Below are 115,343 nucleotides of genomic sequence, written 5' to 3'. Positions count from 1 at the left end.
AACAGCTTTTATCAAAGACAAGAAAAAGGGAGATAGCTTTACCAAGACAACTTGCAATGTACTTCTCTAAAGAATTTACCAATTCCACATTTACTAAAATTGGTGAAGAAATGGGAGGGAAGGATCACTCAACAGTAATGTATGCTTGTGATACCATCAAAGATGTATCAAAAATTGATAAAGAAATCAAGAAATACGTTAAAGATCTTACAGAAAGAATCAAACAATAGATTCTGGATCAAAAAATAAATTAAAATGGAGAATACTGGTATTCTTCATTTTTTATTTAGTTTTGTCTATAGAATATAAATTTTGCAATCATACAATCATGAGAATTTTGATGGTCTGTTTAGGAAATATTTGCCGAAGTCCTTTGGCAGAAGGCATTATGAAAACCAAATTGCCTGAAGGTTTTGAGGTAGACTCTGCCGGAACTATTTCCATGCATGAGGGAGAACATCCTGACAAGAGGGCCATTAAAACTGCCGCCAATCATGATATTGATATTTCCAGACAAAGATCAAGACCCATTATCCGGAAAGATTTTGAAACTTTTGATAAAATCTACTGTATGGATATTGACGTCCTTGAAGATGTGATTTCTAAAACTAAAAATGAGGAAGAAAGACAAAAGGTTTCCTTATTTTTGGAAGCACTCGGTGACCATAAAAACGCTGAAGTTCCTGATCCGTATTGGGGTGATATGAGAAATTTTGAAGAGGTTTTCCAACTTTTGGATAAGGGGTGTCATGCCATCAGAAACCAAATTATAACCTCATAATCATGAAAACACTTCTGTTTTTCTTAGTATGCTTTAGTTTCTCCTTTGCGCAAACAAAAGATGAAAAAGAGATCCGTAAAGTAATGGATGACTTTATGGAATGTATTAAAACCAAAGATGAAACAAGGTATCTGTCTTTATTTCAGGATCCTGTACTCTGGACCGGAATTTATAAAGACAGAACGCAGGCTAAACGTCTGGAAAAAAATCCTAAGGCAGAACATTACTTTGCCGATGATTATAAAGCCTTTATCAAAGGTTTTAAAGATAACAAGTCTGAAGAAAAATTTGACAATATTAAAATTATTGAAGATGGGGCTATAGCTTCTGCCAATTTCGATTACAGTTTTTGGTATAACGGTACAATGGAAAACTGGGGAAAAGAAATCTGGACGTTGATGAAAATCAACGGAGTCTGGAAGATTACCTCTGTCACTTTTTCCATGGATCTGGAGAAGTACTTTCCGCAACCCTCTTTAAACGAAAGAACAAAAAAATAAAACAATGCTTTTTTTACTCCCTGCTTATTTATCAGAAAACACTTCTATCACTCATTTTGCTCCTGTAATACAAGAGTATATCATGCAAACCGATTACTTCTTTGTGGAAAATGAAAAAACAGCCAGAAAGGTCGTTAAGTTCTTTGCTCCGGAAAAAAAACAGGCGGATTTGAAGCTGTTCTTACTGGATAAATATACTGAAAACAACGATATCAAAGAGGCTCAGGAGCTGATGCTGAAAGGGCAGGACTTCGGACTATTATCAGAAGCAGGGTTGCCTTGTATCGCAGATCCGGGCAATCTGATGGTAAAATGGTGTCACGAGAAAAACATCCGGGTAATTCCTATTTCAGGGCCTTCCTCTATAATCCTGGCTTTGATTTCCAGTGGCTTCAACGGTCAGGAATTTACCTTCCATGGATATCTTCCGATTGATAAAGGAGAAAAAAAGAAGCAGATTCTTCATTTGGAAAGCTTAGTTCAGAAAACAGGATACTCACAGATTTTTATGGAAACTCCTTACCGGAATAATGCGCTTTTTGATGATCTTTGTAAGTTTTTACCACCCAATACAAAGCTCTGTATCGCTGCGAATATTAATGATCCGGAACATGAATTTATCAAAACAAAAACGATCAAAGAATGGCAGAAACAAAAGCCTGAACTACATAAAATCCCTGCTGTTTTTGTGCTTGGAAAATAAACTAAACTCCCGTAGATCTGATACCTTCAGAGTACGGGAGTTTTTTTATTCCTAAACAGGAGTTTTTAACTCAATCTTATAATATTTCCATATTTGGTGATAAATGTTCAGCAATTTTACGTATTTTTATCTGACAGAATATTAAAATAGTTAAGCATAAAATATTATGAATTATAGATTTTATTATTTATTTAAGATATTAACTTATTTATTTTAATCTATTTAATTTTAATTGAATAATTTATAATTTTAATTGTTTTAGTGAATCTGGATGAGAATATTTTGCATCAATGAGTAAGGATTGCATGGTTGCAACATTCATTTTGTATACAGTTGATCCCATATGAGAAACACCAAATATTTAAATATGATTACACGTAAAATTTTTTTTCCGGTATTGCTGTTTTTGGCAATGCTGCTCCCTTCTTTAAGTCATGTCTCTGCACATGGATATGTAATGAGTCCTGCCTCCAGAGGATATCAGGGAAGTCTCGATAGGGCCACATTAGGCTATTCTACTGCCTTTGGAATATACGGCTCGGTCATTAATGAGCCTGGTTCTCTTGAAGCTCCGAAAGGCTTTCCCGCAATGGGGCCGGCAGACGGAAAGATAGCGTCTGCTAACGGAAGTATAGGAGGAGATACTACGCTTGATATTCAGACTGCTGACCGTTGGAAGAAAACCAATATTACCACCGGGGTGAATTCCTTTATCTGGAAGTATCTGGCTTATCATGCGACCACAAAATGGCATTATTATATGACAAAACAAGGTTGGGATCCCAATAAACCCCTTAGCCGGCAGGATCTTGAGCTTATTGGTACGGTAGGGCATAATGGTACGCCACCACAGGATAATGTTTCTCACCAGATTACAATTCCTTCCAACCGTACAGGGTACCATGTTATCTTGGCAGTTTGGGATGTAGCAGATACGACCAATGCATTTTATAATGTCATTGATGTTAATGTAACATCAGGAACGGGAGTTTCTACTCCGCCGGCTACCCCTGCAGGATTAACGCAGGTGGGAGTAACCAGTTCTTCAGCTAAAATAAGCTGGACTCCACAGTCAGATGCAGTAGCTTATACTGTTTTCCGAAACGGACAAAACATTCAGCAGGTCAATACAGCTTTATTTGAGGATGCCGGTCTAACGGCTAATACGGTGTATACCTATGAAATACAGGCGAAAGGTCCTTCCGGCCTGACTTCAGGAAAAAGTGCATCACTCAGCGTAAAAACAAATAGTGAAAGCAGTCTTGAAAAGCCTACACAGCCTTCCAATCTTCATTCAATGGGGGTTACTGAAAATTCTGCTTCACTGATGTGGACTGCATCAATCCACTCGCAGGGCATTAAAAACTATGATGTCTTTGAAAATGGTGTCAAAGTTGGTGAAACAGGACAGACCAGCTTTTTACGGACGGGTCTGGTGCAGGATACAGAATATCGTTATACAGTAAGATCTGTTGCCATGAATGGTCAGGTCTCCGAGATGAGCAATGAATTAAAAATCAGAACTAAAAAGACAATACCGGGTAATGGTCAAACCTATTGTAGTGCAGAACAGTATAATATAGCCAATGCATATCCTACAGCCGGGGTAAAAGTCTTCTATGCCTGTAAAATCTGGAAAAACAAATGGTATGCAAATCCGGGAGAACAGCCGGGAACCAATATGGTATGGGAGGAAGTGAGTGCATGTACCGAAGGTCCCGGTTGTGCATCAAGCGGTCCGGCTACTTATTGTGGTGCTCAGGATTATAATCCTCTGAAAACTTATCCGACAGCGGGAGCTAAGGTTTTCCATGCCTGTAAAATCTGGGAAAACAAATGGTACGTTAATCCGGGAGAAGTTCCGGGAAGCAATCCGGTATGGAAAGTTGTAAGTGACTGCTCTGAAGGTAAACCTTGTAAAATATCAGATCTTATCTCTAAAGAAAATAATCTTTCAGTGATTGTATCCGATTATGTGATCAGTTTTGCACCTGAAAGTTACTATTCTAAAATAAACCGGGTAGATATCATTACTCCTCAGGGACTGCAGGTCATGACTTTTATGAATCCTGAAAAGAATAATATGAATGTCGGCCGCCTTCCATCCGGAATCTATTTTGTGAAAATCCTTTACAAGGATGGGAAAAGTATCACGAAAACCATCAGGAAGGAATAAAGGGTATAAAAAATAAATAAAACCGTCGCTGTAGACGGTTTTTTTGTTACCGGGTTGAATGTGACATGAATTTAAAATTTTCCCTTTATCAAGTTATCTTCAGTTATTTACTTTTAAAAATTTAACAGCACTTAACAAGACTATTGCATTATTCTTATTTACAACATTTTACTGAAACATGATAAATTGTTGATAATGCAGTAAAAGTCCGGGCATCGAAGATGCCCGGACTTTTTATATGATAATATCTGAAGCTTACAGAATTTTACTTTCTCTTTGTCTTTCTGTTTTTCCATTTTTTCCACAGAAAAACCAGAACCGGGATCAGGAAAAAGAATGGCCACAAGGAAATAATTCCCAGCATAAAACCCACAAAACTATTCCAGCCTTCGGTTACAGAATCTACAAAACGGCTTCCAAAGCCTATTGTAGAGGTGGCTGAACTTCTTACTTTTTCTTTGTAAAGGTTTACTTTCAGGGTGCTGTAATATACCCGGTCATCGATAAATCGTAATCTGCCTTCAGCTCCATCAATTTCATCTTCCAGCCCACGGATCTTTTCCTGAATTTCCAGCATATCCTTTGTCGTGGCAGCACTTTTCAACAGATCACGATACTTTTCAAGATAGAGTTTTTTATTAGCTAATTTGATAGAAATATCGGTGTATTCTTCAGTAACATCGTCAGAAGAAATACTTTTTGAGAGAACAGAACCTATTCCATCAGCAAATGAATTGATGATTGCATCAAAGTTTTTATGCGGTACACGTATGGTGAGGTTGAGATTTTCATCAAGGTCTGAGTTCTGAAATTCTTCCTTTTGAATATAAGCATTGTTCTTTTTTACAATTTCATTTACCTGAGCCTGAGCTTTCTTAATCTCACCAACCTGAATCCTCATATTTCCGTTTTTAATGATTTTTCTGGATAGGGTATCTGTTGTTTTAACCTCAGGAGAAGAGCCTGTAGTCTTAGCATTCGGAAGAAGTTTTTCGGAAATAGATGAAGGAAGCGGCGGAGCTTCTTCAGTTACCATTTCTGCAAGGTCAGCATTAGCGGATCGTGTTTCAATACCGGATTTACTACAATTGATAAAGGCTAAAAAAAGTAAAGGCAAAAATAATGTTCTCATGAAATGTTAGTTTTTTCATGATGAGGTATCAAAAATCATGCTTAGAAGCATAAAAAGTCTGAAAACTTAAAAAACTAATATTTTACCCCGGTTTTTTTAAGGATGTAAGTTAAAAGCCAGATAGGGCCTACCAGAACGAACTGTACATCTTTCACTAAGGTTGGCTTTTTGCCTTCTATTTTGTGGCCGATAAGCTGGAAGATCCAGGTCACCACAAAAACAGCAAGATAAAGAATCCACGATTGCTTTCCCATAGTAATATTGACCTGATAAATAAAATGTTCCATAAGGACCATTATGGCGATCATAACAACTCCGATTAACAAAGAAAGTCTAACATAAAATAGGGTAATAAGAACCATACTGATCAGACTCACCATGCTGATGCATCCAAAATAGGAATTGCAGAAATGCGGTGCGGGAATAAGCGATACAAAGCCTAAAATAGTCCAGAAGATCAGAGGAACACAGATCCAGTGAATACATTTGTTAATTGCATTTCTATGGCTCTTACTATATTCTGCAAATAATAAATCAACCTTTCTCATACTCGTAGGAATTTGATAAATGCTAAAATAATAAAATTTTGCAATCAGTGATAAGAATGCTTATTTTTGTGACATGTCTGCCTTAGAAAAGTTCGGAGTTGAAATCTTTACACAGCGTAATATTTTTGAAAGAATTGCGGTGGATAAGCCATTCAGGCCGGATAATCCATCTTTTATTTTCATTAAATCAGGGACAATAAAACTCAGACAACATTTCAGCGACCTTGAAGTTTCTGCCAATATGTTTATGGTAACCGATCCCCAGACGATCTACGAAGTAGTGTCTGTAAGTGATGATTTTCAATCCCGGATGGTTTCTTATAAAAGAGAATTTATATCGGCATTATCTTTAAAATTTAACAGACTAATCACCTACCGCTATTTCAGGCAACAAATGAATAAAGGGGTTCCTTTTCCCAAAGATGAAATGGAAGTGGTCTGGAAAAGTGTCAACTTCCTCAAATATATCCTGGATTCGGAAACTGAAATGCTCTATAAAAAAGAAATGGTAGAACACCTTTTTTCCGTCTTCTGCTACCAGATGGCCGGCATTATTTCAAAAGAAGATAACAATTCTATGAATCAGATGTCGCGTCAGGAAGAAATTGTTTTTGTTTTTCTTACCAATGTTGCAGAACATCATCTTAAGGAGAGAACAGTGGAGTTTTATGCCGAACGGCAGTCTATTACAACCAGACATCTTTCAAGTGTGGTGAAATCCATTACAGGAAAGTCGGCGAGTCAGATTATTGCTTTAATCGTGATCAATGAAGCGAAGGTGCTTTTAAACTCGTCAACTAAACCGGTATCGGAGATTTCATCTACCCTCGGATTTAGTGATCAATACTCGTTTTCTCACTTCTTTAAAAAACATCTTAACGTGAGTCCCTCACAATACAGAAATCAGTTCGAAAACTAAAATCTTACATTTGAACATCTTTTTCCAAAAATCAAACATTTGATTGATTTTGTTATTGACCTAACTTTGCATCTGTAAAACAAGGTAAAATGACACAGAAAATAAAAACAGCACTATCTGTATTGATAGCAGCTTTTCCTGCGCTGTTTTTTTCACAACAGATTAAACAGATGACCGCAGCTGAGATTGCCGAACTGGCAGTTCAGAATCATCAGCAGCTGAAAGTTTCAGCTCAGAACATAGATATTGCGCACCAGAATATTAACGTTGCAAAACTTCAAAAACTTCCTACCATTACGGCCTCTACAAGTCAGTTTTATTTAGGGGACGCAGTAGCCATCGATAAAGATTTTTCAAATTCTACAAAGATTCCGATGCCTCACTATGGAAGCTCTTATGCTGTGCAGGCAACACAGCTGATTTTTAAAGGAGGATTAGTTAACAAATCTATCGAAATGGCAGGACTTCGCGAGCAACTTTCCGAACTGGATCTGGAGAAAAATAAACAGGATGTAAAATTCCTTGTGATTTCAAATTATCTGGATGTCTATAAAGTAATAAACCAACAGGAAGTTTTTCAGAATAATAAAAAACTTGCTCAGGAACGTCTTAAGAATATTCAGAAATTTTATCAGCAAGGAATGGTAACCAGAAATGAAGTGATCCGTGGTGAACTGGCTATTAAAAATCTGGACCAGGGAATTCTGACGCTGACAAATAATAAAAAAATCCTTAATTATAATTTAAGCCTTGCTCTGGGACTTCCCTCTGATACAGAAATCGTTCCTACTGAAAATTTAGAAAACAAAGAATCCGGAATCGGAATGGATTATTACATGAATATGGCTCATGATAGCAATCCCGCATTAAAATCTGCAAGAAAAAACATCGATATTGCTGATAAGAATATTGAAATTATCAAAACAGATAATATGCCTACAGTAGCAGGTTTTGGAGGATATACCTTACAAAGACCTATTACGACAAGAAATCCTGTTCTGGATATGTATTCAGGAGGATGGCAGACCGGTGTGTCTTTGAGTTACAATATCGATACGCTCTTTAAGACCAAAGAAAAGGTTAAGCTCGGTGAGTTACAAAAGAATCAGGCAAGTGATGCCGTAACACTGGTACAGCAAAATGTAGATATGGCAGTGAATGCAGCCTATACAAAATATCAGGAATCTATTCAGCAGGCAGATATTCTCAATGATTCCAAAAGACTGGCAGAAGAAAACTACAAAATTACGGAAGCCAAATACCTGAACCAGCTGGCTGTGCAGGCAGAAATGATTGATGCGCAAAACCAGAAATTGCAGGCAGAGCTGGATTATGCCAATGCGGAAATCAATGTTTTGTACCAATATTATAATCTTTTGAAATCTACCGGAACTCTTTAATTTTTTAAAACTGAAAATCAACACAATGGAAAACAAGGAACAAACTACTCAAAATACAACTCCAACTCCGGCAAGACCAAGTGGAGACGGCAAAAAAAAGCAAAACAAAAAAAATAAGATCAGAGCGATCATTTCAAATGTTATCGTTTTTCTGGTGATCGGTTTCGGTCTGTTCTGGTTAATTAGGGAATATTTCCACATCGGGAATAAGACCTATACAGAAGCAGCACAGGTGGAAGAATTTATCAACCCGATCAATACCAGAGTTTCCGCTTATATTAAAGATATCAGGTTTATTGAGCACCAGAAGGTTAAAAAAGGTGATACTCTGGTAATCCTTGATAACCGTGAAATTCTTACCCAGTTAGGGCAGGCGGAAGCGGCGTACCAAAATGCAATGGCCCAGAAAACAGCGACTAGCTCTTCCGTCAATACGGTTTCCAACAATATCAATGTCATGGAATCTAATATTGCCGGAGCAAAAGCCAGACTATGGAATGCAGAACAAAACTTAAACCGGTATAAAAATTTATTGGCTGCGGAAGCTGTGACCAGACAACAATATGATCAGGTGAAAACCGAATATGATGCTCAGAAAGCCGCTTATGAAACGTTGGTAAATCAAAAGCAATCTGCCAGCCTTTCTACGACTGAGGTAAAAAGTAAACTGGGAATCAATGATGCAGAGATTAAAAGGACAAAATCTGCTTTAGACATGGCAAGAATCAATTTGTCGTACACCGTGATTACTGCGCCTTATGACGGAGTAATGGGCAGAAGAACCATTTCGGAAGGGCAGTTGATTCAACCGGGCCAACAGGTAGCTACCATCGTTCTTAACGGACAAAAGTGGGTGACAGCTAACTTTTTAGAAAGCCAGATGCCTAATATCAAAGTGGGAGAGAAAATTACCATGACCGCCGATGCCTTAGGCGGACAAAAGTTTGAAGGAGTTGTCACAGCAATTTCTGCAGCTACAGGATCAAGATATTCCAGTGTACCGACAGATAACTCTACCGGAAACTTTATTAAAGTTCAGCAGAGGATTCCGGTAAGAATTGAATTTACAGGTTCCAATAAAAAGGAGAACCTTGATAAATTAAGTGCCGGGATGAATATGAACGTGAATATTAATTAAGACCAAAAGATATCAGAGGTCAGATTTCAGACTTGATATGATGAATAAAGATTAAAGGCTGAATTGGTAAAGTCTGTTATCTGATATCTGTAATCTAGTATCTAGAATATGTACAACAAAGGATTATATAACGACTGGGTACCAAAACCCGTACAGCTTTTGCTGATTGTGTTGCTGCTTGCAGTAGTAATGCCAATCGGTGGAGTCTACACAGGGAATATCAGTCATCTGGTGAGTGGTACAGGAGCGTTAACAGAATATTTTATGTGGGCCAATTATGCAACCACCATTGGGATGGGAGCGTGTATGCCTGTGGTTCTCAGAATCAAGATGAGATTTAAAGTCCGCGACAAAATGGTACTGTTGCTGGTGTCATTAGGCTTGTTAAGTTACATCAATGCCACCACTTTACAACCTATGATTTTCGTATCTACTTCTTTATTGATTGGGTTTATGAAAATGATGGTAACCATCGAATTGTTTTTACCGCTGATGGTTATGATCGGAAACCGTGGAATGTTTTATGGATTGTTCTATACATTCGTTTTAGTGATGAACCAGGTGGCAGCGTATTATGCGGCAGACTTTGCCCTTCTCTACAACTGGCAGCAGTTCTATATTTTTACGGCCGTTTTATGTTTTATGTTAGCATTGATCCATTGGATTTTTATGCATAATAAGTATTTTGCCCTGAAAGTTCCGTTACATTATATCGATTGGTTAAGCATTCTACTTTTCATTTCCACCTTTATGTTTTCGGCGTATGTATATGCATTCGGACGACAACAGGATTGGTTGAATTCGCAGAAGATCATCAATGCAAGTATTGCGGCTTTTGTGAGTTTTGCATTGCTTTCGATTCGTCAGCTGACCTTGAAAAGACCCTATCTTTCGTTCAAAATTTTCTCTAAAAATAATGTACAGCACGGCTTATTTATGCTGTTTTGGCTGGGAATGTTCTTAGGAACGGCTTCCATTCAGAATACTTTTGCAGTAGGGGTGCTGGGGTATGATCAGGTGACCAATGCAAGATTAAGTTTACTGATGATCCCCGGAATTATTTTAGCGGGAGGTATTGCGGTGTTTTGGTTTAAAAAAGAGAAACCGCTGAAAATGTATATTTTATCAGGTTTTTCAGCAATGGTAGGTTATGCCATCATCATGTACTTTTCAATGGTGCTGGAATTCAATTACGAAAACTGGTACCTGCCTATGTTTCTGAAAGGATATGGTATGTGTTCCTTATTTATTTCAGTCTGGTTTTATACGCTGGATAAATTGGAAATGGATGAAATGCTTGCTGCGATAGGACTGGTATTAGTCTGGAGAACCTTCCTGGCCGTAGGGATTTTCTCAACACTGTATTCATGGTTTCAGTACAGATTCCAGGTGAATGCAATAGGTGATCTGGCGGTTTATATGGACGGAATGACTGTGACCCCACAGAATGTTGCTGCCAATATGAAGGCTATTCAGCTTAATGCCATTATTATAGCAACTAAGAAGATATTCGGATACATTATTTTAGCCGGATTCGGGGTGCTGTTTTATGTGATCACTCACCATTTTGGGGCAAAACGTTTTCAGTATTTCAGATTTGTACGGGTTCTGGGTGGTAAATCCGTGATTGCCAGAAGAAGACTTCGGGAACGGAAAAAATTATTAGAAGAAATAAAAGACGCAGCAGGGCCTGCGATGTAAAGATACCTTGTTTTTTACTAGTAAAATCCTGGTCCTGTTTGGGGCTGGGATTTTACGCTTTTATATAGACAGTCTTAAAAATGGAAGGTATAAATGTTTCTTCACTCTTCACTCTTTAGATATAAAATCGATTCTGCTTTTTATGATGTCATGAAAAATTTCACACCAACTTATTTTTATTTAGAAACAATAAAAATTATCTTTGCAAGATTATAAAAACTATTACGTAGAAGAATGAAAAAGCAGTATGCATTCATAGGGCTGTTGGCATCGGGAATCCTATTTTCCCAAACAGCGAAGGATTCTATAACCTCTAAAGGCATTGACGATGTGGTGATCGTAGCCTCCAGAAAGCCCACCAAAATTTCAGAAATTCCTGGTACTGTCTGGGTCGTACAAAAAGAAAAAATACAGGAACAGGCAAAAAGTGGAGTTCCGATCAAAGAAATGCTCTCTATTTTAATTCCGGGCATGGATATTGGGCCTCAGGGAAGAACCAATTACGGACAGAATATGAGAGGACGTTCTGCACTGGTAATGATTGACGGAGTCTCCTTAAACAGTATCCGTACAATCAGCCGTCAGCTGGATGCCATTGATCCTTTTAATATTGAAAGAATTGAAGTGCTCTCGGGAGCCAGCTCTATTTATGGAGGCAATGCGACAGGTGGAATTATCAACATCATTACCAAAACACCATCTAAAAAAGGAATCAGTGGGGAAACTGAATTGGGCATACGTACAGGTTTTATGGGAAAAGATGACCATGATTTCCGTGCGGCGCAGTCTATTGCAGGGAAAGGGGAAAAATTATTCGGTAGACTGGGAATTGCCTACCAGCAAAACGGAGGTGCTTATGGTGCAGATGAAAAACAGCTTTTTACAGACATTACCCAAACTGACCTTCAATACAACCAATCTATTGATATCTTAGCTACAGGAGGATATAAGTTCAATAATAAACATAAAATAACCGCTTCCCTTCAATATTATAATTCAAAATTCAATGGTGACAGGAGCTTGTTTTTGGGAGAGAATTTAAGTGCATTTACACAGAAGAAAGCATCGTTGCTAGAAATGAGAGACGGATTTTCATCTGATAAAAATGTAGGAACAGAACGATATATGGGGACAATAGCCTATACCGGAAACGGGATTTTAGGAGGTCAGGATTTGTATGTGCAGTTCGCAACACGTGGCGAAAAACTGGGATTTTATCCTTTTCCGGGAAATATAACAAAGAAGGACAGTAAAAAATTGGCTTATATGTCTTCTTCTCAGCAGGATACTTATTATTCCGGAATCAAAGCTTTATTATCCAAATCATGGCGTGGGTTGAACGTTACATATGGAGCTGATATTGACTTTGAGAAATTTGAAGGAAATCAATCGGTATATAACATTGCTAAAACCATGTCAAGTGGCGGATTGATCAATGAGACCCAATATAGATTAGGAAGGTATCCTACCAACCATTCACAAAGTTATGCAGGATATGTTCAGGCTAAATATAATATTCTTCCCAAACTACAGCTTAATGCCGGGGTTCGATATCAGAATATTACTGTCAAAATGGATGATTTCGTAGGTTCTGAGCAGCAGACACAGGTAGCAATGGGCTATGGGCAATCTGCATCTGCAATTCCAGGCGGACAAAGTTCTTACAACGTAACGCTGGCTAATGCCGGATTATTATATAAGTTTAATGAACAGCACCAGGTTTGGGTTACCTTTTCTCAGGGGGCAAGCCTCGCAGATCCGGCAAAATACTATGGTATCGGTAAGTATGAATTGCAGGGTGCCAATTGGAATGTGATATCCAGTATTAATGTCAAAGATCAGCCTTTACAAGCCATTAAAACCAATCAGTTTGAGCTGGGTTACCGTATTAATAAAGGAGGGCTGAGAGCTCAGATTGCAGGATTCATGAGTAATTCGGACAAAAGTGTAACGGTTGACAAAAAGACCTTCCAGATCCTTGTTAATGATTTGAAATTAAGAAATATGGGGATAGAAGCTGAAATTTCCTATTCCATGAATAACGGAGTTTATTTTGGAGCAAGCGGTCTTTTGATCAGATCTGAAGTAGATAATAACGGAGAATGGAAAAAACAGGAGATCTATAATGCTTCCCCCTCAAAATTGGTGACGTATATCGGGTACAATATCAATAGCTGGTCATTCAGATTCCAGTCTTTGCAGAATTTCAAACTGACTGATGAATTGAATAACGTCATTGACGGATATAATACTTCCGACCTGATGGTGGGGTATCGTTTCCGTTGGGGAAAATTCAATCTTGGAATCCAGAATATATTCAATACCGATTATCAGACCATATGGAGCAAGCGTTCCCAGGTTTTATATTCTTCTTACGGACTTCCGGAATTGTTTAATTATAAAGGAAGAGGAAGAACATTTAATCTGTCTTATACATTTGATTTTTAAAAATAAGGTTAAAGTGTTACTGCTTTAATCTGAATACTTTCCAACAAATCCGGTTTCCGACTAAAGAGATGAAACCGGATATTAACTTTAAAAATTCAGTTATGGCTAAAGTTTCAACAGGGCAGATCATTGCCGAAGTAACCAGAAAAGAATACATCACTGATCATTTTATCAGAGTGTATCTGTATTCGCCTGAAGTTCCTCAATTCAAAGGAGCTACTGTAGGTGATAACAATAAAATTGCAATTCCGCCGGTAGGATTGAATGAAATTCATTTTCCCACACTGGATGAAAATCATCAATGGGTGTATCCGCCGAAAGAAGTGGCACCGGTGATCAGGACCTATACCCACAGAGGAATTGATCTTGAAAAGAATGAGCTGATCATCGATTTTGTAGACCATGGAGACGCCGGGCCGGCTTCAAAATGGGTACGGGAAGCGGTAGCAGGTTCAAAGCTGGGGATCATGATGCGTATGAGCGAAAAAGAGCTGTATCCCGAAGCTGAATGGTATTTGCTGGTGGGAGATGCCACAGCAATTCCTGTATTAAGTGCTATTTTAGAAACACTGCCTGAATCAGCAAAAGGAGTCTGCATCATTGAAGTTCACGGGAAAGAAGACGAACAGCACCTTGAAACCAAAGCTGATATAGACTTTATATGGGTGCACAATCCTGAACCGCAAAATACAAGCGATATTGCTGAAGTAGTACGGAATATTACCATTCCTGAAACCACGAAATTTGGTTATGTAGCCTGTGAATTTTCGAGCGTTAAAGAAATCAGAAACTATCTCAGAAAAGAGAGAAACTGGACCTCGAAAGAATTGTATGCCTATTCTTACTGGAAAGCAGGGGTAGCAGAAAATGAATCGCAGGCAGACAGACATAAAGAAAAGGATTCAATAGAATAGATTAGGCAACTGTAGCTCATCACTGCAAATCCTGAGACTTAAACTTTGAATTATGGCTTTCGAAGCTGTATCTTTGTACCTTTGACAACTACTATGAAAGATTTAATGGGTAGAGCAATCTGGGATTATTATCATAACGATACTCCTGAAGATTTGCAGACTGAAACTTCAATTTCTGAGCTGGATGAACTTCCGGTAAAGTATTTATTCAGAGATTTTGATAATATGAATGCAATAGAGCAGAAAGCGCTTCAGCTATCCGAGGGAAAAGTCTTGGATATTGGAGCCGGAGCCGGATCTCATTCTTTGTATCTTCAAAATGAAAAAAATCTTGATGTTTCAGCATTGGATATTTCACCAAAGTCTATTGAAGTCTGTACACTGAGAGGAGTAAAAAAGGCTGTCGCTGAAAATATTCTCAACTTTTCGGGAGAAACTTTTGATACCATTCTCTTGCTGATGAATGGAACGGGAATTTTTGAAAGCCTGCCTAAAATTGATACTTATCTTCAAAAACTGCATACCCTGCTCAATGATAAGGGACAAATCTTAATCGACAGCACGGATATTCTCTATATGTTTGACCGTGATGAAGACGGAGGAGTTTATATTCCGGCCGGAGGATATTACGGGGAACTGGATTATATTGTGCATTATAAAGGTGAATCCGAAGAGCCGATCAAATGGTTGTACCTCGATTTTAATACATTGAAAAACGCAGCAGTGAACAACGGCTTCAATATTGAAAAAGTACTGCAGGATGAGGATTCTTATCTGGCAAAACTGACTAAAAAATAAAATTATACAATAGAAACGGGTTGTAGCCCGTTTTTTTCATATCACGACAATTGCTCTACTACCAAAAGAAAAGGCTGCTTCAAAATGAAACAGCCTTCAATTTTTATATCAATGGACAATTATCCGATCTCAATACCGTTTTCAACACTACTGTCATCCGGTGTTACGAAAGATAATTTACCGTCCGGTTTTGTAGTCAATAACAACATTCCCTGAGATTCAATTCCTCTGATTTTTCTTGGTGCAAGATTTAATAAAATCATTACCTGTTTTCCGATTACTTCTTCAGGCGTAAAGCTTTCTGCAATACCTGAAACTACAGTTCTTACGTCTACTCCTGTATCCACAGTCAGTTTTAGTAATTTATCTGCTTTTTCAACTTTTTCAGCTTCTGTAATCGTAGCTGTTCTTAAGTCTATTTTAGTAAAATCATCAAAAGTGATCTCCTCTTTCATAGGGTTGGCGTTAGGATTTGTTTTTTTATTGTTTTGTTTCGTGTCTTCCAGCTTTTGAATTTGAGCCTCGATCACATCATCTTCAATTTTTGAGAATAAAAGGGAAGATTCATTGATCTTGTGTCCGGTCTCAATTAATACAGATTGTGTTTCAATATCATTCCATGTTTTCTTTTCAACATTGAACATATTCAAGAGCTTTTCAGAACTGAAAGGCATAAACGGTTCTGACAACTGAGCCAAAGCTACGGCAATCTGAGCTCCGACGAATAAAGACTGTGCTGCTTTTTCCGGATTATCTTTAATGGTTTTCCAAGGTTCTTCCGTTTGAAGGTACTGGTTTCCAAAACGAGCAAGGTTCATCAGGGCAGATAGAGAATTTCTGAATTCATAGTTTTCTAAAAATCCTGAAATTTCTTTCGCAGCCTTATTTATTTCCTGTAATTCAGGACTGTTTACATCTCCTTGTGGAACAACTCCATCATAATATTTATGAATAAGAACTGCAACTCTGTTGATGAAGTTTCCGAAAATACCTACCAACTCAGAATTATTCTTCGTCTGGAAATCTTTCCATGTAAAGTTATTATCCTTTGTTTCCGGAGCGGAAGAAAGAAGTGCATATCTTAAAACATCCTGCTGACCGGGGAAATCTTCTACATATTCATGCGCCCATACTGCCCAGTTTCTTGACGTTGAAATTTTATCATTCTCAAGGTTCAGGAACTCAAATGCCGGAACGTTTTTAGGCATGATGTAATCTCCGTGCGCTTTCATCATCGACGGGAAGATGATACAGTGGAATACAATATTATCTTTTCCGATAAAATGTACAAGGTCACTGTCTTCACTTTGCCAGTAATCTCTCCAGTCTTTTCCGTTTTTCTCGGCCCATTCTTTCGTGAAAGAAATATATCCGATCGGAGCATCAAACCATACATAAAGAACCTTTCCTTCAGCGTTCGGAAGAGGAACAGGAACTCCCCAGTTCAGGTCTCTGGTCATGGCACGTGGTTTTAAACCGTCGTTTAGCCAAGATTTCACCTGTCCGTATACGTTAGGCTTCCAGTCGTCTTTATGACCTTCAATGATCCATTCATTTAAAAAGTCCTCATACTCATTTAAAGGAAGGTACCAGTTCTTTGTTTCTTTTAAAATAGGAACATTACCGCTCAACATTGATTTCGGATTGATCAGTTCTGAAGGAGATAGGGTAGAACCACACTTCTCGCACTGGTCTCCGTAAGCGTTTTCGTTGCCACAATTAGGACAAGTTCCTACAATATAACGGTCAGCAAGGAATTCTCCCGCCTGCTCATCAAAATATTGTTCTGAAATTTCTTCCGTAAATTTCCCTTTTTCGTACAGAACCTTAAAAAAGTCCTGGCTCGTTTCATAATGATTTTTAGAAGTCGTTCTTGAATACTCATCAAAAGAAATTCCCAGATCTGAAAAGGATTTTTTGATGATCCCATGGTATTTGTCAACAATATCCTGTGGGGTTACACCTTCCTTTTTAGCTCTTATGGTAATAGGAATTCCATGTTCATCCGAACCACAGATAAACGCTACATCTTTTCCTAATCTTCTCTGAAATCTTGCGTAAACATCCGCAGGAATATAAACACCTGCCAAATGTCCTATATGAACCGGCCCGTTTGCATAAGGCAATGCTGCCGTAATCATCTTTCTGTTTGACATTTATAGTAAAGTTTTAACTGCAAAGATAAGGATTATCTCTTGAATACCGCTATTTGTGGAGTTATTATGATCTATAATGAATTTTCAGGACTTCTATATGAAATAAAGTTAAACATTTGTTTAACTTTTATGTTGCGAGAAGAATTATATTATGCAATGCATACTATCCAATAAATTATTGGACTTGAAACAACTAACTTATTTCGGTTTCGTAATATACACAATTTTAACTTAAATTATATTAAAATTATGCTAATTCTATTTTTTTTTTAAATTGCGACAAGGCTTTAAGCCAAAAAAATCAATAAAACGAAACTATATTAAAAATAAGATTGTGAAGAATTTTACAACGGTATTAAAAGTTGCGCCCGCTTTTTTATTGGCCAGTACAATAATGCACGCGCAGACCACAGACTCTATCACGAAGGAGAAGAAGATCGAAGAGGTTGTATTGATCGGGTATGGGAAACAAAAAAAATCTGACCTTACAGGTTCCATTACTTCGGTTACAGCCAAAGACTTCAATGGTGGAGCTACTTCTGCAGGCCAGCTGATCCAGGGGAAAACACCGGGAGTACAGATTACCAATAACAGCGGTGCTCCGGGTTCCGGTACCAAAATCAGAATCAGGGGAACATCTTCGCTCGGGGGAGAAAACTCACCTTTGATTGTTATTGATGGCGTACCTCAGGATTTTGTCGGAGTAAACGGGGTGTCAGACCCTCTATCCCTGATTAACCCTAACGATATTGAAACATTTGATATCTTAAAAGATGCTTCTGCAACAGCAATCTATGGAAACAGAGCTTCCAACGGGGTAATTTTGATCACTACTAAAAAGGGAAGTGCCGGAAGATTCAAGGTCAACTTCTCAACAGTGACTTCACTTTCTACCAAAATGGGTAATGTAGATGTTTTAAATGCTGATGAGTTCAGACAATTTGTAAATACGTACGCTCCGGCCAACTATAAAACAAAGCTGGGGAACGCCAATACCAACTGGCAGGATGTAATTTATCAAACAGCATGGGGAACAGATAATAACGTGTCTTTCTCAGGAGGTATCAAAGCCTTACCTTACCGTTTATCGATAGGCTACAACGAACAGAATGGTATTGTAAGATCCAATTCATTCAAAAGAACTTCCGTAGGTCTGAACTTAAACCCGAAATTCTTTGATAACCATTTATCAGTAAATGTAAATGCAAAAGGTACCTTTACCGACAACAGATTTGTTGACGGAGGAGTGATAAAAGCAGCTACGTACTTTGATCCCACACAACCTGTATACTCAGGAAACTCCAAATATGGGGGATATTACGAATGGCTGGATAATAACTCTCCCAACGGATATAATGTGAACGCAAGCTCAAATCCACTGGGAATGATCGATGGACTTCGCGATGTTTCTTCCGTAACCAGAGGGTTAGGGAATATTCAGCTGGATTATAAGTTCCATTTTCTGCCGGATTTGCATTTTAATGTGAATGCAGGTTACGATTATACCAAAAGTGAGGGGCATAAAGTAAAAGACGCCATATACAGAATAGGATACGAAGATAAAGGAAGTGAAAACTTCTATTCCATGGAAAAGAAGAACAAGTTGTTGGAAACTTATTTTAACTATACTAAGAACATTTCTGCCATTAATTCAGGAGTAGATCTTACTGCCGGATATTCTTATCAGGATTTTAATATCATCATTCCGGGAGCAATGACTTACAGAGGGATCGGAAATAATACAAAAGATGTAGATTTCGAAAGCAGGAATACCTTGATCTCTTTCTATGGTAGAGCTATCTTCACCATTGCAAACAAATATGTTATTTCCGGATCAATCCGTAGAGACGGTTCTTCCAGGTTCTATAACCTGACCCGGGATAATGTTTGGGGAGTATTTCCCGGAGTATCTTTAGCATGGAAGCTAAACGAAGAAAACTTCATTAAAAATATTTCAGCGATCAGTACTTTAAAACTGAGAGCAGGATGGGGGAAAACAGGACAACAGGAACTGCCGGCACTTGGGGTGAATGGTAATAAACCAAATAACTACCCGGCACTTGGAGCCTACAACCCAAGTAATCCTGGAGCTTATTATCAGTTTGGTAACGAATATTATTATATGTTCCGCCCTGCCAACTTCAATCCGAATCTTACCTGGGAAACAACCGTTACCAAAAACATAGGATTGGATTTTGGTTTTGCTAAAAACAGGGTAACAGGATCCATTGACCTTTTCAGAAAAGATACCAAAGATTTATTGGTATTTGCTGATGAACCGGCAGGAGGCCTGAGCAACGCCAGCTGGCAGAATATCGGAGATATGAAGAATGAAGGGATTGAAGGAAGTGTTACCGTAATCCCTGTTAAAAATGAAAATACAACCTGGGAACTGAGCTTTAACGCAACCCACTACAAACCCATCATTACAAAATTGAAAGACAGAGGAGGAGAGTCCTTTAATATGGAAGTAGGAGGTATTGAAGGAGGTTCAGGAAACAGAATTCAGGCTCATGCCGTAGGATATGCTCCTAACTCATTCTGGGTATATCAGCAGGCATACGATGCAAGTGGAAACCCGATCAGTGGAGGTTACGTAGACAGAAATGGAGATGGGGTCATCAACACAAAAGATATGTATTACTACAAATCGACAACTCCGGACGCTATCTTAGGCTTTTCGACCAAGTTATCACATAAGAAATGGGATTTTGCACTAAGTGCAAGAGCAGTGCTAGGCAACTATGTATATAATAATGCGGCTTCCAACAGTTCTTTAAAGTCTGCTTCTACCAACGAATATCTGCAGAACGTATTCTCATCAGCCGCTGATTATAAGTTCTCGGATTTCCAGTACAGATCTGACATTTATGTGGAAAATGCATCATTTTTCAGACTGGATAATATCAATATCGGATACAACTTTGGAGAAATATTCTCAAAAGGAAGTAATCTGAAAGTGTATGGTATGGCACAAAATGTTTTTGTGATCTCTAAATATTCAGGCTTAGATCCTGAAGTATACGGCGGGATAGACAACGGATATTATCAGATGCCTAAAATTTATTCTATAGGCTTTAACTTTCAATTTTAAATAAGAAGCAAGATGAGACTTAATAAGATCAGACTTAAAAATATAGTATTGCCAATTTCCGCAGCATTTCTTTTGACAACAGCGGCTTCATGCCTGAAAGACCTGGAAAGAGAGCCGATAACGGATCAGATTGGAAACAATATATATAAAGATTTCTCCAACTACAAAAATGTATTGGCCAAGCTATATGGTGGTCTTGCCATGGGCGGACAGATCAGTGGTGACGGAGATCAGCCGGATAGTGATATTAACGGGATTAATGGGGGCTTTTCCCAATACACAAGATTGCTGTATACCCTTAATGTTGTGACCACCGATGAAGCCGTTATCGGTTGGAATGACGGAAACCTGCATACCATGCACAAAATGACATGGGATGCTTCCAACGAATTTATTGCAGCAACATATTACAGAATATATACGGAAATTGCATACTGTAATGAATTTTTAAGAAATGTTACAGATGAAAGGCTGGGTACGAACAATATTACAGGGGATAATCTTACCCAGGCAAAACTAATGAGAGCGGAGGCTCGTTTCTTGAGGGCACAATCTTATTTCCATGCGCTGGATATGTTTGGAAACGTTCCTTTTGTTACCGAAGCTTATTCTCCGGCAGTGACAACCCCGCCTTCAAGAATAGAGAGAAAAGATTTGTTCAAATATATCGAAACCGAACTTTTGGCTATCGCTGATGAATTGAAAGATCCGCGAACAAACGAATACGGAAGAGCAGATAAAGCTGCCGCATGGGCTTTACTGGCAAGACTGTACCTGAATGCTGAAGTGTATACCGGAACTCAAAGAAATACAGATTGTATTACTTACTGTAATAAAGTAATCGGAGCAGGATACTCTTTAAAACCAAAATATGAAGACCTGTTTTTAGCGGATAACAACATCAGCAATTCTGAGCAGATTTTAAGTGTAAACTTTGACGGAATCAATACACAGACCAACGGAGGAACTACTTACATGGTGCATGCAGCGGTAGGAGGCGAAATGAAAGCGGCAGACTACGGAATCAACGGCGGTTGGTATGGGCTGAGAGCGACCAAGTCATTTGTAGGCTTATTCCCGGCTAACGGAAGTGATAAAAGAGGAAGATTCTTTACCCAGGGACAGAATCTTGAGATCAATGACCTGGCATCTTTCACCGATGGTTATGCATTTATAAAATATAAAAATGTTAAAAGCAACGGATCTCCGGGAGCTCATAACAACTGGGTAGAAGCTGACATTCCTTTGTACCGTTTGGGTGATATCTATCTGATGTATGCGGAAGCAGTACTCAGAGGCGGAAGCGGAGGCAGTCAGGCTACAGCTGTTGAATATGTCAATAAACTTAGAGAGCGTGCCTATGGTGATGCCAGCGGAAATGTAACCTCCATCAATCTTGATTTTATCCTGGACGAAAGAGCAAGAGAATTATCCTGGGAAATGACCAGGAGATCAGATCTTATCAGATTCGGAAAATATACAACAGGTGCTTATCTGTGGCCATGGAAAGGAAATGTTAAAGAAGGAAAAGCCGTAGACAGTTACAGAAACCTGTTCCCGATTCCGACAAGAGACCTTATTGCTAATCCGAACCTGGTACAAAACCCGGGATATTAATACAAAATAAAATTTATAAAGAGTAAAAAACGCTGCTCTGTGCAGCGTTTTCTTTTCCTAAAGTTTAATAAATAGTCATTATGAAGAAAATTACAGTTGGAGCCCTTTTGCTCTCGATGATGTTTGTAGGTGTGAAGGCACAATCTTTAAAATCACCGGACGGGAAGTTTGAAATGAATTTTCAGTTGAAAGACGGGATTCCGTTTTACAATCTGAAATATAACGGCTCAGTAGTAGTGGAAGATTCTAAATTGGGGTTAAGATTATTTAAAGACAAAGCGATAAAGTTCGCTTCTGAAATAGCAAAACCGGAAGATGCAAAATTTGACTTAAATAACGGTTTTGCCAAAGTAGATGAAAAAAGAGATTCTAAAAATGAAACCTGGCAACCGGTGCTGGGAGAAAAGAAAAATTATATCAATAACTATAATGAATTGGCGGTAACGCTGAATCAGGCTTCAACAGACAGAAGTATCGTAGTGAAATTCAGATTGTTCAACGATGGATTAGGATTCAGATATGAATTCCCACAGCAGAAAAATCTGAACTACTTTGTGATCAGGGAAGAAGATTCTGAAATCGATTTTCCAACCGACATGAAAGCGTGGTGGATGGTTGCAGACTATGACTCCCAGGAATACCAGTATCAGGAGACAAAAGTTTCCGAAATTCCCGCAAAATGGGATAAAGCATTCGATGCCAATGCCTCTCAGACCTTGGTGAAAAATGCTGTTCAGTCTCCGCTGATGCTTAAAAAAGAAGGTAAAAATCCGCTGTATATCAATGTTGCTGAAGCAGCAGTGTTAGACTATCCGGCTTCACACCTGGAAGTAGATGCGCAGAATTTTAAATTCAAAACACACCTGACCGCTGACAGGCAGGGGGCAAAAGGATATATCCAGACTCCTTCCGTAACACCCTGGAGAACGATCATCGTGGCACCAAAGGCAGAAGAAGTGATGGATTCCAAAATGATCTTCAACCTTAACGAGCCTACAAAATATAAGGATACCTCGTACATTCACCCTACAAAATATATGGGTGTATGGTGGGAAATGATCATTGGCAAATCTCAATGGGCGTATTCTACTGCTGAAAACGTACATTTAGATAAAACAGACTTTACCAAGCTTACTCCGAACGGAAAACATGCTGCCAACAATACAAAAGTGAAGGAGTATATCGACTTTGCAGCAGAAAACGGATTCCAGGGATTATTGATTGAAGGCTGGAATATCGGTTGGGAAGACTGGTTTGGAAACTCCAAGGAATATGTTTTCGATTTTGTCACTCCTTACCCGGATTTTGATATCAAAATGCTAAATGAATATGCCCATTCTAAAGGAATCAAACTGATTATGCACCATGAAACTTCAGGTTCTGCAACGAACTATGAAAGATGGGCGGACAAAGCATTCCAAACAATGAATAAATATGGTTATGATGCTGTGAAAACAGGATATGTAGGAGATATCATCCCAAGAGGTGAGCATCACTACTCTCAGTGGACCGTCAACCATTATTACAGAATTGCTGAAAAAGCCAATGACTATAAAATTATGGTCAATTCCCACGAGTCTGTACGCCCTACAGGGGAAAGCCGTACCTACCCGAACTATATCTCTGCGGAAGCAGCCCGTGGTACGGAATATGAAGCTTTTGGAGGAAACAAACCCGATCACCAGACCGTTCTTCCGTTTACAAGATGGATGGGAGGTTCTATGGATTATACGCCGGGGATTTTCCAAACCAAGTTAGATTATTATTTCCCTGGTGACAAACGATTTGTGAAAACTACATTGGCTAAGCAGCTTGCATTATATGTAACCATGTATATGCCTCTTCAGATGGCTGCAGATTTACCAGAGAACTACAAAAAACATATGGATGCTTTCCAGTTTATTAAAGATGTAGCAGCAGATTGGGATGATACGAAGATTTTATCGGCTGAGCCCGGAGATTACGTCATCACAGCCAGAAAAGCAAAAGGTACTGAAAACTGGTTTGTAGGAGGTATTACAGATGAAAACAAGCGTGAGTACACGGTAGATTTCTCATTCCTGGATAAAGGGAAAAAATATGAAGCAACGATCTACGAAGATGGAAAGGATGCCGATTATATCGATAATCCTCAAAGCTACAATATCTATAAAAAGGAAATTACCAGCAAATCAAAGATTAATTTCAAAATGGTAAGAAGCGGTGGTTTTGCCGTCTCTATTAAACCGGTAAAATAATCTGAAGAAATAAAAGACCGGGACTAACACCTTTTTTTAACCTGTTTTTTCCGGTCTTTAAATTTGTTGCTTTCTCATTGAATTCGGTGCTCTTTTGTTTATTTAATGAAAAAAAAATAATTAAATTGAAAAAAAGTTTTGTTTTCTAAAATGTTTCTTTATATTTGGTAATGTAAGTAAAATTATTAATCAAAAACTAATTAAACATGAAAAAGAAAGTTCAAATTTCTAAAAACCTTGAACAAAAGGAAATTCTTAAAAAATCAATCCAAAACTCAGAAAAGAATGTAGACCTGTATAAGTCTATCTTTGGAGGAAGAGAGATTGATGCCGTAATCGGAACTTGTGGTGTAGTAGCTATTTCGGGAGCTTCTGCAGCTTACGACAGAGCTCACGACACTTTTTTAAGAGCTTAATAATTACTTTTTTATAAAAAATTTAAGTTCTTCGTTAGTCAAATAGCGAAGAACTTTATTATTGATAGAGATATGGTTACTTCTTTTGTTCTGAAGGTTGCAAGCAGATGCAACCTCAACTGTTCTTATTGTTATATGTACAATTTAGGCGATAAAACCTACTTGAAACAGCCTAAATTTATGTCCATAGACACGATAACAATATTCGCTGAAAAATTATTACGCTATAGCACTGAAAACAGCTTGAAAGCCTTTCAGATTGTATTTCATGGAGGTGAACCTCTGCTTTTCCCTAAAGAATTTTACAGGGAAGGTATCAGGATATTTACAGAAACCCTTCCCGATGCCTATTTTGATTTTGTCATTCAAACCAATGGAGTAGGCCTGGATGAAGACTGGTACAGCCTTTTTGATGAGTTGAACATCCGGGTCGGAATCAGTATGGATGGACCTAAAGAATATCATGATAAATACCGGGTTTTTCATAATGGAAAAGGATCGTATGATGAGGTCCGTCACGCCATTCAGATCGGATTGGATAAAGGGATGCATGGCGTTTTGTCGGTAGTGAACCTCAATATTAGCCCTCAGGAGCTTTACCAGGAATTTAAAAATCTCAATATCCCGAGTTTTAACCTCCTTCTTCCGGATGGTCATTTTGATAAGTTGCCGGATGATATCCTTCCGGAAAAGATCAATACTTATGGGTATACTCCGTTTGCAGATTGGCTGATAGAGCTGTTCCGGATATGGAAAAATGATCCGGAAAGACCTAATATGAGATTTTTCAAAACGCTTATCCAGCTGGTTGCAGGTGAAGAAGTCGGAGATCAGATGGTAGGATTGAAAAAAAATGGAGTAGCAGTGGTGGAAACCAACGGGAACCTTGAAGTTGCAGACTCTATCAGAGCCTGCTATGAAGGCATTACCCGGAATGACATCAATATTCATACCCATGAAATTGCTGCCATCCTCGAAGATCCGCTTTTTGATATCTACATCAACTCGCATCAGATGGTGAACGAAAAGTGCCTTCAATGCCCGATTTATGAAATCTGTGGCGGAGGATTTCTGCTCAACAGGTATTCTAACGAAAAAGGTTTCGATAATCCTACTATTTATTGTCATGACATGATAAAGCTGGTCACTTACATCCAGAATGACCTGATCGACAGTCTGCCTGAAGAGGCCTGTGAAAAAATGCAGCTCACCAGAGTTTCATATGATGATATCGTAGAAGAATTGGAAAGCATAGATTATGGTTTTCCCCAGAAAGAATTTAAAGAAAAATTATTAGCCTATAGTTTAGCATGAATTTAAAAGAAGGTATTAGAATTTACAATCAGCAGATTGAAAATATAGAAGGCCAGATCAGTATCAATTCGGGGGTTTTACCTGTTGATAACACCAATCCTGAAATCGAATACTATCACAATGCCTATTTGCCCAACCTGGAGTGGCGCTCACTCACAGATCCGGAGTATAAAAAAATTCTGACACCTGATGAGGATAGCAGAATGTTTAACACGTTGGGAATGGGGACCGTTCCGCTATCGTTGGAAAAGTTGTTTAAGAGCCTTAAGCTTAATGAATGTGAATCCCTTTTTGACGTGCCGAAGCAGTTTGAAAAAAATGAAGATCTTATTAAAAAACTGAATGACGAACTCAACGTCTTTTTAGAGCAGAAATCTTCAGGAGGAAAATATAAATTTCACAGAATCGCCAGGTCACTGCCTGATATGCAGAGTACGACTTTTCACCACACAGGTCAGAATACTTTTAAATATACAGGATTACACATTGATAAAAGTATTTCATTTACCCCTCACACCGCTTACAAATCAGATAACAGAATTTCCATTAATATAAGCGCTGAATCAAGATTCCTTTACTTTATTAATCTTACTTTAAGGCAGATCTACACTAAAGTTCAGAAAAAATACACCGGAAAAATTACTTCAGAGAATATTGTGGAAGAATTTTTTAAACTTTATCCGGATTATCCTGTAGTAAGGCTGGAGATTAAACCTTATCAGTATTATATCGCCCCAACGGATAACTTTATTCATGACGGAACGACATTAGGAAACAAATTTTTTGATATTACGATGGTTTATACAGGAGTATTCGACAGATACTAGACACACTTGCCAATAGTAAAATATGACATATGGAAAAACTAAAACCGGGAATTAAAATTTACCTGAACGGAAAAGAAGACACCGTTCTTATCAATTCAGGCACGATACACCATTCAAAGCAGGCTCCCAACGAACTGATTTTTAAAAATGAAAAATTTATTCAGCAGTACGAGGCAGAAGCGCATCTTCCTAAAAGAGACTGGCGTATACCGACTGAAGAGGAATATAAAATATTTACCGGAAATCATAAAAATAAAAAGGATTACAACTCTGTTTTTACCGGAGAAATGCCCCAAAATTTAAAAGAGCTTTTCGTTAAACTTGACTTACATTCCGCGACCTCAGAAGCTGAAGTATTTGAAAAATTCAGGGAAAATAAAGCATTGGTCCATGAGATGAATATCAGACTCAATGCATTTCTTGAAAGCATTTCCCTTGCCCCGTTTAAATTTATGAGCCTCGCAGCCAATTTTGCCAACAGTGAAATTGTCTCTTTAGACAAAAGAAAGCTGCCGGACGGGTATACCATTCATGATATCAGGTTTATAGGAGTGCATAAAGACAGTTCTAAAGATATGACTTTACACACAGCTCATAAATATGGCAACCGTATTGCCTTTAACCTTGGAAAAGAATCAAGATATTTACTCATTATCAACCTCTCTATGCTTCAGGTGTATGATATGATCAAAAAGAAAATCGATATCAGGGAAAACGAAGTCAACAACAAAAATATTACAGCGTATTTTCTAAAACTTTTTCCTGATTATCCCGTTTTAAGAATAGAGCATAAGCCTTATCATTATTATATTGCGCCTACGGATAATTGTTTCCATGACGGATCTACCATGGGAAGTACGTCCCTCGATATTCTTATGACGTATCTAGGTAAGTTTTTAATATAATACCGAACTTTATGATGAAATATACATTCACTTTTTTATTATCATTTTTATCGGTTATTCAGATCATGGCACAGAAAAAACTCCCGGTATTGAAAGCGAATTCCTCAAAAGCAATTTTTATTGAAGAAGATAACGGACTGAAAACGGACTGGAATATTGATCCGTCTGTGAAACCCGATGTATACACCGTTTCCCGGATCATCGATGGCTCGAAGACGATCAAGGTAAAAACAGATATTGATTCTATCAGGATAAAAATAAAAAAAGGGGAGAAAAAAGACTTTATCATACTTCTGAAAGGAAAAGACTCATGTTTTACCAGGATCGAAAGTGTACCCTCTAAAGATTTCAGTAGGACTACGCCCGCTTTTCATGATACGATCCGTCTGGGGATTAATGAGCAGAATACCATGTTTGTAAAAGCAGCTTTGAACAAAACCGACTCTCTTACCCTTAATTTTGATACTGGAAGCAGCAATCTTTCCCTTACCCAGGAAACATTACAGAACAAAATTAAACAATCTTTAAAATCAGGTGTGAATATACTTTCCATCGGAAACAAAAATTATCAGGATTTCAGGATTTTTAAAGTGGAATTAACCGGGCATGGAACAGATGGGAGGTTCGGCTGGGATCTTTTTGACGGAATGGTAGTAGAGCTTGATTACGACCTGGGAAATATGATCGTTCATTCCCAACTTCCTGAAAAAGTAAAAAAAGACAAAGCCTATGAAAAACTAAACATTACTTTTTATGATAAATTATTTTTTGTCGAAACCACCATTCAGCAGGGTGCCGTAAAGAATAAAGACTGGTTCCTCTTTGATACCGGTTATCAGAGAACGGTAATGCTGGATGGCCCTCTGCTCAAAGAACAAAAATTTCCTACTGATCAGATGAAGATTATAAAAAAAGTCATTATGAAAGGCGCCAAAGGAAACGAAATCCCTGTTGTGACAGCCAACCTTGAAAGTCTGAGTCTGGGAAAATACAGCCTTAAAAATATTCCTGCACAGCTACTTTCCGAAAGCAGGCCGGTGAATGATAAAAAAATGAATATTCTGGGGAATGAAATTCTTAAAAGATTTAATGTTTTCCTGGATTTTCAAAATAATATGGTGTATATAAAGCCCAATAAACTGTATAATGAAAGCTATATTGAAAAGCAATAAACGGTCATAATAAATATTATTCCTTAACTTTATAATCCTTAATGGTTTTACCTTTAAGGATTTTTTATGTGGAAATTTTCTATTTTTAATGTTGATGGCTAAAATTTTTAATAAACAAAATGTTTTTCTCCTGCTCCTCATCGGAATGGTTTTCATGGGATATCTGATCCCTTTTCGTGAATCTTATAATTCTTATTTTAATCTTTCAGCCTTTATAGATTGGGGAATTGCAGCTATTTTTTTACTGTATGGTCTTAAACTCAACCTTAAAGAAGTAATTAAAGACATTACCAACTGGAAGCTGCATTTGCTTATCCAGTCAGGTACATTTATTCTCTTTCCTCTGTTGGTGCTGATCTTTTATCCCTTGGTGAAAGGATCCGCATATCAGGAGATCTGGCTTGCCATATTTTTTCTGGCTTGCCTGCCTTCTACCGTTTCATCTTCGGTAGTAATGGTATCTATTGCTAAAGGAAATGTAACTTCTGCGATCTTTAATGCCTCCATTTCCGGTTTGATTGGTATTGTGATGACTCCGCTTCTCATGAGCTTTTTCTTAACTTCTGCAGCAGGATCGGGAAACCACGGAGACGTGTTGCAGCAACTTCTGATTAAAGTTTTATTACCCATTATTCTCGGAATCTTATTGAATCCGGTTTTTAAAAAGTGGGTAACAAAATATTCGAATAGTATCGCGGAATTTGACCGATTGATTATTTTACTCATTGTTTACGAAAGCTTTTCAACGGCATTCATAGAAAATATTTTCAGCTCAGTTCCTCCGGTGACCTTTCTGATTCTCGCATTCAGTGTCGTTTTCCTGTTCTTTACAGTATACAATATTCTTAAGTTGATTGCCGGTAAGATGGACTTCAAAAGGGAAGATATCATTACAGTAGCTTTCTGCGGGTCAAAAAAGTCCCTTGTCCACGGAAGTCTTTTTCTGTTGGTTTTAGGTATTCCTGAGGATAAAAAAGTCTTATTTCTGCTTCCTGTCATGGTATATCACAGCTTTCAGTTGTTTTACGTAAGCTGGCTGGCAGGCAAAATTGCAGAAAAATCTTCAAAAATTAACCCAAGCTAGCACCAAAGCCTGGGTTGATTATATCTTTTACCATTAAGTATATTCCGGAACTTCCGGCTGTTGAGGTTGGCCGCCATCTTTCTTGCTGATCATCTTTTCTCTATACTCTTTTTGATATTGCTTTACCGTTTTTCCCGTACCGTCATGTCTCCATCCCGGTGAGAAAAAAAGATATTTGATTCTTGTGATAAAAGAAATTCCGGGTTGTCTGATATCCTTTCCAATCCTTCTCCATTCATAAAATAACATGGTAGCCGGGTCTTTCGATTTTATTTTTGGATATACTCCGTATTTTACTGGAACTTCAGGATCTTCCTTTTCGAATGTTCCGAAAATTTTGTCCCAGATAATCAGCCCCATTCCCATATTTCGGTCCAGATATTTGATGTTACAGGCATGATGTACACGATGATGTGATGGCGTTACTAAGATATATTCCAGAAAACCCATGCTTTTAATAGATTGGGTATGTACAAAAGTTCCATAGATCTGTATCGCAGAATAAGCGACCAGGATATGCCACGGATGAAAGCCTATGAATGCCAGCGGAGAGAAGAACAAATACCTGTACAAAGGTTGAAATACCGGGCTCCTGAAACCTGTACTGATATTGAAATAATCGGAATTATGATGAGTAATATGTACCGCCCAGAAAACGCGGGAGTGATGATCCACATAATGATGAACATAATAGGCAAAATCCTGGGCAAGGAATACCGCAATCCAATACCAGATTCCTTCCTGCCAGTCGAAAATACGGTGGTGATAAAAAAACATCATGACAAACAGAGAAAATCCCTTCATGATAATATCTAATCCATAATTGAGCAATGCAAAAAGAACATTGGTCGCCACATCTTTTGTTTCATAGATTTTCTCCTTATTAAAATGACTGTAAGCCATCTCCATAAAAATAATAGCAGCAAACACCGGAATCGTCCATGTATAGACAACATCCGGCCCTTCGACCTCGAACATAGTACTTAGGTTAAACATTTTTTCTGTAAATCTAAAAATAAAACTGATTTGAAATTATTATTTTTAGATTAAATATTGCTTTCCGTTACTATTTTTAGTTAAAAAAATAAAATTTAAGTAATTTTATTTTTCATAAGGGTCATATTTTTAAAGATGTAAGCAATCGGTAAGGTGTAGAAGAGACCTATAATTCCCCTGGTACCAATTTTAGTGCTGATCTTTGATTTTTTTTTGTAATTTGCTGGTAAGTTGTTCATAATTAAATTGTTGTATGTTTGATGGTAACTTGTTGGTTTTCAAAATAATGAACGGTTTTTCAAATGCAGTAAATGAACTCATGACGACCTGTTAAATGGAAAACTAAGAATATTTATGAAAAAAATACCCCTGATTTTCGCACTCTCAGCAGCCTCAATCGCTTTTTCTCAGTCAAAAATCATAGAAAAAGTTGAGCCGGCCTTCTGGTGGAAAGACATGAAAAATCCTGAACTTCAGATTTTGGTCTACGGCAAAGATGTTGCCCATAATGATATTGTGCTTTCCGACAATATTCCCGTTAAAGATATTCAGAAAGTAGAAAACCCCAATTATGTCTTCGTTACCGTTAATACCAATGAAATCAACGTTCCCCAATTTACAATCAACATTAAAAAAGGCAAAAAAAATCTGGGAAGCTATCATTATGAATTGAAATCGAGAAACCCGGGTTCCGCAGACCGTGGCTCATTCAGCTCAAAAGATGTGATGTATCTTATTATGCCGGACCGTTTTGCCAATGGTGATGAGAAAAATGACTCGAGCCGTGATCTAACCGAAAAAGCAGATCGGACGCTGCCAAACGGCAGGCATGGTGGAGATTTAAAGGGAATCATCAACAATCTGGATTATATTCAAAACCTTGGGGCTACAGCCGTATGGCTGACTCCGGTCAACGAAGACAACGAAAAAGTCTATTCTTATCACGGGTATGCACAGACCGATTTATATAAAATAGATGCCCGCTACGGAACCAATGACGACTACAAAAACCTTTCCCGTGAGCTTAACAAAAGGAATATGAAGCTGGTAATGGATTATGTGACCAATCACTGGGGTATTTCACACTGGATGATTAGGGATCTTCCTTCAAAGGACTGGATTCACTGGTTCGCCGATGGTGAAAAAGGTTTTAAACGCTCAAATTACAAAACAACCACTCAATTTGATCCTAACGCTTCTGAAATTGATAAGAAATATGCGTTAAACGGCTGGTTTGATACTACAATGCCGGATATTAACCAGAAAAATCCATTGGTGTTAAAATATTTAACCCAAAATGCCATATGGTGGATTGAATACGCAGAATTGGGAGGTTTTCGTGTAGATACTTATCCGTACAACGACAAAGAAGCAATGGCCAAATGGGCTAAGGCGATCACTGACGAGTATCCGAAATTTAATATTGTGGGTGAAACCTGGCTATACACTTCCGGCCAGATCTCTGCATGGCAGAAGGATTCCAAAACAGGAGAGGCAGCGGGATATAATTCGAACCTGCCATCGGTAATGGATTTTATGCTGTTTGCAGATATGCCCAAAGCACTACAGGAAAAAGAAAGCTGGAATACAGGCATGATAAAGCTTTACGATTCTTTCACCAGCGATTTCCTGTATCCTGATATCAATAACCTTCTGATTTTTTTTGAAAACCATGACACCGAAAGATGGAATGAAATCTTTAATGCAGATCCCAAAGCTTATAAAATGGGCCTTACCCTCATTTCAACCGTTCGCGGAATTCCCCAGATTTATTACGGGTCAGAAATAGGAATGCGCGGAGATAAAAATAAAGGGGGCGATGCAGACATCCGACGTGATTTTCCTGGAGGATGGAAATCTGATCAGCAAAATGCTTTTAATCCTGCCACACAGACTCCCGAACAAAAAGAATTCTTTGATTTTACCCAAAAAATACTCAACTGGAGAAAAAATAAAGAAGTGATTCATACCGGAAAAACAAAAAATTACGTTCCTCAGGATGGAGTCTTTACTTACTTCAGATATAATGAAAAAGAAAGTGTCATGGTGATGCTCAACAACAATGATAAAGACCAACAAGTGGATCTGAAACGTTTTGAAGAATCATTACAAGGATTCTCTAAAGGAAAAGAGGTGATGTCGGGAAAAGAATGGCTACTTCAGAATAGTATCGTTATTCCGGCCAGATCATCATTAATTATTGAACTGAAAAAATAAATTATAAACTATATGAAAAAATCAATAAGTATTTATGCTGTTCTGTTATTTTTAATAGGATCTGCATTGCTTTCCGCACAAGCCAAAAATACATTTGAAAAAGAAAAATCTGAGATCAGTACCATGCTTGATGCCTTTAATGTGGCTGCAGCCAAAGCAGATTATACAACTTACTTCAACTATTTTGCAGATGAGTCCACATTTATTGGAACAGATGCGACCGAAGTTTGGGATAAAAAAGCTTTCATGCTATGGGCAAAACCTCACTTTGATAAAAAAAGAACATGGAATTTTACAGCATTGAAGAGAAATATATACTTCAGCAAAGACGGAAAACTGGCCTGGTTTGATGAATTATTGGACACGCAGATGAAAATTTGCAGAGGCTCAGGTGTCGTTGAAAAAATCAATGGAAACTGGAAGGTAAAACAATATGTACTTTCCATGACCATTCCTAATGATGTGGTGGATAAGGTTGTTGCTGAAAAATCGGCCCTTGAAGATCCTTTAATTCAGGAATTAAAGAAATAAGAATGAATTCTTCCCAAAATACTATTTCAAAGAAAATAAAACCCAATCTTTCCATGCTTCAGATTATCAATATGAGTATGGGGTTTTTGGGTATTCAGATGGCTTTCGGGCTACAGAACGGAAATGCAAGCCGTATTTTGGCCAACCTCGGAGCTGATGTTCATCAATTGTCCTGGTTTTGGTTGGTGGCCCCTGTTACAGGATTGATTGTTCAGCCAATTATCGGGCACATGGGAGATAATACCTGGAGTCCCTTAGGAAGGAGAAAGCCCTATTTTCTGATAGGAGCTGTTTTGTGTTCAATAGGACTTGTATTACTGCCGAATGCAGCGTCGGTCACTCATATGTTTGCTGCCAATGCTCTTTTACTGGCTGTTATCTTCCTTGCGATGATGGATGCATCGGTCAATATAGCAATGGAGCCTTTCAGGGCGTTGGTAGGAGATATGCTGCCAAAACATCAGGGAACAATAGGATTTTCCGTGCAGACCATCCTGATCGGAATTGGAGCGGTACTGGGCTCGTACCTGCCGGATTGGCTGACAAAGCTCGGGATTTCGAATGAGGCACCAAAGGGTTTCGTGGCAGATAATGTTATCTATTCCTTTTATATTGGCGCAGCATTGCTTCTCATAGCCATTTTATATACAATTATTACGACCAGAGAATATTCTCCGCAAGAGTTTGCTGAATTTGAAAACGGAAAAGAAACAGAAGAAACTCCATCGAAATTTTCAGATATTTTTAAAGATTTTGCCACTATCCCTGCACAGATGAAAAAGTTGGGGATCGTTCAGTTTTTCTCATGGTTTGCTTTATTTACCATGTGGGTATTCACCACAAGTGCTTTAGCTACCCATCATATGGGGCTTTCTCCCGAAGATACCCATTCCAGAGCATTCAATGATGCCGGGGATCTCACAGGTAAACTTTTCGGGATGTACAATCTCTGGGCAATTCCTTTTGCTTTTCTGTTAACCCCGATTGCAAAATGGATCGGAAAAAAACAAACACATGCCCTGGCTTTATTTTGCGGTGGTTTAGGGCTGATCTCTATGTATTTTATCAAAGAGGTAAGTAATCTCTGGATTTCAATGGTGGGACTTGGGTTTGCCTGGGCTAGCATTCTGGCAATGCCGTACGCAATGTTGATTGAAGTAATTCCTCAAAAGAAAATGGGCGTATACATGGGGATATTCAATTTCTTTATTGTCATTCCTCAGATTATCAACGGATTATTCGGAGGGCCTGTCGTTAGCGGGATCTTCGGTAAGCAGGCAATGGATTATGTAGTGGTAGGAGGTATCTGTATGTTGATCGGAGCACTGGTAACCATGATTTTTGTGAAATCTGAAAATGAGACGCCGAAGGAAATTGAAGAAGAAATTCAACAGGTACACTTTTAGAAAATTAAAAGTGGAGAATTGAAAATTGTGAATGATTGTCGTCAACGAAATTATTTGTCAAAATATCCATAGAAGCGGGTTTTAGCCCGCTTTTTTTATCCGTTTATTAATTGGCTTTAGCCCAAACCTATATGTGTAGTAAGTCAGAGTTCAATGGTTTCCCACAGATTTCACAATAACACAGACTTTTATCCTTACTTATATATACAATATCATTCCCTCAATTTATGGAGCAAATAATTACAGTCTGAAATTTTATCGCAGCCAAATCATTGTGTCTTATAGAAGATAAATAGCTTTTGGCCTTTGTATATCCAACCTGTCCATCTTTATTCCCTCAACTCTTTTGTCATAAATTTCCTTTCTTACCCTACATCAACTTTTTTAGCCTCCACATCGCGTACATTTGTACCATAAATAATCACAGAAATGAAAACAGTATATCATAAAGCAGATTCAAGAGGCCACGCCAACCACGGATGGTTAAATTCTTATCATACATTCAGTTTTGCCAACTATCAGAACAGAGACAGAACAAACTTTGGAGTATTAAGAGTATTGAACGATGATACCGTTTCCCAAGGAATGGGATTCGGAACGCACCCGCACAGAGACATGGAAATTATTTCCATTCCCTTGGAAGGAGATCTGGAACATAAAGACTCTATGGGAACTACAGCCGTGATCAGAAAAGGTGAAATTCAGGTAATGAGCGCCGGAACCGGTGTGAAACACAGTGAATACAACAAAAATAAAGACGAAGAAGTGAAATTCCTGCAAATCTGGGTTTTTCCAAGAGAGCTGGATCTGGAGCCAAGATATGATCAGAAAAGTATCAAAGAAGGTGAAAAGATCAACGGATTCCAGCAGATTTTATCTCCTAATAAAAATGATGACGGAGTCTGGATTCATCAGGATGCCTGGTTTAATCTGGCCAACTTCAAAAAAGGAAACGGCAAAAATTATACGTTGAATAAAAAAGGAAACGGCGTGTATGCATTCGTTTTAAAAGGAAGTGCAAAAGTAGGAGACCGCATTCTGAACGAAAGAGACGGATTGGGGATCTGGGATACTCAGAGCTTTAATATCGAAGCCGTGGAAGACACAGAAATATTATTGATGGAAGTCCCGATGGAATTACCTTCTTATCTTAAATAAAAAACTAAATTTGTATCCTTAAAAAATAAAAAATTACAGGAGACCGTAAGCAAAACTGACACGGTTTCTTAGAACTAAAAATAAGTACAACATATGAAAATTTTAGCAATAGCAGGAAGTAATTCAGACGTTTCCATGAACAAACAGTTGGTGGCATACGCATCAACATTATTTGAAAATGCAGAAGTAGAAGTAATCGACCTGAATCCTTTTGAAATGCCGATCTATAAGCATGAAAGAGAATTAGCAGGCGGCGTTCCTCAGGAAGCCCATGATTTTGCTGCAAAAATTGACGGAGCAGATTTATTGCTGGTCGCTTTAGGAGAGCACAACGGAACATATTCTACAGCATTCAAAAATGTATTCGACTGGGTATCCAGAATTAAAGACAGAACAGTATGGAATGAAGTACCAATGCTATTGATGTCTACATCACCAGGAGGAAGAGGTGGAGCAGGAGTTTTAGAAGCAGCTTCCAAGCGTTTCCCTTTCCACGGTGGAAATGTGGTAGAAACTTTTTCACTTCCTTTCTTCAATGATAACTTTGATAAAGCTTCTCAAAAAATTTCTAATGAAGAGAAAGACAGTGAATTAAAGGAAAAAATAAAGAAGATTGCAGCCATTGAATCTATCCTTGAAAAATAGAATTTGAATATTCATTTAAAATTACTATTTTTGCAAAAAGAAAAGAGATGAAAATTCAGACCTCCTATAAACAATGTTTTTCTCATAAAGGGAAAATTGTGGGCTCTGAAATTCTGAGATAAAATAACGGCCGATAATCTGAAAAGATTGTCGGCTTTTTTGTTTTCTAAATTTGAGTATAAAAGTTAATTGAAATATTAAAAGATAGGAAGACACAAGACATCAGATACAAGATAAGAATCATCTGAAATCTGAGATCTGAGATCTGAAATCTAAAAATCTAAGCAGACATGAGCAACACTTACAAATCAGCAGGAGTAGACAAAGAAGAAGGATACAAAACGGTTGACAAGATCAAAAAAGCGGTCGGAGAAACCCACAATGCAAATGTATTAAACCATTTGGGTAGTTTTGGTGCTTTCTATGAAATCGGAGGATACAAAAATCCTGTTCTTGTTTCAGGAACAGATGGAGTAGGAACTAAGTTGAAAGTAGCTTTGGATACCAAGAAATATGATTCTATCGGTATCGATTGCTTCGCCATGTGTGCCAACGATATCCTTTGTCACGGTGCTAAGCCTTTATTCTTCTTAGATTACTTGGCTTGTGGAAAGCTTGACTCTGAAATTGCTGCAGAAATCGTTCTTGGAATGGTGAATGCTTGTAAGGACAACAACTGTGCATTAATCGGTGGAGAAACCGCTGAAATGCCAGGGATGTACCAACCGGGAGATTATGATGTTGCAGGATTCTGTGTAGGAATCGTAGAAAAAGATCAGATCATCGACGGTTCCAACATTAAACCGGGAAATAAAATTATTGCATTACCAAGCTCAGGATTCCACTCCAATGGATTCTCTTTAGTAAGAAAAGTATTCCCGAACTTTGAAGAGGAGTTCGAAGGAAAACCTTTATATGAAACACTTCTGGTTCCTACAAGACTATACTATAAAGACATCCACAAAGTATTGGAAGAAGTAAAAGTAAGCGGTATCGCTCACATTACCGGTGGTGGTCTTTATGAAAACGTTCCGAGGATTATCCCTGAAGGACTTTGTGCTTCAATTGACGGGGCCAAAGTAAGAATCCCAAGTGTAATGCTTGAATTGGAAAAAAGAGGTGGAGTAGCACGTGAAGAGATGTTCGGAACATTTAATATGGGGGTCGGTATGGTGATCGTAGTAGACGCGGAACATGCTGAAAAAGTATTACACCTTTTAGATGATGCTTATGAGATAGGAGAAATCACGGAAGGAGCAGAGAAAATCGATTTGAAATTTTAAATGACATCAGATTTCAGACACCGGACATCAGACTTCAGGTCTGTCATCTGATATCTGTCATCTAACATCTGAATAATGAAGAACATCGTTATACTCGTATCCGGGTCAGGAACCAATCTGCAGAGAATCATTGATACCATTGAAGCAGGAGAAATCCAAAATGCAAAAGTAAGTCTGGTGGTTGCTGACAGAGAATGTTTCGGATTGGAAAGAGCCAGAAATCATAATATAGAAAACATACTGATTCCAAGAGGAAAGAATTTCAGCAGCGAATTGGCTAAAGTAATCCCGCAAGATACAGATCTGATTGTATTGGCAGGATTCCTATCCATTTTAAAATCTGAATTCTGTGAAAACTGGAATGGTAAAATAATCAATATTCATCCGGCATTGCTCCCGAAATTCGGTGGAAAAGGAATGTGGGGAATGAACGTTCACAACGCGGTTATCGAAGCCAAAGAAACAGAAAGCGGGGCAACGGTACATTTTGTGACTTCGGGTATTGACGAAGGAGAAGCTATTCTTCAGAAATCTTTTGAAGTAACAGCAGATGATACTCCTGAAACATTAGCTCAGAAAGTTCACCGGATTGAATATGAAATATTTCCGGTAGCGATCAATAAGGTCCTGGGAAACTGATATTGTAGCAGTTTACCCATAATTGTAATTGTCATTCTGAGCATCGCGAAGAATCTCATGGTTACATTAAATAAAAAAATCTAAGTAAAATAAAAAGTAATCCGGAAGTGAAAGACCCGGATACAGTTTGAAATAACTGTGAAAAGTAAAAATTGAAAGTAATGAGTAAAAAGAGAGTTTTAATCAGTGTTTCTGACAAAAGCGGATTAACAGAATTCGCGCAGTTTTTGGAAGCTCAGAATTATGAGTTGATCTCCACAGGAGGAACGTTCAAACATTTGAAAGACGCTGGTTTAAATCCCATTCAGATTGATGAGGTAACCAATTTTCCCGAAATGCTTGACGGAAGAGTGAAAACACTTCACCCGAAAGTTCACGGAGGTCTTTTGGCGGTTCGTAACAACGAAGAGCATATGAAGACTGTTCAGGAGCACGGAATTGGTTTGATCGACATGGTTATCGTAAACCTTTATCCTTTCTTTGAAAATGTAAACAAAGACATTTCTTTACACGAGAAAGTAGAGTTTATCGATATCGGAGGTCCTTCTATGCTTCGTTCTGCAGCGAAAAACTTTGATTCTGTAACAGTAATTACTGATGTTGAAGACTATGCAACTGTGAAAATCGAAATTGAGCAAAATGGAGATACCTACATTGAAACTCGTAAAAGGCTTGCAGGAAAAGTATTCAATCTTACTTCTGCTTACGATGCAGCGATCTCAAGAATGCTTTTAGATGAAGAATATCCTACTTATCTGAATGCATCTTACAAGAAAGTATCTGATCTGAGATATGGAGAAAACCCTCACCAGACAGCTGCTTACTACGTTTCTACTTTCGAAAACGGAGCGATGAAAGACTTCGAACAATTGGGAGGTAAAGAACTTTCTTTCAACAACCTTCGAGATATGGACCTTTGCTGGAAAGTGGTAACGGAATTCAAAGAAGAAATGGCTTGTTGTGCCGTAAAACACTCTACACCTTGCGGAGTTGCCATTGGAACCTCAGCACTGGAAACCTATCAGAAAACTTTCGAATGTGATCCCGTTTCCATCTTTGGCGGAATTGTTGCTATGAACTATAAGATCGATGCTGCAACAGCTGAAGAATTAAACAAAACATTCCTGGAGATCGTAATGGCTCCGGACTTTGATGAAGAAGCTCTTGAAATTTTAAGAAAAAAGAAAAACCTTAGAATCATTAAAATTGTAAACCCTGTTTCCGACAAGAAAACATGGGTGAAAGTTGATGGTGGTATCTTGGTTCAGGATAATGATTTGCATTTCTCTGATGATATTAAAGTAGTAACGGAAACTCAGCCTACGGAAGAGCAGAAGAAAGCCTTACTTTTCTCTCAGAGAGTCGTAAAATATGTGAAATCAAATGCTATTGTAGTTTCCAACGGGATCCAGGCTTTTGGAATCGGTGGAGGACAGGTAAACAGAATCTGGGCTACTCAGCAGGCTATCGAAAGAGCAAAAGAAAAATTCACAGGAGATTTAGTATTAGCTTCTGACGCATTTTTCCCTTTCCGTGATGTAGTAGATTTCTGCGCTCAGGAAGGTATCAAAGCCATTATCCAACCTGGTGGAAGTGTAAAAGATCAGGACAGCATAGAAGCTGCCAACGAACACGGTATTCCGATGATGTTTACCGGTGTCAGACACTTTTTCCACTAATTAAAATAGAATTAAAAAATAATTGGGGATTGTATTTATAGCATTCAAAATTATATATTTGTAAATTAGACTAGATAATAAATAAAGTATGAGAATATTAATCATAGGTGAAGGCGGTAGAGAATCGGCTTTGGCGACAAAACTTCAGAATGACTCAAGGATTTCTAAAATGTTTTTTGCTAATGGGAATGCTACCACCGATGTAATAGGAAAAAATGTTCATTTATCAGAAATCAAAGAATTGAGAGATTTCGCTATTAAAGAAAAGATCGACCTTACCATTGTAGGTCCTGAAGCTCCTTTGGTGGCAGGTATAAAGGATGAATTCAAAAAGCACGATCTTAAAGTTTTTGGCCCTAATCAGAAAGTAGCAAGCTTGGAAGGAAGTAAAGCTTTCTCCAAGAAATTCATGCAGACCTATGATATCAAAACAGCTAAAGCAGTAGTATTTGATTCATACAACGAAGCCAAAGAATATGTACAGACACAGCAGTATCCTCTAGTGATCAAGGCAAGTGGTTTAGCAGGTGGAAAAGGAGTTGTTATTTGTGACAACCTTGAAGAGGCTGAAGCTACTATCCACGATTTCATGATCAGAAGAATCTATGGTGATGCAGGTATCCGTTTAGTTATCGAAGAATATTTACAAGGTTTTGAAGCTTCTATCATTGCGTTTTCAAACGGTGATAAACTTTTCCCTTGTATTGCTGCCAAAGATTATAAAAAAGCCGGAAATGGTGATACAGGACCTAATACAGGAGGTATGGGTTCAGTGGCCCCAAGCCCGGAATTCACCCAGGAGCACTATGCAGATTTTGAGAAAAATATCCTTGAACCAACATTGAAAGGCCTTAAAGCTGAAGGATTTGGATTTAAAGGAATCATTTTCTTCGGACTGATGGTGACTAAAAACGGTGCTTACCTTCTTGAATACAATATGAGATTCGGAGATCCTGAAACTCAGGTATTGATGGCCCTTATGGAAAACAACCTTCTGGATGTAATTCAGGACTGTATGGAAGGAAAAGATATCGAGCTTAAGTTTAAAGACGAAAAAGCGGTGTGTCTGGTAATGTGTTCAGGAGGATATCCTAGAAACTTTGAAACAGGCTACGAAATTGTAGGCGAAGATAAATTAAAGCATAGTAAACTATTATATGCAGGCGCTGTCAGAAAAGGAGATAAAGTAGTTTCCAACGGTGGTAGAGTACTGAATATTGTAGCTACGGGTGCTACCTACGAAGATGCCCGCAAGAACGCTTACGAAGATGCAGGACATGTACATTTCGATTACGGCTTCTACAGAGAAGACATCGGAAAGTTTTAATAAAATCACGAAAAAAGATTTGGAGCCATTCCAAGTCTTTTTTTGTAAAACAGTTAATATTAGAAATAAGATTTAAGATTCCAGACTTCAGACCAAAAATCTGATATCTGATGTCTTACATCTGATAACTTTCAAACAAATCAATTATCAAAAATGAACAACGGTATTATTATTTTAGATTTCGGATCCCAGTACAACCAGCTTATCGGAAGAAGAATCCGTGAGATGGGGGTATACTCTGAAATCTTACCTTACAATACACCTTTACAAGATATTTTAGCAAAACAACCAAAAGGAATCATCCTTTCCGGAGGACCAAGCTCTGTAAATGCAGAAAACGCTCACCTGGTTGAAAAAGAATTATACGAGCAGGGAGTTCCCGTATTGGGAATTTGCTACGGAATGCAAATGACGGCGCACCTTTTAGGAGGAAAAGTAAATAAAGGTGAAAAAGGAGAATACGGTAAAGCAAATCTTGAAATCGTTAAAGAAAGTTCTTTATTGAAGGGCGTAACTCAGAACTCCGTTGTTTGGATGAGCCACTTTGACGAAGTAGGAGAATTGCCGGCAGGTTTTGAATTAAATGCAAAATCAGGAGTAATTGCTTCTATTGCTAATGAAGACAAAAAAATATTCTGCGTTCAGTTCCACCCTGAAGTTTCTCACACGGAAGAAGGAGGAAAAATGCTTGAGAATTTCGTGTTTGGAATCTGTAATTCAGAAAAAAACTGGAAGCTGACCAACTATATTGAAAAAACAGTTGAAGAAATCCGTGAGAAAGTAGGAGACAACAAAGTGATCCTAGGTCTTTCAGGAGGGGTTGACTCATCTGTAGCGGCAGTTCTGATCCATAAAGCTATCGGTGATCAACTGACTTGTATCTTCGTAGATACCGGATTATTGAGAAAGGATGAAGGTAAAAAAGTGATGGATCAGTATGGAGAGCATTTCCATATGAACATTAAAATGGTGGATGCTAAAGAGAGATTCCTTTCAAAATTAGCAGGAGTAGACGATCCTGAAGCAAAGAGAAAAATCATCGGAAACGAATTTATCCACGTATTTGATGAAGAATCTCACAAAATTGAAGGCGCTAAATTCTTAGCTCAAGGTACCATCTACCCAGACGTTATCGAGAGCCAGTCGGTGAACGGACCATCTGCGGTCATCAAGTCTCACCACAATGTAGGAGGACTTCCTGAAGATATGGAATTCGAATTATTAGAGCCACTAAGAGAGCTTTTCAAAGACGAAGTAAGAAGAGTAGGAGAAGAATTGGGAATTCCTCACCATTTGGTATACAGACACCCTTTCCCTGGACCTGGATTAGGAATCAGAGTATTGGGAGCGGTAGATGCTGAGAAAGTAAGAATCCTCCAGGAAGCTGATGATATCTTCATTGAAGAGTTATATAAAAACGACCTTTACGAAAAAGTATCTCAGGCATTCGTAGTATTACTTCCTGTAAAATCTGTAGGAGTAATGGGCGACGAAAGAACATATGAATACACTGCTGTAGTGCGTTCTGCCAACACGATCGACTTTATGACAGCGACATGGAGCAGACTTCCTTACGAGTTCCTGGATACGGTGTCAAGCAGGATCATCAACGAGGTAAGAGGAATCAACAGAGTAGCTTACGATATTTCAAGCAAACCACCTGCAACAATTGAGTGGGAATAATTTTTGACTTGTATATAAAAAGTCCTGCCCGTTTGGGTAGGATTTTTTTTATTCAATATTTAAATATTTTTTGTAAAGGGATTACCTTATCATTCAATAGGGAGATTATGTTGCTTTAAAAATGAGAGTTTATCCCAATACCCTCTTTGGAATATGATTTTATCGTTTTTTACATGAAAAAATCCACATCCACGTAGTCCCAAAGGGTCTTTCCATTCCATTATAGTCCACTCTCCATCTTCAAAAATATTTTCTACGATGCAAACCATTTTGGCTGTTGCAAATTCATTTGCAAACATTTCATAAATAGCGGTCTTACCTTCTACTGGCTTATTTGAAACTTGGTGGTTTACCGCATCTTCTGCATATAGTTCTGCAATACGAGCCGCATCAGCCGCATTAAAGCTGTCTATCCATTTTTTCAAAACTTCTTTAGGTGTCATATCATTCTTGATTATTTATCTGGTACTTACTTCTGAAATATCTTTTGCATGTTGTATATCTGATTTCAAAGAGAATAAATTATTAATTTAATCGTAAAGTTATTCGAAAAATATTGTTTGAAATCTATAATGATGTTTTTTTTATTTATTAATCAATAGGTTATAGTAAAAAATCTTAAAATAAAAGCAGGTATACTGCTTATCAATTTTCAGGAAGTATTTCCTATTAAAACTATTTCAATGAAGAAATGATACGTAAAATATTTAAAGCAATTAATAAGCAATATACCAGTTTGAAGACTATATGCTTATGGAAAATAAGATAATTTCCTAACATTGTAATCATTAAGTAAAAGTAAATGAAACTTTTTGCTTCCTGCGGATTTATTTCAGATGCTGAAAACAAGTTTAAATTATGTGAAATATTGGCTGATGAATCTTCGTAAAAGATCCTTAAAATAAAAATAATGGTGGCGCTTATGAGTAAAGTTACTGATTATGGTTTCATCCAGCTAATAAAAATTTAATAATAATCATTACTGTCCGATAAAAAGTATAAATACATTGAAAATATCAATATTTACAGCATGAATTAACAGGTCGCTCCTCCGGAGCTATAATTTTAAAAGAAATATATCCTATTAATAGTTAGCTCCCATTGGAGCTGGATTTGATCCCGTCGGGATCTGCTGTTAGTAGAAAAAAAAGAAGTTCCTATAAAAATAAAGCTCCGGAGGAGCGGCCTGTTAATTATGCTTTAATCTAATCGGACAAGAATGATTTTTAATTTACATTGTAAAAATAAAAATCTTCAGCATAAAAAGCATTCAAATTTTCCATAAAGTCAAAATAAACATTGTAAATATCAGGATTTACAGATAGATATGGATTAGATAGTGTATGGACACTAATGTATTCTATATCGTGAAACGTATGAAGAACATTTTTTACTTGTAAAGCAAATTGACTTTCGATAAAAATCAGAGGATAGTTTAAACAGATATATCCGATAGTTTTATTTTCAAGGCGTAGAATAGTAATTTTTTCTGTATCCATTTATATATCAGCATTATAATGGAGTATAAGCACCTCCGTTGCAGAGCTAATATCAGAATCTTTCCAGTAATTATTTGAATAAACTGCTGCTTGTAAAGTTTCGGTGATATCCACTGTTAAATTTTGTATAAATAGTTTGGGAAGTACTTTGTATAAGGATTTAAGTAAAATATTTTCCCTAAATTTAAGTAAAATTACATCAAATGCAAATAGAAACGAGACCCCTGACCGTTCAGGATTATGAAGAATTGGCAGAAACCATGAAAAGGGCTTATCCACAAATGTCAGAATCCATTTGGTCAAAAAAAAGTATTGAAAAACTAACCAGAATATTTCCTGACGGGCAAATCTGTATCACCGTAGATGGAAAGCTTGCCGCAGTAGCACTTTCTATTATTGTCAATTATGAAGAGTTCGGTGACGATCATACCTATAGTGATATTACAGGAAATTATACCTTCAATACCCATTCTTCAACGGGAAATGTTTTGTACGGAATTGAAGTTTTTGTAGACCCCGAGTTCAGAGAATTACGTCTGGGAAGGAGATTGTATGATGCCCGAAAAGAACTTTGTGAATTGCTTAATCTGAAATCAATCATACTGGGAGGCAGAATTCCGAATTATCATAAATACAGTCACGAACTTTCCGCCAGAAATTATATCCGAAAAGTCAGAGACAAGGAAATCTATGATCCTGTACTGTCTTTCCAGCTTTCCAATAATTTTCTGCCGATAAAAATTCTTAAAAAATATCTTCCCGAGGATGAAGCTTCAAGAGAAAATGCCGTTTTGCTCCAATGGAACAATATTTATTACAGCAAAAATCCTAACACAATGCAGGATAGTATCATTCGTTTAGGGTTGGTACAATGGCAGATGAGGACGTTTAAAGATATTGACGCCTTTTATGAGCAGGTAGAGTTTTTTGTGAACGTAATGGGAGATTATAAATCTGACTTTGTACTTTTTCCGGAACTCTTCAATACACCTTTGCTGGCGCCATTTAATAATCTTTCTGAAAGAGATAGTATGATAGAACTGGCCAAGCTTACAGAGCAGATTAAAGGTAGGATTTCAGAATTGGCCATCAGCTATAATGTGAATATTATTTCCGGAAGTATGCCCGTTTTTGAAAATAATGATCTGTACAACGTAAGTTATCTTCTCCATCGTGACGGACGAGTGGATGAATATAGAAAAATCCACATTACCCCAAATGAAAAGAGATATTATGGAATGAAAGGAGGGAATGAAATTAAAGTTTTTGATACCGACTGCGGTAAAATTGGACTGGTGATCTGCTACGACGTTGAATTCCCTGAATTACCAAGAATTCTTGCCGATCAGGGGATGAAAATACTATTTGTACCTTATCTTACAGATACCCAGAATGCCTATATGAGAGTGCGCCACTGTGCCGCAGCAAGAGCCATCGAAAATGAATGCTATGTAGCCATTGCAGGCTGCGTCGGAAACCTTCCGAAAGTAAATAATATGGATATTCAGTTTGGCCAGGCAGCAGTCTTTACCCCGTCAGATTTTGCTTTTCCATCCAACGCTGTAAAAGGAGAGGCTACTCCCAATACGGAAATGACATTAATCGTAGATGTAGATTTAAATTTATTAAAGGATCTTCACCATAACGGGTCTGTTCAGGTAATGAAAGATCGTCGAAAAGATTTGTACGAAACATATCTGAAATAGAAGACAAGAAATAATATAAAGAGCTATCTCACCTGAGAGGGCTCTTTTTATTTTAGGTAAAAAGATAACCCGGGCGATATAATAAAATGAGGTCATCTGAAAGGACAACCTCGTGGAAAGGAGTTATGAAGTCTCTTTTTGTCTCAAAATCTTCTTTTCTTGCTGGGGGTTCTCTAATTCGTAAATGCGGAAATTTCTGTTTTTTATATCAGTGGGGAAAGAGGGTTGTCGGGATATCCTTCCGGATTGAGAATGGTGATTGTTTTCTTATAAAAAAATATCCGAAGAAATTATTCTTCGGATTTATAGTAGCCTTATTAAGGCAAAATTTTATTTCATTATTACATATACTGAGGGCATACTACTGCAGGGCATATAAGTCTCGGACATCTCGGTCTTCCGTCAGTAGGGCAGCACTCGTTAGAACAATTACCGATAATGATACCGTTTCCTGAAATTCCTTTTAATTGCTCTCTTGATAGTTTGTTGTTACGTAAATTTTTCATGTTGTAATGATTTTATTGATTTGTTTTAATATTTGTACCTGGTAAATATAGAAAAATATATTATACATTAAGATAAATGTTGTTTTTTATTATTATGACTGGTTTTATTGTCGTTAAAAGCGTTTTTTAGCCCTGTATTTTTAATTGAAACGAGGATAATTATTATGTTTCGCCTTCCAAAATATGCTTTTATAGCCATAAAGCTTGGAGTCATTTTAGATAAAAACTAGCATTAGGAATAGTTTTTGGAGTAAATTGCACTTACTATTGACACACTATGTTTGATAAACAGCAAAGAAAACTGAAAAGATCAGCCCGTTTGATTTCCGTATTAAGTAAATATGGATTTAAAGATCTGCTGGCAAGAATGAATGGAGGAAATAAACAAGAAGAAACCTCCGGAAATTCAGATGAAGTCATTTCAAAAGGCACCGTTTACGAAAGAATCAGACTGGTTTTGGAAGAATTGGGCCCCACCTTCGTAAAACTCGGGCAGTCGTTCAGTAACAGAGAAGATCTGCTGCCTCCGGAATTGATTCAGGAGCTGCAGAAACTACAGGATAATGTAGAAACTGTAGATATGAATGTAGAAGAAGCCTTGGAAAGCGAATTCAATATTTCCGTTAAAGATTATTTTCAGGAAATCCAAAAAGAGCCTCTGGCCACCGCTTCCATTGCCCAGGTGTATAAAGCTGTTTTAAAAGATGGAAGTCCGGTGATCCTGAAACTTAGGAAACCCGATGTACAATCAGTCATTGAGGATGATTTGTTGCTCATCAAAGATCTTGAAAAGCTTGTGTCAACTTATTCTGAGATAGGTGAAAAACTGAATCTTAAACAGGCTATTTCTACTTTCGAAAAATCATTACTGGAGGAAGTTTCGTTGATTAACGAGAGAAATAATATTCAGCAGTTTCGTCTTAATTTTAAAAATAATAAAGAAACTTACGTTCCGAAAGTGTACGAAGAGCTTTCCAACAATAATATTCTTTGTATGGAATTCATCGACGGAATCAAAGTGACCGATAAAAGTATCCTGCTGGCCAATAACATTGATCCTGTAAAGGTTTCTGAAGTAGGGCTGAGGTTGTTTGTATCGCAGATTTTAGATTACGGCTTTTTTCACGCAGATCCGCATGCCGGAAATATCCTTGTAAAAAAAGATGGGAAGGTAGTTTTTATAGACTTCGGAGCGGTAGGGAAAATTCAGCCCAACGATAAAGAAATTCTAGAAAACCTGATCGTAAGCTTTGTCGCTAAAAATCCTCACAAAATTGTACGTTATCTGAAAAAAATGGCCGTCAGTTATGAAATTCCTGATGAAAAAAGATTTGAAAATGACGTAGAAGAAGTCTTAAATTTCGTTCACAGTTCCTCATTGCAGGATATTAACGTACAGGTTATTATCAACAAGATGAAAGACATACTGAAGGAAAACAGATTGTATATGCCTGATTATTTCTATCTTCTTTTCAAAGGAATCAGCCTGATCGAAGGAGTCGGGAGAAATATTAATCCTGATCTTGATATTGTAAAAAGCCTGAATCCATATACCCGAAAGATTTTTACCAAAAAAATCAACCCGAAAAATATTTTGAAAACCGGCGTTGACAGGATGATGAATTTCACGGATAATGTTGATGAAATACCAAGGGAATTGCGCTCCGTTCTGCAGAAACTGGACGAAAATAAATTCACGGTCTCAAGTGAAATCAAAAATATTGAAAAAACGAACCAGCTCATCAAGTCAAGTGTTATCAACCTGATTCTGGCCATGGTACTGGGAGCGAATATTATTGCGACAGCCATTGTATTTTCCTCAGAATCGGGACCAAGGATAGGAGAGTTGTCTCTTGTGGCTGTTTTAGGATTTGTTTTTTCACTTATCCTGGTATTGATCCTGTTGTTGAGAGTGACAAGAAAATAGGAAAGGAAAGGAAAATTGAAATTGAGAATGGAGAATTGCATGTTGCATGCTAGAATTTTTTATCCGGGTAATTAGCCTATTATCTATATCTTTATATATTGGCTTTCGGAGGATTCCGGCCGTTGAAAACTTTTAAAACCAAAATAACAATGAAAATATCAATTATGCTTGCTCTGTTGTGCTGTAGTTCATTGACATGGGCTCAGGAAAAAAAAGCAGAGAATGTCTCAGGAGATTTTGACGGAAACGGAACAAAAGAATATGCTTATACAAAAGTAAGTGATTGCACCGATGAGTGTGATGGCAAGTGTGAAACCACGGTCTATTTTAGTGATAAAAAAATAAAACCATTCGTTGTTTCTCCTGCTTACGACGGAACTTTATACAATCTTGGAGATCTTAACGGTGACGGAAAAGACGAAATCGGCGTCTATCCCGGATGGTGTACAAGCTGCTGGCGCGGTTTTCTCGTTTATACATCATCTAAGACAGGGTGGAAGCTTTTGGTTCCTTCTATAAGTACCCATTGTAACCAGTGGGAAGCAGATCAATTCCCTATTAAAAAAGATCCTAAAATAAAAGGAAATATAATCATCACCTCAAGCGAGTGGAAGGATGATGATATTAAAATAAGCAGCAAAAGCATTAAGGTTAATTGAGAATTGAGAATTGAGAATTGAGAATTGGAAATTGCCTCTTATAACTTTAATTCCTGAAAAGGACTACCTTTTCACTTCCATTTTCCATTATACATATTAATACCTATCTTTGCAAAATGGAAAAACTCACTTTTGCAGATTTTGACCTGCCGGTTAAAATTCTTGATGTTTTAGCGGACCTGGAATTATTTGAACCCACACCTATTCAGGAAAAAAGCTTGAAGCCTATTCTTTCCGGAAGAGATATCATGGGAATTGCACAGACCGGGACCGGAAAAACATTAGCATACCTTTTACCCGTTCTTAAAACATGGAAATACAGTAAAACAGGAAACCCAACTGTTCTTGTACTTGTTCCTACAAGAGAATTGGTAGTACAGGTCGCTGAAATTCTTGAGAAACTAACAGAAAATATTACTGCAAGAGTAATCGGAATATACGGAGGAAAAAATATCAATACCCAGAAATTGTTGTTCAATGATGGATGTGATATCCTGGTGGGAACTCCGGGAAGAGTAATGGATCTTGCCATTGATAATGCAATTTCCCTGAAAGAAGTTCAGAAACTGATCATCGATGAATTTGATGAGATGCTTAATTTAGGTTTCAGACCACAGTTAAGCCACATTTTTGAAATGATGAAGGAGAAGAGACAGAATATCCTGTTCTCTGCAACAATGACGGAAGCTGTGGATGAAATGCTTGATGTATACTTTGCCAATCCGATTGAAATTTCATTGACAAAATCCGGAACTCCACTTGAAAAAATAGAACAGACAGGGTATAAGGTAGAGAATTTTAATACTAAAATCAACCTTCTTGAACATTTGCTGAAGAGCAATAAAGATATGTCTAAGGTCTTGATTTTTAATAATAATAAAAAACATGCCGATCTCCTGTTTTCTAAAATTGATGAACTTTTCCCTGATCAGTTTGATGTAATTCACTCTAATAAATCTCAGAACTACAGGCTTAAAGCAATGAAGAGATTTGAGAATGAAGAAATCAGAGGATTGATCACTACCGATGTAATGGCCAGAGGTCTTGATATCTCAGATATTACGCATGTTATCAATTTTGAAACGCCGGATATTCCTGAGCAATACATCCACAGAATTGGTAGAACAGGTAGAGCGGATAAAGAAGGTAAAGCAGTTACATTTGTTACTAAAAAAGAAGAACCTTTGATTCTTGACATTGAATTGTTAATGGATAAAGAATTAAAATTCCATGACTTCCCGGAAGGTGTGAAAATAAACCCTGCTAAAATCGCTTCTGAGAAAGATGAAGTAGTGATGAAAAACCCGGCACAGGTTAAGCTTAATGAAGGTGGAGGAGCGTTCCACGAGAAAAAGGCTAAAAATACAAAAGAAAACTGGGGCGGGCCATCGAAAAGAAAAGCACCGAAGAAATTTGGAGCCAACAGGGCACAGCAAAAAGCAATCTCTAAATCCAAGAAAAAGAAATAGTCGTTAACGGCTCTTAAAGCAGGAAATAATTTCTGCTTTTTTTGTTTTAGTTTACGTGTTTGAAAAATAACAATTTATAGCTGATTGTGAGATGGGCAGATATTTTTTTATCATTTTTCTTATTGCATTCGGAAACAAAGGCTTTGGACAGAACGAAGCTTTAAAAGTGAATCATATTTATTTTGTACTGGATTCTGTTTCGTATAACGAAATCAGGGGAAGTAAACAATTAGCAAAATGGAGCAGCTTGGATAAAGGACTTCCTGATTTTCTGCCGATAAACCAGCAAAGTACTACATTATATTTGCGTGGAAAATTGACATATATTGAAGTCATGGGACCCGATAACAGATTCGGGGAAAAAGTAGGTTCTGTAGGAATTGGCTTTTCCTGGGATACGTCGGGAACATTTTCTGATGATATTGGAAAAAAATTAAAAAACAATAACCTTGTATTCAGCAAAAATAATGCAATGTGGAATTTTGCGGGGAAAGAAGTACTATGGTATTCTGCATACTCTACAGCTTTAGAGGGAAGTATTGCCACGTGGTATGCTTTCTATAACCAGGAATTTTTAACCCGGTTATACCATAAAAAGTATGAGTTTTTTACAAGGGAAGCTTTTTTGGAAAAAATATTTGATCAGAAAAGAGAGATTACCGATCTCTCAGCCATCGTTCTTAACTGTAATACTGAAGATTACGATAAGCTGACGAAAGAACTGGATAGCTTTGGAATCATACCCGCCACCAAACATAAAGATTCTGTTGTTTTTCAGATATATTCAGTCCGGATTACGATTATTCTGACCCCCAATAAAACATCCGGCATAAAAGAGCTGAGGCTAAAAACAAAAAATAAATTGAATAAAAGCTTCAAATTGGGAAAAGTAAACTTCATGAATGATGGCAAAGAACTGATAATGACATTTAATTGAGCTTATCATCAAAAACCTTTTAAATAGCTTGTAAAAATAGAGCCCTCCAGGTGAGGGCTCTATGTTATTTCAAATAAGGATAGATTACTTTTGCCCATATTGTATAACCCTCGGGCGTCAAATGGAGCATATCATCCAGGAAAATATCTTTTCTTACATTCCCATGGGAATCTTCCATTGCCTTGGTGATATCAATAAATTTTGACCTCGGTTGTTTTTTCATAAAAGCGGCAATTTTTTTATTGGCTTCTTTCATTTGTGGCCAAAGGACTTCTCTGCTCGGGGAAAATTTTATTGAAATATAATCCACCTCAATCATAGGAAATTTTTCACGTACTTTTTTATAGAACGTTATATAACGGTTGACCACTTCATCTGCTTTTAATTCGTGATTGTCTGCAAAATCATTATCTCCGCAATAAATAATAATTTGTTTAGGTTGGTAAGGGCTTAGCAGATCCTCTGCAAAATCATTAAGATCTGTTAATCTTGAGCCTCCAAACCCCCTGTTGATGATTGTTTTATCCGGGAAGTAAGCGGCAACATCAGTCCATTTCGTAAAAGAGGAACTTCCTAAGAGGAGAATAGCATTTTTGGGAGGTGGATTTTGTTGGTTTTCCTTTTTGAAATTTTGGATGTCTTGCCAGAACATTGGTTTTTGTTCCTGTGAAAAGGCAATACTAAAACACAGCAGTAGAAATGCTGACAGAATCTTCTTCATTATTTTCAGATTTAAAATTGAAAGTAAAAGTAATAAAAAACTCCCGATCAACGGGAGTTTAGTATTTATCTTTTGTAGGTAATATAGGTTACGTCGGGAATTTTATCACCGTCCTGGTCGTAGTTCCCAAACTGCTGGGCTACTCTCAGATCACGACTCGTAAGAATATCGACTTTGAAATTTCGATTATCATCATTGTCAAATTTGATACCCAGAATTTTGGCGTCTGCATCATACGTATATTTTCCTTCATTTTTTTGAGACATTTTACAGTCCGCTCCGGTTCCTGTAAATGCTGTATAGCTTACATAAAAATCAGTTCTGAAAAAAAGAGTATTTTTCGTAGAACATCCGCTAGGAGTAGAAGAAGAAAGTACTGTTTTATTATCTTTTCCGGAAATAACCTCTGTCTTCACTTCTTTCCAATCTCCTTTCATCATATCCATTTCGTAAGCCTGAAGATCATCGTCTTTACAAGAAGTAAGTGCCAAAGCTGAAAAGGTAAATAAAAGTAGCTGTTTTTTCATTTTCACAAATTTAAGAATATGCTAAAATATAAATAAATTTGAAATATCTGCAATGAAATTGAGCTTTTTTAAACGAATGTTTATAAATAACAGGATTTAAGGTGCCACATTTAAACGGTGAACTCCTGTTTTTAACTTTCAACTTGTTATTTTACCCTTTAATAGCTCATCTCCACAATTTTGTAAGCATCCTGAGGAGTCAGCTTTCTGTACTCTCCGAGACCCAGCCAGTTTCTGTCTGTAAAGGCTTTTTCTACCCTTTCCGCAGTACCGTTATACTCTTCCGTGTATTCTGAAAGTTTAGTTTTTATATGCAGACTGTGGAAGAATTCCTCAAGCTTTTTAATTCCTGCTTCAGCTTTTTCTTCTACTGTTCCCTCTTTAATTCCCCATACTCTCTCAGCGTATTGCGCCAGTTTCCCTTTTTTATCTTCAAAATTGTAACGGTAATGGGAAGGAGCGATGATGGCTAATGTTCTCGCATGGTCAATTCCAAAATAAGCCGTTAATTCATGTCCCATGGCGTGTACTGCCCAATCGGTGATAACCCCCTTCTGGATAAGCCCGTTCAAAGCCATTGTACAACACCACATAAAATTTCCTGCAGCATCATAATTGAAATCATCGGCCAGCACTTTCGGAGCGGTTTCCTGAAGGCTGATCAGAATACTTTCTGCAATCCTTTCCTGAAGATCTGCTGAAGACGGAGCTGTCATATATTGTTCCAAGACATGCGTGTAAGCATCAGTAATACCATTGACAATCTGGTTTTTAGGAATAGACCTGATCACTTCCGGATCCAGAACAGAGAATTGAGGAAAAAGTCCCGGACCACCTGAAGAAAGTTTTTCATTGGTTTCTCTCCTTGAAATCACATATCCCGAATTCATTTCCGAGCCGGTTGCCGGTAGGGTTAAGATGCTTCCGAACGGCATTCCTTGTCCTTCAAAAGTTCTTACCTGTTTTCTCAGGATATCCCAGGGCTCACCATCGTAATTGGCCGCTGCAGAGATGAATTTAGTTCCGTCGATTACCGATCCGCCTCCCACAGCAAGAAGATAAGTGATGTTTTTTTCTTTGATGAAATCCAAAGCATTGATTAAAACTTCGTACTCAGGATTGGCAGGAACTCCGCCAAATTCGTACAACTCATGATCTTTCAAAGCATCCTTCACCTGATCATAAACACCATTGCTTTTGATACTTCCTCCGCCATAGATCATTAATATTCTAGCATCTTTAGGAATTTCTTTGGAAATTTTTGCAATTTCACCCTTCCCGAAAAGTATTTTTGTTGGATTTTTAAACTCGAAATTAAGCATTGTTCTTAAATTTATTTTAATTCAAATGTACGGAATGAAAAAGGAAAATTGAGTTAATGAAATTTTAAAATTCCTATTACCGGATTTAATGAAAGCTATTACGTATTCCTGATAAAAATTAAAAATAATTATGTAGTCTCAATGATTCCGGATTATCTGATATTTAGCCTTCCGAAAGATAAGATTTTGCTCTTTTGATAAAACTTTCCTTATCTTTTTTAATATTATCCAGCAGCTCTTTTTTGTCATCAGGAATCGTAAGGTATTTATCACCCCAAAGGTTGATCTCAACGATCAGAGGAACCAGGTCGATACCCTTTTCTGTAAGGTGATACAGAATCTTCAGTTTATTATCAGGATGATCTTTTTTGGTAATAATGCCATTTTCCAGGAGATGCTGAAGTCGGGAGGCCAGAATATTGGAGGCTATTTTTTCATCCGCTTTCTGAAGTTCCCCATACGTACATTCTTTTTTAATCATCAGATCCCGGATGATTAATAATGTCCATTTATCTCCCCATATTTCGAGGGAGCAGCTTATAGGACAATCGGATCTTTTCTTACTCATCATGTTAATATTGAAATAATACTTGCAAATTGAAAGTGTTTATTCTAAATTTGCTTTTATTTTGCAAGTAAAATTAATCATTAAAAATTAATAAATCAAATGGAAAATTATGATATTGCCGTCATCGGTTCAGGTCCCGGCGGATACGTAGCTGCAATAAGAAGTGCACAGCTCGGATACAAAACCGTGATCATTGAAAAATACGATACCCTTGGAGGAACCTGCACCAATGTAGGTTGTATTCCCACAAAAGCTTTACTGGACAGTACGCATCATTATGCCGAAGCTCATCATGCGTTTGCTGAGCACGGAATTAGACTGAACGAAATACGTCTCGACTTTTCCCAGATGTACAAAAGGAAATCAGATGTCGTTTCAAAAAATACCGATGGCCTTACTTTTTTAATGAGTAAAAATAAGATTACCCGCCTGAAAGGAACGGCTGGTTTTATCAATAATTCAACCATACGAATACAAAGTGAAAATGAAACTGTGGAGCTTACCGCTAAAAATTACATTATAGCTACAGGGTCAAAACCGTCAACTATTCCCGGCGTACAGATAGATAAAAAAAGAATCATTACTTCCACGGAAGCTCTTTCTTTAGATGAAAAGCCAACATCTATGGTAATTATCGGCGGCGGAGTCATAGGGGTGGAAATGGCTTCTATTTTCAACAGAATCGGTACCCGGGTAACTATACTTGAATATGCAGATCATTTGATTGCCACTATGGATCATGAATTAGGAAAAAGTCTTCATAAAATTCTGAAAAAGGAAGGGATTGATATCCGTTTAAACCACGCAGTCTATAAAACCGAAAGTTCGGAGTCCGGAACTAAAGTCTTTTTTAAAGATAAAAATGGTGCAGATAATGAGCTGGCAGCTGATTACATTTTGGTTGCCGTGGGAAGAAGTCCGTACGTAAAAGGTCTCGGACTTGAAAATACAGGGGTAGAGCTCGACAGTCGGGGATTTATTAAAGTGAACGAAAGCAATCGTACGGCTGTATCTCATATTTACGCCATCGGCGATGTGACCGGTGGAGCTATGTTGGCCCATAAAGCGGAAGAAGAAGGCGTTTTTGTAGCGGAAACTATTAATGGTCAGACCAAGCATTCTATTCATTACAATCGTATTCCTTCAGTAGTGTACACGTGGCCTGAAGTAGCTTCTGTAGGGTATACGGAAGAGCATCTGAAAAATAATAATATCCCTTACCAGGTAGGAAAGTTTCCTTTCTCAGCGAGCGCACGGGCGCGGGCTGCCATGGATACGGAGGGATTTGCCAAAGTATTGGTTGATCCTAAATATGGTGAAGTTCTGGGGGTACATATTATCGGGGCTAGGGCCGCAGATCTTATCGCTCAGGGAGTGATTGCCCAGGAGTATGAAGTAACTGCTGAAGATATGTTCCGTATCTCCTATGCACATCCAACTTATTCAGAAACGTTAAAAGAAGCTTATCTGATGGCTTCCGGCCAGGGAGCTGTAAATATATAGCCAAACAATAATATATAGACTTTTTGATTGCTACGGATGCGCGGATTATTTTATTAGTGCATCCGCGGCATTAAAATATAATGAATAAAACTATTCTTTACATCGGTTTATTACAAAGTAGAGCAGTCATCGCCTTTTGCGTAGATACCGTTGCTTTTTGCTTCAAGTTTTCCGTTTTTTCGATTGATTTTTATCAGAAAAGATTCTTTGACTGCAGGGCAACCTTTAGATTGTAAAGCGTATAATGAAATATACCGGTCATCAATTTTATAAGCCCCGGTAAAACGGTTCTTCGGATCTATAGAATATCCATGTGTTTTAGCAATTAAAATAGCCTCAGGAAGATTGTCAATACTTCCTATAAAATCCCTCAGTTGTACTTCATCGGAGAAATAGACAGACCTTTCCTTTTTGCACGCAAGGATATAGGAGAAGCAATTATTACCCATACATTTTTGGAAAAAACCTTTTTCCGGAACAGGTTCATTGATGGTCATAAAATCAGGAGCCTGACTTTCATAAATAACCGCTTTTTCATAATCGGTATCATTGCTGAGCACACGCCAATATGCATAATCTTTATCCGGAACAATGAAAGGATAGAGATAATCAACAGTATCCATAATATCAGGGATCTTTTTGTAATCAGCAGGAACCGTGATCTGGCTGTAAAGCAGATTGGAGAAGATCAGGGAAAATGCGATGATTGCTTTCATAGAGAAGGTGTTTCGGTTGCAAATGTAAAGATTATTGCAATACAATTTTATAATATCCTTTTTCATCCGTGACATCAATTTTTATACCTGTAAAAGTCAGTTTATTGATTTGAAAACCATCACATCCCCCTTTAAATTCTGATGACTGTATTGAGAAATCAAGGTTTTTAATATTAGAAGAGAATTTATAATTTTTTGTTCCGTTATAAGCACCTACATTTTCTAAAATAATCTTATCGTCAGAGGTTTTGGTTAATTGTACACTGATATTATTTTCATCCTGAATGGAATAGGCTGCTAATGTTCCGTTGGTTATAAGATTTTCATTATTGGAATTGACAAACTCAAAAATGACGGGCAGTGGCGCATTATAACAATCTTTTCCACAGGAGATGACCAGAAATATTATAAGTAAGAAGGTACATATTTTTTGCATAATTATAGTGTGAAAAGTAAAATTACTTAATAATATTCTGCAGTCAAAATTATATTACGGATGAATTATTAAAACGGACTCTGAATATTTTCAAAACCCGTCCACGATCATACGTCTGAAGCAAACCTAGATTTACAAAAACTTCATCGGATATCCGGCTGTAACATTCCTATTGATAATTTTTTTAAGCTTAGATTCCATCATTTTTTTGGTCAGAGGTTTCAGACGGTCAGTATATAAAATTCCCAAAGTATGATCGTATTCATGCTGCACAATTCTTGCAGTTTGTCCCGTAAAGGTTTTCGTATGTTTGATAAAATCCTGATCAAGATATTCAATAGTAATTTCCCAGGGTCTTTCTACCTTTTGCGAAAGTCCCGGAATGCTCAGGCAGCCTTCATAATCCTCCCATGTTTCTTCCGATGTTCCGATGATCCTTGCATTGATGAAAGTCTCTCTGATTCCTTTGTCATCTTTCCCGAAATATAAGAGCCGATCTTCTGTATCCATATTTTGATAGACGATCCGGCTGTCTGCTACAAAAAGCTGCAAAGGTTTTCCTACCTGGGAACATGAAAGACCACATCCGTTAGCATTTTCCATGGTCTCCCACATATCTTGTATGAGTTGCTGAACCTTGGGACTATTTTCAGTAACTATTGAGCATTTTTGTCTTAAAACCGAGTTTCCGTATGCTATAATTGGTAAATTCATTGTCGTATTTTGCTGCAAAGTTCTTAAGAGCAAAACAAGTATACAATGAACCTATGTTAATTAATTTGTCTGCGGATCCTGCTTAAGGCCTGTGGTGTAATCCCAATGTACGAAGCTATATACTTTAAAGGAACAAGCTTCAGCAGTTCAGGCTGCTCTGTAAATAATTTTAAATAGCGCTCCTTGGCTGTAAGTTGTAATAAGGAAAGCTCACGTTTGTTCTTAGCGAGGAATAATTTTTCAGAAGCAAAACGTCCCAGATGATTTCCTACATGGGTCTGGCTGTATACCTGTTGCAGGTCATCATACGAAATTTGCCATACCACGGTCTCCGTCAGTGCCTGCATTTCATAGTCTGAAGGAGTTTGGGTAAGGAAAGAATCATAGGCACAGGTAAACTCCTTTTCAAATCCAAAATTGAAAGTGTAGCCATATTCATCATCAGGAATATAGGATCTGACCAATCCGGATTCAACAAAAGACAAGAAATTTTCAATATTTCCTTGCTGGGTTATTACTTCATTTTTAGCATACACCTTTCTATGGAAATGCCCAGCAATAAATGCCCATTCCGATTCCTGTAGTTTGACGATTTGCTCGTAGTATGCTCTGATGTATCCCATAACATTTTTTGATTGATTTTTACCAGAAGATCAATAATACTAATGCTATTATTAGCTATATTTAGAAATTAATTAAAGTACAAAGTTACGAAATGTTTACCGGGAATTAAGATGTATGGGACGGATCTCTTTTTGTCATTTGTCAATTCAGTTAATTCCAAAATCAATTACATTTGTTATTATGATACACGACCAACGCGCAGAAAAATTCAGGCAGATTGTGGAAAATAAGTTCCAGATCTATAATTCATTATTTATGAGCCTGCCTTATGATAAAATGACGAATATCGGGATGCTGCTCCCATTCCTGTATGAAGAAAGCAGAACCGGCTATGATGCAGGAAAAACACCTGAAGAGATTGTCGAAGAATTTTTTAAAAACCACACCGATCTTCAAAGTGAAGAGCAGAAGCTTGAACTTCTTTTTAAGATCATCCAGTATATCGAAAGACAGGTCGTTTTATTCGACAGTATTGAAGACGCTGCTTTCCCAAATCTTCATTCAGAAAGTGATAATGGGACCGTTACCAACCTTTTTGAACGTTCTTACCAGGATCATAAAATTGAAAAGGTACGTGAAAAATTAAAGGATTTCAGCGTAAAAGTGGTCTTCACTGCTCACCCTACGCAATTTTATCCTAGTTCGGTGCAGAGAATCATTCAGGATTTAAGGGGAGCTATTGCCGGTGATTCTGTGACACAGATCGATATGCTTTTGCAGCAGCTCGGGAAAACACCTTTTGTGAATAAAGAAAAACCCACTCCGATAGATGAGGCATTGAGTATCATTTCTTATCTGAGATATGTGTATTACGATACCATTGGAGAACTGTTTACGAAAATTAAAAAAACTTTCGGGAACGGACATTTTCATCTGCATGAAGATATTATCCAGCTGGGTTTCTGGCCTGGCGGAGATAGAGACGGTAATCCCTTTGTGACAGCTGATGTTACCAAAAGAGTAGCAGAGGAACTGCGCTCGGCTATTTTGAAATCCTACTACAGTCATTTGAAATTTATCCGAAGAAGATTAAGTTTCAGAGGTGTTTCTGAAGTGTTGACTCAGTTGAGCGAAAAGCTGTATACTGCCATTTTTGATGGAAAAAATATCACTTCCGAAGATATTTTAAAGTTTACGGATGAGGCAGAAAAGATATTGATCAACGAGCATAATTCTTTGTTTTTAGATCTTTTGATAAATTTCAGAGATCGTGTGAAGATCTTCGGGACACACTTTGCCACCTTGGATATCCGTCAGGACAGCAGAATTCATCAGCAGGTCATAAATGAGGTTTTTGCTAAAGTATCCGGCGATGAAAATGCCGATGCAGAGCAAAAATTTACTCGATTAATTCAGACCTCCGGGAAAGTGAATGCTGACGATTTTAATGATATTGTAAAAGATACCTTATTAACGGTTTCACAGGTTTCTGAAATTCAGCACCTAAACGGATTGAGAGGAATGAACCGATATATTATTTCCAATTCAGATGCAGTGAAAGATGTGATGAACGTGTATGCATTTTTCAAAATCTGTGGGTATAAAGATGAAGAGATCAATATGGATATTGTTCCGCTTTTTGAAACCATGGAAGGACTCGCCAATGCTGAAAATGTGATGAAGGAGCTTTACCATCATCCTGTATACAAAAAGCATCTTGAGAGAAGAGGAAATCAACAGACCATTATGCTGGGCTTCTCGGATGGAACAAAAGACGGAGGATATCTGAAAGCCAACTGGGAGATTTACAAGGCAAAAGAAGTTCTGACAAAACTGTCCGAACAGAATAATATTAAAGTTGTTTTCTTTGACGGTAGAGGAGGTCCGCCGGCAAGAGGAGGAGGGAAAACCCACGACTTCTACGCTTCACAGGGAAAAACAATTGCCAATAATAAAATAGAACTGACCATTCAGGGACAAACCATTACCAGTATTTTTGGAAATAAGGAACAGGCGAAATATAATTTTGAACAATTACTTACTGCCGGAGTAGAAAATGACGTATTTAAAAACGCTAAAAAAGACCTTACGGAAAAAGAACGCGAACTGATAGTTGAGCTTGCCGAAATCAGTTATCAGAAATATTCTGACCTTAAAGCCCATCCGATGTTTGTTCCTTATCTACAGGAAATGAGTACCCTTGAGTACTACGGAAAAACCAATATCGGGAGCCGTCCATCCAAAAGAGGAAACGGCAGTGAGTTGAAGTTTGAAGACCTGAGAGCAATTCCTTTCGTGGGCTCATGGTCGCAGCTAAAACAAAATGTTCCCGGTTTCTTTGGTTTCGGATATGCCATGCAACAGCTGAAAGAGCAGGGAAGGTTTGAAGAAGTAAGAGAGCTCTACAAAGGATCGGATTTCTTTAAAACTTTAGTTCTGAATTCGATGATGAGTATGAATAAATCCTACTTCCCACTGACTTATTATATCAAAAACAATCCGAAATTCGGTGCTTTCTGGAATGTGCTTTTTGATGAATATGAGCTTTCAAGAGAAATTATGCTGGAACTGACAGGCTTTAAATTACTGCAGGAAGAAGATCCTTTGTCAAGAAAATCTGTGAAGATTCGCGAGAAAATCGTACTTCCGTTATTAAGTATTCAGCAATATGCGCTTATGAAAATTCAGAAAGGAGAGGGTAACAAAGAGGCCTATGAAAAGCTGGTCACCAGATCCCTGTTCGGAAATATTAATGCGAGTAGAAACTCAGCATAATGTAAAACTTATACGATAAATTATATTATCATGTATCAATAGGAACGGGCTTTAGCCCGTTCTTTATTATAAACGGCGTCCATTGTCTTTAACCAAAAAATATATGTTGTTTTTTGATAAAAATTAATCTTTGATGAGTTTTTCGTAAATCGTTTTATTTTTTGTCCGGATTTTCAAATAATAGGTTCCCTTTGCAAAACCCTCCACGTTTACGCTTTTTTGTTGATTGTTTTTTTGGAGCAGCCTTCCCAGGTTATCATATATTTCCAATGATTGTATTTCATCTTTAGATACTATATGGAGAATGTTTTTGACAGGATTGGGATAAATTTTCAATATCTCTTTTTTCGAAGATTCGGAAGTACCCAGCACAGCATTGTAAATACTGCCAAAATTAAGAATTCCATATCCCATTTGATCCGTGTGATTAGGATAGAGTGAAGCGGTTTGTCTTAATTTTGTTCTGATCTGCTCTCTGTTCATATTCGGAAAGGCCTGGATAAAGCAAGCCACTCCTCCGGCAGCGATGGGTGTTGCAATAGAAGTTCCGTTCACTGTTATAGTGGCGTTATCGAAAACAGTCGTAGTGTTCGTTCCCTGTGCACTTCCATCAGGTTTTATGACCCCCGCGGAATTCGGTCCGAAAGAAGAAAAAACTGAAGAATTTCCTGTAGAATCTACTCCTCCGATTGAAAATACATTTGTATTGTCAGAAGGTGTCAAAAGGTAATGCCAAGGTTTATCTCCTGAATTTCCGGCTGCTGCAAGTACGAAAATCCCTTTTTCAGCAGCAATCCCGGCAGCACGGGCGATAAAAGAGATGCTTCCGTTCATATCTGCATACGTATAATTGTACTTTGAGTCGTCAAAAACATGATATCCCAGTGATGAGGTGATGATCTCGACCCCTTTTCGATCGGCTTCCTCTGCAGCTTCAATCCAGTATAGTTCTTCTTCTGGAATTTCTACGGCTGCGTTTTCCGTTCGGTAAAGATAAAAATCAGCGTCAGGAGCAGAACCTACGAAAATATTTTCAAGATAGCCTCCAATAGCTCCTAAAATCGCAGTACCATGAGAATTTAAAGTGGTATTGTAAATATCACCGGTTTTTGTTACAAAATCATAGCCTGCTTTGATCTGATTGTTATTCCATATTTTTGAAAAGGCAGCTCCTGTATTTACTGTCGGAAATCCGGAATCGATCACGGCAATGGAAATTCCGGTTCCTGTAAAACCTGCTATATGAAGCGGCCTTATATTAACCTGGTCAATCTGTGCGGAACCGGAACCATAATTGAAATTTGTCAGTATTTTATTGGAAGTTGCCTGATCATCCCACTTGTGAGAAGGAAGCTGTTTGACCGTGGTTGATGTATTTCTGGCAAAACTTTCTACAGACAATACAAAGGGTTGGGTCTGCAAAAGAGTAATCTGGGCAGGAGTTGCGTTTACAGCAGCACCATTGAGCCATTTTGAGTAGTCGGTAACGGTAAAGCCTAAATTCTGGAGATTCTGAATATAAGATTGTTCGATAGGGGCATCCTGGTCATTTAAAGAAATTCCCAGTGTCAGTCGTCTGTTGAGGGACTTTTGCGTCAGCTCTGAAAGAGGGTTGGCAAAGAAGGCTGCTTTATTCGGTTTATCTTTAAAATAGACAAAAACAAGTTCAGTTTGAGCAAATGCACTGGAGTAACCTGTTAAGATACAAAACAATAAAATTTTTTTCATAGTATTATTTTGTATAAAGATAAAAACAAAATCAATAAAATTTTTGATAGGATTTTAAATTCCTTATTTTTACAGAAATATTTATTATATGAAAAAGATTCAGATGGTTGACTTGCAAAGTCAGTATTACAAAATAAAGAATGATGTAGACAATGCAGTTTTAAATGTAATGGATTCGGCAGCTTTTATTAACGGCCCTGAAGTAAAGTCTTTCCAGAATGAATTGGAGTCTTATTTAGACGTAAAACATGTGATCCCATGTGCTAATGGTACAGATGCATTACAGATTGCCCTGATGGCTTTGGACCTTAAAGAGGGAGATGAAATCATTACGGCTGATTTTACTTTTGCTGCAACGGTAGAAGTAATTCACCTTCTTAAACTGAAATCGGTTTTGGTAGACGTAGACTATGATACCTTCACGATTTCTACTGAGCAGATTAAAAAAGCAATCACTCCAAGAACAAAAGCGATCATTCCGGTACACATATTCGGACAGTGTGCCAATATGGAAGAGATTTTGAAAATCGCGGAAGAGAATAATTTATACGTTATCGAAGACAATGCTCAGGCGATCGGTTCAGAGTATACATTTTCTAACGGAGAGGTAAAACAGGCAGGAACAATGTCTACGGTAGGAACAACTTCTTTCTTTCCATCCAAAAACTTAGGATGTTATGGAGATGGTGGAGCTATTTTTACCAACAACGATGAGCTGGCTCACCGTTTGAGAGGAATTGTAAACCATGGAATGTACGAAAGATACTACCATGATGAGGTAGGAGTGAATTCCCGTTTAGACAGTATTCAGGCAGCAGTTTTAAGAAAAAAACTTCCTCACCTGGATTCTTATAATGAAGCAAGAAGAAAAGCAGCAGATTTCTATGACGAGGCATTTGCAGGAAACCCGAATATCCTTACTCCCAAAAGAGCTGAAAATTCTACCCATGTATTTCACCAGTATACCTTAAGAATTCTTAACGGGAAACGTAATGAACTACAGAAATTCTTAACTGAAAAAGAAATTCCTGCGATGATTTATTATCCGGTAGCTTTAAGAAAGCAAAAAGCTTACTTCCAGGAAAGTAATGATGCAGATTTCGTGAATACGGATAAGCTTTTGGATCAGGTAATTTCTTTACCGATGCATACAGAACTTGACGAAGAGCAGCTGAAGTATATTACGGATGCAGTGCTTGAGTTTATGGGATAATGACAAGAAAGATATTTAAATATAGGCTGGTTTATTACTTGGCTGTAATAACCAGCCTTATATTTTTTATTATATCTTCTCTTTCACTGCTTGAAATATTTAACAATTTCAGCATATTAAAAACATTGATAATTGTTTTTTCACTTGTTGTTAATGCATTTGCATTTATTAATTTAATTGAAAAATATGATAAAGCTGTTTTGTTTTTAAACATAAGCTTGCTCATATCTACAGGTACCATTGGTTATCCTCTGCTATTAAGATTTTTAAATGGATATTACGTGACAGGACATTTATATTTTAACTTTTTTGCATTGTTTATTGCAATTTTAATCATTATCAATGTATTTAAAGTGAAAAAGTTCAATGGGATTAATGAAATAGAAAACATAGGAAAACACGAAGATTAAAAAATGACAATACTTGTTACCGGAGGACTTGGATATATTGGTTCCCATACTGTAGTAGAACTTCTCAATAGCGGCTTTGAAGTTGTTATTGTGGATGATTTGTCTCATTCAGAAAGGTTTATTTTAAATAATATTGAGGAAATTACAGGAAAGAAACCTGTTTTTTACCCTTTTGATTTAAGACGAAGAGAGCTTCTTACTCAGGTTTTTGAAGCCCACAACATTGATGGTTGTATTAACTTTGCTGCTTCGAAAGCAGTAGGAGAGAGCCAGGTAATTCCTGTAGATTACTATGAAAATAATTTGTTTTCTCTAATCAATATCCTTCAGGAGTTTAAAGAAAGAGAAATTTCAAACTTTATTTTCAGTTCATCCTGTACCGTTTACGGGCAGGCTGATACCATGCCGATTGATGAGAATACTCCGTTAAAAATGCCCCAAAGTGTTTATGGTAAGACAAAACAGATGGGCGAAGAAATTTTGATTGATTTTGCAAAGGCCTATCACCGTAAAATTTCATTATTAAGATATTTTAATCCCATCGGAGCACATGCGTCGGGAAAAATTGGAGAATTACCGATCGGAGTTCCCGATAATTTAGTACCTTACGTGATGCAAACTGCTGCAGGAATTCGCGAGCAATTGAATATCTGGGGAGATGATTATCCTACAGAAGACGGTACCGCGGTTCGTGATTATATCTATGTAGTAGACCTTGCAAAGGCTCACGTAGCTGCTTTGAAAAAACTGATAGAAGATCAGTCAGCAGATACTGTGGTCGATATTTATAATCTGGGAACAGGGAAAGGATCTTCTGTTTTGGAAGTGGTAAAAGCTTTTGAAAAAGCAAATAATGTAGAAGTTCCTTATCAGATTTGTCCCAGAAGAGAGGGAGATGTTATTGTGGCGTATGCCAATCCTGCGAAAGCGGAAAAAGAACTGGGATGGAAGTCAGAAACATCTTTGGAAGAATCTCTAAGGACTGTTTGGGAGTGGCAGAAGTACCTGAAGACCAGAAATTAAAATACAGAAATTATGGCTTGGAATCCGGAAGTATATGACCAATTTAAAGAAGAGCGTTCGGCGCCATTCTTTGATTTATTGAAGCTTGTAGAGTCAAAGACCGGCTTATCTGTGATCGACTTAGGATGCGGAACCGGCGAACTGACCTCAAAGCTTTTGGACTATCTTGAAGATTCTAAAGTATTGGGAATTGACTCTTCTGAAGAAATGCTTGAAAAAGCGGCTCACTTTGCAACAAGCAGACTGCATTTTGACAAAAGAAGTATCGAAGAACAACTTCATATGGGTGATACGTATGATCTTATTATTTCCAATGCAGCCATTCAGTGGTGTAGTAACCACAAAGAGCTTTTTCCAAGAATTATCAGTAAAATTAAACCTGGCGGGCAATTGGCCGTACAGATCCCATCCAATCACGAATATATCGTACACCAGCTATTAAGAAAAATTGCTGGAACAGAACCTTATAAAACAGCTTATAACTCCTGGGAAAGAGAATATACTGTTTTAAAAGTCGAGGACTATGCCCGAATATTATTCGACAACAAAGGAAGAGAAATCACGGTATTTGAAAAAGTATTCCCTCATGTTCTTGAGGATGCCACAGCAGTCTATACATGGGCTTCAGGAACAGCAATGATTCCATATATTGAAAATCTTCCTGATGATTTGAAAGAGCAATTTAAAAACGATTATAAACAACAATTACAAAACACCTTTCCTGAATCACCGGTTTTTTATCCCTTTAAAAGAACGTTTATTTCAGCGAAATTTTAATTTAATATTAATATGAAGACACAAAGAATAGGTATTACATTTTCCTCATTTGATTTATTACACGCCGGGCATATTAAAATGCTTGAAGAAGCTAAAACAGTTTGCGATTATTTGATCGTAGGACTTCAGATTGACCCCTCTCACGATCGCCCGAATAAGAACAAACCGAGCCAGACAATTGTTGAACGCTATATCCAGCTGAAAGCTGTAAATGCGGTAGACGAAATTATTCCTTATTACACAGAAGAAGATCTTTTAGACATTCTGAAATCTTTTGTAATTGACGTAAGAATTATAGGAGACGATTATCTGGACAGAGACTTTACAGGAAAGAAATACTGTGAAGAAAAAGGAATAGAAATTTTTTATAACAAAAGAGACCACAGGTTTTCTACCAGTGATCTGAGAAGAAGAATTTATGAAGCAGAGAAGGACAAATACTCCAAGCCTGAACCTGTAAAGTAAACAGATAAAAAAATCCCGAAAAACAATTTTCGGGATTTTTATTTTTTGAATTACATGGGACCACCCTGTTGGTCGTCACCTGTTTCATTGGAATTGATATCTTTTTTCTTCTTCGGCTGCTCTATTTTTTCTCCTTGTTTAAATCTGTATGTCAGGGAAATAGAGAATTGTCTTGGCTGCCATTGCATGTAGTTTCTACGGGTATAGTCACTGTTGAAGCTAAATACTTCTCTGCTTCTGGTATTGAAGATATCCTGGATATTGAAAGATATCGTTCCGTCGCCATTCCAAATTGTTTTTGAGGCTCCGAAATTCAACGCATACATGTCCTGGGTATTCTGGTTAGCAGATTTTTGTGCCCCTCTGTAGAATCCTTGCAGCTGCACACTTAACGTTTTATCAAGTTTAAACGTTGTATTAAGACGTGCTCTTGTAGAAAAACCGCTTCCCGTGAAGTCCATAGATCCTGTTTTTTTAACACCGTTTACATCTGTTGCATCATAATAGGCGATTCCGGTAGTTTTATATCCGAACATATCTAAGCTCCCCATTATTTTTAACCATGCAAAAGGATCATAGGTAAAGTTGAGGTCCAAACCATATCGATCGTCGTTTCCAAGGTTAATCGGTTTGGTATAGAATACACTCATGCTTTCGTCTGGCCTGTATACCAACATTTTGGTGTCATCAGTAGCATGTCTGTAGTATAAAGTAGGATTGATCGTAAACTTCTTTCTGGTGATGTTATAGCCTACCTCATAAGAATCCACATACGATGGGTTCAGGTCAATATTTCCTTCAAAAATATTCTGGCTGTTGCTGTAGTTCGGGAAAGGAACCATAAAGAATGATCTTGGCCTGTCAATTCTTCGGGAATAATTAACTAAAATCTGATTGTTCTTGGATATATCATAGCTTAAGAATACACTCGGAAACAAATTGTTGTAGTTTTTCGTTTTATCTATAGCCGGTGTATTCGGATTCTGATTGGCATAGTTGATCTTCACATTAGAAAGCTCATCCCTTAATCCTAACTGATAACCAAAGTTGCCGATTTTACTCCTGAACTGAAGATAAAAGGCATTGAAAATCTCACGGTAATCCGTGTTGTTATTATAATCAGGAATGTATTTGTTATTGGAAGTGCTGCTTACGAAATTATCATAAGTGTTATCATTTACATCCAATCTGTATCCCGCCTCAAGTTTTGAATTTTCTCCTATCGGCAATTCATAATCTGCTTTTCCAATGATGGTCTTGCTTACAGAATGTCTTCTGGTAATATCCAGTACATCAGGACGCAGATCATTCGTTTCAAGGATATTGGCGCTGTTATTACTTCTGTTTCTCTGTAAACTTAGTGAAACGGATAAATTCTGTCCTTTGTCATCAAATTTATGATCTAATCCCACATCCCCCTGGAAGGCAAGATTATTGAATAAGCTCTTAGAGTCCCTTAGTCCGTGAGGGTTAAGAAGACTCCATTTTCCGGCTGTAGTCTGAAGGTCTGCAGGATTATCTCTGTAAAACCTGTAGAAGCTGTCATAAGTATCCAGAAGCTCATTGCCGTCTCCCTCAAAAGTTCTTACCAATCCGGTTAAATTGATGGATGTTTTATCGGAAAGGTCATATACAAATCCTGCGCTTACGTTGTAATTTTTATTGTAAGTTTTATTGGTGGAGTTTTGAAGTTGATGTACCGGTACATCGTTCGGTTGTTCTCCTTTTATAATATCAGGATAAGCGAGACTGTGATAGGTTGTTTCAGAATTATTTTTTGTTCTGTTTTCCGTATAGCCACCGCCACCGTTCAAGAACCATGTCCAGTTGTTTTTTCTCCAGCTTAAATTCGTATTTAGCGCAGTTCTCGGAAAATATCCTAAAGTGCCGACCACGCTACCGTTAAACCCTATTTTTTTATTCTTTTTAAGAATGATATTCAAAATACCTGAAGTTCCGCTTGCTTCAAACTTTGAGGATGGGTTGGTGATAACTTCTATTCTTTCAATCTGATCCGCGGGAATACTTTGCAATGCGTTGGCTCCGTCATCAATTCCCAGCAGGGAAGAAGGTTTTCCATTGATCAAAAACTTCACATTGGTGCTGCCTCTCATAGAAACCGTTCCGTCGGTATCTACAGAAACAGAAGGCACATTGGTTAAAACATCCTGCAGGCTACCTCCTTTACTTACAATATCCTGTGATGGGTCATAAGTCTTTTTGTCAAGCTCCACTTTATAAGGCTTTGTTGCCGAAGCAGTGATCACGACTCCCTGCAGTTCCTGTGTTTTACCATCCATGGTTGTAGTGGCCTCAGGTTCTATGGATAAAGCCCCGATATTTCCGTTGGTCGTAATATTTTTGCTGACTACGTTTTTTTTGTAATCAATAGCTTCTACGGTGATGTCGTATTCTCCTGGAGCAAGCTGCAGTTTATACTGTCCTTTTTCGTCAGTTAATACCGCATCACTTAAAGATTTGTTTGCTTTGTTACTGAAAGTGACAGAAGCATAGGGTACAGGCTGGTTTTTCTTATTGACAATAGTTCCTGTGATTCCTGCTTTTTCTTGCGCAAAAGCCATTGCCGCTGCAGAAAGTACTAACGTAAGTCCTAAGGTTTTTCTGGTGAAAATATTGACAATTTCTGTCTTATTCTTCATAGGTTATTTTTTTGTATAAAATCGTGAAGGGATAACCCTAATATTTTAAAAATCTTCAGTGAGTTGATTTATAAAATATTATGATTCTTTATTATTTTTCTAACTGTATAAAATTTCAGGTGCTTGCTGAGCCTATTTTATATTTTTTGAGTTGAGCCAGTCCTGATAGGCCTTAGCATTCACAGCGTGTTCTTCCGCACTTGCTGTAAACTTGTGATATCCAAATCTGGCAGGATCGGCACACATAAATATATAATTATTGTTTTCTGCATTTAAAACAGCATCTACCGAATTTTTATCCACCACACAAATCGGTCCCGGAGGGATTCCTGCATTTGCATAGGTATTGTATGGAGATGGGGTAGACAGATGCTTATATAATACTCTTTTAATAGGTTCTTTAAAATTAGTCTCCTTATTGATCGCATAGATTACCGTAGGATCAGACTGGAGTTTCATTCCTTTTCTGTATCGGTTCAGGTATAATCCCGCAATCGTTTTCATTTCATCTTTTTTTCCTCCTGATTCTTTATAGACAATAGAGGCAAGCGCGTAAATCTGATCTCTTGTCAATCCAGACCCTTGCTCTTTATTTTTTCTTTCACTGGTCCAGAATTCATTGTACTGATCATCAAACTTTGCAAAAAATTCTCTCGGGCTTACCGTCCAGAAAAAATTATAAGTATCAATGAAAAAATATTTTTTTAAATCTTCAGCATTTTTATATCCTTTCTCCTGTGCAATTCCGTCCAAATCTTTCACAAAATGTAAAGAATCCAATTCTGTTTTTCTGGTCACTTTACCAATCATCTGGTACATATCTCCGAAATCACCGATTCTGAAGGAATTAGGCGTTTGATTACCGGCTTTAATCATATTGATCAGATCTGTATTTCCCTTACCACTCTGGATATGATATCGGCCCGCTTTAAAATGAGCATCAAGACCTTTATCCTTAGCTACTGCTTCAAAAGATTCAATGTCTTTGATATAAGGAGCTATAGAATCCATGATCTGTTTGAAGTCTGCTTTATGAGAAATCAACACGTAGCCTTCTTTTTCTACATTGCTTCCGTAATATTTATTATAAAATCTCAAACCAAAAAATCCTGCCACCACAAAGACAAGCAGAATAACAATGAGAATTGCTTTTTTCATTCTTATACTATTGATTAAAAGTTTTGTTTTTAAAGAAGATCTACTTTACCTCTAAAAACTTGCTTCGCCGGACCCTCAAGCCAAATGTTGTGAAATGAGTCTCCATTTTTTTCAGCATACACTTTAAGGTTGCCGCCTAAAGTTTTAACTTTTACAGAGGTTAGATTGTCATTTTGTAGAAAAGTTAAAGCAGAAGCTGTAACTCCTGTTCCACAGCTGTAAGTTTCGTCCTCAACGCCTCGTTCATAGGTTCTTACAAAAATTTCATTTTCAGAAATTTTTTCCACAAAGTTCACATTGATCCCGTTTTCTTTATAATTTTCTGAATTTCTGATCCCGTAGCCATTATCATACACATCATAGTCAGCCAGCTTATCTACATACTTTACGTAATGCGGAGAACCGGTATTAAGAACGGAATCATTTCCGTCATGAGAAACAGTTTCTACATCAATCATTTTCAGTTTGATAATTCCGTTGTGAATTTCTGCCTCATGCTCTCCGTCTATTGCTATGAATTTGCATCGGTCTTCGAATATATCCAGGAAGAAAGCAAATGCGACAAGACATCTTCCTCCGTTTCCACACATCGTACTCTCACCGCCGTCAGAATTGTAATACACCATCTTAAAATCATAATCAGGATCATTTTCCAGCAGAATAAGCCCGTCGGCACCTATTCCAAAACGTCTGTCGCACAATTTTTCAATGATTTTCTTGTCTTTAGGAAACTGAAGGTCACGGTTATCTACCATCACGAAGTCATTTCCCGTTCCCTGATATTTATAAAATTCCATATTGTTTTTGTCTTAAATGAAGAAACAAAATTAGTATATTTAAAATGAAAAACGAACAGTGTTAACTGTTCGTTTCCTTATTTATAATCGTTTTATCTAAAACCACCGGTATTTCTTTCTGAACCGCCTGAGCTCCCTGAACTCGTTGATCCGCTTGATCCACTTCTGAATCCACTACCGCTCGAAGATTCTGAACGGTAACTGCTGTTGCTGTTACTGCTGCTTTCATTTCTGAAACCTCCGTTGTTCGAGTTTGTGCTTCTTTGATTGTTTTGAAAACCACTACCTTGTCTGAAGCCTCCGCTGTTTTGATTTCCCTGGTTGTTCTGGTAACCGCTGTTGTTTTGGTTTCTGAAACCTCCGCTGTTGCTGTTGTTTCTGCTACTGTTATTATTTTTGTTGTAGAAGCCACTACCATTGTTGCTGCCTCCGTTATTATAAAAACCACTACCACTGTTGGTCTGACCTCTGAAACCGTCAGGTCTTGAAGTTCCTGATCCCGATCTTCTTTCTACATATACCTTCCTTCTGGAGTTGTTATAATTGTAGTAGTAATACGGAGCTCCGTTATCGTAGTAATAATTAATATTGTTTCTATAATAATAGCCGTCATTTCCCCAGTATCCGCCACTTCCATAATATCCGGAAGGTGCATAATAATATCCATTATTATAATATGGATCACCATAACCTCCATTGTATCCATAGCCATCCGAATAGGCCATACAAGATGTTAAACTACTAATAGCTATAATACTGAACGCTATTTTTAATAAATTTTTCATGACTTTATTGTACTTTTTTCTTTAAAACTTTTTTTCCAATTTAGATATCCTAAGATAGCCATTATAGTAAATACCAAATATTGAACCGAAGTGATTCCAAGACCCTTAAAAATCATCATAGGGATGCAAATAAGATCTCCGATAATCCAGAAAATCCAGTTCTCAATGCGTTGTTTGGCCATAAACCACATTCCTACTAAAAATATGGATGTGGTAAAAATATCCATCCAATTGGCCCAGTCGAGATGATATAATCCGAAACTAGCTCCTTCCATATTATCAATATAAGGTTTGCAATAATAAATAAAAGTGACAAATGCCAGGCTAAAGACAAAAAGAAAACTTGCAAAAACCCATTCTTTTCTGGTGGCCCATGTAACGTCCACATGCACATGATCTTCTGAATTTTTTGCCCATAAAATCCAGCCATAGATACTCATTATTGTATAGTATACATTAATCAGACAATCTCCGAGCAATCCGAAGTTGAAGAGAATATATACATAGATCAGGGTAGAAATAATGCCGGTAGGGTAGACCCATATATTTTTCTTAATGGAAAAATATACGCTCAATGTTCCGAAAATAGCACCTGCCGTTTCCAGTGCGATTTGTAAAGAATCGTAGCTTTCATAAGGCTTTACAAAAAGTTCATATAAATTCATGCGATCAAAAATAAGCAAAAATAAGGACTTTTTAAAATAGATTAAATAATGTGTTGTTTGGGTTTTTAAGACATTAATGTAAAATAAATCATGAAAGTTTAACGATAAACGTGAGAGTTCCTAAATTTTTTATATTTTCGTGAATCCTTAATAAATAAAAAAACATGTCGAAAATTTGGGTTAAGAAGCCACTAAGTGCCTATGAGGCAGATATGAAGAAAAGTGAGCTGAAAAAAGTCCTTGGAAAATGGAGTTTAACAGCAATTGGAGTAGGTGCTATCATTGGTGGTGGAATCTTTGTTCTTACCGGAACCGGAGCCTATTATCATGCCGGGCCGGCACTGGCAATCTCTTTTATTATAGCAGGTCTTGCCTGTGTTTTTGCAGCATTATGTTATGCGGAATTTGCATCTATTATCCCTGTTGAAGGTTCTGCATATGCTTACGCTTATGGTACGGTAGGTGAAATTTTCGCCTGGGCCATGGGGTGGTGTCTCATCCTCGAGTATGCGATGGCCAGTATGGCTGTTTCGGTGAGCTGGTCCGGATATTTTAATAAGTTTTTGAAGATCTTTAACATTCATTTGCCTGCTTATCTCACTTCAGATCCTGCAAGTTATACAGGGGAAGGTTTTTCGATGAACCTGCCTGCATTTATTCTTGTATTATTAATTACTGCATTGTTGGTAAAAGGAACTAAAGAAGCTGCAGGAGCAAATAACCTGATCGTTTTAATGAAAACTTCTGCTGTTATTTTTGTGATCATAGCAGGTGTTTACATCATATTTTCTAATAATGACCTTTATAATGCGGTTGACGGAGTTAAAAACTGGAAACCTTTCATTCCGGATCAGATAAAAATTAAAAACTCTGAAGGTGATATGGTCTCAGCCTATGGTATTCAGGGAATTATTTCCGGAGCAGCAGCCATTTTCTTTGCTTATATTGGTTTTGATGCTGTATCTACACAGGCTGGAGAGGCGATCAACCCTAAGAAAGATGTGCCTTTTGCCATTATCGCTTCATTATTGATCTGTACTGCTTTATATATTTGTGTATCTCTTGTATTGACAGGGATGATGCATTATTCTGATTTTGATCCTGAAGGAAAATATCCTGATGCAATTAAAGCACCGGTTGCTTATGCATTTGAAATCGCCGGAAAACACTGGGCAAGTAATATTGTAACCATTGCAGCTACCGTAGGATTGATCTCTGTAGTAATGGTAATGATGATGGGGCAGTCAAGAATCTTCATCGGAATGGCAAAAGATGGGTTAATTCCAAGATTCTTCGGTGAACTTCATCCAAAAACAAGAACGCCTTACAAAGGAATTATTCTTCTGGGAATAGTGGTAGCACTTATTGCTGCCCTTACTCCAATTTCAACATTAGCCGATATGACCAGCTTTGGAACTTTGTTTGCGTTTACCCTGGTTTGTATCGCCGTTTGGGTGATGAGAAAGAAAGAACCTACTTTAATCAGACCTTTTAAAGTACCTGCTTACAAGCTGGTAGTAGCTTTGGGAGTGATTATCAATCTATACTTAATATACAACTTAAGTGATCACGCAAAGGAGCTTTCAGGAGCTTGGTTGTTGTTAGGTGGTGTTGTATATTTCGCTTACGGAAAAAGAAACAGTAAACTTAACAATCCTGAAAAATATCAGGACGAAAAATAATAATATAAACCGCTTCGGCGGTTTTTTTTAGCCCTATCACTATGAAAAAAATATTTTCCCTGGTATTTCTGTCCGCAGGAATCTGTACATTTTCTCAACAAATAGAAAGTGTTGAAACTCTTTTAAATGATAAAATTAGCATTCGTGCACTGGAACTGTATGGCCATAAAGTGTGGTATAGCGGAACCGATTCTAAGTTTGGATTTGTAGATATAAAAGATACTAAGAATCAGAAACAGATTACATTATCACCAGATAAACTTCAGTTCAGAACGTTGGGACAGGATAAAACTGATTTTTATACCATTAATATTGAAAGTCCCGCTCGTTTTTTTAAAATCAGTAAAAAAGATCTGACCTCTGAAATTGTGTATACAGATACGGCAAAAACGGCGTTTTACGATGCGCTGCATTTTGTCAATGATAAATTGGCTTATACTTTCAGTGATGCTGATAAGGATAATATACTGAAACTGGCCGTATATAAAGACGGAAAATGGGGAATGTTGAAAAATGATGTTGTCTTAAATCCGGGTGAAGCCGCTTTTGCAGCAAGTAATACCAATATCTCATCCTCCAGAAATTATATGTGGATTGCGACAGGTGGAAAAGCATCAAGAATTCTAAGGCTGGATTTTAAAAATGAAAAATTCGAAATTTTCACAACTCCTTTTGTTCAGGGTGAATCTTCACAGGGAATGTATTCAATAGACTTTTATAATGACCAGTTTGGAGTTGCCGTAGGAGGAGATTACACCAAACAGGATGCAAATATTGATAATATCGCTACAACCTATGATGGCGGGAAAACATGGCAGATACAGGCTTCAGGACAAAATGCAGGGTATACAACTTGTGTGAAAATAAAACCGGGCTCGAAGGGGAAAGAAATGATTGCCCTAGGAGACCGGCACATCAGCTATTCTTCAGACTTTGGAAAAACATGGAAGAAAATTTCTGATGAAAAAGGACTTTTCGTTGGGCAATGGGTGGATGGAAATAGGGTAGTAGCTGCCGGCAATAACAGGATAGTACTCTTGAAATTAAAATTTTAAATATAACGAATAGAATTTATCATTATTACACCAATGCCCCGATACGGCGTATTTAGATTCATTATAAAATAGAACCTAATATAATTCATAGATTGAAATTCATAACTAATGGTTAATTTTGTAGGATGGAAGTTGAACGATGTTAAACTTCCCCACCGTATAAAATTTTATTTTCAAAATGAATTCTTTAATAGATAAGTATAATATTCCCGGGCCGCGTTACACCTCTTATCCTACCGTTCCGTATTGGGATGAGTCAAGTTTTTCTCCGGAAAAGTGGAAGGAGACTGTGATCAGATCTTTTCATGAGACCAATGCAGCAGAGGGAATTTCTATTTATATCCATTTGCCTTTTTGTGAAGCTCTATGTACGTTTTGTGCATGTCATAAACGCATTACAAAACAGCATAGCGTTGAAATTCCTTACCTGGAAAGTGTATTGAAAGAATGGAAACTATATCTTGAACTTTTCAATGAAAGACCAAAATTAAAAGAGCTTCACCTGGGAGGTGGCACTCCGACGTTCTTCTCACCTGAGAATTTAAAAACATTGCTGGAGGGTATTTTTACAACAGTAGATATTGCAGAGCATCCTGAATTTTCTTTCGAAGGACATCCGAATAATACTACTAAAGAACATCTTCAGACTCTATATGATCTGGGCTTCAGAAGGGTAAGCTTTGGAGTGCAGGATTATGACCCTAAAGTACAGAAGGCGATTAACAGAATCCAGCCTTTTGAGAATGTGAAAAACGTAACCGAGTGGGCTAAGGAAATCGGGTACAGAGGCATCAGCCACGATTTGGTTTTCGGATTGCCACACCAGAACTGGGAAGCGATGGAACATACCATCAGAAAAACGATGGAATTGAAACCTGACAGACTCGCGTTTTATTCTTATGCCCATGTTCCATGGGTAAAAGGTGTTGGCCAGAGAGGTTTCGATGAGAATGATCTGCCTAGTGGAGAAGAAAAACGCCGTCTGTACGAAGATGGTAAAAAACTTCTTCAGGATTTAGGGTATATCGAAGTAGGAATGGATCACTTTTCTCTTGAGCATGATGATCTGTACCAGTCTTTGATCCATAAGAAACTTCACAGAAACTTTATGGGGTACACCTCAAGCAATACACAGCTCATGGTAGGATTGGGAATGTCTGCTATTTCAGATTCATGGTATGCTTTCGCTCAAAATGTAAAAACAGTGGAAGATTATCAGAAAATGGTTGAAGAAGGAGAAATCCCTGTAGTGAAAGGCCACGTTCTGAACGAAGAAGACCTGATTGTAAGAAGACATATTCTGAATCTTATGTGTCAGCTTGAAACCACTTTCACCAGCAATACGTCTTTCCCTGAGCTTGAAAATGCCCTTGATATGCTGAAAGAAATGGAAAATGACGGATTGGTAGAAATCAACGGTAAAGAAATTAAAATCACAGAAGCCGGAAGAGCTTTCACAAGAAATGTAGCGATGGTTTTTGACCTTCGTATGCTGAGGAATAAACCTGAGACGAGAATTTTCTCTATGACTATATAAAACAAAAGCGGTTCATCATCTGAACCGCTTTTTTATTGATTGTAAAATCTTGTTCGAAAACATCTGTTTGTGAGGCCGAATTAAAGCATCGTAAAAATCGATCATTTTATTTAATAATCAATTTTTGACTGTATGATTTAAGATCTCCTGATTTCAGGTTAATAAAATAGACTCCGGCCGGAATTTTCGAAATATCAATACTTTTGTTTGCCGCATTTGTTTCCAGTACTTTTCTGCCCTCTGTGTTGATGATTTCTACACTTGCTTTTTTATCTTCTACTCCTTCTATAAAGATTTCTTTACTTGCCGGATTAGGATAAACACGTATTTTTTCTAAACTCTTATTGTCCTGTGTTCCCAAAGTTCCCGTGGTCACTTTGAAAATTTTTCCGCTATTCACTGCTGCAACGTAAAGTTCCTTCTGATAATCCTGCCCGAAGGTAGAAAAATTGTTTCCGGTGTAAGCTGAAGTCCATGTAATGGTATTATTCTCATCCAGAATACCGATCTGAGTAGAGCAGTAGTCTGCAAAGAAATATTTTCCCTGAAGTGACGGATACTGGGCACCCCGGTAAACATATCCTCCTGTGATGGAACATTTGCCTCCGGAGTGGTCATATACCGCAACAGGGAATGTCATTGTTGATTGTGCGGGACATCCTGCCGTGTTGTACGCATTATTTCCTTCATAGCAACGCCATCCGTAATTGAGCCCTGCCTGTGTGATAGGCATTTTATTGATTTCCTCAATGGCACCTTGTCCTACATCGGCGATCCATGCATTTCCGGTCGTAAGATCAAAAGAAAATTTCCATGCATTTCTTAGGCCATAAGCCCAGATTTCATCCAAACCATCTACACCAGCCCCTGCGAAAGGATTATCTGCCGGAATATTATAAGGCCCGGTAGCATCTACGTCGATTCTCAGCATTTTTCCAAGAAATGCATTCTTGTTTTGCGCATTGTTGTTGGGGTCGCCACCACTGCCTCCGTCACCGGTAATAATCCATAATTTTCCATCCGGTGCAAAATGAATGCTTCCTCCATTATGGTTGTCGAAAGGTTTTGGAATATTCAGGAGAATTTTTTCAGAATTAGCATCAGCTACATTCGGATCAGCTGCACTTACAGAATATCTGGCTACAACTACATTTCCTGCCGGGTTGTTATAATACACAAAAAAATACCCATTCGTTGAGTATTGCGGATGGAATGCGAGTCCTAAAAGTCCTCTTTCGCCTCCAAAAACAATTTTTGAACTGATGTTGAGAAAATTTGTGGTATTTACAGCTCCGTTAGGTTGTACAATTTTTATAATCCCGTTCTGTTGTACGACAAATAGCCGGCTGTCGTTGGCGTTCGTAATCTCCACGGGACTGGTTAATCCCGAGACAAATTCTTCCAAATTAATGCTCTGCGCATTAACGATTAAGGAAGAAAAAATACTTAATGCAAAAAGTAGATTTTTCATAATATTTTGATATTTAGTGCGTTGATGTAAGAATGAAAATTTTATACCAATTAAAAATTGAAAAATTTATTACTATACCATGAAAAAATTGTTAAATCTAAAATAGAGGTCAGGATGTCAATATATCTGAAAATAAACCATTTCTGTTGTTAAAAATTCATAAAATACAAGAAAATCATTATATTTGCCGACTTAATTTAACGTAGTTATAACAAAATGCAAGGAAAAGGACTTATTACAATTGTTGCTATTGTCCTGGGGTTGATTTGCTTAAACGAGCTATTACCAACCTGGTACGCCAGCAAAATTGAATCGCAGATCGAAGCTGCGAAAGGAAACGAGAAAGAGATCAAACGAATCAAAGAAGATACTCTTAATCTTGGGTATACGAAGCTTTATTATTCAAAAGCTAAGGATAAGGAAATGAAATTGGGTCTTGACCTAAAAGGAGGGATCAACGTCCTTTTGGAAATCAACCAAAGAGATCTGGTAAATGATTTAACAAATTATTCTACCAATCCTGTTCTTATTGAGGCTTTAAACAAGACTGATGAAGTTCAGAAAAACTCAACAAAATCTTATATCGATAACTTCTTTGAGCAGTTCGATGTAATAAACAAAGCAAAAGGAACGAACCTTAAGCTTGCAGATCCGGAACTTTTCGGTAACACCAATTTATCTGAAATCAAGTATAATACCACTGATGAGCAGGTAAAAAGTATTGTTAAAAGAAGAATTGATCTTTCTGTAGGAACGGCTTTCGAGGTAATCAGAACGAGAATTGATAAGCTTGGAGCGATCCAGCCAAACGTTCAGAGAGTACCTGGTACAGCCAGAATCTCTGTGGAGATGCCTGGTATGAAAGACATTGATAAAGTAAAGAAAATGCTTCAGACTTCTGCAAAACTTCAGTTTTGGGAAGTACAGCAGGTTCCTGAAATCGGGCCTTATTTCCAGACGTTGACAACTATGGTTGCTGCAAAAGGAGATTCAATGGGAGTTGCAAAGAATGTAAACTTCATGAACCTTTTACAGCTTGACAAATTAAGAAGTAATGGTGTTGCTAACGTAAAATTATCTGATACCGCTGCTGTAAATAAAATTCTAAACAGCAAAATAGGTATTGCTTCACGTCCTGCAAACATTAAATATACACAGTTTATGTGGGGTTACAAGCCTGAAGCTACAAGTCCTGATGATTTGGTATTGTATGCGATCAGAAGTAACATCAATCAGAAAGCTCCGGTGGACGGTGCTGTAGAATCTGCAAACATTAGCTACGACGAGCTTGGAAGAGTAGTAGTAGACATGCAAATGGATTCTAAAGGTGCTAAAGAATGGAAAACTTTAACAGAGAAAAACGTAGGGAAGCCGGTTGCGGTAACGCTTGATGGTAGAGTATATACGGCGCCAAACGTTGTTAATGCCATTCCTAACGGTAGAACTCAGATTTCCGGTAACTTCTCTCAGGAAGAAGCTAAAGAATTGGTAGATGTTTTAGGAGCTGGTAAATTACCTGCAGGTGCAAAAGTAGTACAGGCGACTCAGGTAGGTCCGTCTTTAGGACAGGAGTCTATCAACGCGGGTATGATTTCATTTGCCATTGCATTCATGATTATCATTGTTTATATCATTTTCTATTACGGTGGTGCCGGTGTGTACGCAGTAATTGCAATGGTTATCAACTTATTCTATATTTTCGGAATTATGGATTCCGGAGACTTCACCCTTACGCTTCCTGGTATCGCAGGTATCGTATTGACGATGGCGATGGCGGTAGATACGAACGTAATTATCTACGAAAGAACGAAAGAAGAATTATTTGCAGGGAAGAGTATCCTGGAAGCTTATAAAGATGGTTTCAAGCATGCATTAAGTGCGATTATTGACGGTCACTCAACAACGTTGTTGACCGCTGTGGTATTATTCTTCTTCGGAACAGGTCCTATTAAAGGATTTGCACTGACGTTGATGATCGGTATTATCATGACATTGTTCACGTCTGTATTGTTATCAAGAGTAATGATTTTCCACAGACTGAACAAAGGGAAGCACCTTTCTGTATGGACTCCGCCTACGAAAAATTTATTCAGAAATACCTGGATAGATTTCATCGGAAAGAGAAAATATGCATACATTATTTCTGCTGTTTTAACGGTGATTTCTATTGGTTCTATGGTAACCCATGGTTTCAAATACGGGATCGACTTTACAGGAGGTAGAAATTATGTGGTAAGATTTGATAAAGCTGTAAATGCTAATGATGTTGAAGAAAAATTAGTAAAACTATTCAAAACTGAAGACGGTAAAAACTCTTCTGTAGAAGCTAAGACATTCGGAAACGCCAATCAGTTGAAAATCTCTACGGATTACCTTATTGAAGATGAATCTTTAAAGGCTGACCAGACGATCGAGCAAAAACTATATGAAGGATTGAAAGCAGAACTTCCTGCCAACATTACTTTAACGGATTTCAAATCTGCAGATAAAGATCACGCGGGGATCATCTCTTCAGAAAAAGTAGGTCCTACAGTAGCTGATGACATTCAGACACACGGTATTCTTGCTGTAGTAGCTGCATTAGCTGGTATTTTTATCTATATTTTATTCAGATTTAGAAAATGGCAGTTCTCTCTGGGTGCTGTAGCAGCATTATTCCACGATGCGGTTATTATTCTGGGAACGTATTCATTACTTCACAAATATATGCCGTTCAATATGGAGATCAACCAGGATTTCATCGCTGCCATCCTTACAGTATTAGGATACTCTATTAATGACACGGTGATTATCTTTGACAGAATCAGAGAGTATTTGAGAGAGAAGAAATCTTTAACATTAGCTGGATTATTTGATGACTCTATTTCAAGTACATTAGGTAGAACATTCAACACTTCATTCACTACAATTCTGGTGATCCTTGCGATCTTCATCTTTGGTGGTGATAACTTAAGAGGATTTATGTTTGCCATGTTAATCGGTATTGGATTCGGTACGTACTCATCTATTTTTATTGCATCAGCAATTGCTTATGACTTCCTTAAAAAAGGAAAAGAAGATGAAGTACACGGGAAGACCACTTCCAATAAAGAAGTACTTGCTTCGAAGTAAGACAAACTACAATAAATTAGTAAAGGCCGTTTCTTTTTGAAGCGGCCTTTTTTTAATTTAGAACTTCAATATTGATTTTCAATGTTTTTTTTACCAATTAACTTATCATAATTTAGAATCATTATACTTTTCTATTTGATTAATTTTGCACCATCATGGAAAACTCAAAGAAAAAGGCAGCCATTGGCTTTATATTTATTACTTTATTGATTGATATTACGGGATGGGGTATCATTATTCCTGTAGTCCCTAAACTCATCGAAGAATTAATTCATGCAGATATCAGTGAGGCTGCAAAATATGGCGGCTGGCTAGGATTTGCCTACGCTTTTACTCAATTTATATTCTCTCCGCTCGTGGGGAATCTTAGTGATAAATACGGGCGAAGACCTATTATCCTGATTTCTCTTTTCGGGTTTGCTGTAGATTACATCTTCCTCGCATTGGCTCCCACGATCTGGTGGCTGTTTTTAGGAAGGATTATTGCAGGAATTACCGGAGCAAGTATCACGACTGCGAGTGCCTATATTGCAGATATTTCGAACGATGAAGACCGTGCCAAAAATTTTGGATTAATCGGGGCGGCTTTCGGACTAGGCTTTATTATTGGGCCTGTAATTGGAGGAGTATTGGGACATTATGGAGCCAGAGTACCTTTCTATGCAGCGGCAGGTCTTTGTCTGCTTAATTTCCTGTACGGATACTTTATTCTTCCTGAAAGTTTGGCTAAGGATAAAAGAAGAGAATTTGACTGGAAGCGCGCCAATCCCATCGGATCATTTAAGTTTTTAGGAAAGCATCCTGAGATTTCGGGATTAATTGTTTCGTTAATTCTAATCTATATTGCAGGCCACGCAGTACAAAGTAACTGGAGCTTCTTTACCATGTATAAATTCAACTGGACGGAAAGGATGGTAGGAATTTCACTGGGGGTCGTGGGCTTATTGGTTGGACTCGTACAGGGAGGTCTTATCAGATGGACGACTCCAAGGCTGGGAGAGCAGAAAAGCATTTATTACGGATTGGCATTTTACGCTGTCGGAATGTTATTGTTTGCTTTTGCGTCAGAGGGTTGGATGATGTTTGTATTTTTAATTCCATATTGTCTGGGAGGAATCTGTGGGCCGGCCCTGCAATCCGTGATTACCAAAAGTGTTCCTTCTAACGAACAGGGAGAGCTTCAGGGAGCATTGACCAGTCTAATGAGCGCAACCTCTATTATCGGTCCTCCGATGATGACCAACCTCTTTTACTTTTTTACGCATGATGAAGCACCGTTTAAGTTTTCAGGAGCGCCATTTTTCCTTGCGTTTATATTAATGGCAGTGAGTGTGATCGTTACGTATTCCGTGTTTAATAAAAAGAAAGATAAGATTAAAGAGCTTTAGAAAAGATAAAAAGTCAGAAAATAAGGTTAAGGTGTTGATTACTTTAACCTTATTTTTTTGATCATCATTCAAGGGTTATTTTCCAAAATATTCTATAATTTTACAATAATAAATCAGTTGCAGAGCTGAGAAAATAAAACACATAAATTATGAATCAGTCAAAGCTTGAAAAATACCTGGAGAGAATCTATTATTCAGGTGAGCTGGGAAATGATATGTCGGTACTAAAGAAAATTCATCAGCTGCATCCTAAATACATTTCTTTTGAAAATATCGATTCTTTTACAGGAAAAGTTCCGTCTCTGAATGCGGATGATATTTTCACCAAATTGGTCGTGAACGGCAGAGGAGGCTATTGCTATGAACAAAATCTGCTCTTAAGCGAAGTCCTGAAATTTTTGGGATTTAACGTAAAGCTGCAATTGGGAAGAGTAGTATGGAAAAGGGAAGTGGATAGTATGGCTGCCAAGAGTCACCTGTTGCTGATCGTCAATAATGACGGAAAGGACTATCTGGCGGACTGTGGTTTTGGAACTGTAACATTAACCAAGCCTTTGCTTTTAGATGAAGAAGAACCCCAGCAGACACCTAACGGTTTGTTTAAGATTTCACAACAAAACGGGATGTATGCATTATGGACCTGGAAAGACAAATGGCTGCCTATTTACAGGTTTGCCCTCGAGCAGGTAGATCCAATAGACCTTGATATCGTGAACTGGTATCTTTCTACGTATCCTGAGTCCAATTTCAAAAAGAATCTTGTTCTTTCTAAAGTGGACGAAAATGCAAGGTATACTTTTACCGGTCATACGTTAAATATACGCAGAACCACAGGAGAAAAAGAAACGGTTTCTATAGAAAATAACGAAACCCTGTATCAAATGATAAGAGAAACTTTTGGGCTTCAGGAAAATGCCGTTGAGCAATTAAAACAGAAGTTGGAGAAATAATAGCGATAGTTTGAAAAATAAAAAGGAAGCCAACCGGCTTCCTTTTTTTAATCATTTTGAATTCTGAAGTTTATGGATAAAGTGATTTGGTACCATTGGCTACAATATTACTTCCCAGTCCTGAAAATGATACTGAGAATTTACTTGCATTAAAGCTCAGAGAGCCTGTAGGAGTACAAAGTCCCAGTGCATACTGGCATTGTCCGAAAGCTCCTGTCCTTCTCAGGATTTTACTTTCACTTTTTGCTTTTCCTAAACTGATATTTCCCCAGTCATTTACATCAGCATTAGAAACAGAGGAACCTGTGTAATAAATGGTGATCTGATACCCGATTTCACCTCTTTTAGATCCCCAAAGCCAGTTGGCAGTCCACCATTCCTTATACCATTTGGAAACTACTTTTGAAGCCTGATTGGTGTCTGATATTTCGGTTTGCCCTCTGGTATCCATCATCACCAGGCCTCCAAAGACATTGTCCCAGATTATTCCTGAATCATTATAAAAGCATAATGTTGTAAATTTTCCCGCTTTGCTGTTCCAGGTTACTTCCATAACATTGGTTCCGGTTTTAATTTCGTCGGTAACTGTTTCTTTTAATCCTTTTTGAGCAAGAATTAAATCGTCTCCGGAGTATAAATCACTTATTTTTCCAATTTTTACCGAAGATGGTTCCATGATATTTCCCATGGCAATAAACTGATCTCTATCAGCGACCAGATTTTGAGAAATCTCAATACCTTTTACAGTAGAAATTTTACCTATGACATTGATTGCTGTAACCTGTAAATCATTTTTCAGATACTTTTCAATATTTTTCTGTGATTCATTCAGTTGAGCTTGCACAGTTTCAGGAATTACAGCAGAAACCGGAGTTGTTTCTTTTTTAAGATCAGCTGTTGAAACTTTAGCCTGAACGCTTTCCTGTTGAGCTGTTTCATTATTTTCATCTCGGCAGCTGTTAAGCAGCAATACTGAAAATACGGCTAACACTTTAAAAGTAGTAAGTAGTTTTTTCATAAAATATTATTTTGTTGTGTGTAGTAAATATACTAAAATGTTATATTATTCTCATTGTTTTGAATTAATTGTTTGTTAATAATTGATAATTGTTTTAAAATAGTAAGTATCAGGGAATAATAGAGATGAAGCTTACCCTATGAAATTCAGAGATAGAAATAGTACAGGTGAGAAATGGAAATAATAAAATCAGCAGCCAATACCTGCTTTGTACGTTGCTTTCATTTTCAACCTTCAACTTTCCATTGAGTAAATCTTAAAATTTGTTTAAAATTTTTAGTTTACGACAAATAAATGTATAATCTTTTGTAATTTTACCCCATGGAATTAAGCATTGGAGAAATGGCACTCATTGCCATTGCAATCGTTGTATTATTCGGACCGGATAAACTTCCTCAGATTGCGCGTGACTTAGGTGCAGGCGTGAGAAAAATGCGTGGAGCAGTGGAGGATATTAAAACGGAGATCATGAAGGAAACGGATAATCCGGTTTCTGAGATTAAACGTGAAATTGAAAAAGTGAAAGATGCTGCTAAAGATTTCAATCCGGTGAATGATATCAAGAAAGATATTTTAACAGAACCTACTGCATCCAACGAACCTCCGAAGCCGAAGCCTTCTGAAGATGAGACGTATGAAGGGCCTGTAAGCAGATAAGGTATGGAAGAAATTATTCTGGAAGATAAAAAGGTTTTTTTATACCTTAATAATCTGGGGGATCCCGCTTTTGATCAGCTCTGGATGTTGATTTCCAGCACATGGATATGGGTTCCGCTTTATATTATATTTCTTTATTTTTTATACAAAAATTTTAAACTAAGATCTTTAGTTTTCATTCTTATATTTTTGGCGCTTGGAGCAACGGTTTCTGACCAGTTGGCCAATGTATTTAAGTACGGAGTGGCAAGGTTAAGGCCATGTCATGACCCTTCTTTAGAACCTTATATGAGAATTGTAAAATGTGGCGGGCAGTACGGATTCTATTCTGCACATGCTTCCAATACATTTTACCTGGCTGTTTATTTAGGGATTTTATTAAAGAAGAAAGTAAGATGGTTCCCCTATGCTATATTGGCGTGGGCAATAGTTGTGTCTTACAGCCGGATTTATTTAGGAGTGCATTTTCCTATAGATGTGTTGGTGGGAGCGTTTGCTGGTTCTTTAGTGGGAGTGATCTTTGGTGCACTCGCGCAAAAAGTGATCAACAAACAAAACATAACACCATGAAAAAATCTTTTTTACTCCTTGTTTGCCTTGGAGTTTCTTTTCTGAATGCCCAGGATAAAACTCTGGCAGAAGACTGCTTTAAAAAGGCAGATTATAAATGTGCTGAAGAGCAATATGCAAAGCTGGCAGAAAAAGAACAAATCCAGAAATTCAAATCCGAATATTATGACAAGCTGGGAACCGCGCAGAGAAGACTGGGAAAGACCGCACTTGCCTTTAAATCTTATGAATCAGCTTTGAAATCAAATCCGATGTCTGCCCCGGTCTATGCTGATCTTGCATCACTGCACAGCCAGAAAGGGAACAAAGCAAAAGCACTGGAATATATTGATAAAGGTCTTCAGGTAGATGATAAAAACCCTGAGTTCTATCTTACGCGTTCCAAAATCTATGACAGCCAGGGAAAAAAAGATCTGGCTATCAGGGATCTTAATCAGATTTTGAGTTTTGCCCCGGATAATATTTTTGCAAAAACGGGCCTGGCAAATTTAAAAAAAAATAACGGTGACCTTGAAGGTGCCCTGAAAGACTATAACCAACTTATTGCTGAGAAACCCGAATCATTATTATACAATAGCCGGGCAGAAGTATATTTAAAAATGAAAAAATATAAAGAAGCCCTTGCAGACGTCAATAAAGCCGTTTCCATTGATCCGAAATTTTTGCAGACGTATGTGACTAAAGCTTTATTATTATTTGATACTGCTAAACCAAAAGAAGCTTGTGAGAATCTGGATAAGGCAGTGTCACTAGGCTATGAGAAAGCCGTTCTGGCCGAATATTATGCGAAATGCATCAAAAAGTAAAAAAACTTAAAACTATAATAACATATACACAGGAGCCTGTTGTCAAGTAAACAGCTTATTGTGGATTTAAAATATATATTAAAGAGAAAGGATACATGCTGAATATTGTTCTTGTAGAACCCGAAATACCCAACAATACCGGTAATATCGGAAGATTATGTGTAGGTACTGAAAGCAGGTTGCACCTGATTCATCCGTTTGGATTTGTCATCAACGATAAAAATCTAAAGCGTTCCGGATTAGATTATTGGGTACATCTGGATGTTTCCGAATACGACAATGTTGAAGAGTGGATGAAGAAAATTCCCGATTTGTCAAGAGTTTTCTTAATGAGTTCTCATGCCGAAAAATCGTATTTGGATAATGAATTTCAGGATGGTGACTGGCTGGTATTCGGGAAAGAAAGTGTGGGATTGAGCCAGGAAGTTTTGGCGCTTTTTGAAAATCATCTGACGATTCCGATGTCAAACTTAATACGCAGTTTTAATATTGCCAATTCTGTAGCTTTTGTCGTGGGAGAAGCCAAAAGGCAGATCAATGTAAAAGCTGGAATTTAGCAGATAAATTGTGGTAAATATAAAAAAAAGCCTCATGATTTTGAGGCTTTTTTTATTGGAAAAATTTTTAGTCGTTGTGATATGGCTTTCCCTGAAGGATCTGATCAGCACGATAAAGCTGTTCTACAATAAACAACCTTATCATCTGGTGGGTAAACGTCATTTTAGAAAGAGACATCTTTTCATTGGCTCTGCTGTACATTTCCTCTGAAAAACCATAAGCACCACCTATGAGAATATGTACTTTTTTAACGGAAGAATTCATCCAGGCATCAATTTTCTGGGAAAACTCTCGGCTGGTCAGCTGTTTCCCTTTTTCATCAAGAATCACAACCAGATCATTTTTATCAATATGGTTTAAAAACAACTTTGCTTCTTCCTTTTTAAGAAGATCCGAAGACAGGTTTCTGGCATTTTTTACATCCGGAATTTCTGTAATTTCAAAATTCCAGTGTTTGGGAAGGCGATTGAGATAATAATTAATTAAAGAGGTAATTTCCTTATCGTCCGTTTTGCCGATACAAAGTAAACTGATTCGCATTATAAGAAGTTTCAGGCCGCAAAGATACTGCTTTAAAGTGGAAACAGGAAAAAGACAAATGAAGGATAAGGGTATTCCTGTCTTTAGTATCTATTCCGTCAAGCTGCCCCGGAATCTGTTTCTGTAATCGACGGGTGTACATCCTGTTATTCTTTTAAATAACGTCCTGAATGTTTTCAAATCACTATATCCGATGCTATAAGTAACATCAGCGATATTGGCTTCTCCCGTTTCCAGTGCTTTTTTGGCAGCTTCTATTTTTATCCGCTGAATATATTCTATAGGATTCAGAGCAGTGGCATTTTTAAACCTCCGGATAAAATTTCTTTTACTCATGTTGACTTCGCCTGCAATTTGCTCTACAGAAATGTCTGACTTGAACTTTTCTTCAATATAGCGCTGCGCTTTATGAATTTCAGGATCATCATGGAGACGCTGGCCAGAAAAAATACTAAAAACACTTTGTGAAATACGACCGTAATCTAACGCGTAATATTTACTTAGCTCAACTGATATTTCTTTAGAGGAATTCTTTTCTATAAAATAAAGCAGAGCATTGAGGGATGAAAAGCCTCCTCCTCCGGTAATAACAGCTTTTGAATGAGTTACGACATGATCCGGTTTAAAATCGATCAGAGGATATCTCTTTTGGAGATCTTCCATTGCTCCCCAGTGGGAGGTGGCCGGCATTCCATTTAATATACCTGATTCAGCCAGAAAATAAGCACCGGTACACAGGCTGATGATTTCAGCTTTCTGATCATATTTTTCCTTTATCCAGTCAACAAGTTTTCTATTTTGCACCAGTAAAGAATCAATAGCCTCTTGATCCGTATTCATAGGGGGAATAATGACAACTTCCGTATCGAAATGATCCGAAATGATTTTGCTGCACTCAAATAAAATGGGAAGGGCAGATTGTACCTTTTTCGCTTCAATACCTATTAAATCAATTTGAAACGGCACAGGCATTCCTTTTCTTACAGCAGCTTCATTAGCACTTGTAAGCAATGCCAGGGTGTTGGAAACCGCAGTAGATAATACGCCTTCATATACTACGAGTGAAATATGCTTCATTATAATGATTTGGTAGTTAAATATACTTAAAATCTGGCACAAAATCCACTCTTTAATGTCATTTTTACGTAGTAATCTTTAGGGCAGGTGGTCATAATTTTACAAAAAGATTTATTATGAAAACAATATTTGATCCTGCAACAAGAGAGGAGCTGGTAAGAAGGATTACTATGCTCACCCCGGAAAATAAAGCAGAATGGGGGAAAATGAACCAGTACCAGATGATAAAACATTGCACGACATGGAATGATTGGGTCCAGGGAAACGGAAAATATCAGTACAGGCAGGAATTCTTAGGCAAGCTTTTTGGAAAAATGGTTTTAAAAGGTATTACCAGGAATGAGAAGCCTCTGGGAAAAAATGCACCGGCAGGTATTTTCACCATTAAAGAAACGGATGGTGATACTGAGTTGCAGAAAAAAGTATGGCTTGAGCAGATCAGGGCATATGGCAATTTTTCAAATCCCGGCTTTATCCATGATTTCTTTGGGAAAATGACCATGGAAGAGATTGGTATTTTTGTATATAAACATATGGACCATCATTTACGGCAGTTCAAAGCATAGAAATGATATGAATTAACATATTGTAAATATTTTTAAGATAATTGTAGAGCCCATTCATCTATAAATGATAAAACATCGGCATTTTTATGATTTGTCATCTGCCGGTGCCAGGTTTATACAATTCACCTTGGAGAAGAGCAAAGGGAAATTGTTTATATTTGTAAGCAGAGAGATAAAATATTTAAAAGCTCATGTAGCGATTCCGGTTTTGAGTTTTTTTAATCTTTCTTTTTAATTGTGAAATGGCAACATAGATGAGTATAAAAGTTCCCCGATTTGTCCTGAAGATTCAGGAATTTTTTGACAACATACATATTCCTGTTTTAGGGATATCGCTTTGGCAGATGTTTCAGATTTATATTTCGGGAATTTTTAAAGGAAAAATAGGACGAAAAGCAGCGGCGATTTCATGGAGTTTTACCATCAGTCTGTTTCCTTTTATCCTTTTTTTGCTTTCTGTTTTGCCGTACATGCCCCATTACGATAAATTGCAGTTTTATATTTTTGAAGTACTGATGCATAATGTTTTCCCTTCCAATATGGAAAGTGATGTAAGGGATTATATCGAGCACAGCATAATCCCTAACATGAAAGGAATCAGTAATCTGACCATCGTGTTGGCCCTGGTTTTTGCAACAAACGGTACTTTTTCCCTGATCAACGGGTTTAATGAAAATTCGGATGAAAAACTGAGTGATGTAAAGGAATTTATACTGTCTTTTTTTATAACAATAGGCTTTATTACCATTGTATTTTTAACCCTTTTTGGGGTTTATTATGTAGAAGTTGTAATGAAACTCTTTGCTCCGGCTTATGATATTCCGTGGCTGGTGGATAATTTGTCAAGTATCATAGGGTTTGTATCCTTTCCGTTATTTTACTTTATTCTTCTGACTTTATTTTATTGGTTGGGAACTGTAAAGATTGCCAGATTCAGACAGGCGATTCCCGGGGCTATTCTCACCACCATATTGTTTTTCCTTACCACATATGTATTTGCAATTTATGTAAAGGATATAGCAAGGTATAACGTTCTTTACGGGTCCATCGGAAGTATGATCCTGCTGATGGTATGGGTAAATGTGAACGTGTATCTTCTTTTATTCGGAAATGAACTGAATATGGCTATCAGAAAATTAAGAATAGAAAAGCTACTGTCTGATGAGATTCAGCGGGAAACCATTCAGTATCATACAGGAATCGCTGAACCTGATTTTGACAACAATGAAGAACACCGGAGAAAGCTGGAAGACCGGAAAAAGAATTAATCTTCTTCCGGCTCCATATTTTCTTTTGAACTTATACTTAAGATTGTAAAACCTGCGATCGCAGCCACAAAAGAGGCAATTAAAATAGCAAATTTAGCTTCATCCTGAATCTCAATCTCTCCTTTAAAAGACAGCAGTGCAATAAAGATAGACATGGTAAATCCTATCCCTGCCAGTAGGCCTACACCGATCATTTGAGTCCAGTTGCTGTTTTGTGGTAAGGTGCTGAGCTTTAGTTTGATGGCGATCATCGAAAACAGATTGATACCGATAAGCTTTCCGAGAATTAACCCTCCAATAATTCCCATTCCCAAAGTACTTGTAATTCCTGTAACCATATGACTTGTAAAAGTAATATTGGTATTGGTAAGCGCAAATATAGGCATGATCAGGAAGCTTACGGGGATGTGAAGCTGATGCTCCAGTTTCTCTAAAGGAGAAATTTCTACATGAGAAGCATTCGTAGGAATACTAAATGCCAGTAAAACTCCTGCAATTGTTGCATGAATTCCTGAATGATGAAGGAAATACCATAAAAAAAGACCTGGAATAATATAAAATATAATACGCGTAACTTTTAGGAAGTTTAACAGGAATAATAAGGCTGTCACTCCCAAAGAAAGCAGTAAATAACTCCAGTGAATCTGCTCGGTGTAAAAGATGGCAATCACCAGGATCGCTCCCAGGTCGTCTACGATAGCCAATGCTGCCAGAAAAATCTTGATAGAGTTTGGAATTTTCTTTCCCAGCATTGAAATAATAGCAAGCGAAAAAGCAATATCTGTAGCCATCGGAATTCCCCATCCGTTGCTGTATTCAGTTCCTGTGTTGAAAATACTGTAGATTACAGCCGGAACCAGCATTCCTCCCACGGCCGCAAAAATCGGTAATGAAGCATTCCTAAAAGATGAAAGTTCTCCTTCTACCAGTTCTCTCTTGATTTCAAGGCCAACCAAAAGAAAGAAGACTGCCATCAGCCCGTCATTGATCCAGATGCTCACAGGGTATTCAAGCCCAAACAGGTGAGTACCTGCTTCTTTGTCCAGGAAATGTTGAAAGCCTTCTGCTAAAGAGGAGTTGGCGATAAGTAATGAAATCAGGACACAGAAAATAAGGATAATTCCTGATGCCTGGCTGTTGTTGAAAAATTTTTTAAAATAAAGAGATAAATTCATATTTATGATTGTAGTCGTCTCACTCTTGAAACACCGTTGATATTTTTTAGTTTTTTAAAGGTTTCTTCCAATTGGCCTTTATTTTTAACTTCAAGCGTAATGTTTCCGGTGAAAACGCCGTTATTAGACTCAATGGACATGCTTTTCATGTCCATTCCCATGCTTCCGCTGATTACTGTAGTGATATCATTGATCATTCCCATTCGGTCAAGTCCTTCAATTTCAATCTTAACTCTGTTTTTGAAGCTTTCAGCATTGACCCATTTGGCCGGAATGACACGGTAATCGTATTGTGCCCTCAGGTTGATTGCATTGGGACAGTTGTCGCTGTGCACCTTAATTCCGTCTGAAATGGTAATAAATCCGAAAATTTTATCACCCGGAATGACCGTACAACATTTGGCATAGCTGTAATTCAGTTTTTCTTCATCCTTTCCGAAGACGATCATATCGAGATTTTCCTCTTTCGGTTCTTCAAAATGATGGTTTTTCGTAGGAGATTTTCTGAATCTTGAAAGTAAGTTATTGAATACGTTTTTACTTTCAATATATTTTCTTAAGCTGCTGACGTCAAGCTCGTTGCTTTGGAATTTAAGGAATAACTCCTGAGATGATTTAAGATTAAAAAACTTCTGAAGTTTATTAATTTCTTCGTCATTAAAGTTGATTTTCGCATGTCGCAGTTTTCGCTGCAGGATTTCCTTTCCTTCTTCTACCAACTGGTTTTTCTGAGAGTTCAGATAACTTTTGATTTTTGACTTCGCTTTGGAGGTAACGACAAATTCCAGCCAGTCAGACTTTGGTTTCTGATTTTGGGAAGAAAGAATGTCTACCTGATCTCCGTTCTGGAGAATATAGGAAATCGGAACCAGTTTTCCGTTGATCTTTGCTCCTAAACATTTCATTCCCAAATCGGAATGCACAGAAAATGCAAAATCCAGAGCCGTAGCATTGGTAGGAAGGATCTTAATTTCTCCTTTCGGGGTAAATACAAATACCTCTTTGGAATAAAGGTTAAGTTTGATATTATCCAAAAGTTCAGAAGTAGAAAGATTCTGCTGCTGTTCCAATACTTCCCGGATTTCTGTTACCCATTTTTCAAAATTACGGTCATCAGAGCTTTGTTTGTATCCTTCTTTATATTTGTAATGGGCAGCAACCCCTTTTTCAGCGATTTCATCCATTCGTTCCGAACGAATCTGTACTTCAATCCATTTTTTATCCGGACCCAGAACAGTTAAATGTAAACTCTCATATCCTGTAGAACGTGGCTGAGTGATCCAGTCACGCATCCTTGATGGATTACTGTGGTATACATCGGTAACGATAGAGTAGATTTTCCATGCCAGGAACTTTTCATTTTTAGCATCAGATTTATAAATAATTCTGATCGCATAATTATCAAAAACCTCTTCAAATGAAACACCCTGCTTCAGCATTTTTCTGTAAATGGAAGAGATGGCTTTGGCGCGGCCTTTGATTTTGAAATTCAAGCCTTCTTCCCTTAGCCTTTCCGAAACTTCTTTTGTGAATTCCTGAATATATCTTTCACGGTTTTCCTTGGCCAATTCCAATTTTTCCGTGATTTCATTATAGATTTCCGGGTTATTGTATTTTAACGAAAGATCTTCCAGTTCCGACTTGATGTTATACAATCCCAGACGGTGAGCCATCGGAGCATAAATATAAACCGTTTCTGAAGCGATTTTTTTCTGCTTATCGGGAGCCATGCTTTCCAGGGTTCTCATATTGTGAAGACGGTCCGCAATTTTAATGAGGATGACCCTGAAATCTTCAGAAAGCGTTAATAAAAGCTTCCTGTAGTTTTCAGACTGCACAGAGATATTCTGATGGTTCATGATGGATATTTTCGTTAATCCGTTCACGATAGCAGCAATTTTTTCTCCGAAGATTTTTTTCAGATCTTCATAGGTGTAGTCAGAATCCTCGATCACGTCATGCAGGAGCGCACACGCAATAGACGTTGCTCCCAAACCAATTTCTGTTGCCACAATTTTGGCTACAGCAATGGGATGGTAGATGTAGGGCTCTCCGGTTTTTCTCCTTTGATCTTTATGGGCATCCAACGCAATATCAAATGCCTTTCGGATAAGTTTGTTGTTTTCCTCATCCAAAGTTCTGTATGTGTTCGAAATCAGATCCTTATATCTGGCAAGGATCTCTTTGTTCTCTTGTTCTAAGTCGTAACTCATTTGTGCAACTGCCTATATTTGAACGAAAATACGAAAATTTTTACGTTTTTCAAACATAAAAGATCCGCAGAAGGCTCTACGGATCTTTTGCAGTTATTAGCTTTTAAGTCGTTTAAAACTTTACTTCCGAGTTCATACCGTCACTTGACGTTTTTATTTTTATATCAGGACTATTATGGATATCAGCCCTGTTTCTCGCATCAATGTATTTCTTAATAGTATCATAATTGGTCTCTGCCATACTCATACCCTCAAACAAATAGGTTTTTAGAGCCGTATTCTGAATAAAAATATTCCGGGCACTTTCTATCTGACTGTTGTCCTTTACAGTAACACTTGCCAGATACTGAGAATTATGAGAATTATTATTAAGGTATATCATGTAATCTGAATCTTCAAATCCTGAATTTTCTAAATCACTTTCAAGCTTCTTGTAATCGCTGTGGTGCTCAAATAGCCCCGCTAGTATATTTGACATAGTTAATTGGTTTAAAGTTATGACTAAAGTTAATGATTATTTTTCTATTTATTTAATAAAAATTGTTAATTAACATTCTGATCATAACATAAATTACAATTGATTAAAATTATACTAAACAAACGTTTGATTTATAATGATTGTAGTAATTTTTTTTGATCAGTATCAGTTGGGGAATGTGGGCCTTTACGTTTTGTGAAATTTTAGAATACAAACAAGGGGTGTAAAGAATGGAACCTTTTTCTATTCAGATTAACAATTTTTTTTTGCTAAGTTCCACAACTTTTGTACTTACTCCGTTTTTTTTCAATTATTGAACGTGATGATTGAAAACTCTGAATTTTTCGATGTGGGATAAAAAATAAAAGCCCTGGCAGTGACTCCGGGGCTTTCTATTTGTGTATATTAAATTCTTTCGTTCTTTATTTCTTCTACGATTTCAGGGTTTAGAAGAGTAGAAATATCTCCAAAGTTACTGAAATCACCTTCTGCGATTTTTCTCAATATTCTTCTCATAATCTTTCCTGAACGTGTTTTAGGAAGCCCTGAAACAAATTGTATCTTATCCAGTTTGGCAATCGGTCCGATCTGATCAGCAATCAGCTGGTTGATTTCTTTCTTAAGATTTTCCTTATCACGGCTTTCTCCGGTTTCTTTAAGGGTTACATAGCCATATAAACCGTTTCCTTTGATGTCATGCGGGTAACCTACGATGGCAGATTCCGCAACGGCAGGATGCTGATTGATGCTGTCTTCGATAGGAGCCGTTCCCAAATTGTGTCCGGAAACGATAATCACATCGTCTACACGTCCTGTAATTCTGTAATAACCCACTTCATCCCTTAAAGCACCGTCACCGGTAAAGTATTTTCCCGGAAAAGCAGTGAAGTAAGTTTCTTTATATCTTTGGTGGTCTCCCCAGATGGTTCTTGCGATCCCCGGCCAGGGAAAACGGATGCATAGATTTCCGGTCACCTGGTTTCCTGTAATTTCGTTACGTTTATCATCCATCAGCACCGGTTGGATACCCGGTAAAGGCAGGGTAGCATAGGTCGGTTTTGTAGGGGTAACAAAAGGAAGTGGTGAAATCATAATTCCTCCCGTTTCGGTTTGCCACCACGTATCTACAATAGGACATTTTTTCTTACCTACATGATCGTTAAACCAGTGCCACGCTTCGTCATTGATCGGCTCACCCACAGATCCGATCACCTTTAATGTGCTTAAATCATGCTTGTCTACCCATTCCGTACTTTCTTTTGCCAGTGAACGGATAGCGGTAGGAGCGGTATAAAATTGTGTGATTTTATGTTTTTCAATGACTTCCCAGAAACGATCCGGCTCCGGATAAGTAGGAACTCCTTCGAAAATAACTGTAGTGGCACCATTCAATAAAGGTCCATAAAGAATATAAGAGTGGCCTGTAATCCAACCGATGTCGGCGGTACACCAATAAATATCATTTTCCTTATAATTAAAGACATTTTTAAAAGTATATGCGGTATAAACCATATAACCGGCAGAAGTATGAAGCATTCCTTTTGGCTTTCCTGTAGATCCTGAAGTATACAGAATGAAAAGAGGATCTTCTGAGTCCATGATAACCGTTACGAAATCCGGGGAAGCTTTATCGTATAAGTCGGCCATCCAGTAATCGCGGCCTTCTTTCATGTTGATTTCATTATGAGTCCTTTTCACTACAAGCACCTTTTCAACCGTTGGTGTTTTTTCCAGGGCTTCATCCACAATAGTCTTTAAATCCAGAACTTTACTGCCTCTATAACTTCCGTCTGAGGTAATGACCATTTTAGCTTCGCAATCATTTACTCTTGAGGCCACGGCCGCTGCCGAGAATCCTGCAAAAATAACGGAATGAACTGCTCCCAGTTTGGCACAGGCCAGCATCGTAATAGCCAGTTCGGGAATCATAGGAAGGTAGATGCATACCCTGTCGCCTTTTTGAATTCCCATTTCACTGAGAACATTGGCGGTTTTATTGACACGGGTGTAGAGTTCGTTATAGGAGATATGTTGTGCGTCTTCTTTCGGATCATTCGGTTCCCAGATAATAGCAGTTTTATCTCCTCTTACAGAAAGGTGTCTGTCAATACAGTTTTTAGTAATATTAAGTTTGGCATTTTTAAACCATGTGATTTTGGCTTCATTCATATCGTACTTAACAACCTTGCTCCATCTCTGATACCACACAAAGTTTTGATCGGCTACCTTATCCCAGAATTTTTTAGGATTTTTGATAGACTTCTTATATTCTTCAAAATAATGTGGTAAGTCTTCTATTAAGTAATTTCTCATATCCCTTTCGTTTTTGAAATTTGAATTGTTTATATTTTAAATTTATGTTTAATTTCCGGTTTTACCCCTATATTCCCTGATTTTTTCCTGAATTTCCTCAATGATTTTTTCGTCATCTATCGTCGATGGAATCTGGAAATCTTTTCCATCCAATAAGGTTCGGATAAGCTTTCTTAAAATCTTTCCCGAACGGGTTTTGGGTAAACGCTTGACAACCATAGCGTTTTTTAAAAATGCAACAGCACCAATTTTTTCGCGAACCATTCCGATGATGTCTTTTTCAACTTCTTTTTCAGAAATGCCCGATCCGTTTTTTAAAACCACGGCAGCAAAAGGAACCTGACCTTTTAAATCGTCATCAATTCCCACTACTGCACATTCTGCCACATCAGGGTGTGACGAGACAATTTCTTCCATTTCGGAAGTAGAAAGTCTGTGTCCGGCCACATTAATGACATCATCAACTCTTCCCGTAATGAAAATATATCCGTCTTCGTCCCGTATGGCGCCGTCTCCTGAAAAATAATACCCTGTATACTGAGAAAGATAGCTGCTTTGGAAACGCTCATCATCTTTCCAGATTCCCAGCATAGCACCAGGAGGAAGCGGAAGTTTTATAACCAGATATCCTTCATGGTGCGGATCGAGCTCTAAGCCGTTTTCGTCAAATATTTTAATATCATATCCGGGAATAGGTCTTCCTGCAGAAGCTCTCTTGATATGATAATCTTCACCGGAAGTCAGTAATCCCAGCATAGGCCAGCCAGATTCGGTCTGCCACCAGTGATCAATAGCAGGAACTCCGATGTGCTCTGCAAACCAGTCTAAGGTCGCCACATCACATCTTTCACCGGCAAGAAATTGCTTCCTGAAGTGGCTAAGATCATATTTTTTTACAAGTTCCCCGTTCGGGTCTTCTTTTTTAATGGCTCTGATAGCAGTAGGCGCAGTAAACATCACAGAGACTTTGTATTCTGAAATAATTCTCCAGAACGTTCCTGCGTCAGGAGTCATGATCGGTTTTCCTTCAAAAATAATCGTTGTATTTCTATTAATTAATGGTCCGTAAACAGAGAAGCTGTGTCCGACTGCCCAGCCAAAATCGGAGGCTGCCCAATACGTTTCTCCGGGTTCAACACCATAAACGTATTTCATAGAAAATTTCAGGGCTGTAGCATAGCCTCCGGTATCCCGGACAATTCCCTTAGGTTTTCCTGTTGTTCCTGAAGTGTAAAGCAAATAAAGAGGATGCGTAGACTCAACCGATACACAGTCAACCGGCTCTGATTTTTGAACCAATTCTTCGTAATCAATCAAGCCGTCAAACATTTCGTCTTGATTGTCAACTAATTTTCTGTTGTAAACAATAATATTATCGACTTTGTCCTGTGCAAGCTCGATTGCTTTTTCCACGAGAGGTAAATAAGGGATTCTTTTGGCGATTTCTATTCCTGCTGTTGCTGTAATTAAGACTTTAGGTTTGCAATCGTCAATTCTTACAACTAATTCGTGAGGTGCGAAACCTCCGAAAACGACATTGTGAATGACACCAATCCTTGCACAGGCCAGCATGGCAAAAAGCGTCTGCGGAATCATCGGCATATAGATAACAGCAGTGTCTCCTTTTTGTAATCCTAATGAAGAAAGGCCTCCTGCAAGTTTTGAAATTTCTTCCTGAGCTTGTTTGAAGGTGTATGTTTTCTTCTGATGAGTTACAGGAGAGTCGTAAACAATCGCTGTCTGATCCCCAAAACCATCTTCAATGTGTTTATCTATGCATAAATAGCACATATTAAGCTGCCCGTCCGTAAACCACTCAGGGTAATTATTCTGATCAGTTGAAAGAATCTGTTGTGGAAACTGAAACCATGGTATTGCTTCAGCTTGTTCCTTCCAGAAAGCTTCCTTATCTTCTATACTTTGTTTAAATAAAATATCTGTATCCATATCAATATTCGTGTATTTGGTGGTTTCTGTCATTGCAGGTTGTAAAGCAACAAAGTAATCTTCTGTTTACCCAAACATCTCCTCAATCTGCTGCATCAGCTTCTTAATTGAGTAGGGCTTCGTTACGTACGCATCGGCTCCCATTTCCATTCCTTTTTCAATATCCCGAGGATTGTTTTTAGCGCTCAGGAAAATAACCTTTGTGTCTTTTAGTTTTTCATCCTGCTTAATGATGTCCAAAGTACTGTAACCGTCAAGATTAGGCATCATGATATCGAGAAGAATGACATCCGGAACCATGGTTTTCAGAAAGTCGAGCACTTCAGTTCCGTCCCGTGCAATATAAACATCATAGCCGTTTTTCTTAAAACTGTATTCGAGGGACATTAATATTTTGTGTTCGTCATCGGCAATGATTATCTTTTTCATACATAGGTTTTAATGGTGTTCAACTTCATTTTTTATCTCTTTTATAGTTTTTTCAGGAATGCTTATGGTGAAGGTCACACCCAGTCCACTGTTTTCAGCTTTGATGTTTCCACCGTGCGCTTGCACAATTTTTTTTGAAATGGCAAGCCCCAGTCCGCTTCCTGTAGGTTTTAAAATATTCTGATTTCTGGATTGATAAAACTTGGCAAAAATCATTTCCAGATCTTCTTCAGGAATGTGTTTCCCGGTATTGAAGAAGCTGATGATTAATTTTTCGTCTTTTTCTGATAATTTGGTTTGAATGGTGCCTTGTTCATCCGTGAATTTTAAGGCGTTTCCCAAAATATTCTGAAACAATTGAATCATCCTCGCTTCATCATATTCAAATATAAACTGATTTAAAAGATTAACTTCACTTAAATGAATGTTTTTCTGCTGTATCAGGTGAAGAAGAGGGTTTACAGCTTTTTTATACGTTTCAATAATGTTGTTTTCCCGGATATGCAAAGATATTTCCCCGTGTTGCAGCTTATCCAGATACAGGATATCGTTGATGATTTCACTTAAGCGGTCAGATTCTGTAATAATATTATTTAAAAATTCCTGTTTGATTTCAAAAGGAATGTCATCGTCATCTGCCAAGATTTCTCCTGCAGAACGGATGGCAGTGATAGGAGTTCTTAATTCGTGAGCTACAGAATCCAGGAAGTCGTCTTTCTGGCGGTCTTTAATGATCAGGCTTTCGTTGGCGGTTCGCAAATCGTCGGAAAGCTTTTGTAATTCTTCAGATTGTTCGGTAAGTTTTTTATTTAAGCTGATATTTTCCTGAGACTCTTCAAGGATATTCAATACTTCCTTCAAAGATATTTTATCTTCTTTCGTAACGCCTTCAATTAAGATTTTGGCTGAAGCAGTACCGATTCGTCCTGCCAGAAGGTTTTCTGAGAATTTAATAAACCGCGAATCTGCGGTTTCGGTTTGGGAATCAATATTATATTTTAAATTGAAAATCCGCAGTGCCTGTTCTGTTTTATTTTTACCCAAAAATCGTTCAAGAATATTTTTAATATCCGAAACATAAGCCGTTCCGCGCCAGATAAATGCATTTTCATGATTTTGAATATACTTATCTATATCTACATAAAGCTCGGCAAAATTCCGTTCCCTGTAATTTCCTTTTGTACTCACTGAAATAATGGTGAATAAACCGGTATTTACCAAAAGAGACCAGAAGAAAATCTGGGGAATCCTGCCGAGATAAGGAATGGCGAAAAAACCGAAACCATCATACATGTCTCTTAGAATTCCCTTGAGTTCCTGGTTGTAAGAAAAATAATACTGTGGAATAATTAATCCGAAATAACAAATAACCAAGCCGGCAGCCAACCCGACAACAGCTCCTTTATAACTTCCGCGTCTCCAGAATAACGCGCCAAAAAAAGCAGGGGCCAGCTGTCCGATGATCACAAAAGAGATAAGGCCCACTGAATCCAGTGATGTCTTTAAAATAAAATATTTATAGAACACAAACGCCATAATGATCAGGGCGAAAATGCTGAATTTCCGGATATTGGTAATGTTTCTTGTATTTTGTTCCTCATTTTCAGATTTAAACTTACCAAGTAAACCGTAAGGAATAATCAGGTTGTTGGAAAGCATGATGGATAAAGTGATTGCCGAAATGATAATCATCGAAATACACGAGCTTAATCCTCCGAGGAAAACTAAAACGGTAATTAAAGTATTGTCAAAATGCTGCGGAATTAAAATAGAATAGAACTCCGGATTGACTTTCTGGCCGTCAAAGATCAGCCTTCCTCCCCAAGCAATCGGAAAAATGAATACCGTAAATATCAGGAGATAAAGAGGGAAAAACCAGATCGCTGTTTTGATATGTTTTTCCTGTCTGTTTTCTACGATCGCCGTATGAAACTGTCTGGGAAGGATGCAGATTGCCGTTGCAGAAATCATGCATAAAACCATCCAGTTCATTGCGCCCTCAATCCCGTTGAAGGTATTTTTTTCTTTAAAATCTTCAAACCGACTGGCCTTTTGGTAAATATCCGAAAACCCGTCGAATACATAATAAATAACAAAAAAACCAAGGATGATAATGAAGAATAGTTTTAAAAAACTTTCCAAAGCAATTGCTGAGATGATCCCTAATCGTTTTTCAGACGCATCTACATATCGTGTTCCGTAATACGATGAAAATAAAGCAATCAGTATAACTACGAATGTGGCGTTGTCAGTGAGGATATCCTGAGACATCGCTGTTTCTGTTACGAGGTGAAAAGTTTCAGAAATTGCTTTAATCTGCAGGCCAATATAGGGAACAATCGCTAAAAGGCATACAATAGTGATGATGGCACTCAGGCTTCTGCTGTTTCCGTACCGTAACGAAATGAAATCTGCCAGACTGCTTATTTTATTAACCCTGGAAATTCTTACGATCCTTGTATTAATATAAATCCATGCAGGAATGATCATGATGGGGCCAATGTAAATAGGAAGGTAATTAAGTCCGCTTGTCGCAGCTACGCCGATACTTCCGTAGTAGGTCCATGCTGTACAGTATACAGCTAATGATAAAGCGTAGATGTATGGATTATTGATCCAGAGCTTGCTTCTTTTCTTCTCTGCCAGATGAGCAACTAAGAACAGAAGAGCCAGGTAAAAAAGAACCACGAAAAATAATGCAAAACTATTCATCATACTTTTTTACGATGGTCAATGAGATGAGAATGGAAATCATCCAGACTGCGAACAGGTAGATTAAAATCATCGGGTACCCGAAAACTTCCTTTTCGCTGTTGAAAAGAAGTGAGATGGGAATACTGAAAGCAATCATTAATCCGATGCTCAGGATAATCAGTTTTTGTTCGTGTCTCTTTTTCATAAGTGATAATCGAAAAAAGATAATTGATGAACAAATGGGTTGTGGTATCGTTCATCAATTATCATTCATCTCTGTTAATTATATTTTGTCGTCAGAGTATTCCCCTGTTAAGGCGTAATAGCCAAAAACAGCCAGTCCGCCTGAGATAATGGGCATCAGTACAAACAGAATGATAATTCCGAAAACCAGATCTTCTTGTTTTCCTGAGGAAATCTTTGGGATTCCCAGCACTGTAATTCCAAAATATCCTACCACCACAGCAATGGCGATCCAGAGAATACCTAATATTTTTTTTAGTCCGTTCATTTTAGTAGTTTTAAAATTAATAAAAATTTGATTGATTCAGTGGTTAATCGTGAAGATTATTGTTCTTATTTTTAAGATAAAACAATCCGATGATTAAACATACTGTAGCCACTCCGATCGGATACCAGAGTCCCTCGAGATACCAGGTGGCGTGGCCCGCGTCTTTTCCTGTGGTAACCAGATAAGTGGCTACTGCCGGAAGAAGTCCTCCAAACACTCCGTTTCCAATATGGTACGGTAAAGACATTGAGGTGTAGCGGATTCTCACCGGGAACATTTCTACAAGAAACGCTGCAATAGGTCCATATACCATGGTTACAAAAATCACCTGGATAAATACTAAAAAGATCAGGTACCATTTAGTGTCATCACTTAATTTTAAACTTTGCGAAACCTTTGCTTCTTCCGCCTTTCCGTCTTTCATAACCGGTCCGGTCGGAGACCAGTGGGTAATGCTGTCTTTCTTGATTAATGTTCCATCGGTATACAACGTCTCTTTATGAAAGGTGATCAGGCTGTCGGTCGCAATATCTTTATGAATTTTTGCTGTCCTTTTTTCGGTAATTCCGTTAGCGGCTATCGTTTTGCTTTCCAGATTGACGCTTTTAAACATGCTGTCATAAATCGGTCTGTAGGCGAGGATCGCGACCAGCATACCGGTCATCATCACTGCTTTTCTACCAATTTTATCAGACAGCCAACCGAAAAACACGAAGAATGGTGTTCCTAGAAATAGAGCAGTGGCCATGAGGGAATCTACCTGCGCGGATTCTACATTCATTACTTTCTGAAGGAAACTCATTGCATAGAACTGTCCCGTGTACCATATGACTCCTTGTCCCATCGCTGCTCCAAAGAGAGCCAGTAGAACGAATTTAAAGTTATATTTATTTCCGAAGCTTTCTTTTAAAGGATTTTTTGAAGTTTTTCCCTCGCTTTTAGCTTTCGCAAAAAGAGGAGATTCTTTCATGTTTTTTCTGATAATGTAAGAAACCGCAACCATTAAAATGGAAATCCAGAAAGGAACTCTCCATCCCCAGGTATCAAATTCTTCAGCAGAAAGGGTGGTTTTGGTAATTAAAATAACGATCAGTGAAATGAAAAGCCCTGCAGTTGCTGTAGTCTGAATCCACGACGTCCAGTATCCTCTTCGGTGAGGTTGTGCATATTCTGCAACATAAGTGGCTGCGCCTCCATATTCACCTCCAAGTGCTAATCCCTGTAAAAGTCTTAAAATAAGAACTAAAACCGGAGCCATAAAGCCTATGGTTTCATAGCTGGGAATACATCCGATCAGGAATGTAGAAAATCCCATAATTAATAAAGTAACGAGGAAGGTATATTTTCTCCCGATTATATCTCCGAGTCTTCCAAAAAATAAAGCCCCGAATGGTCTTACCACAAATCCTGCCGCAAAAGTGGCTAAGGTTGATAAAAATGCTGCCGTGGGATTATCTGCGGGGAAAAACTTGGTGGCCAGAACAACAGCCAGACTTCCGAAAATATAGAAGTCGTACCATTCGATCAGGGTGCCGAGTGAGGAAGCAGTAATAACGCCCCATATAGTGCGGTTTTTCTGCCGGTCGGTCATGTTTTCGTAGCTTTCGTGGTGATTTTCACTCATATTGATTGATTTTGATGTTAGTGGAAAATACTATTTAATTCATCCGAAATTGTAGGAAATTGAAATTGATTTTTAAACCATTAATGCTCTTTAAATGATTATTGATCATTGAGATAATGGCTTCAGTTTTGAAACTGCATGCTTATTTTTCATATTTAAATCTTAGCCGCCTTAAAACTTTCACTTTTCTTAATGATTAAAATTATTTTACAAGTAGATTTGAAACTGTACAATAAATTCTCCTTTTGAAGAAGGTTTTTCTGTAGGGCTTGTGTAAACCGGCCTTGTTGAATATTGGGTCGTGATTTTTGCATGATGCCCGTCGATAAACCAGTTGGCTCCCACATCGAATTGGGAAGAAGATTTGTCAAAAGCCTCAAAGCTCTTATGGGTGTACGCCGCAAAAGGCTGTATTCTGATTTTTGGCTTTTCTGCCTGACTGGGTAATAGCAAACCGGCCTGTGCGTAGATAATATTACCTGTTCCGATCGTTGGTTGTAGATTTCCGGGTCCTGCGATGGCTTTGTTGCCTATAAAATTAGGATCGGGCGCTGCAATATTCATTGTTCCCAGGTTTCTTACGTAATTCGGGCCGAAATTGTAGTTATAATATCCGGCATATGCAGAAACGGCCATTTTGTTTTTTGCTTCTCCCAGTGGAATGTCTGCAAACGCATCTACAGCGAAAAGAGTGATGTCATGTTTTTCGATGGTTGAATTCACGGATGTTCTTGTACCATCCGCCTGATGATAGAATCCCGCTCCCACATTGAAAACTTTCTTCGTTCCCAGATAAGATCCCACTTTGAAAGGTAGGGTGTTAGATTCTTCATCAAGAAATTGATATTCAACATATCCTGCCTTTGAGAAGCTCGGGTTTCCGTTGTTGTCTACCGCAACAGCTTTTGACGGGTCTGTAACATTGACTGGGGTGAGGTCTGTAGCAAATGGCTTGTTTAAACTAAAACGATATTCAAGTTTTCCGTATTTTCCTTTAGCAAACATTCCAAGCTGTCTGGCAAACTGGTCGGAATTATCGATAAGGGGCCATGAGAAAACAGGCGAGTCAATCGTAAGGAAGTTCAGTGTTGACGCCATAGTCATACGGGAAAGCCCCATATAGTAATGAAGTCCCGCCCCTAAAGATAAACTGAATTTTCCGGCTTCTCCAGGTAAAATAACTGCGTATTCGTTCCAGGCATCATGAAAAAACAATTGAGTCTTCTTTCCGTTTCCGTATCCTCCTGTACCTGTAGTTCCTGTTGCTCCGCCATTGATAAAAGTCTGGTTGTTGATTCCAAAATGAAGGAGAATCATATATCTTTTGGAGATCTGGGCATAGGTCAGGGCGCGTAATCGTCTGTTTCCGATGCTCCAGGAATTGTCTGTGGGCTCCCCTCCAACCATACTTCCCGGATTCATAGAGGTGTTGCGCAACCAAAGCTGATCCCAGAGAATAAATCTGATAAATTTATCGCCGGCAGGATTAAGGTTGACTTTTAATCCATTGCCATAATCAGGAGAGCCCTGCGAATATAAGGATCCACTGATTAGTGCTACTCCAATGAATGTAAGTAATTTCTTCATAAATTATCAATTTTTGGCGTTGTTTTTTGTGAAAGCCAAATTGTAATTAATAATTTATTTATGAAAATTTAATATATATTACTGCTAATACTATAGGTAAAAATTGAGAATTGAAAATTGAAAGTTAAAAATTATTCTATATATAATTGTTTATCAGATATTTGTTTTTAATTTTCTATTGTTATTTTCCGCTATTTTTTGAATCTTTCCCATTTGATCAGCATGTACTTGTCCGCAAATTGAGTAATGATAATTCCTGAATTTTTAATATTTTCTTCCTGGGCAATATACTCAATAAGCTCGTTTTGCTTGAGGATTTTATAGACAGGATGAAATTCAGAATGGGGAGGTCTTGTGATGTTGTATTTTTTAATCCACGAGCTGATGGTGACATGAGAAACACCGATAATTCGTTCAATTTCACGATAACTTAAGCCTTCCAGATAAAGCTGCAGTGCTTTGGTGACATAATAATCGTCAATCTGTTTTCCGAGCTTTTTTACCGTAAAATAATAGTTGCAGTTCTTGCAGTGAAAACGTTGTTTTTCATTAATGATCCCGCTTTTTACCACTTTGCTGCTGTTGCATTTTGGACATGTGTTTTCCATAACTATAGTATTTTAGCAAATATATAATAAATTAGCAAATATTGATTTTTGATTAAAGATAATTTTACCTGTGTAATTTTTTAAAACAAAAAAAATATCTTTTTTATTTGCATTTGAAAGAAAATATATTTTAAATTTGCCAAAAAATTTAGATAAATAAATGGAAATAGAAATTTCCTCATGCGAACATCTAATGTATGTGAGTGAAATACAGCAGGAAATGTATGATTCTGCACAGCGTAGAGGAACGGGAATCGCAAAACGTTCTATCGAATATTTGAGTAAGAAGATTTCAGAGGGCAATGCTGTGGTGGCCACTGAAAACGGAGAGTGGGTAGGTTTCTGTTATATAGAGACCTGGTCACATGGGAAGTTTGTAGCCAATTCGGGACTGATTGTATCGCCCAAATTCAGGAACGGGGGAGTAGCGACTCAGATCAAACATAAGGTTTTCCAGTTATCTAGAGAAAAATACCCGGAAGCAAAAGTATTCGGGTTAACAACAGGACTTGCGGTAATGAAAATCAACAGTGATTTAGGATATAAGCCGGTCATTTATTCTGAACTGACTCAGGATGAAGAGTTTTGGAACGGTTGTAAGAACTGTGTGAATTATGAAATTTTAATGATGAAGGAACGTAAAAACTGTCTTTGTACAGCAATGCTTTTCGTTCCTGATAATAATAAAGTAAACGGTGTTGTCCATAAGCAACCAGAAATTAAATATAACAATGAACAAGAAAGTCATCTTAGCGTTTAGCGGAGGTTTGGATACTTCCTATTGTGCTAAATATCTTAGTGAAACACTAGGGTATGATGTGTACGCAGTTACTGTAAATACCGGAGGTTTTTCGAAAGAAGAAGAAAAAGAGTTGGAGAGAAAAGCTTTACATCTTGGGGTAAAGGAATACAGGTGCGTGGACGCTCAGGAGGATTATTACAATTCATGTGTGAAATATTTGATTTTCGGAAATGTATTGAAAAATAATACCTATCCTCTTTCTGTAAGTGCTGAGCGTACGATTCAGGCCCAGGAAATTGCAAAATATGCAATGGAAGTGAATGCGGACGCTATTGCCCACGGAAGTACAGGGGCCGGAAATGACCAGGTTCGTTTTGATCTGATCTTTCAGGTGATGTGCCCTGATGTAGAAATTATTACGCCAATCCGTGATATGGCTTTGTCCCGTGAAGAGGAGATTGAGTTTTTGAAAAACCATGGCTATGACATGGAGTTCCATAAAGCCCAGTATTCAGTCAATAAAGGTCTTTGGGGAACTTCTGTAGGAGGAAAAGAAACGTTAACGTCAAGAAATTATCTTCCGGAAGAAGCTTTTCCGTCTCAGGTAAAAGAAACTCAGCCTTCAGAGCTTGAAGTTGAATTTAAAAACGGAGAAGTGATTGCTGTGAACGGCGAGCGTTTTGAACATTCAGTATATGCCATCCAAAAAATTGAAGAGTTAGCTTCTGTTTACGGAATCGGGCGTGATATCCATGTGGGAGATACCATTGTGGGAATCAAAGGAAGAGTAGGATTTGAAGCTGCGGCCGCTTCGGTTATTATCAAAGCACACCATTTACTGGAAAAGCACACGCTTTCAAAATATCAGCAAATGATGAAATCCCAATTGTCTGACTGGTATGGAAACTGGCTGCATGAAGCGCTTTTCCTGGATCCTGTGATGAGAAATATCGAGTCTTTCTTAACCGATTCTCAGAAAACAGTAAGCGGAAAAGTATTCATAACACTTCATCCATATCGGTTTGTTTTAAACGGAATTGAGTCTGATCACGATTTGATGTCTGATCAATTCGGAAGCTATGGAGAGGCGAACAGAGTATGGACGGGAGAAGATGTAAAAGGATATACCAAGATTGTAAGCAATTCTTTGAATATATATCATCAGATCAACCAAAATATCAACTAGAGTTCCGAAGGAACGATTTAACCCAGGGTAGGAAGCAATCCTATCAGATTAAAGCATGAAAAAAACAGTAGGAATAGTTGGTGCCAATGGTTATACAGGAAGCGAGTTGATTCGTATACTGGCTTTCCATCCTTATGTGACATTGAGTTTTTTATATAGTCGTTCGAATTCGGGAACAAGAATATCGGATTTGTACCCGGATTTAACGACGGTTTGTGATCAGGTATTAACCCATCAGACAGAAGAGGTTGATGTTCTTTTCCTTTGTCTTCCGCATAAGGAAAGCCAAAACTGGTTAACACAAAATCCGGTTAAGGATGAAACTTTGGTCATTGACCTTGGAAATGATTTCCGTCTCGATGGAAATTTTGAAAACAGAAATTTTATCTACGGATTGCCGGAAATACATAAAAAACAACTGGTGGGGTCGAAGAGTATCGCCAACCCCGGATGTTTTGCAACGGCAATTCAGTTGGCATTACTGCCGTTAGCGGAAAAAGGACTGTTGAACGAGGTTTATACCACAGGAATTACAGGTTCTACAGGTGCCGGACAGTCTTTACAGGCCACGACGCATTTTACCTGGAGAAATGATAATATATCAGCGTATAAAACCTTGACCCACCAGCATGTGGATGAGATTTTACAACAGTTGATTGCATATAATAATAAAGAAGTAAACCTGAACTTCGTTCCATGGAGGGGAGATTTTGCAAGAGGGATTTTTACAAGTTCCACCATGAAGACGGAAATGAAATTGGAGGAAATAGAACAATTGTATCAGGAATTTTATGCAGGAGAGCCTTTCGTGACGGTAAGTCTGAGGGCGGTTGATTTAAAGCAGGTTGTCAATACGAATCGCTGTGTGATTCAGATCGAAAAAAGTGGAAATGTTGCCGTTATTCATTCAGCGATTGACAATTTGTTAAAAGGTGCTTCAGGACAGGCAGTACAGAATATGAATATCGCAATGGGCTGGGAAGAAAATGCCGGATTACACTTAAAACCTATAGCATTTTAAACCTGTTAATGTAAAAAGTATTAATAAAGTCGGAGGTTACGGATCATAGATTACAGGTATTAAGAGAAATGATTATCTATTAATGGTCAACTTTCAACTTTCAATTTTCAACTAAAAAGACATGAATTTATTCAACGTATATCCATTATTCAATATAAACCCGGTTAAAGCTCAGGGATCTTTCCTTTGGGACGATAAAGGAAAACAGTATCTTGACTTTTACGGAGGTCATGCGGTAATCTCTATCGGACATAACCACCCGCATTATCAGACGAAGCTGAAAGAACAATTGGAAAAAATTTCTTTCTACTCCAACTCCGTTCAGAATGAATTGCAGACGGAACTCGCAGAAAAGCTTGGAAAACTGTCAGGATATGAAGATTACAATCTTTTTCTGTGTAATTCAGGAGCCGAAGCTAATGAAAATGCATTGAAACTGGCTTCTTTTCATAACGGAAAGAACAAAGTTTTGTATTTCTCAGGTTCATTTCATGGGAGAACTTCTGCAGCGGTCTCGGTAACAGATAATCCCAAAATCGTGGCACCTGTCAATTTCTCTGAAAGATTTATCAAATCAGAATGGAATGATATTGAACAGCTTGAAAAAACTTTCGAACAGCATGGAAACGAAATTTCTTCCGTAATTATCGAAGGAATTCAGGGTGTAGGTGGAATTATGATTCCAACACCGGAATTTTTATCGAAAATCAAAGACCTGTGTGAAAAATATAACACGGTTTTGATTCTGGATGAGGTACAGTCAGGGTACGGAAGAAGCGGATATTTCTTTGCACATCAGGAATTCGGAATTGAACCGGATATCATTACAACGGCAAAAGGAATGGGAAATGGTTTCCCTGTCGGCGGAGTTTTAATTCATCCGAAATTTGAAGCAAGCAATGGCTTACTGGGAACGACATTCGGGGGAAATCATCTGGCATGTATCGCTTCAATTGCTGTGCTGGATGTGATGAAAGATGAAAACCTCATCGAAAATGCTCAGAAAATGGGCGGGTATATTGAAAACGAAATTAAAGATTTACCACATATTAAATCGATCCGAAGGAAAGGATTGATGATCGGAATAGAACTCGATAGAGACTGTTCAGAAGTAAGGAAAAGCTTGCTGTTTGATCATCATATCTTCACCGGAAACTCCAATGATAAAAGTGTTTTAAGGATTCTTCCTGCACTGAATATCAAAAAAGAGGAGACGGATCTATTCATCAACGCTTTGAAAGAGGTGTTGGCAAATATGTAACGAGAAAGAGTAAAATAGCAAAAAAGAGCAGGAGCGCTATAATCAAAATGCTTGTTTGTCATTCTGAAAGCAAACTGAAATGAAGGATATGAAACTGTACAAAATAATATTTCCCTTTCATCAGAATGACAAACTCTTTCCAACGACTAAGCGAAATCTCAATAAAAGAGTACGCGACAATCTTTAAAATCAATTTTAAAATGAAAAAATTTACAGCTGTAAGCGATGTTGAAAACTTACAGGAAATCATAAAAAAAGCTTTAGAAATCAAAGCAAATCCACTTTCTGAAACAGAAAAAGGAAAGGGAAAGACCATCGGACTTGTATTTTTAAACTCAAGTTTAAGAACCCGTTTAAGCAGTCAGATTGCAGCTCAAAACCTAGGGTTAAATGTTTTAACGTTAAATGCAGCCCAGGAAGCGTGGAATCTTGAATTTGCGGACGGAGCAGTAATGAACGGTGATACGGTAGAACATATCAAAGATGCCATTGAAGTTTTGAATCAATATTGTGATATTATTGCCGTACGTTGTTTCGCAGGAATGAAGAGCAAAGAAGATGATGTGAATGAAAGTATTCTGAGCCAGTTTGAAAAACATGCAAAAGTACCTGTTATTTCCCTGGAATCTGCAACTCGCCACCCGCTTCAGAGTTTAGCAGACTGTATTACCATTACGGAAAACTGGAAAAAAGATCACAAGCCAAAAGTAGTTCTTACCTGGGCACCGCATATCAAGCCGATCGCCCATGCTGTAGGAAATTCTTTTGCAGAATGGATGCAGGAAATGGATGTTGAGCTGCTGATTGCCAATCCGGAAGGATATGACCTGGATCCTGTTTTTACAAAAGATACAAAAGTAATTCATGATCAGGATGAAGCATTGAAAGATGCGGATTTTATTTATGTTAAAAACTGGTCATCCTTTGACGACTATGCTGCGATGCCTGAAGTAAAAGGAGACTGGATGCTGACCAACGAAAAGCTGGAGAGTACCAACAATGCCAAAGTAATGCACTGCCTGCCGGTTCGTCGTAATGTTGAATTAAGCGATGAAGTAATGGATGGCGAAAATTCAATTATTTACCAACAGGCAAAGAATCGTATTTTCTCAGCCCAAGCCGTCTTCAGTGAAATTTTAGACAGTATATAAAGTCCCGAAGGGACGATTTAACCCCAAGATAGGAATCCATTCCTAATTAGTTCTAATGTAAAGTAAAAATGAAACAGAAAATATACATCATAAAAATAGGCGGAGCGCTCATTGATGATGAACGATTACTGGATCAGTTTTTAGATCAGTTTTCCGATATCAAAGAAAGAAAGATCCTTGTGCACGGCGGAGGGAAGCTGGCTACGACCTTAGCTGATAAGCTGGGAATCGAGCAGAAAATGATCAATGGAAGGAGGATAACCGATAAGGAAACATTGGATATTGTAACAATGGTTTATGCCGGGGGAATCAATAAAAATATCGTAGAAAAGCTTCAGCAGAAAAAATGCAATGCCATTGGCTTTTCCGGTGCAGACGGAAACCTGATCAAAGCTAAAAAAAGAGAACATCCTGAAATTGATTTCGGATTTGTAGGGGATATCAATAAAAAAAGTGTGAACAGGAAACTGGTTTCAAAACTTATCAAGCTGGATCTTGTGCCGGTATTTTCGGCCATAACACATGATAAAAAGGGTAATCTTTTCAATACCAATGCTGATACAATTGCCTCTGTAATGGCGCAGGCATTATCTGAAAAGTATGAAGTGGAATTATTATACTGCTTTGATAAAGAAGGGGTGCTGGAAGATGTGAATGACCCTGAATCATTAATCAAAACGGTTTCTGAAGAAGAATTTACCGTATTAAAGGAAGAAGGAAAACTTCACAAAGGGATTTTACCCAAACTTGAAAATGCTCTAGGAGCGATAAAAAATAATGTAGATAAGGTGTTTCTGATTAAAGAAACAGAATTAAAAAACCATATAGAGAATCATCATGCAGGAACTGAAATCTGTTTATAATAAAGAAGAATTATTGAATAATGCGGTCGGATTGCTTAAAAATTTGATTGAGATTCCTTCATTCAGTAAAGATGAATTCAATACTTCGGTAGAAATAGAGAACTTTTTTAAAAAGCATCAGATTCCGACGAAGCGTTTTAAAAATAACATCTGGGCGGTGAATAAGAACTTTGACGTGTTCAAGCCGTCTGTCTTATTAAACACCCATCATGATACGGTAAAGCCAAATAAAGCGTACACCCTTGATCCGTTTGTACCCGTAGAAAAAGATGGAAAGTTGTATGGACTGGGAAGTAATGATGCAGGAGCTTCTCTGGTTTCTATGGCGCAGGTTTTTTTACATTTTTATCATAAAGAAGATTTACAATATAATTTAGTTATTGCTTTGACGGCAGAGGAGGAGATCTCAGGATTTGATGGAATCGAAGCTTTATTTCCGCAGCTACCCAATGTAGAACTCGCTATTGTAGGAGAACCCACGCAGATGAATCTGGCGATTGCAGAAAAAGGTCTTTTGGTGATTGATGGAGAAATGAAAGGTACTCCTTCTCATGCCGCTCATCCTAATGATGACAATTCGATTGTGAAATGCATGCAGGATTTGCAGAATATTTTAAACTTTAAATTTCCAAAAGTTTCGGAATATCTGGGTGAGGTTAAAATTACTTTATCAGGAATTCACGCAGGAGTCCAGCACAACGTTGTTCCCGAGTCATGTAATTTCACATTGGATGTAAGGGTAACGGATGAGTATTCCAATCAGGAAGCCTTTGCAATCATTCAGTCTCAAATGAAATCTACCCTTACGGCGAGGTCTTTCAGGTTGAATTCCTCAAAAATTGAAATGGATCACCCGTTTGTAAAAGCAGGTCTTGAAATCGGAAGGACAACCTATGGTTCGCCTACCTCCTCAGATCAGGCCATTATTCCATGTACATCGGTGAAAATAGGCCCCGGAGACAGTAGGCGCTCTCACACGGCGGATGAATTCATCTATATCAATGAAATAGAAGAAGGGATAGAAATCTATATCCGGATTTTAGAAAAAGTGTTATAAAGATATCAGAAACCGGACATCAGGTATCAGATGAGAATAAAAAGTCTGATGTCTGATATCTGGATTCTGGAGTCAACAATATATGTTTTGACTACGCTCAGCAGGCAGCAAAGTTGATGTTTTTAATAAAGATTTATGCAAGAATTACCATTAGAAATGAGACTTTGAATAAGGAAATGTTTTTTTATAGTTAATAATAAGGATGCTTTGCTGAGCATGTCAAAACCAATTAATAAATCATATGTTATGAAAAAAATATGGCAGAAGGATGACCTTGCCACCAATATATTAGTCAATAACTTTACCGTAGGAAAAGATCTTGACTTTGACGAACGTTTAGCAAAATATGATGTTAAAGGTTCTATGGCCCATTGTAAAATGTTGGCAGAAACAGGGATTATTTCTCAGGAAGAATCCGAACAAATGTTATACGTTTTAAGTACAATCCTTGATAC

Annotated in this window: 100 protein-coding genes (2 of these 100 running past the window's edge); 63 read left to right on the top strand and 37 right to left on the bottom strand. The window is 37.7% G+C overall.

What is annotated here, in order from left to right; translation table 11 throughout:
* The 5 genes from dnaA to M030_RS24895 form a co-directional block, all read left to right on the top strand.
* A protein-coding gene (gene dnaA, locus M030_RS0106830; protein ID WP_027372814.1) for a chromosomal replication initiator protein DnaA crosses the window boundary here: on the top strand, positions 1 to 230 show its end. 1,225 nt of this gene lie to the left of the window's left edge; only the last 230 of its 1,455 coding nucleotides appear in the window; its start codon lies beyond the left edge, outside the window; it ends in the stop codon at positions 228 to 230.
* Positions 231 to 328: 98 nt separating this feature from the next.
* Complete coding sequence (locus M030_RS0106825) at positions 329 to 781, top strand: low molecular weight protein-tyrosine-phosphatase (RefSeq protein ID WP_027372813.1); 453 nt, start codon at positions 329 to 331, stop codon at positions 779 to 781.
* A 2-nt stretch (positions 782 to 783) separates the two neighbouring features.
* Positions 784 to 1,281, top strand: coding sequence for a DUF4440 domain-containing protein (locus M030_RS0106820; RefSeq protein WP_034722218.1), 498 nt, complete (start codon positions 784 to 786; stop codon positions 1,279 to 1,281).
* Positions 1,282 to 1,285: 4 nt separating this feature from the next.
* Positions 1,286 to 1,984, top strand: coding sequence for an SAM-dependent methyltransferase (locus tag M030_RS0106815; protein ID WP_027372811.1), 699 nt, complete (start codon positions 1,286 to 1,288; stop codon positions 1,982 to 1,984).
* Between the two features lie 367 nt (positions 1,985 to 2,351).
* Positions 2,352 to 4,160 (top strand): lytic polysaccharide monooxygenase, encoded by a 1,809-nt coding sequence (locus tag M030_RS24895; RefSeq protein WP_185097384.1) that lies wholly within the window; start codon positions 2,352 to 2,354, stop codon positions 4,158 to 4,160.
* A gap of 265 nt (positions 4,161 to 4,425) precedes the next feature.
* On the opposite strand, the gene M030_RS0106805 is transcribed toward M030_RS24895, so the two are convergent.
* Positions 4,426 to 5,292, bottom strand: coding sequence for a DUF4349 domain-containing protein (locus M030_RS0106805; RefSeq protein WP_027372810.1), 867 nt, complete (start codon positions 5,290 to 5,292; stop codon positions 4,426 to 4,428).
* Positions 5,293 to 5,366: 74 nt separating this feature from the next.
* Positions 5,367 to 5,840 carry a DUF962 domain-containing protein gene (locus tag M030_RS0106800; RefSeq protein ID WP_027372809.1) on the bottom strand — a complete coding sequence of 158 codons (474 nt, stop codon included), beginning with the start codon at positions 5,838 to 5,840 and terminating at the stop codon, positions 5,367 to 5,369.
* Between the two features lie 73 nt (positions 5,841 to 5,913).
* Between M030_RS0106800 and M030_RS0106795 the strand changes: the two genes are divergently transcribed.
* From M030_RS0106795 to M030_RS0106765, 7 genes are all read left to right on the top strand, one after another.
* Positions 5,914 to 6,759 carry a helix-turn-helix domain-containing protein gene (locus tag M030_RS0106795; RefSeq protein ID WP_027372808.1) on the top strand — a complete coding sequence of 282 codons (846 nt, stop codon included), beginning with the start codon at positions 5,914 to 5,916 and terminating at the stop codon, positions 6,757 to 6,759.
* A gap of 89 nt (positions 6,760 to 6,848) precedes the next feature.
* Complete coding sequence (locus tag M030_RS0106790) at positions 6,849 to 8,159, top strand: TolC family protein (protein ID WP_027372807.1); 1,311 nt, start codon at positions 6,849 to 6,851, stop codon at positions 8,157 to 8,159.
* A 25-nt stretch (positions 8,160 to 8,184) separates the two neighbouring features.
* On the top strand, positions 8,185 to 9,297 hold the full coding sequence (locus M030_RS0106785) for an HlyD family secretion protein (protein WP_027372806.1): 1,113 nt from the start codon (positions 8,185 to 8,187) through the stop codon (positions 9,295 to 9,297).
* Positions 9,298 to 9,405: 108 nt separating this feature from the next.
* Entirely contained in the window at positions 9,406 to 10,998 is a 1,593-nt protein-coding gene (locus M030_RS0106780; protein ID WP_027372805.1) for a hypothetical protein, read from the top strand.
* Between the two features lie 234 nt (positions 10,999 to 11,232).
* Positions 11,233 to 13,446 (top strand): TonB-dependent receptor, encoded by a 2,214-nt coding sequence (locus M030_RS0106775; protein ID WP_027372804.1) that lies wholly within the window; start codon positions 11,233 to 11,235, stop codon positions 13,444 to 13,446.
* 101 nt (positions 13,447 to 13,547) lie between these two features.
* Entirely contained in the window at positions 13,548 to 14,360 is an 813-nt protein-coding gene (locus tag M030_RS0106770; protein ID WP_034722264.1) for a siderophore-interacting protein, read from the top strand.
* Positions 14,361 to 14,453: 93 nt separating this feature from the next.
* Positions 14,454 to 15,158 (top strand): class I SAM-dependent methyltransferase, encoded by a 705-nt coding sequence (locus tag M030_RS0106765; protein WP_027372802.1) that lies wholly within the window; start codon positions 14,454 to 14,456, stop codon positions 15,156 to 15,158.
* Positions 15,159 to 15,277: 119 nt separating this feature from the next.
* Here M030_RS0106765 and metG read toward each other — a convergent pair whose 3' ends face one another.
* Entirely contained in the window at positions 15,278 to 17,314 is a 2,037-nt protein-coding gene (gene metG, locus M030_RS0106760; protein ID WP_027372801.1) for a methionine--tRNA ligase, read from the bottom strand.
* 334 nt (positions 17,315 to 17,648) lie between these two features.
* On the opposite strand from metG, the gene M030_RS0106755 reads away from it, so the two are divergent.
* From M030_RS0106755 to M030_RS0106715, 9 genes are all read left to right on the top strand, one after another.
* Positions 17,649 to 20,408 (top strand): SusC/RagA family TonB-linked outer membrane protein, encoded by a 2,760-nt coding sequence (locus M030_RS0106755; protein ID WP_027372800.1) that lies wholly within the window; start codon positions 17,649 to 17,651, stop codon positions 20,406 to 20,408.
* A gap of 12 nt (positions 20,409 to 20,420) precedes the next feature.
* The gene (locus tag M030_RS0106750; RefSeq protein WP_081806298.1) at positions 20,421 to 22,025 is read left to right on the top strand and encodes a RagB/SusD family nutrient uptake outer membrane protein; all 1,605 of its coding nucleotides are present in this window, start codon (positions 20,421 to 20,423) and stop codon (positions 22,023 to 22,025) included.
* Between the two features lie 80 nt (positions 22,026 to 22,105).
* Positions 22,106 to 24,262: a glycoside hydrolase family 97 protein gene (locus tag M030_RS0106745; RefSeq protein WP_027372798.1), complete on the top strand. Its 2,157-nt coding sequence runs from the start codon at positions 22,106 to 22,108 to the stop codon at positions 24,260 to 24,262.
* Between the two features lie 206 nt (positions 24,263 to 24,468).
* Positions 24,469 to 24,678: a hypothetical protein gene (locus M030_RS0106740; protein ID WP_027372797.1), complete on the top strand. Its 210-nt coding sequence runs from the start codon at positions 24,469 to 24,471 to the stop codon at positions 24,676 to 24,678.
* A 72-nt stretch (positions 24,679 to 24,750) separates the two neighbouring features.
* Positions 24,751 to 25,992 (top strand): radical SAM protein, encoded by a 1,242-nt coding sequence (locus M030_RS0106735; RefSeq protein ID WP_081806297.1) that lies wholly within the window; start codon positions 24,751 to 24,753, stop codon positions 25,990 to 25,992.
* Entirely contained in the window at positions 25,989 to 26,819 is an 831-nt protein-coding gene (locus M030_RS0106730) for a hypothetical protein (RefSeq protein ID WP_027372795.1), read from the top strand. The genes M030_RS0106735 and M030_RS0106730 overlap by 4 nt, the downstream gene beginning before the upstream one ends.
* A gap of 29 nt (positions 26,820 to 26,848) precedes the next feature.
* Entirely contained in the window at positions 26,849 to 27,724 is an 876-nt protein-coding gene (locus tag M030_RS0106725; protein WP_027372794.1) for a hypothetical protein, read from the top strand.
* 11 nt (positions 27,725 to 27,735) lie between these two features.
* Complete coding sequence (locus M030_RS0106720; RefSeq protein ID WP_227533131.1) at positions 27,736 to 28,896, top strand: aspartyl protease family protein; 1,161 nt, start codon at positions 27,736 to 27,738, stop codon at positions 28,894 to 28,896.
* Positions 28,897 to 28,990: 94 nt separating this feature from the next.
* A complete protein-coding gene (locus tag M030_RS0106715) occupies positions 28,991 to 29,980 on the top strand; it encodes a bile acid:sodium symporter family protein (RefSeq protein ID WP_027372792.1) in 990 nt (329 codons plus the stop codon).
* Positions 29,981 to 30,013: 33 nt separating this feature from the next.
* Here the strand turns inward: M030_RS0106715 and M030_RS23825 are convergent, their stop codons facing one another.
* The gene (locus M030_RS23825) at positions 30,014 to 30,976 is read right to left on the bottom strand and encodes a sterol desaturase family protein (RefSeq protein WP_034722215.1); all 963 of its coding nucleotides are present in this window, start codon (positions 30,974 to 30,976) and stop codon (positions 30,014 to 30,016) included.
* Between the two features lie 354 nt (positions 30,977 to 31,330).
* Here M030_RS23825 and M030_RS0106700 point away from each other — a divergent pair, with 354 nt between their 5' ends.
* The 10 genes from M030_RS0106700 (at position 31,331) to guaA (ending at position 43,544) form a co-directional block, all read left to right on the top strand.
* Positions 31,331 to 33,193: a glycoside hydrolase family 13 protein gene (locus M030_RS0106700; RefSeq protein ID WP_027372791.1), complete on the top strand. Its 1,863-nt coding sequence runs from the start codon at positions 31,331 to 31,333 to the stop codon at positions 33,191 to 33,193.
* 12 nt (positions 33,194 to 33,205) lie between these two features.
* Complete coding sequence (locus M030_RS0106695; RefSeq protein WP_027372790.1) at positions 33,206 to 33,724, top strand: nuclear transport factor 2 family protein; 519 nt, start codon at positions 33,206 to 33,208, stop codon at positions 33,722 to 33,724.
* A 2-nt stretch (positions 33,725 to 33,726) separates the two neighbouring features.
* Positions 33,727 to 35,130, top strand: a complete 1,404-nt coding sequence (locus tag M030_RS0106690) for an MFS transporter (RefSeq protein ID WP_034722211.1) — start codon at positions 33,727 to 33,729, stop codon at positions 35,128 to 35,130.
* 429 nt (positions 35,131 to 35,559) lie between these two features.
* Positions 35,560 to 36,288 carry a pirin family protein gene (locus M030_RS0106685; protein ID WP_027372788.1) on the top strand — a complete coding sequence of 243 codons (729 nt, stop codon included), beginning with the start codon at positions 35,560 to 35,562 and terminating at the stop codon, positions 36,286 to 36,288.
* A 93-nt stretch (positions 36,289 to 36,381) separates the two neighbouring features.
* Positions 36,382 to 36,933 carry an NADPH-dependent FMN reductase gene (locus tag M030_RS0106680; protein WP_027372787.1) on the top strand — a complete coding sequence of 184 codons (552 nt, stop codon included), beginning with the start codon at positions 36,382 to 36,384 and terminating at the stop codon, positions 36,931 to 36,933.
* A 290-nt stretch (positions 36,934 to 37,223) separates the two neighbouring features.
* Positions 37,224 to 38,216 (top strand): phosphoribosylformylglycinamidine cyclo-ligase, encoded by a 993-nt coding sequence (gene purM, locus M030_RS0106675; RefSeq protein WP_027372786.1) that lies wholly within the window; start codon positions 37,224 to 37,226, stop codon positions 38,214 to 38,216.
* A 75-nt stretch (positions 38,217 to 38,291) separates the two neighbouring features.
* The gene (purN, locus tag M030_RS0106665) at positions 38,292 to 38,855 is read left to right on the top strand and encodes a phosphoribosylglycinamide formyltransferase (protein ID WP_027372785.1); all 564 of its coding nucleotides are present in this window, start codon (positions 38,292 to 38,294) and stop codon (positions 38,853 to 38,855) included.
* Between the two features lie 161 nt (positions 38,856 to 39,016).
* Positions 39,017 to 40,534, top strand: a complete 1,518-nt coding sequence (gene purH / locus M030_RS0106660) for a bifunctional phosphoribosylaminoimidazolecarboxamide formyltransferase/IMP cyclohydrolase (protein ID WP_027372784.1) — start codon at positions 39,017 to 39,019, stop codon at positions 40,532 to 40,534.
* A gap of 88 nt (positions 40,535 to 40,622) precedes the next feature.
* Entirely contained in the window at positions 40,623 to 41,861 is a 1,239-nt protein-coding gene (gene purD / locus M030_RS0106655; protein ID WP_027372783.1) for a phosphoribosylamine--glycine ligase, read from the top strand.
* Between the two features lie 153 nt (positions 41,862 to 42,014).
* Positions 42,015 to 43,544, top strand: coding sequence for a glutamine-hydrolyzing GMP synthase (gene guaA, locus M030_RS0106650; RefSeq protein WP_027372782.1), 1,530 nt, complete (start codon positions 42,015 to 42,017; stop codon positions 43,542 to 43,544).
* An 89-nt stretch (positions 43,545 to 43,633) separates the two neighbouring features.
* On the opposite strand, the gene M030_RS0106645 is transcribed toward guaA, so the two are convergent.
* Together M030_RS0106645 and M030_RS0106635 are read right to left on the bottom strand one after the other, a co-directional pair.
* A complete protein-coding gene (locus M030_RS0106645; protein WP_027372781.1) occupies positions 43,634 to 43,987 on the bottom strand; it encodes a nuclear transport factor 2 family protein in 354 nt (117 codons plus the stop codon).
* A 783-nt stretch (positions 43,988 to 44,770) separates the two neighbouring features.
* Positions 44,771 to 45,043, bottom strand: coding sequence for a hypothetical protein (locus M030_RS0106635; protein WP_027372780.1), 273 nt, complete (start codon positions 45,041 to 45,043; stop codon positions 44,771 to 44,773).
* 203 nt (positions 45,044 to 45,246) lie between these two features.
* On the opposite strand from M030_RS0106635, the gene M030_RS0106630 reads away from it, so the two are divergent.
* Positions 45,247 to 46,749: a carbon-nitrogen hydrolase family protein gene (locus M030_RS0106630; protein WP_027372779.1), complete on the top strand. Its 1,503-nt coding sequence runs from the start codon at positions 45,247 to 45,249 to the stop codon at positions 46,747 to 46,749.
* Between the two features lie 341 nt (positions 46,750 to 47,090).
* Here the strand turns inward: M030_RS0106630 and M030_RS25720 are convergent, their stop codons facing one another.
* A complete protein-coding gene (locus M030_RS25720) occupies positions 47,091 to 47,255 on the bottom strand; it encodes a hypothetical protein (protein ID WP_164464820.1) in 165 nt (54 codons plus the stop codon).
* 277 nt (positions 47,256 to 47,532) lie between these two features.
* Between M030_RS25720 and M030_RS0106625 the strand changes: the two genes are divergently transcribed.
* The 4 genes from M030_RS0106625 (at position 47,533) to M030_RS0106610 (ending at position 52,247) form a co-directional block, all read left to right on the top strand.
* Positions 47,533 to 49,182: an ABC1 kinase family protein gene (locus tag M030_RS0106625; protein WP_027372778.1), complete on the top strand. Its 1,650-nt coding sequence runs from the start codon at positions 47,533 to 47,535 to the stop codon at positions 49,180 to 49,182.
* A 149-nt stretch (positions 49,183 to 49,331) separates the two neighbouring features.
* Complete coding sequence (locus M030_RS0106620; protein ID WP_034722262.1) at positions 49,332 to 49,841, top strand: hypothetical protein; 510 nt, start codon at positions 49,332 to 49,334, stop codon at positions 49,839 to 49,841.
* 116 nt (positions 49,842 to 49,957) lie between these two features.
* Positions 49,958 to 51,310, top strand: coding sequence for a DEAD/DEAH box helicase (locus M030_RS0106615; protein ID WP_027372776.1), 1,353 nt, complete (start codon positions 49,958 to 49,960; stop codon positions 51,308 to 51,310).
* Between the two features lie 91 nt (positions 51,311 to 51,401).
* Positions 51,402 to 52,247: a DUF5829 family protein gene (locus tag M030_RS0106610; protein ID WP_027372775.1), complete on the top strand. Its 846-nt coding sequence runs from the start codon at positions 51,402 to 51,404 to the stop codon at positions 52,245 to 52,247.
* A gap of 64 nt (positions 52,248 to 52,311) precedes the next feature.
* Here the strand turns inward: M030_RS0106610 and M030_RS0106605 are convergent, their stop codons facing one another.
* The 4 genes from M030_RS0106605 to M030_RS0106590 all read right to left on the bottom strand — a co-directional run bounded on the left by M030_RS0106605 (position 52,312) and on the right by M030_RS0106590 (position 55,385).
* Complete coding sequence (locus M030_RS0106605; RefSeq protein WP_027372774.1) at positions 52,312 to 52,968, bottom strand: GDSL-type esterase/lipase family protein; 657 nt, start codon at positions 52,966 to 52,968, stop codon at positions 52,312 to 52,314.
* Between the two features lie 65 nt (positions 52,969 to 53,033).
* Complete coding sequence (locus tag M030_RS0106600; protein ID WP_027372773.1) at positions 53,034 to 53,495, bottom strand: lipocalin family protein; 462 nt, start codon at positions 53,493 to 53,495, stop codon at positions 53,034 to 53,036.
* A gap of 158 nt (positions 53,496 to 53,653) precedes the next feature.
* The gene (locus M030_RS0106595; protein ID WP_027372772.1) at positions 53,654 to 54,817 is read right to left on the bottom strand and encodes an iron-containing alcohol dehydrogenase; all 1,164 of its coding nucleotides are present in this window, start codon (positions 54,815 to 54,817) and stop codon (positions 53,654 to 53,656) included.
* Positions 54,818 to 54,980: 163 nt separating this feature from the next.
* On the bottom strand, positions 54,981 to 55,385 hold the full coding sequence (locus M030_RS0106590; RefSeq protein ID WP_081806300.1) for a winged helix-turn-helix transcriptional regulator: 405 nt from the start codon (positions 55,383 to 55,385) through the stop codon (positions 54,981 to 54,983).
* 99 nt (positions 55,386 to 55,484) lie between these two features.
* Here M030_RS0106590 and lpdA point away from each other — a divergent pair, with 99 nt between their 5' ends.
* Entirely contained in the window at positions 55,485 to 56,888 is a 1,404-nt protein-coding gene (gene lpdA / locus M030_RS0106585; RefSeq protein WP_027372770.1) for a dihydrolipoyl dehydrogenase, read from the top strand.
* Between the two features lie 110 nt (positions 56,889 to 56,998).
* Here lpdA and M030_RS0106580 read toward each other — a convergent pair whose 3' ends face one another.
* The 4 genes from M030_RS0106580 to M030_RS0106565 form a co-directional block, all read right to left on the bottom strand.
* Positions 56,999 to 57,604, bottom strand: a complete 606-nt coding sequence (locus M030_RS0106580; RefSeq protein ID WP_034722209.1) for a hypothetical protein — start codon at positions 57,602 to 57,604, stop codon at positions 56,999 to 57,001.
* A gap of 31 nt (positions 57,605 to 57,635) precedes the next feature.
* Positions 57,636 to 58,040 (bottom strand): hypothetical protein, encoded by a 405-nt coding sequence (locus M030_RS0106575; protein WP_027372768.1) that lies wholly within the window; start codon positions 58,038 to 58,040, stop codon positions 57,636 to 57,638.
* A gap of 132 nt (positions 58,041 to 58,172) precedes the next feature.
* Positions 58,173 to 58,754, bottom strand: coding sequence for a peptide deformylase (gene def / locus M030_RS0106570; RefSeq protein ID WP_027372767.1), 582 nt, complete (start codon positions 58,752 to 58,754; stop codon positions 58,173 to 58,175).
* A 56-nt stretch (positions 58,755 to 58,810) separates the two neighbouring features.
* Complete coding sequence (locus tag M030_RS0106565) at positions 58,811 to 59,377, bottom strand: Crp/Fnr family transcriptional regulator (protein ID WP_027372766.1); 567 nt, start codon at positions 59,375 to 59,377, stop codon at positions 58,811 to 58,813.
* Between the two features lie 181 nt (positions 59,378 to 59,558).
* Between M030_RS0106565 and M030_RS0106560 the strand changes: the two genes are divergently transcribed.
* Positions 59,559 to 62,093 (top strand): phosphoenolpyruvate carboxylase, encoded by a 2,535-nt coding sequence (locus M030_RS0106560; protein WP_027372765.1) that lies wholly within the window; start codon positions 59,559 to 59,561, stop codon positions 62,091 to 62,093.
* Between the two features lie 123 nt (positions 62,094 to 62,216).
* Here the strand turns inward: M030_RS0106560 and M030_RS0106555 are convergent, their stop codons facing one another.
* Positions 62,217 to 63,821: a S8 family peptidase gene (locus M030_RS0106555; protein ID WP_027372764.1), complete on the bottom strand. Its 1,605-nt coding sequence runs from the start codon at positions 63,819 to 63,821 to the stop codon at positions 62,217 to 62,219.
* An 88-nt stretch (positions 63,822 to 63,909) separates the two neighbouring features.
* Here M030_RS0106555 and M030_RS0106550 point away from each other — a divergent pair, with 88 nt between their 5' ends.
* From M030_RS0106550 to M030_RS0106530, 5 genes are read left to right on the top strand one after another with little or no spacing between them, the layout of a single operon-like run.
* Positions 63,910 to 65,034, top strand: a complete 1,125-nt coding sequence (locus M030_RS0106550; RefSeq protein WP_027372763.1) for a DegT/DnrJ/EryC1/StrS family aminotransferase — start codon at positions 63,910 to 63,912, stop codon at positions 65,032 to 65,034.
* Complete coding sequence (locus M030_RS0106545) at positions 65,034 to 65,444, top strand: hypothetical protein (protein ID WP_027372762.1); 411 nt, start codon at positions 65,034 to 65,036, stop codon at positions 65,442 to 65,444. The genes M030_RS0106550 and M030_RS0106545 overlap by 1 nt, the downstream gene beginning before the upstream one ends.
* A 3-nt stretch (positions 65,445 to 65,447) precedes the next feature.
* A complete protein-coding gene (gene galE / locus M030_RS0106540; RefSeq protein WP_027372761.1) occupies positions 65,448 to 66,467 on the top strand; it encodes a UDP-glucose 4-epimerase GalE in 1,020 nt (339 codons plus the stop codon).
* Between the two features lie 12 nt (positions 66,468 to 66,479).
* Positions 66,480 to 67,244: a methyltransferase domain-containing protein gene (locus M030_RS0106535; RefSeq protein ID WP_027372760.1), complete on the top strand. Its 765-nt coding sequence runs from the start codon at positions 66,480 to 66,482 to the stop codon at positions 67,242 to 67,244.
* 12 nt (positions 67,245 to 67,256) lie between these two features.
* Positions 67,257 to 67,709: an adenylyltransferase/cytidyltransferase family protein gene (locus M030_RS0106530; RefSeq protein WP_027372759.1), complete on the top strand. Its 453-nt coding sequence runs from the start codon at positions 67,257 to 67,259 to the stop codon at positions 67,707 to 67,709.
* 50 nt (positions 67,710 to 67,759) lie between these two features.
* On the opposite strand, the gene M030_RS0106525 is transcribed toward M030_RS0106530, so the two are convergent.
* From M030_RS0106525 to pnuC, 5 genes are all read right to left on the bottom strand, one after another.
* Entirely contained in the window at positions 67,760 to 70,369 is a 2,610-nt protein-coding gene (locus M030_RS0106525) for a TonB-dependent receptor domain-containing protein (protein ID WP_027372758.1), read from the bottom strand.
* Between the two features lie 132 nt (positions 70,370 to 70,501).
* Positions 70,502 to 71,527, bottom strand: coding sequence for an endolytic transglycosylase MltG (mltG, locus tag M030_RS0106520; RefSeq protein ID WP_027372757.1), 1,026 nt, complete (start codon positions 71,525 to 71,527; stop codon positions 70,502 to 70,504).
* A gap of 29 nt (positions 71,528 to 71,556) precedes the next feature.
* On the bottom strand, positions 71,557 to 72,324 hold the full coding sequence (dapF, locus tag M030_RS0106515) for a diaminopimelate epimerase (protein WP_027372756.1): 768 nt from the start codon (positions 72,322 to 72,324) through the stop codon (positions 71,557 to 71,559).
* A gap of 92 nt (positions 72,325 to 72,416) precedes the next feature.
* Positions 72,417 to 73,109 carry a hypothetical protein gene (locus M030_RS0106510; protein ID WP_027372755.1) on the bottom strand — a complete coding sequence of 231 codons (693 nt, stop codon included), beginning with the start codon at positions 73,107 to 73,109 and terminating at the stop codon, positions 72,417 to 72,419.
* Positions 73,106 to 73,774 (bottom strand): nicotinamide riboside transporter PnuC, encoded by a 669-nt coding sequence (gene pnuC, locus M030_RS0106505; protein WP_027372754.1) that lies wholly within the window; start codon positions 73,772 to 73,774, stop codon positions 73,106 to 73,108. Before pnuC ends, M030_RS0106510 begins: the two co-directional genes overlap by 4 nt.
* Before the next feature lie 164 nt (positions 73,775 to 73,938).
* Between pnuC and M030_RS0106500 the strand changes: the two genes are divergently transcribed.
* The 3 genes from M030_RS0106500 to hemN all read left to right on the top strand — a co-directional run bounded on the left by M030_RS0106500 (position 73,939) and on the right by hemN (position 78,048).
* Positions 73,939 to 75,456 (top strand): amino acid permease, encoded by a 1,518-nt coding sequence (locus M030_RS0106500; RefSeq protein ID WP_027372753.1) that lies wholly within the window; start codon positions 73,939 to 73,941, stop codon positions 75,454 to 75,456.
* Positions 75,457 to 75,497: 41 nt separating this feature from the next.
* Entirely contained in the window at positions 75,498 to 76,511 is a 1,014-nt protein-coding gene (locus M030_RS0106495) for a WD40/YVTN/BNR-like repeat-containing protein (RefSeq protein ID WP_027372752.1), read from the top strand.
* Positions 76,512 to 76,689: 178 nt separating this feature from the next.
* A complete protein-coding gene (gene hemN, locus M030_RS0106490) occupies positions 76,690 to 78,048 on the top strand; it encodes an oxygen-independent coproporphyrinogen III oxidase (RefSeq protein ID WP_027372751.1) in 1,359 nt (452 codons plus the stop codon).
* 106 nt (positions 78,049 to 78,154) lie between these two features.
* Here hemN and M030_RS0106485 read toward each other — a convergent pair whose 3' ends face one another.
* A complete protein-coding gene (locus M030_RS0106485; RefSeq protein ID WP_027372750.1) occupies positions 78,155 to 79,519 on the bottom strand; it encodes a PQQ-dependent sugar dehydrogenase in 1,365 nt (454 codons plus the stop codon).
* A 216-nt stretch (positions 79,520 to 79,735) separates the two neighbouring features.
* Here M030_RS0106485 and M030_RS0106480 point away from each other — a divergent pair, with 216 nt between their 5' ends.
* From M030_RS0106480 to M030_RS23820, 3 genes are all read left to right on the top strand, one after another.
* The gene (locus tag M030_RS0106480; protein WP_027372749.1) at positions 79,736 to 82,630 is read left to right on the top strand and encodes a protein translocase subunit SecDF; all 2,895 of its coding nucleotides are present in this window, start codon (positions 79,736 to 79,738) and stop codon (positions 82,628 to 82,630) included.
* A 155-nt stretch (positions 82,631 to 82,785) separates the two neighbouring features.
* Positions 82,786 to 84,018: a TCR/Tet family MFS transporter gene (locus tag M030_RS0106475; protein WP_027372748.1), complete on the top strand. Its 1,233-nt coding sequence runs from the start codon at positions 82,786 to 82,788 to the stop codon at positions 84,016 to 84,018.
* A gap of 149 nt (positions 84,019 to 84,167) precedes the next feature.
* The gene (locus tag M030_RS23820; RefSeq protein ID WP_051584924.1) at positions 84,168 to 84,968 is read left to right on the top strand and encodes an arylamine N-acetyltransferase family protein; all 801 of its coding nucleotides are present in this window, start codon (positions 84,168 to 84,170) and stop codon (positions 84,966 to 84,968) included.
* Between the two features lie 70 nt (positions 84,969 to 85,038).
* Here M030_RS23820 and M030_RS0106465 read toward each other — a convergent pair whose 3' ends face one another.
* Positions 85,039 to 85,986, bottom strand: a complete 948-nt coding sequence (locus tag M030_RS0106465) for a hypothetical protein (protein WP_027372747.1) — start codon at positions 85,984 to 85,986, stop codon at positions 85,039 to 85,041.
* Between the two features lie 321 nt (positions 85,987 to 86,307).
* On the opposite strand from M030_RS0106465, the gene M030_RS0106460 reads away from it, so the two are divergent.
* From M030_RS0106460 to M030_RS0106445, 4 genes are all read left to right on the top strand, one after another.
* Complete coding sequence (locus M030_RS0106460) at positions 86,308 to 86,643, top strand: twin-arginine translocase TatA/TatE family subunit (protein WP_027372746.1); 336 nt, start codon at positions 86,308 to 86,310, stop codon at positions 86,641 to 86,643.
* A 3-nt stretch (positions 86,644 to 86,646) separates the two neighbouring features.
* On the top strand, positions 86,647 to 87,213 hold the full coding sequence (locus M030_RS0106455) for a phosphatase PAP2 family protein (protein ID WP_027372745.1): 567 nt from the start codon (positions 86,647 to 86,649) through the stop codon (positions 87,211 to 87,213).
* Positions 87,210 to 88,019, top strand: a complete 810-nt coding sequence (locus M030_RS0106450) for a tetratricopeptide repeat protein (RefSeq protein ID WP_027372744.1) — start codon at positions 87,210 to 87,212, stop codon at positions 88,017 to 88,019. The genes M030_RS0106455 and M030_RS0106450 overlap by 4 nt, the downstream gene beginning before the upstream one ends.
* Before the next feature lie 95 nt (positions 88,020 to 88,114).
* Positions 88,115 to 88,576, top strand: a complete 462-nt coding sequence (locus M030_RS0106445) for a tRNA (cytidine(34)-2'-O)-methyltransferase (RefSeq protein WP_027372743.1) — start codon at positions 88,115 to 88,117, stop codon at positions 88,574 to 88,576.
* Between the two features lie 67 nt (positions 88,577 to 88,643).
* Here M030_RS0106445 and M030_RS0106440 read toward each other — a convergent pair whose 3' ends face one another.
* Both M030_RS0106440 and M030_RS0106435 read right to left on the bottom strand, forming a co-directional pair.
* Positions 88,644 to 89,117 (bottom strand): 23S rRNA (pseudouridine(1915)-N(3))-methyltransferase RlmH, encoded by a 474-nt coding sequence (locus tag M030_RS0106440; RefSeq protein ID WP_027372742.1) that lies wholly within the window; start codon positions 89,115 to 89,117, stop codon positions 88,644 to 88,646.
* A 90-nt stretch (positions 89,118 to 89,207) separates the two neighbouring features.
* Positions 89,208 to 90,194 (bottom strand): GlxA family transcriptional regulator, encoded by a 987-nt coding sequence (locus M030_RS0106435; protein ID WP_051584922.1) that lies wholly within the window; start codon positions 90,192 to 90,194, stop codon positions 89,208 to 89,210.
* Positions 90,195 to 90,310: 116 nt separating this feature from the next.
* On the opposite strand from M030_RS0106435, the gene M030_RS0106430 reads away from it, so the two are divergent.
* Positions 90,311 to 90,760 carry a DUF1569 domain-containing protein gene (locus tag M030_RS0106430; RefSeq protein WP_027372740.1) on the top strand — a complete coding sequence of 150 codons (450 nt, stop codon included), beginning with the start codon at positions 90,311 to 90,313 and terminating at the stop codon, positions 90,758 to 90,760.
* 254 nt (positions 90,761 to 91,014) lie between these two features.
* On the top strand, positions 91,015 to 92,028 hold the full coding sequence (locus tag M030_RS0106425; RefSeq protein WP_027372739.1) for a YihY/virulence factor BrkB family protein: 1,014 nt from the start codon (positions 91,015 to 91,017) through the stop codon (positions 92,026 to 92,028).
* Here M030_RS0106425 and nhaA read toward each other — a convergent pair.
* The 12 genes from nhaA to M030_RS0106365 all read right to left on the bottom strand — a co-directional run bounded on the left by nhaA (position 92,025) and on the right by M030_RS0106365 (position 107,607).
* A complete protein-coding gene (gene nhaA, locus M030_RS0106420; RefSeq protein ID WP_027372738.1) occupies positions 92,025 to 93,203 on the bottom strand; it encodes a Na+/H+ antiporter NhaA in 1,179 nt (392 codons plus the stop codon). The genes M030_RS0106425 and nhaA overlap by 4 nt on opposite strands.
* A gap of 2 nt (positions 93,204 to 93,205) precedes the next feature.
* Entirely contained in the window at positions 93,206 to 95,416 is a 2,211-nt protein-coding gene (locus M030_RS0106415; RefSeq protein WP_027372737.1) for a RelA/SpoT family protein, read from the bottom strand.
* A 112-nt stretch (positions 95,417 to 95,528) separates the two neighbouring features.
* On the bottom strand, positions 95,529 to 95,894 hold the full coding sequence (locus M030_RS0106410; protein ID WP_027372736.1) for a hypothetical protein: 366 nt from the start codon (positions 95,892 to 95,894) through the stop codon (positions 95,529 to 95,531).
* Between the two features lie 405 nt (positions 95,895 to 96,299).
* Positions 96,300 to 98,240 carry an acetate--CoA ligase gene (acs, locus tag M030_RS0106405; RefSeq protein WP_227533401.1) on the bottom strand — a complete coding sequence of 647 codons (1,941 nt, stop codon included), beginning with the start codon at positions 98,238 to 98,240 and terminating at the stop codon, positions 96,300 to 96,302.
* Positions 98,241 to 98,255: 15 nt separating this feature from the next.
* Positions 98,256 to 100,154: an AMP-binding protein gene (locus tag M030_RS0106400; RefSeq protein ID WP_027372734.1), complete on the bottom strand. Its 1,899-nt coding sequence runs from the start codon at positions 100,152 to 100,154 to the stop codon at positions 98,256 to 98,258.
* 66 nt (positions 100,155 to 100,220) lie between these two features.
* A complete protein-coding gene (locus M030_RS0106395; RefSeq protein WP_027372733.1) occupies positions 100,221 to 100,583 on the bottom strand; it encodes a response regulator transcription factor in 363 nt (120 codons plus the stop codon).
* A gap of 9 nt (positions 100,584 to 100,592) precedes the next feature.
* Positions 100,593 to 103,295, bottom strand: a complete 2,703-nt coding sequence (locus tag M030_RS0106390) for an ATP-binding protein (RefSeq protein WP_034722205.1) — start codon at positions 103,293 to 103,295, stop codon at positions 100,593 to 100,595.
* The gene (locus M030_RS0106385) at positions 103,288 to 103,482 is read right to left on the bottom strand and encodes a hypothetical protein (protein ID WP_027372731.1); all 195 of its coding nucleotides are present in this window, start codon (positions 103,480 to 103,482) and stop codon (positions 103,288 to 103,290) included. Before M030_RS0106385 ends, M030_RS0106390 begins: the two co-directional genes overlap by 8 nt.
* A gap of 78 nt (positions 103,483 to 103,560) precedes the next feature.
* Entirely contained in the window at positions 103,561 to 103,788 is a 228-nt protein-coding gene (locus M030_RS0106380) for a DUF6814 family protein (protein ID WP_027372730.1), read from the bottom strand.
* A gap of 43 nt (positions 103,789 to 103,831) precedes the next feature.
* Complete coding sequence (locus tag M030_RS0106375) at positions 103,832 to 105,412, bottom strand: MFS transporter (protein WP_027372729.1); 1,581 nt, start codon at positions 105,410 to 105,412, stop codon at positions 103,832 to 103,834.
* Positions 105,413 to 105,619: 207 nt separating this feature from the next.
* Entirely contained in the window at positions 105,620 to 106,999 is a 1,380-nt protein-coding gene (locus tag M030_RS0106370) for a hypothetical protein (protein WP_027372728.1), read from the bottom strand.
* A 191-nt stretch (positions 107,000 to 107,190) separates the two neighbouring features.
* On the bottom strand, positions 107,191 to 107,607 hold the full coding sequence (locus M030_RS0106365; protein WP_027372727.1) for a helix-turn-helix domain-containing protein: 417 nt from the start codon (positions 107,605 to 107,607) through the stop codon (positions 107,191 to 107,193).
* 160 nt (positions 107,608 to 107,767) lie between these two features.
* On the opposite strand from M030_RS0106365, the gene M030_RS23815 reads away from it, so the two are divergent.
* The 8 genes from M030_RS23815 to argH form a co-directional block, all read left to right on the top strand.
* Positions 107,768 to 108,367 carry a GNAT family N-acetyltransferase gene (locus M030_RS23815; protein ID WP_198417441.1) on the top strand — a complete coding sequence of 200 codons (600 nt, stop codon included), beginning with the start codon at positions 107,768 to 107,770 and terminating at the stop codon, positions 108,365 to 108,367.
* A complete protein-coding gene (locus M030_RS0106355) occupies positions 108,339 to 109,535 on the top strand; it encodes an argininosuccinate synthase (RefSeq protein WP_027372726.1) in 1,197 nt (398 codons plus the stop codon). The genes M030_RS23815 and M030_RS0106355 overlap by 29 nt, the downstream gene beginning before the upstream one ends.
* Positions 109,536 to 109,590: 55 nt before the next feature.
* A complete protein-coding gene (argC, locus tag M030_RS0106350) occupies positions 109,591 to 110,556 on the top strand; it encodes an N-acetyl-gamma-glutamyl-phosphate reductase (RefSeq protein ID WP_027372725.1) in 966 nt (321 codons plus the stop codon).
* A 121-nt stretch (positions 110,557 to 110,677) separates the two neighbouring features.
* Positions 110,678 to 111,817 (top strand): aspartate aminotransferase family protein, encoded by a 1,140-nt coding sequence (locus tag M030_RS0106345; protein ID WP_027372724.1) that lies wholly within the window; start codon positions 110,678 to 110,680, stop codon positions 111,815 to 111,817.
* 200 nt (positions 111,818 to 112,017) lie between these two features.
* Positions 112,018 to 112,968 (top strand): N-acetylornithine carbamoyltransferase, encoded by a 951-nt coding sequence (locus tag M030_RS0106340; RefSeq protein ID WP_027372723.1) that lies wholly within the window; start codon positions 112,018 to 112,020, stop codon positions 112,966 to 112,968.
* A 68-nt stretch (positions 112,969 to 113,036) separates the two neighbouring features.
* Positions 113,037 to 113,831 carry an acetylglutamate kinase gene (gene argB, locus M030_RS0106335; RefSeq protein ID WP_027372722.1) on the top strand — a complete coding sequence of 265 codons (795 nt, stop codon included), beginning with the start codon at positions 113,037 to 113,039 and terminating at the stop codon, positions 113,829 to 113,831.
* Positions 113,806 to 114,888 carry a M20 family metallo-hydrolase gene (locus M030_RS0106330; protein ID WP_027372721.1) on the top strand — a complete coding sequence of 361 codons (1,083 nt, stop codon included), beginning with the start codon at positions 113,806 to 113,808 and terminating at the stop codon, positions 114,886 to 114,888. Before argB ends, M030_RS0106330 begins: the two co-directional genes overlap by 26 nt.
* Before the next feature lie 246 nt (positions 114,889 to 115,134).
* On the top strand, positions 115,135 to 115,343 hold the 5' end (the start) of the coding sequence (gene argH / locus M030_RS0106325) for an argininosuccinate lyase (RefSeq protein ID WP_027372720.1). The gene runs 1,096 nt beyond the window's last position; the window shows 209 of its 1,305 coding nt (coding positions 1-209); its start codon is at positions 115,135 to 115,137; its stop codon lies off the right edge, out of view.

Origin of the sequence: Chryseobacterium sp. UNC8MFCol, from assembly GCF_000482305.1 — a bacterium.
In the GTDB taxonomy this organism is placed as follows: Bacteria; Bacteroidota; Bacteroidia; order Flavobacteriales; family Weeksellaceae; genus Chryseobacterium; species Chryseobacterium indologenes.
The sequence above is the reverse complement of the archived record's forward strand: the minus strand, read 5'-3'. Positions and strand labels throughout refer to the sequence as shown.

Excerpts from the sequence above, each read along its gene's own strand:
- M030_RS0106680 (WP_027372787.1), top strand. The coding sequence starts at position 36,382 with ATGAAAATTTTAGCAATAGCAGGAAGTAATTCAGACGTTTCCATGAAC.
- M030_RS0106385 (WP_027372731.1), bottom strand. The coding sequence starts at position 103,482 with ATGAAAAAGAGACACGAACAAAAACTGATTATCCTGAGCATCGGATTA.
- M030_RS0106820 (WP_034722218.1), top strand. The coding sequence starts at position 784 with ATGAAAACACTTCTGTTTTTCTTAGTATGCTTTAGTTTCTCCTTTGCG.
- mltG (WP_027372757.1), bottom strand. The coding sequence starts at position 71,527 with ATGAAAAAAGCAATTCTCATTGTTATTCTGCTTGTCTTTGTGGTGGCA.
- M030_RS0106375 (WP_027372729.1), bottom strand. The coding sequence starts at position 105,412 with ATGAGTGAAAATCACCACGAAAGCTACGAAAACATGACCGACCGGCAG.
- hemN (WP_027372751.1), top strand. The coding sequence starts at position 76,690 with ATGAATTCTTTAATAGATAAGTATAATATTCCCGGGCCGCGTTACACC.
- M030_RS0106615 (WP_027372776.1), top strand. The coding sequence starts at position 49,958 with ATGGAAAAACTCACTTTTGCAGATTTTGACCTGCCGGTTAAAATTCTT.
- M030_RS0106370 (WP_027372728.1), bottom strand. The coding sequence starts at position 106,999 with ATGAAGAAATTACTTACATTCATTGGAGTAGCACTAATCAGTGGATCC.
- purM (WP_027372786.1), top strand. The coding sequence starts at position 37,224 with ATGAGCAACACTTACAAATCAGCAGGAGTAGACAAAGAAGAAGGATAC.
- M030_RS0106725 (WP_027372794.1), top strand. The coding sequence starts at position 26,849 with ATGGAAAAACTAAAACCGGGAATTAAAATTTACCTGAACGGAAAAGAA.
- M030_RS0106785 (WP_027372806.1), top strand. The coding sequence starts at position 8,185 with ATGGAAAACAAGGAACAAACTACTCAAAATACAACTCCAACTCCGGCA.
- M030_RS0106390 (WP_034722205.1), bottom strand. The coding sequence starts at position 103,295 with ATGAATAGTTTTGCATTATTTTTCGTGGTTCTTTTTTACCTGGCTCTT.
- M030_RS0106435 (WP_051584922.1), bottom strand. The coding sequence starts at position 90,194 with ATGAAGCATATTTCACTCGTAGTATATGAAGGCGTATTATCTACTGCG.
- M030_RS0106825 (WP_027372813.1), top strand. The coding sequence starts at position 329 with ATGAGAATTTTGATGGTCTGTTTAGGAAATATTTGCCGAAGTCCTTTG.
- M030_RS0106460 (WP_027372746.1), top strand. The coding sequence starts at position 86,308 with ATGGAATTAAGCATTGGAGAAATGGCACTCATTGCCATTGCAATCGTT.
- M030_RS0106400 (WP_027372734.1), bottom strand. The coding sequence starts at position 100,154 with ATGGATACAGATATTTTATTTAAACAAAGTATAGAAGATAAGGAAGCT.
- M030_RS0106530 (WP_027372759.1), top strand. The coding sequence starts at position 67,257 with ATGAAGACACAAAGAATAGGTATTACATTTTCCTCATTTGATTTATTA.
- M030_RS0106815 (WP_027372811.1), top strand. The coding sequence starts at position 1,286 with ATGCTTTTTTTACTCCCTGCTTATTTATCAGAAAACACTTCTATCACT.
- guaA (WP_027372782.1), top strand. The coding sequence starts at position 42,015 with ATGAACAACGGTATTATTATTTTAGATTTCGGATCCCAGTACAACCAG.
- M030_RS0106430 (WP_027372740.1), top strand. The coding sequence starts at position 90,311 with ATGAAAACAATATTTGATCCTGCAACAAGAGAGGAGCTGGTAAGAAGG.
- M030_RS0106410 (WP_027372736.1), bottom strand. The coding sequence starts at position 95,894 with ATGTCAAATATACTAGCGGGGCTATTTGAGCACCACAGCGATTACAAG.
- M030_RS0106525 (WP_027372758.1), bottom strand. The coding sequence starts at position 70,369 with ATGAAGAATAAGACAGAAATTGTCAATATTTTCACCAGAAAAACCTTA.
- M030_RS0106610 (WP_027372775.1), top strand. The coding sequence starts at position 51,402 with ATGGGCAGATATTTTTTTATCATTTTTCTTATTGCATTCGGAAACAAA.
- M030_RS0106780 (WP_027372805.1), top strand. The coding sequence starts at position 9,406 with ATGTACAACAAAGGATTATATAACGACTGGGTACCAAAACCCGTACAG.
- M030_RS0106720 (WP_227533131.1), top strand. The coding sequence starts at position 27,736 with ATGATGAAATATACATTCACTTTTTTATTATCATTTTTATCGGTTATT.
- M030_RS23820 (WP_051584924.1), top strand. The coding sequence starts at position 84,168 with ATGAATCAGTCAAAGCTTGAAAAATACCTGGAGAGAATCTATTATTCA.
- M030_RS0106465 (WP_027372747.1), bottom strand. The coding sequence starts at position 85,986 with ATGAAAAAACTACTTACTACTTTTAAAGTGTTAGCCGTATTTTCAGTA.
- purD (WP_027372783.1), top strand. The coding sequence starts at position 40,623 with ATGAGAATATTAATCATAGGTGAAGGCGGTAGAGAATCGGCTTTGGCG.
- purH (WP_027372784.1), top strand. The coding sequence starts at position 39,017 with ATGAGTAAAAAGAGAGTTTTAATCAGTGTTTCTGACAAAAGCGGATTA.
- M030_RS0106450 (WP_027372744.1), top strand. The coding sequence starts at position 87,210 with ATGAAAAAATCTTTTTTACTCCTTGTTTGCCTTGGAGTTTCTTTTCTG.
- M030_RS23825 (WP_034722215.1), bottom strand. The coding sequence starts at position 30,976 with ATGTTTAACCTAAGTACTATGTTCGAGGTCGAAGGGCCGGATGTTGTC.
- M030_RS0106575 (WP_027372768.1), bottom strand. The coding sequence starts at position 58,040 with ATGCAAAAAATATGTACCTTCTTACTTATAATATTTCTGGTCATCTCC.
- metG (WP_027372801.1), bottom strand. The coding sequence starts at position 17,314 with ATGTCAAACAGAAAGATGATTACGGCAGCATTGCCTTATGCAAACGGG.
- M030_RS0106695 (WP_027372790.1), top strand. The coding sequence starts at position 33,206 with ATGAAAAAATCAATAAGTATTTATGCTGTTCTGTTATTTTTAATAGGA.
- M030_RS0106380 (WP_027372730.1), bottom strand. The coding sequence starts at position 103,788 with ATGAACGGACTAAAAAAAATATTAGGTATTCTCTGGATCGCCATTGCT.
- pnuC (WP_027372754.1), bottom strand. The coding sequence starts at position 73,774 with ATGAATTTATATGAACTTTTTGTAAAGCCTTATGAAAGCTACGATTCT.
- galE (WP_027372761.1), top strand. The coding sequence starts at position 65,448 with ATGACAATACTTGTTACCGGAGGACTTGGATATATTGGTTCCCATACT.
- M030_RS0106445 (WP_027372743.1), top strand. The coding sequence starts at position 88,115 with ATGCTGAATATTGTTCTTGTAGAACCCGAAATACCCAACAATACCGGT.
- M030_RS0106750 (WP_081806298.1), top strand. The coding sequence starts at position 20,421 with ATGAGACTTAATAAGATCAGACTTAAAAATATAGTATTGCCAATTTCC.
- argB (WP_027372722.1), top strand. The coding sequence starts at position 113,037 with ATGAAACAGAAAATATACATCATAAAAATAGGCGGAGCGCTCATTGAT.
- M030_RS0106555 (WP_027372764.1), bottom strand. The coding sequence starts at position 63,821 with ATGAAAAAAATTTTATTGTTTTGTATCTTAACAGGTTACTCCAGTGCA.
- M030_RS0106745 (WP_027372798.1), top strand. The coding sequence starts at position 22,106 with ATGAAGAAAATTACAGTTGGAGCCCTTTTGCTCTCGATGATGTTTGTA.
- dapF (WP_027372756.1), bottom strand. The coding sequence starts at position 72,324 with ATGGAATTTTATAAATATCAGGGAACGGGAAATGACTTCGTGATGGTA.
- M030_RS0106395 (WP_027372733.1), bottom strand. The coding sequence starts at position 100,583 with ATGAAAAAGATAATCATTGCCGATGACGAACACAAAATATTAATGTCC.
- M030_RS0106475 (WP_027372748.1), top strand. The coding sequence starts at position 82,786 with ATGGAAAACTCAAAGAAAAAGGCAGCCATTGGCTTTATATTTATTACT.
- M030_RS0106625 (WP_027372778.1), top strand. The coding sequence starts at position 47,533 with ATGTTTGATAAACAGCAAAGAAAACTGAAAAGATCAGCCCGTTTGATT.
- M030_RS0106595 (WP_027372772.1), bottom strand. The coding sequence starts at position 54,817 with ATGCTTAATTTCGAGTTTAAAAATCCAACAAAAATACTTTTCGGGAAG.
- M030_RS0106425 (WP_027372739.1), top strand. The coding sequence starts at position 91,015 with ATGAGTATAAAAGTTCCCCGATTTGTCCTGAAGATTCAGGAATTTTTT.
- M030_RS0106500 (WP_027372753.1), top strand. The coding sequence starts at position 73,939 with ATGTCGAAAATTTGGGTTAAGAAGCCACTAAGTGCCTATGAGGCAGAT.
- M030_RS0106590 (WP_081806300.1), bottom strand. The coding sequence starts at position 55,385 with ATGAGTAAGAAAAGATCCGATTGTCCTATAAGCTGCTCCCTCGAAATA.
- M030_RS0106645 (WP_027372781.1), bottom strand. The coding sequence starts at position 43,987 with ATGACACCTAAAGAAGTTTTGAAAAAATGGATAGACAGCTTTAATGCG.
- M030_RS0106485 (WP_027372750.1), bottom strand. The coding sequence starts at position 79,519 with ATGAAAAATCTACTTTTTGCATTAAGTATTTTTTCTTCCTTAATCGTT.
- M030_RS0106565 (WP_027372766.1), bottom strand. The coding sequence starts at position 59,377 with ATGGGATACATCAGAGCATACTACGAGCAAATCGTCAAACTACAGGAA.
- M030_RS0106635 (WP_027372780.1), bottom strand. The coding sequence starts at position 45,043 with ATGGATACAGAAAAAATTACTATTCTACGCCTTGAAAATAAAACTATC.
- M030_RS0106330 (WP_027372721.1), top strand. The coding sequence starts at position 113,806 with ATGCAGGAACTGAAATCTGTTTATAATAAAGAAGAATTATTGAATAAT.
- M030_RS0106480 (WP_027372749.1), top strand. The coding sequence starts at position 79,736 with ATGCAAGGAAAAGGACTTATTACAATTGTTGCTATTGTCCTGGGGTTG.
- M030_RS0106580 (WP_034722209.1), bottom strand. The coding sequence starts at position 57,604 with ATGAAAGCAATCATCGCATTTTCCCTGATCTTCTCCAATCTGCTTTAC.
- M030_RS0106630 (WP_027372779.1), top strand. The coding sequence starts at position 45,247 with ATGCAAATAGAAACGAGACCCCTGACCGTTCAGGATTATGAAGAATTG.
- M030_RS0106560 (WP_027372765.1), top strand. The coding sequence starts at position 59,559 with ATGATACACGACCAACGCGCAGAAAAATTCAGGCAGATTGTGGAAAAT.
- argC (WP_027372725.1), top strand. The coding sequence starts at position 109,591 with ATGAAAAAAACAGTAGGAATAGTTGGTGCCAATGGTTATACAGGAAGC.
- def (WP_027372767.1), bottom strand. The coding sequence starts at position 58,754 with ATGAATTTACCAATTATAGCATACGGAAACTCGGTTTTAAGACAAAAA.
- M030_RS0106605 (WP_027372774.1), bottom strand. The coding sequence starts at position 52,968 with ATGAAGAAGATTCTGTCAGCATTTCTACTGCTGTGTTTTAGTATTGCC.
- M030_RS0106535 (WP_027372760.1), top strand. The coding sequence starts at position 66,480 with ATGGCTTGGAATCCGGAAGTATATGACCAATTTAAAGAAGAGCGTTCG.
- M030_RS25720 (WP_164464820.1), bottom strand. The coding sequence starts at position 47,255 with ATGAAAAATTTACGTAACAACAAACTATCAAGAGAGCAATTAAAAGGA.
- M030_RS24895 (WP_185097384.1), top strand. The coding sequence starts at position 2,352 with ATGATTACACGTAAAATTTTTTTTCCGGTATTGCTGTTTTTGGCAATG.
- M030_RS0106685 (WP_027372788.1), top strand. The coding sequence starts at position 35,560 with ATGAAAACAGTATATCATAAAGCAGATTCAAGAGGCCACGCCAACCAC.
- M030_RS0106455 (WP_027372745.1), top strand. The coding sequence starts at position 86,647 with ATGGAAGAAATTATTCTGGAAGATAAAAAGGTTTTTTTATACCTTAAT.
- M030_RS0106770 (WP_034722264.1), top strand. The coding sequence starts at position 13,548 with ATGGCTAAAGTTTCAACAGGGCAGATCATTGCCGAAGTAACCAGAAAA.
- M030_RS0106620 (WP_034722262.1), top strand. The coding sequence starts at position 49,332 with ATGAAAATATCAATTATGCTTGCTCTGTTGTGCTGTAGTTCATTGACA.
- M030_RS0106775 (WP_027372804.1), top strand. The coding sequence starts at position 11,233 with ATGAAAAAGCAGTATGCATTCATAGGGCTGTTGGCATCGGGAATCCTA.
- M030_RS0106735 (WP_081806297.1), top strand. The coding sequence starts at position 24,751 with ATGGTTACTTCTTTTGTTCTGAAGGTTGCAAGCAGATGCAACCTCAAC.
- M030_RS0106510 (WP_027372755.1), bottom strand. The coding sequence starts at position 73,109 with ATGAAAAATTTATTAAAAATAGCGTTCAGTATTATAGCTATTAGTAGT.
- M030_RS0106345 (WP_027372724.1), top strand. The coding sequence starts at position 110,678 with ATGAATTTATTCAACGTATATCCATTATTCAATATAAACCCGGTTAAA.
- M030_RS0106700 (WP_027372791.1), top strand. The coding sequence starts at position 31,331 with ATGAAAAAAATACCCCTGATTTTCGCACTCTCAGCAGCCTCAATCGCT.
- M030_RS0106765 (WP_027372802.1), top strand. The coding sequence starts at position 14,454 with ATGAAAGATTTAATGGGTAGAGCAATCTGGGATTATTATCATAACGAT.
- M030_RS0106355 (WP_027372726.1), top strand. The coding sequence starts at position 108,339 with ATGAACAAGAAAGTCATCTTAGCGTTTAGCGGAGGTTTGGATACTTCC.
- M030_RS0106495 (WP_027372752.1), top strand. The coding sequence starts at position 75,498 with ATGAAAAAAATATTTTCCCTGGTATTTCTGTCCGCAGGAATCTGTACA.
- M030_RS0106365 (WP_027372727.1), bottom strand. The coding sequence starts at position 107,607 with ATGGAAAACACATGTCCAAAATGCAACAGCAGCAAAGTGGTAAAAAGC.
- M030_RS0106340 (WP_027372723.1), top strand. The coding sequence starts at position 112,018 with ATGAAAAAATTTACAGCTGTAAGCGATGTTGAAAACTTACAGGAAATC.
- M030_RS0106795 (WP_027372808.1), top strand. The coding sequence starts at position 5,914 with ATGTCTGCCTTAGAAAAGTTCGGAGTTGAAATCTTTACACAGCGTAAT.
- M030_RS0106545 (WP_027372762.1), top strand. The coding sequence starts at position 65,034 with ATGACAAGAAAGATATTTAAATATAGGCTGGTTTATTACTTGGCTGTA.
- M030_RS0106805 (WP_027372810.1), bottom strand. The coding sequence starts at position 5,292 with ATGAGAACATTATTTTTGCCTTTACTTTTTTTAGCCTTTATCAATTGT.
- M030_RS0106790 (WP_027372807.1), top strand. The coding sequence starts at position 6,849 with ATGACACAGAAAATAAAAACAGCACTATCTGTATTGATAGCAGCTTTT.
- lpdA (WP_027372770.1), top strand. The coding sequence starts at position 55,485 with ATGGAAAATTATGATATTGCCGTCATCGGTTCAGGTCCCGGCGGATAC.
- M030_RS0106800 (WP_027372809.1), bottom strand. The coding sequence starts at position 5,840 with ATGAGAAAGGTTGATTTATTATTTGCAGAATATAGTAAGAGCCATAGA.
- M030_RS0106740 (WP_027372797.1), top strand. The coding sequence starts at position 24,469 with ATGAAAAAGAAAGTTCAAATTTCTAAAAACCTTGAACAAAAGGAAATT.
- M030_RS0106550 (WP_027372763.1), top strand. The coding sequence starts at position 63,910 with ATGAAAAAGATTCAGATGGTTGACTTGCAAAGTCAGTATTACAAAATA.
- M030_RS0106690 (WP_034722211.1), top strand. The coding sequence starts at position 33,727 with ATGAATTCTTCCCAAAATACTATTTCAAAGAAAATAAAACCCAATCTT.
- M030_RS0106415 (WP_027372737.1), bottom strand. The coding sequence starts at position 95,416 with ATGAGTTACGACTTAGAACAAGAGAACAAAGAGATCCTTGCCAGATAT.
- nhaA (WP_027372738.1), bottom strand. The coding sequence starts at position 93,203 with ATGAATTTATCTCTTTATTTTAAAAAATTTTTCAACAACAGCCAGGCA.
- M030_RS0106600 (WP_027372773.1), bottom strand. The coding sequence starts at position 53,495 with ATGAAAAAACAGCTACTTTTATTTACCTTTTCAGCTTTGGCACTTACT.
- purN (WP_027372785.1), top strand. The coding sequence starts at position 38,292 with ATGAAGAACATCGTTATACTCGTATCCGGGTCAGGAACCAATCTGCAG.
- M030_RS0106440 (WP_027372742.1), bottom strand. The coding sequence starts at position 89,117 with ATGCGAATCAGTTTACTTTGTATCGGCAAAACGGACGATAAGGAAATT.
- M030_RS0106715 (WP_027372792.1), top strand. The coding sequence starts at position 28,991 with ATGGCTAAAATTTTTAATAAACAAAATGTTTTTCTCCTGCTCCTCATC.
- M030_RS23815 (WP_198417441.1), top strand. The coding sequence starts at position 107,768 with ATGGAAATAGAAATTTCCTCATGCGAACATCTAATGTATGTGAGTGAA.
- M030_RS0106730 (WP_027372795.1), top strand. The coding sequence starts at position 25,989 with ATGAATTTAAAAGAAGGTATTAGAATTTACAATCAGCAGATTGAAAAT.